109 protein-coding genes and 6 tRNA genes (1 of these 115 running past the window's edge) are annotated in these 113,717 nt (G+C 62.7%); 54 read left to right on the top strand and 61 right to left on the bottom strand.

What is annotated here, in order from left to right; translation table 11 throughout:
• From rnhA to P3T17_RS00540, 8 genes are all read left to right on the top strand, one after another.
• Positions 1-130 carry the final stretch of a ribonuclease HI gene (rnhA, locus tag P3T17_RS00575; protein WP_074263872.1) on the top strand. It extends 317 nt beyond the left edge of the window, so 130 of the gene's 447 nt are visible here — the last part of the coding sequence; the start codon falls outside the window, past its left edge; it ends in the stop codon at positions 128-130.
• 134 nt (positions 131-264) lie between these two features.
• Positions 265-999, top strand: coding sequence for a DNA polymerase III subunit epsilon (gene dnaQ, locus P3T17_RS00570; RefSeq protein ID WP_074263871.1), 735 nt, complete (start codon positions 265-267; stop codon positions 997-999).
• Positions 1,000-1,047: 48 nt separating this feature from the next.
• Positions 1,048-1,122 (top strand) — tRNA-Val (locus P3T17_RS00565).
• A 567-nt stretch (positions 1,123-1,689) separates the two neighbouring features.
• Positions 1,690-2,424: a hypothetical protein gene (locus P3T17_RS00560; protein WP_429404062.1), complete on the top strand. Its 735-nt coding sequence runs from the start codon at positions 1,690-1,692 to the stop codon at positions 2,422-2,424.
• Positions 2,425-2,777: 353 nt separating this feature from the next.
• Positions 2,778-4,679: an ABC transporter ATP-binding protein gene (locus P3T17_RS00555; RefSeq protein WP_429404060.1), complete on the top strand. Its 1,902-nt coding sequence runs from the start codon at positions 2,778-2,780 to the stop codon at positions 4,677-4,679.
• A gap of 105 nt (positions 4,680-4,784) precedes the next feature.
• Positions 4,785-5,351 (top strand): TetR/AcrR family transcriptional regulator, encoded by a 567-nt coding sequence (locus P3T17_RS00550; protein ID WP_429404058.1) that lies wholly within the window; start codon positions 4,785-4,787, stop codon positions 5,349-5,351.
• A gap of 174 nt (positions 5,352-5,525) precedes the next feature.
• Positions 5,526-5,951, top strand: a complete 426-nt coding sequence (locus P3T17_RS00545; protein WP_074263867.1) for an organic hydroperoxide resistance protein — start codon at positions 5,526-5,528, stop codon at positions 5,949-5,951.
• Positions 5,952-5,984: 33 nt separating this feature from the next.
• Positions 5,985-7,013 carry an alpha/beta hydrolase gene (locus P3T17_RS00540; RefSeq protein WP_429404056.1) on the top strand — a complete coding sequence of 343 codons (1,029 nt, stop codon included), beginning with the start codon at positions 5,985-5,987 and terminating at the stop codon, positions 7,011-7,013.
• A 61-nt stretch (positions 7,014-7,074) separates the two neighbouring features.
• On the opposite strand, the gene P3T17_RS00535 is transcribed toward P3T17_RS00540, so the two are convergent.
• Together P3T17_RS00535 and P3T17_RS00530 are read right to left on the bottom strand one after the other, a co-directional pair.
• On the bottom strand, positions 7,075-7,974 hold the full coding sequence (locus P3T17_RS00535; RefSeq protein ID WP_429404054.1) for a hypothetical protein: 900 nt from the start codon (positions 7,972-7,974) through the stop codon (positions 7,075-7,077).
• 235 nt (positions 7,975-8,209) lie between these two features.
• On the bottom strand, positions 8,210-9,274 hold the full coding sequence (locus P3T17_RS00530; RefSeq protein ID WP_074263864.1) for a glycosyltransferase family 4 protein: 1,065 nt from the start codon (positions 9,272-9,274) through the stop codon (positions 8,210-8,212).
• A gap of 714 nt (positions 9,275-9,988) precedes the next feature.
• On the opposite strand from P3T17_RS00530, the gene P3T17_RS00525 reads away from it, so the two are divergent.
• Positions 9,989-11,824 carry an ABC transporter ATP-binding protein gene (locus tag P3T17_RS00525; RefSeq protein WP_074263863.1) on the top strand — a complete coding sequence of 612 codons (1,836 nt, stop codon included), beginning with the start codon at positions 9,989-9,991 and terminating at the stop codon, positions 11,822-11,824.
• Between the two features lie 153 nt (positions 11,825-11,977).
• Here the strand turns inward: P3T17_RS00525 and otsA are convergent, their stop codons facing one another.
• Positions 11,978-13,420 (bottom strand): alpha,alpha-trehalose-phosphate synthase (UDP-forming), encoded by a 1,443-nt coding sequence (gene otsA / locus P3T17_RS00520; RefSeq protein ID WP_429404053.1) that lies wholly within the window; start codon positions 13,418-13,420, stop codon positions 11,978-11,980.
• A 55-nt stretch (positions 13,421-13,475) separates the two neighbouring features.
• Complete coding sequence (gene otsB, locus P3T17_RS00515; RefSeq protein WP_429404051.1) at positions 13,476-14,225, bottom strand: trehalose-phosphatase; 750 nt, start codon at positions 14,223-14,225, stop codon at positions 13,476-13,478.
• Between the two features lie 417 nt (positions 14,226-14,642).
• Between otsB and P3T17_RS00510 the strand changes: the two genes are divergently transcribed.
• Together P3T17_RS00510 and P3T17_RS00505 are read left to right on the top strand one after the other, a co-directional pair.
• On the top strand, positions 14,643-15,287 hold the full coding sequence (locus P3T17_RS00510; RefSeq protein ID WP_429405445.1) for an SCO family protein: 645 nt from the start codon (positions 14,643-14,645) through the stop codon (positions 15,285-15,287).
• A gap of 39 nt (positions 15,288-15,326) precedes the next feature.
• Positions 15,327-15,788 carry a copper chaperone PCu(A)C gene (locus tag P3T17_RS00505; RefSeq protein WP_429404049.1) on the top strand — a complete coding sequence of 154 codons (462 nt, stop codon included), beginning with the start codon at positions 15,327-15,329 and terminating at the stop codon, positions 15,786-15,788.
• A 59-nt stretch (positions 15,789-15,847) separates the two neighbouring features.
• Here P3T17_RS00505 and P3T17_RS00500 read toward each other — a convergent pair whose 3' ends face one another.
• The 7 genes from P3T17_RS00500 to uvrC form a co-directional block, all read right to left on the bottom strand.
• Positions 15,848-16,342 (bottom strand): GNAT family N-acetyltransferase, encoded by a 495-nt coding sequence (locus P3T17_RS00500; RefSeq protein ID WP_429404047.1) that lies wholly within the window; start codon positions 16,340-16,342, stop codon positions 15,848-15,850.
• Between the two features lie 205 nt (positions 16,343-16,547).
• On the bottom strand, positions 16,548-17,297 hold the full coding sequence (locus tag P3T17_RS00495; protein ID WP_429404045.1) for a TraB/GumN family protein: 750 nt from the start codon (positions 17,295-17,297) through the stop codon (positions 16,548-16,550).
• A 302-nt stretch (positions 17,298-17,599) separates the two neighbouring features.
• Positions 17,600-17,673: transfer RNA gene (locus tag P3T17_RS00490), tRNA-Cys, on the bottom strand.
• Between the two features lie 114 nt (positions 17,674-17,787).
• Positions 17,788-17,863: transfer RNA gene (locus P3T17_RS00485), tRNA-Gly, on the bottom strand.
• Positions 17,864-17,948: 85 nt separating this feature from the next.
• Positions 17,949-18,024, bottom strand: a tRNA-Gly gene (locus tag P3T17_RS00480).
• A gap of 162 nt (positions 18,025-18,186) precedes the next feature.
• Positions 18,187-18,780 (bottom strand): CDP-diacylglycerol--glycerol-3-phosphate 3-phosphatidyltransferase, encoded by a 594-nt coding sequence (gene pgsA / locus P3T17_RS00475; RefSeq protein ID WP_074263858.1) that lies wholly within the window; start codon positions 18,778-18,780, stop codon positions 18,187-18,189.
• A gap of 188 nt (positions 18,781-18,968) precedes the next feature.
• Positions 18,969-21,272: an excinuclease ABC subunit UvrC gene (gene uvrC / locus P3T17_RS00470; protein ID WP_429404043.1), complete on the bottom strand. Its 2,304-nt coding sequence runs from the start codon at positions 21,270-21,272 to the stop codon at positions 18,969-18,971.
• A 187-nt stretch (positions 21,273-21,459) separates the two neighbouring features.
• On the opposite strand from uvrC, the gene earP reads away from it, so the two are divergent.
• From earP to P3T17_RS00450, 4 genes are all read left to right on the top strand, one after another.
• Positions 21,460-22,626: an elongation factor P maturation arginine rhamnosyltransferase EarP gene (gene earP / locus P3T17_RS00465; protein ID WP_429405443.1), complete on the top strand. Its 1,167-nt coding sequence runs from the start codon at positions 21,460-21,462 to the stop codon at positions 22,624-22,626.
• Positions 22,627-22,767: 141 nt separating this feature from the next.
• Positions 22,768-23,325 (top strand): elongation factor P, encoded by a 558-nt coding sequence (efp, locus tag P3T17_RS00460; protein ID WP_074263854.1) that lies wholly within the window; start codon positions 22,768-22,770, stop codon positions 23,323-23,325.
• A 288-nt stretch (positions 23,326-23,613) separates the two neighbouring features.
• Positions 23,614-23,817 carry a CsbD family protein gene (locus tag P3T17_RS00455; protein WP_074263853.1) on the top strand — a complete coding sequence of 68 codons (204 nt, stop codon included), beginning with the start codon at positions 23,614-23,616 and terminating at the stop codon, positions 23,815-23,817.
• Positions 23,818-23,935: 118 nt separating this feature from the next.
• A complete protein-coding gene (locus tag P3T17_RS00450; protein ID WP_429404042.1) occupies positions 23,936-25,318 on the top strand; it encodes a sigma-54-dependent transcriptional regulator in 1,383 nt (460 codons plus the stop codon).
• A 136-nt stretch (positions 25,319-25,454) separates the two neighbouring features.
• On the opposite strand, the gene nagZ is transcribed toward P3T17_RS00450, so the two are convergent.
• From nagZ to P3T17_RS00340, 22 genes are all read right to left on the bottom strand, one after another.
• The gene (gene nagZ, locus P3T17_RS00445; RefSeq protein ID WP_429404040.1) at positions 25,455-26,483 is read right to left on the bottom strand and encodes a beta-N-acetylhexosaminidase; all 1,029 of its coding nucleotides are present in this window, start codon (positions 26,481-26,483) and stop codon (positions 25,455-25,457) included.
• 72 nt (positions 26,484-26,555) lie between these two features.
• Entirely contained in the window at positions 26,556-27,002 is a 447-nt protein-coding gene (gene acpS, locus P3T17_RS00440) for a holo-ACP synthase (RefSeq protein WP_429404039.1), read from the bottom strand.
• Positions 27,003-27,063: 61 nt separating this feature from the next.
• Positions 27,064-27,828 (bottom strand): pyridoxine 5'-phosphate synthase, encoded by a 765-nt coding sequence (pdxJ, locus tag P3T17_RS00435; protein WP_429404037.1) that lies wholly within the window; start codon positions 27,826-27,828, stop codon positions 27,064-27,066.
• The gene (gene recO, locus P3T17_RS00430) at positions 27,825-28,796 is read right to left on the bottom strand and encodes a DNA repair protein RecO (RefSeq protein WP_429404035.1); all 972 of its coding nucleotides are present in this window, start codon (positions 28,794-28,796) and stop codon (positions 27,825-27,827) included. Before recO ends, pdxJ begins: the two co-directional genes overlap by 4 nt.
• Complete coding sequence (era, locus tag P3T17_RS00425; RefSeq protein ID WP_074263847.1) at positions 28,783-29,682, bottom strand: GTPase Era; 900 nt, start codon at positions 29,680-29,682, stop codon at positions 28,783-28,785. The genes recO and era overlap by 14 nt, the downstream gene beginning before the upstream one ends.
• Before the next feature lie 54 nt (positions 29,683-29,736).
• Positions 29,737-30,900: a ribonuclease III gene (rnc, locus tag P3T17_RS00420; RefSeq protein WP_429405441.1), complete on the bottom strand. Its 1,164-nt coding sequence runs from the start codon at positions 30,898-30,900 to the stop codon at positions 29,737-29,739.
• A 175-nt stretch (positions 30,901-31,075) separates the two neighbouring features.
• Entirely contained in the window at positions 31,076-31,969 is an 894-nt protein-coding gene (gene lepB / locus P3T17_RS00415; RefSeq protein WP_074263845.1) for a signal peptidase I, read from the bottom strand.
• Positions 31,970-31,987: 18 nt separating this feature from the next.
• Complete coding sequence (lepA, locus tag P3T17_RS00410) at positions 31,988-33,781, bottom strand: translation elongation factor 4 (protein WP_074263844.1); 1,794 nt, start codon at positions 33,779-33,781, stop codon at positions 31,988-31,990.
• A gap of 170 nt (positions 33,782-33,951) precedes the next feature.
• Positions 33,952-34,218 carry a glutaredoxin family protein gene (locus P3T17_RS00405; protein ID WP_429404033.1) on the bottom strand — a complete coding sequence of 89 codons (267 nt, stop codon included), beginning with the start codon at positions 34,216-34,218 and terminating at the stop codon, positions 33,952-33,954.
• Positions 34,215-35,768: a DegQ family serine endoprotease gene (locus P3T17_RS00400; RefSeq protein ID WP_074263842.1), complete on the bottom strand. Its 1,554-nt coding sequence runs from the start codon at positions 35,766-35,768 to the stop codon at positions 34,215-34,217. The genes P3T17_RS00405 and P3T17_RS00400 overlap by 4 nt, the downstream gene beginning before the upstream one ends.
• 28 nt (positions 35,769-35,796) lie before the next feature.
• Entirely contained in the window at positions 35,797-36,840 is a 1,044-nt protein-coding gene (locus tag P3T17_RS00395) for a MucB/RseB C-terminal domain-containing protein (protein ID WP_429288161.1), read from the bottom strand.
• Positions 36,841-36,844: 4 nt separating this feature from the next.
• Positions 36,845-37,471, bottom strand: coding sequence for a sigma-E factor negative regulatory protein (locus tag P3T17_RS00390; protein ID WP_074263840.1), 627 nt, complete (start codon positions 37,469-37,471; stop codon positions 36,845-36,847).
• A gap of 81 nt (positions 37,472-37,552) precedes the next feature.
• On the bottom strand, positions 37,553-38,152 hold the full coding sequence (rpoE, locus tag P3T17_RS00385) for an RNA polymerase sigma factor RpoE (protein WP_006051939.1): 600 nt from the start codon (positions 38,150-38,152) through the stop codon (positions 37,553-37,555).
• 101 nt (positions 38,153-38,253) lie between these two features.
• Positions 38,254-38,733: a protein YgfX gene (locus P3T17_RS00380; RefSeq protein WP_429404031.1), complete on the bottom strand. Its 480-nt coding sequence runs from the start codon at positions 38,731-38,733 to the stop codon at positions 38,254-38,256.
• Positions 38,734-38,747: 14 nt separating this feature from the next.
• The gene (gene fabF / locus P3T17_RS00375) at positions 38,748-39,986 is read right to left on the bottom strand and encodes a beta-ketoacyl-ACP synthase II (protein WP_074265970.1); all 1,239 of its coding nucleotides are present in this window, start codon (positions 39,984-39,986) and stop codon (positions 38,748-38,750) included.
• Positions 39,987-40,256: 270 nt separating this feature from the next.
• Positions 40,257-40,496, bottom strand: a complete 240-nt coding sequence (gene acpP, locus P3T17_RS00370) for an acyl carrier protein (RefSeq protein WP_004197638.1) — start codon at positions 40,494-40,496, stop codon at positions 40,257-40,259.
• 153 nt (positions 40,497-40,649) lie between these two features.
• The gene (gene fabG / locus P3T17_RS00365; RefSeq protein WP_074263839.1) at positions 40,650-41,399 is read right to left on the bottom strand and encodes a 3-oxoacyl-ACP reductase FabG; all 750 of its coding nucleotides are present in this window, start codon (positions 41,397-41,399) and stop codon (positions 40,650-40,652) included.
• Positions 41,400-41,487: 88 nt separating this feature from the next.
• Positions 41,488-42,420, bottom strand: coding sequence for an ACP S-malonyltransferase (gene fabD / locus P3T17_RS00360; RefSeq protein ID WP_429404029.1), 933 nt, complete (start codon positions 42,418-42,420; stop codon positions 41,488-41,490).
• A gap of 100 nt (positions 42,421-42,520) precedes the next feature.
• Positions 42,521-43,510 (bottom strand): beta-ketoacyl-ACP synthase III, encoded by a 990-nt coding sequence (locus P3T17_RS00355; RefSeq protein WP_429404027.1) that lies wholly within the window; start codon positions 43,508-43,510, stop codon positions 42,521-42,523.
• Positions 43,510-44,616 carry a phosphate acyltransferase PlsX gene (gene plsX / locus P3T17_RS00350; RefSeq protein ID WP_429404025.1) on the bottom strand — a complete coding sequence of 369 codons (1,107 nt, stop codon included), beginning with the start codon at positions 44,614-44,616 and terminating at the stop codon, positions 43,510-43,512. Before plsX ends, P3T17_RS00355 begins: the two co-directional genes overlap by 1 nt.
• A gap of 171 nt (positions 44,617-44,787) precedes the next feature.
• Complete coding sequence (gene rpmF / locus P3T17_RS00345; protein ID WP_074263835.1) at positions 44,788-44,967, bottom strand: 50S ribosomal protein L32; 180 nt, start codon at positions 44,965-44,967, stop codon at positions 44,788-44,790.
• Between the two features lie 99 nt (positions 44,968-45,066).
• A complete protein-coding gene (locus tag P3T17_RS00340) occupies positions 45,067-45,705 on the bottom strand; it encodes a DUF177 domain-containing protein (protein WP_074263834.1) in 639 nt (212 codons plus the stop codon).
• A 279-nt stretch (positions 45,706-45,984) separates the two neighbouring features.
• Here P3T17_RS00340 and P3T17_RS00335 point away from each other — a divergent pair, with 279 nt between their 5' ends.
• Positions 45,985-46,602: a Maf-like protein gene (locus P3T17_RS00335; protein ID WP_074263833.1), complete on the top strand. Its 618-nt coding sequence runs from the start codon at positions 45,985-45,987 to the stop codon at positions 46,600-46,602.
• Complete coding sequence (locus P3T17_RS00330) at positions 46,599-47,318, top strand: SAM-dependent methyltransferase (protein ID WP_429404023.1); 720 nt, start codon at positions 46,599-46,601, stop codon at positions 47,316-47,318. Before P3T17_RS00335 ends, P3T17_RS00330 begins: the two co-directional genes overlap by 4 nt.
• Before the next feature lie 136 nt (positions 47,319-47,454).
• Here P3T17_RS00330 and P3T17_RS00325 read toward each other — a convergent pair whose 3' ends face one another.
• From P3T17_RS00325 to P3T17_RS00310, 4 genes are read right to left on the bottom strand one after another with little or no spacing between them, the layout of a single operon-like run.
• On the bottom strand, positions 47,455-48,459 hold the full coding sequence (locus P3T17_RS00325; protein ID WP_429404021.1) for a S49 family peptidase: 1,005 nt from the start codon (positions 48,457-48,459) through the stop codon (positions 47,455-47,457).
• Positions 48,460-48,477: 18 nt separating this feature from the next.
• Positions 48,478-48,870 (bottom strand): Rieske (2Fe-2S) protein, encoded by a 393-nt coding sequence (locus P3T17_RS00320; RefSeq protein ID WP_429288156.1) that lies wholly within the window; start codon positions 48,868-48,870, stop codon positions 48,478-48,480.
• Positions 48,867-49,526 (bottom strand): HAD-IIIA family hydrolase, encoded by a 660-nt coding sequence (locus tag P3T17_RS00315; RefSeq protein WP_429288155.1) that lies wholly within the window; start codon positions 49,524-49,526, stop codon positions 48,867-48,869. The genes P3T17_RS00320 and P3T17_RS00315 overlap by 4 nt, the downstream gene beginning before the upstream one ends.
• Positions 49,519-50,544, bottom strand: a complete 1,026-nt coding sequence (locus tag P3T17_RS00310) for an RluA family pseudouridine synthase (protein ID WP_429405439.1) — start codon at positions 50,542-50,544, stop codon at positions 49,519-49,521. The genes P3T17_RS00315 and P3T17_RS00310 overlap by 8 nt, the downstream gene beginning before the upstream one ends.
• A gap of 731 nt (positions 50,545-51,275) precedes the next feature.
• Here P3T17_RS00310 and P3T17_RS00305 point away from each other — a divergent pair.
• The 6 genes from P3T17_RS00305 to P3T17_RS00280 all read left to right on the top strand — a co-directional run bounded on the left by P3T17_RS00305 (position 51,276) and on the right by P3T17_RS00280 (position 58,825).
• Positions 51,276-54,680, top strand: a complete 3,405-nt coding sequence (locus tag P3T17_RS00305; RefSeq protein WP_429404019.1) for an Rne/Rng family ribonuclease — start codon at positions 51,276-51,278, stop codon at positions 54,678-54,680.
• Positions 54,681-54,831: 151 nt separating this feature from the next.
• The gene (moaA, locus tag P3T17_RS00300; RefSeq protein WP_429404017.1) at positions 54,832-55,941 is read left to right on the top strand and encodes a GTP 3',8-cyclase MoaA; all 1,110 of its coding nucleotides are present in this window, start codon (positions 54,832-54,834) and stop codon (positions 55,939-55,941) included.
• Between the two features lie 79 nt (positions 55,942-56,020).
• Positions 56,021-56,575 carry a molybdenum cofactor guanylyltransferase MobA gene (gene mobA, locus P3T17_RS00295; protein WP_429405437.1) on the top strand — a complete coding sequence of 185 codons (555 nt, stop codon included), beginning with the start codon at positions 56,021-56,023 and terminating at the stop codon, positions 56,573-56,575.
• 104 nt (positions 56,576-56,679) lie between these two features.
• Complete coding sequence (gene moeA / locus P3T17_RS00290) at positions 56,680-57,987, top strand: molybdopterin molybdotransferase MoeA (protein ID WP_429404015.1); 1,308 nt, start codon at positions 56,680-56,682, stop codon at positions 57,985-57,987.
• A 62-nt stretch (positions 57,988-58,049) separates the two neighbouring features.
• On the top strand, positions 58,050-58,325 hold the full coding sequence (locus P3T17_RS00285; RefSeq protein ID WP_074263824.1) for a hypothetical protein: 276 nt from the start codon (positions 58,050-58,052) through the stop codon (positions 58,323-58,325).
• Positions 58,325-58,825, top strand: coding sequence for an N-acetyltransferase family protein (locus tag P3T17_RS00280; RefSeq protein ID WP_429404014.1), 501 nt, complete (start codon positions 58,325-58,327; stop codon positions 58,823-58,825). Before P3T17_RS00285 ends, P3T17_RS00280 begins: the two co-directional genes overlap by 1 nt.
• Positions 58,826-58,838: 13 nt before the next feature.
• Here the strand turns inward: P3T17_RS00280 and P3T17_RS00275 are convergent, their stop codons facing one another.
• From P3T17_RS00275 to pncB, 5 genes are all read right to left on the bottom strand, one after another.
• A complete protein-coding gene (locus tag P3T17_RS00275; RefSeq protein WP_429405435.1) occupies positions 58,839-60,317 on the bottom strand; it encodes a DNA recombination protein RmuC in 1,479 nt (492 codons plus the stop codon).
• Positions 60,317-61,306: a 2-hydroxyacid dehydrogenase gene (locus P3T17_RS00270; RefSeq protein ID WP_429404012.1), complete on the bottom strand. Its 990-nt coding sequence runs from the start codon at positions 61,304-61,306 to the stop codon at positions 60,317-60,319. The genes P3T17_RS00275 and P3T17_RS00270 overlap by 1 nt, the downstream gene beginning before the upstream one ends.
• 74 nt (positions 61,307-61,380) lie before the next feature.
• Positions 61,381-62,805, bottom strand: a complete 1,425-nt coding sequence (locus P3T17_RS00265) for a sodium:proton antiporter (protein WP_429404010.1) — start codon at positions 62,803-62,805, stop codon at positions 61,381-61,383.
• Positions 62,802-63,461, bottom strand: a complete 660-nt coding sequence (locus tag P3T17_RS00260; RefSeq protein WP_429404008.1) for a LutC/YkgG family protein — start codon at positions 63,459-63,461, stop codon at positions 62,802-62,804. Before P3T17_RS00260 ends, P3T17_RS00265 begins: the two co-directional genes overlap by 4 nt.
• A gap of 152 nt (positions 63,462-63,613) precedes the next feature.
• Positions 63,614-64,810, bottom strand: coding sequence for a nicotinate phosphoribosyltransferase (gene pncB, locus P3T17_RS00255; protein WP_074263819.1), 1,197 nt, complete (start codon positions 64,808-64,810; stop codon positions 63,614-63,616).
• A gap of 260 nt (positions 64,811-65,070) precedes the next feature.
• Here pncB and fdxA point away from each other — a divergent pair, with 260 nt between their 5' ends.
• The 8 genes from fdxA (at position 65,071) to P3T17_RS00215 (ending at position 69,574) form a co-directional block, all read left to right on the top strand.
• Positions 65,071-65,394 carry a ferredoxin FdxA gene (fdxA, locus tag P3T17_RS00250; RefSeq protein ID WP_429404006.1) on the top strand — a complete coding sequence of 108 codons (324 nt, stop codon included), beginning with the start codon at positions 65,071-65,073 and terminating at the stop codon, positions 65,392-65,394.
• Positions 65,395-65,563: 169 nt separating this feature from the next.
• Positions 65,564-65,639, top strand: a tRNA-Asn gene (locus P3T17_RS00245).
• A 59-nt stretch (positions 65,640-65,698) separates the two neighbouring features.
• Positions 65,699-65,774 (top strand) — tRNA-Asn (locus P3T17_RS00240).
• A gap of 209 nt (positions 65,775-65,983) precedes the next feature.
• Positions 65,984-66,463: a CreA family protein gene (locus P3T17_RS00235; protein ID WP_429404004.1), complete on the top strand. Its 480-nt coding sequence runs from the start codon at positions 65,984-65,986 to the stop codon at positions 66,461-66,463.
• A gap of 62 nt (positions 66,464-66,525) precedes the next feature.
• Positions 66,526-67,353, top strand: coding sequence for a helix-turn-helix transcriptional regulator (locus P3T17_RS00230; protein WP_074263816.1), 828 nt, complete (start codon positions 66,526-66,528; stop codon positions 67,351-67,353).
• A gap of 167 nt (positions 67,354-67,520) precedes the next feature.
• The gene (locus tag P3T17_RS00225) at positions 67,521-68,201 is read left to right on the top strand and encodes an AzlC family ABC transporter permease (RefSeq protein ID WP_429405433.1); all 681 of its coding nucleotides are present in this window, start codon (positions 67,521-67,523) and stop codon (positions 68,199-68,201) included.
• Entirely contained in the window at positions 68,198-68,521 is a 324-nt protein-coding gene (locus P3T17_RS00220; protein WP_429404002.1) for an AzlD domain-containing protein, read from the top strand. The genes P3T17_RS00225 and P3T17_RS00220 overlap by 4 nt, the downstream gene beginning before the upstream one ends.
• A gap of 276 nt (positions 68,522-68,797) precedes the next feature.
• Entirely contained in the window at positions 68,798-69,574 is a 777-nt protein-coding gene (locus P3T17_RS00215) for a DUF4088 family protein (protein ID WP_074263813.1), read from the top strand.
• Positions 69,575-69,606: 32 nt separating this feature from the next.
• Here the strand turns inward: P3T17_RS00215 and P3T17_RS00210 are convergent, their stop codons facing one another.
• From P3T17_RS00210 to P3T17_RS00200, 3 genes are all read right to left on the bottom strand, one after another.
• The gene (locus P3T17_RS00210; RefSeq protein WP_429404000.1) at positions 69,607-71,718 is read right to left on the bottom strand and encodes an ATP-dependent helicase; all 2,112 of its coding nucleotides are present in this window, start codon (positions 71,716-71,718) and stop codon (positions 69,607-69,609) included.
• Positions 71,719-71,853: 135 nt separating this feature from the next.
• Complete coding sequence (locus P3T17_RS00205; RefSeq protein ID WP_429403998.1) at positions 71,854-72,105, bottom strand: hypothetical protein; 252 nt, start codon at positions 72,103-72,105, stop codon at positions 71,854-71,856.
• Between the two features lie 120 nt (positions 72,106-72,225).
• Positions 72,226-72,675: a hypothetical protein gene (locus P3T17_RS00200; protein WP_429288146.1), complete on the bottom strand. Its 450-nt coding sequence runs from the start codon at positions 72,673-72,675 to the stop codon at positions 72,226-72,228.
• Between the two features lie 307 nt (positions 72,676-72,982).
• Here P3T17_RS00200 and P3T17_RS00195 point away from each other — a divergent pair, with 307 nt between their 5' ends.
• The 5 genes from P3T17_RS00195 (at position 72,983) to fumC (ending at position 79,392) form a co-directional block, all read left to right on the top strand.
• Positions 72,983-73,201 (top strand): RNA-binding S4 domain-containing protein, encoded by a 219-nt coding sequence (locus P3T17_RS00195; protein WP_429405431.1) that lies wholly within the window; start codon positions 72,983-72,985, stop codon positions 73,199-73,201.
• 150 nt (positions 73,202-73,351) lie between these two features.
• Positions 73,352-74,752 carry an MATE family efflux transporter gene (locus P3T17_RS00190; RefSeq protein WP_429403997.1) on the top strand — a complete coding sequence of 467 codons (1,401 nt, stop codon included), beginning with the start codon at positions 73,352-73,354 and terminating at the stop codon, positions 74,750-74,752.
• Positions 74,753-74,929: 177 nt separating this feature from the next.
• Positions 74,930-75,889, top strand: a complete 960-nt coding sequence (panS, locus tag P3T17_RS00185; RefSeq protein ID WP_429403995.1) for a ketopantoate/pantoate/pantothenate transporter PanS — start codon at positions 74,930-74,932, stop codon at positions 75,887-75,889.
• Between the two features lie 409 nt (positions 75,890-76,298).
• A complete protein-coding gene (locus P3T17_RS00180) occupies positions 76,299-77,903 on the top strand; it encodes a phospholipase D family protein (RefSeq protein WP_429403994.1) in 1,605 nt (534 codons plus the stop codon).
• 88 nt (positions 77,904-77,991) lie between these two features.
• Positions 77,992-79,392, top strand: coding sequence for a class II fumarate hydratase (gene fumC / locus P3T17_RS00175; protein ID WP_429403992.1), 1,401 nt, complete (start codon positions 77,992-77,994; stop codon positions 79,390-79,392).
• A gap of 142 nt (positions 79,393-79,534) precedes the next feature.
• On the opposite strand, the gene P3T17_RS00170 is transcribed toward fumC, so the two are convergent.
• Positions 79,535-80,041: an acyl-CoA thioesterase gene (locus tag P3T17_RS00170; protein WP_074263806.1), complete on the bottom strand. Its 507-nt coding sequence runs from the start codon at positions 80,039-80,041 to the stop codon at positions 79,535-79,537.
• 229 nt (positions 80,042-80,270) lie between these two features.
• Complete coding sequence (locus tag P3T17_RS00165; protein WP_167379375.1) at positions 80,271-80,411, bottom strand: hypothetical protein; 141 nt, start codon at positions 80,409-80,411, stop codon at positions 80,271-80,273.
• Between the two features lie 189 nt (positions 80,412-80,600).
• Here P3T17_RS00165 and P3T17_RS00160 point away from each other — a divergent pair, with 189 nt between their 5' ends.
• On the top strand, positions 80,601-81,314 hold the full coding sequence (locus P3T17_RS00160) for an ArsR/SmtB family transcription factor (protein ID WP_429403990.1): 714 nt from the start codon (positions 80,601-80,603) through the stop codon (positions 81,312-81,314).
• A gap of 177 nt (positions 81,315-81,491) precedes the next feature.
• Positions 81,492-84,197 (top strand): DUF6600 domain-containing protein, encoded by a 2,706-nt coding sequence (locus P3T17_RS00155; protein ID WP_429403988.1) that lies wholly within the window; start codon positions 81,492-81,494, stop codon positions 84,195-84,197.
• 189 nt (positions 84,198-84,386) lie between these two features.
• On the opposite strand, the gene P3T17_RS00150 is transcribed toward P3T17_RS00155, so the two are convergent.
• Complete coding sequence (locus tag P3T17_RS00150; RefSeq protein WP_429403986.1) at positions 84,387-85,358, bottom strand: thymidylate synthase; 972 nt, start codon at positions 85,356-85,358, stop codon at positions 84,387-84,389.
• A 122-nt stretch (positions 85,359-85,480) separates the two neighbouring features.
• A complete protein-coding gene (locus tag P3T17_RS00145) occupies positions 85,481-86,872 on the bottom strand; it encodes a sigma-54 dependent transcriptional regulator (RefSeq protein ID WP_074263803.1) in 1,392 nt (463 codons plus the stop codon).
• Between the two features lie 536 nt (positions 86,873-87,408).
• Between P3T17_RS00145 and P3T17_RS00140 the strand changes: the two genes are divergently transcribed.
• From P3T17_RS00140 to P3T17_RS00100, 9 genes are all read left to right on the top strand, one after another.
• Complete coding sequence (locus tag P3T17_RS00140) at positions 87,409-87,954, top strand: hypothetical protein (protein ID WP_429403984.1); 546 nt, start codon at positions 87,409-87,411, stop codon at positions 87,952-87,954.
• 41 nt (positions 87,955-87,995) lie between these two features.
• Entirely contained in the window at positions 87,996-88,508 is a 513-nt protein-coding gene (locus P3T17_RS00135; RefSeq protein ID WP_083611365.1) for a hypothetical protein, read from the top strand.
• Positions 88,505-89,158, top strand: a complete 654-nt coding sequence (locus P3T17_RS00130; protein ID WP_429403982.1) for a hypothetical protein — start codon at positions 88,505-88,507, stop codon at positions 89,156-89,158. Before P3T17_RS00135 ends, P3T17_RS00130 begins: the two co-directional genes overlap by 4 nt.
• A gap of 29 nt (positions 89,159-89,187) precedes the next feature.
• Positions 89,188-90,561, top strand: coding sequence for a hypothetical protein (locus P3T17_RS00125; RefSeq protein ID WP_074263801.1), 1,374 nt, complete (start codon positions 89,188-89,190; stop codon positions 90,559-90,561).
• A 170-nt stretch (positions 90,562-90,731) separates the two neighbouring features.
• Entirely contained in the window at positions 90,732-91,346 is a 615-nt protein-coding gene (locus P3T17_RS00120; protein ID WP_254368888.1) for a C39 family peptidase, read from the top strand.
• A gap of 6 nt (positions 91,347-91,352) precedes the next feature.
• Positions 91,353-92,156, top strand: coding sequence for a peptidase C39 (locus P3T17_RS00115; RefSeq protein WP_429403980.1), 804 nt, complete (start codon positions 91,353-91,355; stop codon positions 92,154-92,156).
• Positions 92,157-92,263: 107 nt separating this feature from the next.
• On the top strand, positions 92,264-93,712 hold the full coding sequence (locus P3T17_RS00110) for a hypothetical protein (protein WP_074263799.1): 1,449 nt from the start codon (positions 92,264-92,266) through the stop codon (positions 93,710-93,712).
• Positions 93,713-93,736: 24 nt separating this feature from the next.
• The gene (locus P3T17_RS00105) at positions 93,737-95,332 is read left to right on the top strand and encodes a sigma 54-interacting transcriptional regulator (RefSeq protein ID WP_429403978.1); all 1,596 of its coding nucleotides are present in this window, start codon (positions 93,737-93,739) and stop codon (positions 95,330-95,332) included.
• A 102-nt stretch (positions 95,333-95,434) separates the two neighbouring features.
• On the top strand, positions 95,435-95,962 hold the full coding sequence (locus tag P3T17_RS00100; RefSeq protein WP_429403976.1) for a dihydrofolate reductase: 528 nt from the start codon (positions 95,435-95,437) through the stop codon (positions 95,960-95,962).
• A 91-nt stretch (positions 95,963-96,053) separates the two neighbouring features.
• On the opposite strand, the gene pmbA is transcribed toward P3T17_RS00100, so the two are convergent.
• Entirely contained in the window at positions 96,054-97,424 is a 1,371-nt protein-coding gene (gene pmbA, locus P3T17_RS00095; RefSeq protein ID WP_429403974.1) for a metalloprotease PmbA, read from the bottom strand.
• 215 nt (positions 97,425-97,639) lie between these two features.
• Here pmbA and yjgA point away from each other — a divergent pair, with 215 nt between their 5' ends.
• Complete coding sequence (yjgA, locus tag P3T17_RS00090; RefSeq protein WP_429403972.1) at positions 97,640-98,260, top strand: ribosome biogenesis factor YjgA; 621 nt, start codon at positions 97,640-97,642, stop codon at positions 98,258-98,260.
• Positions 98,241-98,867, top strand: a complete 627-nt coding sequence (gene mog / locus P3T17_RS00085; protein WP_429403970.1) for a molybdopterin adenylyltransferase — start codon at positions 98,241-98,243, stop codon at positions 98,865-98,867. Before yjgA ends, mog begins: the two co-directional genes overlap by 20 nt.
• 25 nt (positions 98,868-98,892) lie before the next feature.
• Here mog and orn read toward each other — a convergent pair whose 3' ends face one another.
• Positions 98,893-99,501 (bottom strand): oligoribonuclease, encoded by a 609-nt coding sequence (orn, locus tag P3T17_RS00080; RefSeq protein WP_074263795.1) that lies wholly within the window; start codon positions 99,499-99,501, stop codon positions 98,893-98,895.
• Positions 99,502-99,639: 138 nt separating this feature from the next.
• Between orn and P3T17_RS00075 the strand changes: the two genes are divergently transcribed.
• The 3 genes from P3T17_RS00075 (at position 99,640) to P3T17_RS00065 (ending at position 102,285) form a co-directional block, all read left to right on the top strand.
• The gene (locus P3T17_RS00075) at positions 99,640-100,899 is read left to right on the top strand and encodes a M48 family metallopeptidase (protein WP_429403968.1); all 1,260 of its coding nucleotides are present in this window, start codon (positions 99,640-99,642) and stop codon (positions 100,897-100,899) included.
• Positions 100,896-101,831, top strand: a complete 936-nt coding sequence (rsgA, locus tag P3T17_RS00070; RefSeq protein WP_429403966.1) for a ribosome small subunit-dependent GTPase A — start codon at positions 100,896-100,898, stop codon at positions 101,829-101,831. Before P3T17_RS00075 ends, rsgA begins: the two co-directional genes overlap by 4 nt.
• A gap of 133 nt (positions 101,832-101,964) precedes the next feature.
• Positions 101,965-102,285 carry a putative signal transducing protein gene (locus P3T17_RS00065; protein ID WP_074263792.1) on the top strand — a complete coding sequence of 107 codons (321 nt, stop codon included), beginning with the start codon at positions 101,965-101,967 and terminating at the stop codon, positions 102,283-102,285.
• Positions 102,286-102,411: 126 nt separating this feature from the next.
• Here the strand turns inward: P3T17_RS00065 and P3T17_RS00060 are convergent, their stop codons facing one another.
• The 6 genes from P3T17_RS00060 to rpsP all read right to left on the bottom strand — a co-directional run bounded on the left by P3T17_RS00060 (position 102,412) and on the right by rpsP (position 106,693).
• The gene (locus P3T17_RS00060) at positions 102,412-103,350 is read right to left on the bottom strand and encodes a CobD/CbiB family protein (RefSeq protein ID WP_074263791.1); all 939 of its coding nucleotides are present in this window, start codon (positions 103,348-103,350) and stop codon (positions 102,412-102,414) included.
• A gap of 127 nt (positions 103,351-103,477) precedes the next feature.
• Complete coding sequence (locus P3T17_RS00055; protein WP_074263790.1) at positions 103,478-104,158, bottom strand: CoA pyrophosphatase; 681 nt, start codon at positions 104,156-104,158, stop codon at positions 103,478-103,480.
• Between the two features lie 99 nt (positions 104,159-104,257).
• On the bottom strand, positions 104,258-104,638 hold the full coding sequence (gene rplS, locus P3T17_RS00050) for a 50S ribosomal protein L19 (RefSeq protein WP_074263789.1): 381 nt from the start codon (positions 104,636-104,638) through the stop codon (positions 104,258-104,260).
• A gap of 143 nt (positions 104,639-104,781) precedes the next feature.
• Positions 104,782-105,549, bottom strand: a complete 768-nt coding sequence (trmD, locus tag P3T17_RS00045) for a tRNA (guanosine(37)-N1)-methyltransferase TrmD (protein ID WP_429403964.1) — start codon at positions 105,547-105,549, stop codon at positions 104,782-104,784.
• A 25-nt stretch (positions 105,550-105,574) separates the two neighbouring features.
• A complete protein-coding gene (rimM, locus tag P3T17_RS00040; protein WP_429403962.1) occupies positions 105,575-106,297 on the bottom strand; it encodes a ribosome maturation factor RimM in 723 nt (240 codons plus the stop codon).
• 141 nt (positions 106,298-106,438) lie between these two features.
• Entirely contained in the window at positions 106,439-106,693 is a 255-nt protein-coding gene (rpsP, locus tag P3T17_RS00035; protein WP_074263786.1) for a 30S ribosomal protein S16, read from the bottom strand.
• 399 nt (positions 106,694-107,092) lie between these two features.
• On the opposite strand from rpsP, the gene P3T17_RS00030 reads away from it, so the two are divergent.
• Entirely contained in the window at positions 107,093-107,536 is a 444-nt protein-coding gene (locus P3T17_RS00030) for a TM2 domain-containing protein (RefSeq protein WP_074263785.1), read from the top strand.
• A gap of 70 nt (positions 107,537-107,606) precedes the next feature.
• Here P3T17_RS00030 and P3T17_RS00025 read toward each other — a convergent pair whose 3' ends face one another.
• A complete protein-coding gene (locus P3T17_RS00025) occupies positions 107,607-108,737 on the bottom strand; it encodes a PA0069 family radical SAM protein (RefSeq protein ID WP_429403960.1) in 1,131 nt (376 codons plus the stop codon).
• Between the two features lie 112 nt (positions 108,738-108,849).
• A complete protein-coding gene (locus P3T17_RS00020; RefSeq protein WP_429403959.1) occupies positions 108,850-109,338 on the bottom strand; it encodes an Lrp/AsnC ligand binding domain-containing protein in 489 nt (162 codons plus the stop codon).
• 169 nt (positions 109,339-109,507) lie between these two features.
• On the opposite strand from P3T17_RS00020, the gene P3T17_RS00015 reads away from it, so the two are divergent.
• Positions 109,508-110,794: a D-amino acid dehydrogenase gene (locus P3T17_RS00015; RefSeq protein ID WP_074263740.1), complete on the top strand. Its 1,287-nt coding sequence runs from the start codon at positions 109,508-109,510 to the stop codon at positions 110,792-110,794.
• A 144-nt stretch (positions 110,795-110,938) separates the two neighbouring features.
• Here the strand turns inward: P3T17_RS00015 and P3T17_RS00010 are convergent, their stop codons facing one another.
• Positions 110,939-112,729, bottom strand: coding sequence for an acyl-CoA dehydrogenase (locus tag P3T17_RS00010; RefSeq protein ID WP_429403957.1), 1,791 nt, complete (start codon positions 112,727-112,729; stop codon positions 110,939-110,941).
• A 103-nt stretch (positions 112,730-112,832) separates the two neighbouring features.
• A partial coding sequence (locus P3T17_RS00005) for an electron transfer flavoprotein subunit alpha/FixB family protein (protein WP_429403955.1) occupies positions 112,833-113,717 on the bottom strand: 885 nt, incomplete at its 5' end.

Below are 113,717 nucleotides of genomic sequence, written 5' to 3'. Positions count from 1 at the left end.
GCGGCTCGATACGGCAGTCCAGCAGCATGAGATCGAGTGGCGCTGGGTGAAAGGTCACGCGGGACATCCGGAGAACGAACGTGCGGACGCGCTGGCAAACCGTGGGGTCGCTACGCTGGCGGAGATTTGAAGCGCGTTTTTTGGCTGCTATTTGCTTTCGCGTTGGCGTCTCAGTTTTCTTCGCGCTTCTGCCGTAATGTGCTTCCGCGTTAGGTTCGCGGTTAGGTTTTTTCTCAGCCAATTTCTAGAGCGGGCTAATCCGACATGCGTCAACTCATCCTCGATACCGAAACCACCGGCCTGAACGCGCGCACCGGCGACCGCGTTATCGAAATCGGCTGCGTCGAGCTGGTGAACCGCCGGCTCACAGGCAGCAACCTGCACTTCTACATCAACCCGGAGCGCGACAGCGATCCGGGCGCATTGGCGGTCCACGGCCTGACCACCGAATTCCTGAGCGACAAGCCGAAGTTCGCCGAGATCGCCAACGAGTTGCGCGATTTCGTTCAGGGCGCGGATCTGATCATCCACAACGCGCCATTCGATATCGGCTTTCTCGACGCTGAATTCGCGCTGCTCGGGCTGCCGCCGTTCAGTTCGCATTGCGGCGAGGTGATCGACACGCTGGTTCGCGCCAAAGCCATGTTCCCTGGCAAGCGCAATTCACTGGACGCGCTGTGCGACCGCTTCGGCATCAGCAATGCACACCGCACGCTGCACGGCGCACTGCTCGACTCGGAACTGCTCGCTGAAGTTTATCTGGCGATGACGCGCGGGCAAGAGAGCCTCGTGATCGACATGCTGGGCGAGGCATCGACCAGCAGCGGAGAACGTGCGCCGCGCGTGGCGCTGAGTTCGCTCGAGTTGCCGGTGATCGTTGCAAACGAAGAGGAACTTGCCGCGCATCAGGCGGTGCTCGATGGCCTCGACAAGGCGGTCAAGGGGACGAGCGTTTGGCGTCTCCAGCCTGTGTCGACAGCGGATGAGCAGACTGCTTAAAAAGTGCTTTACGAGCCGAAGATCCTCTGACATAATTTCGCTCTCTTCGGGTGGTTAGCTCAGCGGTAGAGCACTGCCTTCACACGGCAGGGGTCACAGGTTCAATCCCTGTACCACCCACCAGTATTCAGCCGAAGTCTCTGGAAACGCATCCAGCGCTGGTTTGGCCAACTGTTCCGGCCGGCAGCGAGCTTCTGCTAACGCAACACAAAAAAGCCCTGCAACCGCGGGGCTTTTTTTCGCCCATATTCTCCGGCAGCACCGCGCACCCGATCGGGTCAATCTTTTGCAGTCGTTCGAGTCACCATGGCCGCAGCGTCGGCTATCAAAGTGGCACGGCCGCTCGCATGGGGTCTCCTATCGCCTTTCTGCCATTGGACACGGCGGATAGCGCATATAGCTTGTCCGTCATCTATCAGACAATTCACAGTAGCATTCGACTGGTAACCGCCCACTGCACCGCGAGGGGTTTAGAAGCCAACGGTCCATATCGCCCGGAGCGGCTCGCAAATGTTGTCGAGGCGGAATGACTTTGCCTGGCCGATTCAGCGCGGGATCTTGCATCATATCCTGCTCAATCGTAGCGGCGACGGGATATCCCGCCGGGTATCGTCGACGCAGTAATGGGTGACGTAGGATCCCGACACTATCGGTCAACGTGCAGCGACGCCTTCCGCGTAAGGTGGACCTATGAATGACAACAATCAAACAGACCAACGGGATCCAGTCAGGGTATTCGAAGGCGTGGTGCCTCACAGCCTGCTCGAATACATGAATAGCTCCATTGATACTGCAAGACATGAATGGCGCCCGGCCGACGGTCGACGCGCCGCAACGATGGCAAGGAATTTCGCCGAGTTGCTGCGGGCGTCCGACAGCTTCAATGCGATGGAGAGTCGGGCATGCTCTGCCGCTCGCGGTTGGGCGGCCGTCGTGCTCGGCAAGGAACTTAACGGCGAACCGCTTTATGTACTTCGTTGCGTCGACTCTGGCATGCCTTCACAGAGCTACCTGCGGCATTACGATTCCCACATCCTGACGATACTGATTATTTTGCAGCTTGCTGACGGATACGATCGATGCGGCGACCTCGTTGTGTACAAGCGCCAGCGCGAGTCGATTTCGTTGATTGCCAACGTGCGCACCAAGACCTGGCTCATGATCGAGCATGCACTCCCGCTCCCCGTCCGCCGCGCGCTGCTCGATCGTGACCGGTCCAGAGGGCGATGCGATCGAATAGTGTGCTTACCCGGCAATGCCTACGTGTTCAACGGCTTTGTTACGCTGCACAGCAATTTCGACGTCGAGTCAGGGGAACGACGCTCCTTGATCATCCACTACTACGACCCTGGTTTGACCGCTGGACTCCAACGAATCACTCAGACTTTCCGTGGATTCCGCGACCGTCTCGCAGATTTATTCTGAGACCTCTTCCATTCTTCGTATCAAATCAACCACATCCACGCCGCCCGCTCTTGCAACCGCAATAAAGCCACTATATATTCGAGCTTCGGACATCAGTTCCGTCCAACCTTGTTCTTCACTTCACTCAACTCTAAAGGGAGGCATCACATGTTGTTCAGCGTGCACATTGCCACCCTTTACGTGGCCTCGCGACCTTAACTAGTCGCCTACGCAGGTCCGCCGTTTCGGCAAACCTGCGCATTTTCCAGACGGTCTAACACTAGCTTGCCAGTTCGGTCTGGCCCGCTTCGGCTGTCTATTCCTATTGCTTCTGACTGGAATCCCGGGGTCTCTGCGTCCCCAGGCCGTGACCAATGACTACAAAAAAACTCGACTTACGCGGACAAGTCTTTAAGGACGTCCTCGGCTTCACCGTTCGACACTGGCGCGAACAACCCTGGCGCATCTTCGCCGTCACCAGCCTGGTGCTGCTCTCGGCATTGGCCGACGTGCTCACGCCGCTGTTCGCGGGGCACCTCGTCGACGCGATCGCATCGGGCTCGGCCGGCAACCCGGCCGCCTGGCATGCGGCCGTGACCGCGTTTGCCATTCTGGCCGGACTCGGTCTCGGCGCAACCCTGCTGCGCCAAGGCGTCTTCATGAACATCATCGTGCTGACGCTGAAGATGATGAGCAAGATCGCCGCCAATGCCTTTCACCGGGTGCAGCGGTTTTCGACCGACTGGCACGCCAATAGCTTCGCCGGCTCGACAGTGCGCAAGATCACGCGCGGCATGTGGGCGCTCGACATCCTGAACGACACGCTGCTGGTGGCGCTGTTCCCGTCGCTCGTCATGCTGGTGGGTTCCACCGTGCTGCTCGGCGTGCGCTGGCCGCTGATGGGTGCAGTCGTCGGGCTCGGCTCGATCCTGTACATCGCGATAACGGCGATGCTGTCGCTCGGCTTCGTCGCACCCGCGGCGCGTCTGGCCAACGCGTGGGACACCCGGATGGGCGGCGCACTCGCCGATGCGGTGAGCTGCAACGCAGTCGTCAAGGCGTTCGGCGCGGAAGCGCGCGAAGAGGTGCTACTCGGCCGCATCATCGATAAATGGCGCCATCGCACCAGGCGGACGTGGGTGCGCGGCACGCTCAACGGCGGTGTTCAGGGCGGCATGCTCGTGGTGATCCAGGCGTCGATCCTCGGGGCCGCGCTGTACCTGTGGGCTCACGGCGAAGCCAGCGTCGGCGACATCACGTTCGCCCTGACGATGTTCTTCATGTTGCAAGGCTATCTGCGTGAAGTAGGCATGCACATACGCAACCTGCAGCGCTCGGTCAACGACATGGAAGAACTCGTCGCGCTCGAAAAGCAGCCTCTCGGTATCGAGGACAAGCCCGGCGCACGGTCGATCAGGATCGAAAAGGGCGAGATTCGTTTCGAGCACGTCACGTTCCACTATGGCTCGCTCGCCACGCCGCTGTACGACAACTTCTCGGTGCGCATTGCGCCGGGCGAACGCGTCGGACTGGTGGGGCATTCGGGTTCGGGCAAGACGACGTTCATCAAGCTGATCCAGCGGCTTTACGATGTGACGGGCGGCCGTATCACGATCGACGGACAAGACATCTCTTTGGTCAGTCAATCGTCGTTGCGCAGCCAGATCGCCATCGTTCAGCAGGAGCCGGTGCTGTTTCACCGTACGCTGGCGGAGAACATCGCCTATGCGCGTCCCGGTGCCACGCGCGCCGAGATCGAGCGGGCTGCGAAGCTCGCCAGCGCCCACGACTTCATCGTGACGTTGCCCAACGGCTACGACACGTTGGTGGGCGAGCGCGGCGTCAAGCTCTCGGGCGGCGAACGTCAGCGCGTGGCGATTGCGCGGGCGTTCCTGGCGGACGCGCCGATCCTGATTCTGGACGAGGCCACTTCGAGTCTCGACAGTGAAAGCGAGTTGCTGATCCAGCAAGCCATGGAACGGCTGATGGTGGGACGCACGACGCTCGTCGTCGCGCACCGGTTGTCGACTGTTCGGGCGCTGGACCGGCTGCTTGTACTCGATAAGGGCAAGGTCATCGAGGAAGGTAGCCATGAAGCGCTGATCCAGCTCGAGAAAGGCTTGTATCGCAGGTTGTTCGAACGCCAGGCGCTGGAGTTAATCAAGGGCCTGTCCGAACCGGACGTGAGGGCGGCAGTGCGTGGCGTCAGCGCCAGCAGCTATGGCAATGCTAGCGCCCGGCAGATCGACGACCCGGAAATGCTGGTGGACGAATGATCCGCAAGCAGCGGGGAGGGATGCACAGCATCCCTCCCCTGCTCCGCAAAAAAATTTTCACCTTACCTCTTGACAGTCTATCTATCAGTAGATAAAGTTCGATCCATGGAAACGACATCGACGGTCCGCGAACAGATCCTCAACCACGCAATCACGCTGATGATGATGCGCGGCTATAACGGATTTAGTTACCGTGATCTGTCGAGTCTGGTCGGCGTAAAGACCTCGAGCATCCACTACTACTTTCCGTCGAAAGACGACCTGGTACTGGAGGCGGTGAACGAGTACAGCAAAGAGGTGTTCGACGCCATCCACACTGTTGACGCTTCCTTGCCGGCTGATGCAAAGCTCAGCAAATACGCAAAGATGTTTGGCAGAACCCTCGGTGACGGCAATCAGATCTGCCTGTGCGGCATGCTGGCTGCGGACATCGAGTCATTGCCCGAGAACATTCGCCACGCAATACAGGCGTTTTTCAAGGCGAACGAAAACTGGCTGGCCAAAGTTCTCGCGCAAGGTGCGCAGGAAAAGACGCTGGCAGTGAACGGCAAGCCGGAAAACGCGGCGCGCACGCTCTTCGCCGCGTTCCAGGGCAGCGTGCTGGCGAGCAGGTTGTTTCACACCAAGGCTCGGCTCGAAGATGTCGAAGCCTCGGTGAGAATCTCGCGGTAACGCAGTCGAATTGCGAGGTGGTACGCCACCTCTTTAGTTGGCCGAGTTATCTATCTTTGAGTAGATAGATAACCGGGAGATGTGAAATGGAAGCACGCGCTTTTTGTAGATGGAAATCTATCTAGTAGTAGATAGCAAACTTTAGCAACTCAACCTCTTGAAAGGAGTTTCACCATGTCCCTCGACAAAGTTCTCTACCGCGCCCAAGCCCACGCAACCGGTGGCCGTGACGGTCGTGCTGTTGTGCCCGCAGGCAATCTCGACTTCAAGCTGACCACGCCGAAAGAGCTGGGCGGAGCCGGCGGCGAAGGCGCCAACCCTGAACAACTGTTTGCGGCCGGCTACAGCGCGTGTTTCCTCGGCGCGATGAAGTTCGTCGCCGCACGCGACAAGATCGCCATCCCGGCGGATGTGTCGATCGACGGCAGCGTCGGTATCGGCGTAATTCCGAACGGCTTCGGCATCGAAGTGGAACTGAAGATCTCGCTGCCCGGCATGGCACGCGAAGCGGCGCAAACGCTGGTCGACCGTGCGCACATCGTCTGCCCGTACTCGAATGCAACGCGCGGCAACATCGACGTGACGCTGACGATCGCCTAAGCCCCACTTCAACTACATCAACCGGAATCCACCATGAAGACCGTCAAACCCATGCTGCTCGCCGTCGCTCTTGCTGTCAGCACGACGTTTGCCGTTGCCGCGACGCCGGCAGCACCCGCCACGCCCGACCAGGTGACAAGCCAGTTCCTCCATGCCCTCAACAGCGGCACAGGACCGGCAATCAATACGTTGACCCCGGCCGAAGCGCGTCAGGTGCTGATCGCCGCGCAGAACAGCGTCAAGGTCGATCTGTCGGGCATCGAGGTGTCGAACAGGACTATCGAACAGGACGGTATAACCGTACCGATCACGATCGTACGTCCGCAGGGCGCAACGGGTACCTTGCCGGTCTTCATGTTCTTCCACGGAGGCGGCTGGATTCTTGGCGACTTCCAGACCCACGAGCGTCTGGTACGCGATCTCGTCGTGCAGTCCGGCGCGGTGGCGGTGTTCGTCGACTACACGCCGTCGCCGGAAGCACGTTATCCGGTGGCGATTAACCAGGCGTACGCGGCGACCAGGTGGGTTGCGGCACATGGCAATGACATCGGCGTCGACGGCAGCCGCCTGGCGGTGGTCGGCAATAGCGTGGGCGGTAACATGGCCGCGGTGGTCTCGCTGATGGCGAAAGACAAGCAAGGCCCGACGATCCGCTTTCAAGGTTTGATGTGGCCGGTCACGGATAACAACTTCAACGACGGCTCGTACAAGGCCTATCCGGAAGGACACTTCCTGACCGCTCCGATGATGAAGTGGTTCTGGGACGCGTACACGAAGGACCCGAAGCAGCGTAACGAAATTTACGCATCGCCGTTGCGTGCCTCATTGGATGAGTTGAAGGGCCTGCCACCTGCGCTGATTCAGGTCGCCCAGTTCGACGTGCTGCGTGATGAAGGCGAAGCTTACGGACGCAAGCTCGACGCAGCAGGCGATGACGCGACCACTGTCCGCTACAACGGCACGATCCACGATTTCGGCTTGCTCAACGCACTCGCCGAGGACGCACCGACGAAGGCCGCGATCAAACAACTCGCCAACGAATTGCAATCGCGGCTGAAGTAAGTCACGCAGCAAAGAAAGGCAAATCCGGCAGCGGCGCATCGTCAGGCGACACTGCGCCGTGTCAGGCCTGGCGCAGCGAAGTATCGAGCGCACGGGCGGCGACACGGTCGCCTTCAGTGGCAAGCGCCGCACGAAACACCGTTTGACGGTTGTGTCCTGCTGCCGCGGGAGAATCCCACAGCAGTTCAACCTTCGGCCGACGATGCATCCAGCCCACCTGGGCTGCCGCGCGCGGCACCGACGCGGCGGCCGCAGGCGAGGCGGGTGCGCTTTGGGTCTCGGCAGCGTCGACAACCACCGCTGCGGCAGCGCTCCCGGCAACGTTCGCAGGAACTGGCGCAGACACCGGTGCCGGCGTCGCGCCGCCAGCCTGCCCGTCAGGCCAACGCACCGACAACTCGCGGGCGTCATACTGCCCGAGCTTGCGGCTTTCCACCCAGACAACCACCGTGCGCGTCGTGGCATCCACAGAGATCGCGTAGCGTCCTATCGCAAAGCGGCGCGCCGCAACGTTGGTGCGCCACAGTGCACGCGGACGGCAGATCCACATGACTGCCGCATACAAGGCTGGCGCCGCCACCAGCCAGCCGTTGGTTGCCGCTATCGTCTGCAGCGCGCGACGCCCGCCCGCGCTCCAGACGAAGGCGCCCACCGAAAAGACCGCGAACAGGAATCCCAGGAAAGCGAACACTCGCAACGCCTGGCGCAGCCATTGCGGCAGCGGATGAAACGGGCGCTCGGCGCGGGCGCGCGCGCCCGGCAGAAAGATCAGCAGGAACAGAAAGACAAGGTTGATGCAGGCCCATGGCGACGAAGCCATGGCGGCCAACGACGACACGAAGTCCATCGTCGACATCGAAAACAGCCACCGCGCCAGAATCACGAGACCGATGGCACGCAACGCGAAAATCGTTCCGGCGCCTGGCGCCGCGTTCGCACGCGTCTCTTTCGTTCTCGCCAAGGCATCCTCCTGTCGTTGACGACGCCGCAGCCCAATTTGCGGCACGGCCATTATAGGGAGATTACCGAGGCGGCTCACGGTTACTCCCTCCAAAACACCACTTTCAACACATTCATGACGCAATGCGCGGCGCCCATGCAACAACGCCCCGCGTGCATCGAGCACGCGGGGCGTTGTCGGTGTCCAGCAAGCCGTCTACAGGCAACGGTGCCGAACGGTACAGCTTACGAGAGTGTCAGCTTGCGTTGACTTCGCGCAGCACGGTACGGCGCTTCTGACGAAGCAGCTCTTCGTACGAAGCAACGTAGTTCTGCGCCATCACCTTCGACGAGAAACGCGATTCAAACGCCTTGCGGACCGTTTCGCGCGGCAGTGTGTTCAGACGCTTGACGGCAGCGACAGCGCTGATTTCGTCTTCAACCACGAAGCCCGACACGCCGTTCTCAATCACTTCCGGCACCGAACCGCGGTTGAACGCGATGACCGGCGTACCGCAAGCCATGGCTTCGATCATCACCAGACCGAAGGGCTCCGGCCAGTCAATCGGGAACAGCAGCGCGTGGGCGTTGCCGAGGAATTCGGTCTTCTCTGCTTCGCTGATTTCGCCGATGTATTCGACGTGCGGCAGCGACATCAGCGGCTTGATGACTTCTTCGTAGTACGCGCGGTCAGCCTTATCGAGCTTGGCGGCAACCTTGATCGGCAGGCCGGCCTGTTCGGCGATGCGGATGGCCGTGTCGAGACGCTTTTCCGGCGAGATACGGCCGAGGAAGGCGAGATAGCTCGGCTTGACGTTGGGGATCGGCTTGAGCAGGTTTTCCGGCAGACCGTGATACACGGTCGACAGCCAGTTGGCCTGTTGCAGCGGCATACGCTGGTTGTCCGAGATCGACACCACCGGCACGTCGCTGAACGTGTTGAAGATCGGTTGCAGTTCCGGCAGATCGAGACGGCCATGCAGCGTGGTCAGGAACGGCACCGGCTGACGGGCGAACAGCGAGAACGGATAGTAGTCAATGTGGAAATGCAGCACATCGAATTCATCTGCGCGACGGCGCACTTCTTCCAGCAGCAGCATGTGCGGAGCCATCACGTCGCGAATCGTCGGGTCCAGGCGCAGCGCCTGCGGCCAGAACGCTTCGAGTTTCGCCGAGGTCTGCGAATCGCCGCTCGCGAAGAGCGTCACATCGTGTCCCTGTTCGACCAGAGCTTCAGTCAGGTAGGACACTACCCGTTCCGTTCCACCATACAGCTTGGGGGGAACCGCCTCGTGCAACGGAGCGATTTGAGCGATTCGCATAGAGAGAACTCCTCGTAAAAAATCAGGCAAAAGTACTGCGGTTTGTTAAAAGCGACTCGCTTTGCTCGCCTTGCCAGTCGCGCCGGGACTACCTGGCGCGGGCCTGTTTCTTCGAGAAATCCTGCGATGGATCGCTTGGTAAGGATGCCCAGACTGATCATCGTCACCAGGCTGCACATGTGCTTTAAAACGCATATAGGGCAGACTCGTTGACAACTTGTCAGATAATTTTCATGGGATCATCGAGGCTGCATTATGGGTGTCGACACCCCTGCGCAGCCCAAAACATTTCAAACACTTTACGTTGTTACAAAGCCGAAACACTTTGCAAACCCTTGTTTTCTAAGACAGTTCTAGAGTAAGGGCTGGCCTCGACGCATGGCCTGCAGACGGCTGTTTGCAAATTCTTCCGTCAATGCTTCCAACGTGTTGCCCTTCGCCGCTTGGCCGAAAGTGCTTGCGCATTGAATGGCTTTTGTAATTATATCTCGAAATTATTCCGCAAACTGAATGAACGACTGCCGCCTCGCGGGGTCGAGGAAACAGGGTGTTGCGGATGCTCATCGCGAAAATGAGTCGCGTCCCGTGCGGTTCGAACACGGCGGAATGCCTTTTGCGTGTTTACAATGCGAGCATCTGCCTTTTGTGGCGATGCGTCCCGTGGCCCATGCCGTTGCATGACATAACCTGAAACACACCGACCACACCGATCAATTGGAACATCTCACCATCGCCCAGCGCAATGCCCACAACGCCAAGCTCGCGAGCTATGCGCACAGGCCGCTTGCGTTTCTTTTTCGCTATATCCGCCGCCACCCGCTCGCGCATGCGATCGTCCTGTGCAGCGTGTTCGCGGCTGTGGGCTGTGCGCTCGCTTCTCAATATGCGATCAAGCATCTGATCGACGTGCTCGGCGGAGGCCGGCATCATCCCGGCCCGCTGTGGGGCGCGTTCGCCATCCTTGTCGGTCTGATTGCCGCGGACAATCTTCTGTGGCGGGTCGGCGGCTGGGTCGCTGCGCACACGTTCGTCGCCGTTACCGGTGATCTACGGCGCGACCTGTTCCAGTATCTGAGTGGCCATTCGCCAACTTACTACTCGGAAAAGCAGCCCGGCATGCTGGCGAGCCGGATCACGGCCACGTCCAACGCGGTCTACACGGCCGAGAACACGACAGCATGGAATGTGTTGCCACCGTGCATCGCGGTGCTCGGTGCCATCGTCATGATCACCGCCGTCAACCCGTTGATGGCGGGCGGTCTGATGGTCTGTTCGGCGATCCTCTCGGTGGTGCTCTACAAACTGGCCGGGCGCGGTTCGGCAAGGCACCATCACTTCGCCACCAAGGCGGCTTCAGTCGACGGCGAGCTGGTCGACGTGATCAGCAACATGGGCCTCGTGCGCGCGTTCGGTATGACGATTCGCGAGCAGGCGCGCTTCGGCGCAACGGTCAAGGCCGAGATGGACGCGCGCCAGCAAAGTCTGCTCTATCTGGAGAAGCTGCGCCTCCTGCACGCGGTCATCACAGCCATGCTATCGGCGGGCCTGCTGGGCTGGGCGCTGTGGCTGTGGGACAACGGCCGGGCTACGTCCGGCGACATCGTGCTGGTCAGCTCGCTCGGCTTCACCATCCTGCACGGCACGCGTGACCTTGCCGTCGCACTCGTCGACGTCACGCAGCATGTCGCGCGTCTCGCCGAAGCGGTGCGCACGCTGCTCGAACCGCACGGCATGCCGGACCGCTCGGACGCCGTCGAACTGGTGCCGCAGGGTGGACGCATCGACTTCGAAACCGTGACGTTCGCGTATCCGCGCCGCCGGCCGATTCTCGATCACTTCCAGTTGCATATCCCGGCCGGACAGCGCGTTGGGCTGATCGGCAAATCGGGCGCAGGCAAGTCGACTGTGCTTTCGCTGCTTCAGCGCTTTTACGAGACGCAAGGCGGCCAGATCAAGATCGACGGTCAGGACATCGGATCGATTACGCAGGACAGCCTGCGCCACGCCATTGCCGTCGTGCCGCAGGACATCGCCCTGTTCCACCGCACGGTCTACGAGAACATCGCCTACGGCCGCCCTGAGGCAAGCCGCGACGAAGTGCTGGCGGCGGCCCGCGAGGCGCGCTGTTCGGACTTCATCGAAGCCATGCCGGAAGGCTACGACACGATCGTGGGCGACCGCGGTGTCAAGCTCTCGGGTGGTCAGCGGCAGCGCATTGCAATTGCGCGCGCCATCCTGAAGAATGCGCCGATCCTGCTGCTGGACGAGGCCACCTCGGCGCTCGACAGCGCGTCCGAAGAAGCGATCCAGAAGGCGCTCGACCGGTTGATGGTGGGCCGTACCGTGGTGGCCATCGCTCACCGCCTGTCTACGCTGAACAGCTTCGACCGCATCATCGTGATGAGCGCGGGCAAGGTCGTGGACGACGGCACGCCGGAAGAACTGCGCAACCGTCCGGGGTTGTACCGTGATCTGCTCGCGAAGCAGTATGGCAAAGGCGCCACGCTGCATGCGGGCGGCAAGAAGGTCGACGAACAGCACGTGGTTTGAGCGTTGGCGTGGTGGCGGGCAGGTTCGGAGCCGCCGCGGCCACCGTGACGATCTACCTCAATGCGAAAAAAGCCGCTTCGATGTTTGAAAGCGGCTTTTTTGCGCCCGGAGACAGTGTGTTGTGCTGGCTGGTTATCTGCGCGGCATGCACCTTCACCCCGCCAGCGACTCACGGCCGACCGCTGGCGTCCCCTCTTCGCCGTCCACCACCGTGCCCGACGCCTGCAAATCGCGCATGAAGTTATCGCGCCACACCGATACGTTGTTCTCGCGCAAGCGCACCATCATGTCGCGATAACGCGACTGACGCTCGACGAGCGGCATCGACAACGCAGTCGCCAGCGCCTCTGCCATGCCGTCGATATCCACCGGATTGACGATCAGCGCGCCGTCCAGTTCCTGCGCTGCGCCCGCGAAACGCGACAGCACCAGCACGCCCGGATCTTCCGGATCCTGCGCCGACACATACTCCTTGGCGACGAGGTTCATGCCGTCACGCAACGGCGTGACGAAACCAACGTGCGCCGTGCGAAACAGCGCCGCCAGCACCGACCGCTCGTACTGACGGTGAATGTAGAGAATCGGCGCCCAGTCGAGCTCGGCGAAGCGGCCATTGATACGCCCCGATTCGCCTTCCAGTTGCAGACGGATGTCCTGATAGGCATTCAGGTCGGCCCGGGTCGGCGGCGCAATCTGTAGAAACGAAACCTTGTTGCGCTGCGCCGGGGAATGCTCAAGCAGACGCTCAAAGGCCCGGAACCGCTCCACCAGCCCCTTCGAATAGTCGAGGCGGTCGACGCTCATGATGAGCTTGCGCGAGTGCAACGTTGCCTTCATCGTGCGCACCGGCTTGCCGCGCTCGCCTGCTTTCGCGAGTTCGGCGATCTCGTCCGGATAAACGCCGATCGGATAAGCCGACGCCTTCAAGGTCCGGCCAAACGCCTGCACGACCGCCGGGCCCCCAGCGGACGCTTCGACGCTGCCGTTGGCCTCGTTGACGATGTAGTCGCAAAACGCGCGCAGGTCGGGCGCGGTCTGGAAGCCGAGCAGGTCGAACGAGCACAGCGCTTCGACAAGTTCGCGATGCGGTGGCACCGCCAGCAACACCTGCGAGGCCGGAAACGGGATATGCAGAAAGAAGCCAATACGATTCTTGACGCCCGCCGCACGCAAGGCCTGCGCAAACGGGATCAGATGATAGTCGTGAACCCAGATCACGTCGTCAGCGCGTAACAACGGCACGAGTTGCTGCGCGAGCCACGTGTTGACGCGGCAATAACCGCCGAAGTCATGGCGGTCGTATTGCAGCAGATCCGCGCGGTAGTGAAACGCCGGCCACAAGGTGGCATTCGAAAAGCCGCGGTAGTACTGGTCGTAATCGCGCCGCACCAGCGCGATGGTGGCGAAAGTCACCGGGCCGCGCTCTTCCACGCTGATCTGCGGTTGCCCGGAGCTGAGCACGTCGCCGCTCCAGCCAAACCACATGCCGCCGGTTTCCTTCAGCGCATCGTAGACGCCGACCGCCAGACCGCCTGCCGCCGGGCCGCCTTCCGAGATCGGCGCGACCCGGTTCGATACGATAATCAGTCGGCTCATGAAGCGCGGTTTCCGTGCAGAAGAACGAGCGGAGTGCAGCGAGACGCAGCGCGAGTCATGCGCTGCGCGCCGCGGTGACGATGGCGTCGAGCCAGCCGAGCAAGGCGCCCACCGAATCGAGCCGCGAGCGCGCAATCGTGTCGCCTGGGCCGACCTTGATCGACACGCCACCGAGTTCGTTGACGACCGCGAAGCCCTTCTCGTCAGTCAGATCGTCGCCGGCAAAAACCGGCCGGCGGCCGGTGAACGGCGGCTCATCGAGAAACGCCCGCACTGAGCGGCCCTTGTCGACGTCCTTCGGTTTGATCTCGTAGACCATCTTGCCGGGCTGCAACACGTAGGAGCCTGGATAGTCGGCCACCAGCCGCTCAGTGGCGGCACGCGCCACGGGCTCGCGATCCGGCGCGTTGCGATAGTGCAGCGCGAGCGCTGCTCCCTTGATTTCGAGCAGCATGCCGGCGTTTGCGTTGACGACCTCCGCCAGCACCTGTTCCATGCGCAACAGGCGTTCGTCATGAAAGCCGATGCGCTGGGTGTCGCCGTTCGAATCGCGCCGTTCCGCGCCGTGCAGCCCCGCGATCGGCAAATCGGGCATGCCGAGCAAGCCGTCGATGCTCTCGATGCCACGTCCCGACACCACTGCGACGGCGCCGTTGGTGAGGCGGCGCAGCTCGGTCAGCAGTGTGACGACCTCAGGCTGCACCAACACGCCATCGGGCGTGGGGGCCAATTCGACGAGGGTGCCGTCGAAATCGAAGAAAAATGCCGTCTCGCTCAGAGACAGAACAGCCGGAGGTGCTTGCATTGGTTTATCTTGCCTTTCAGCCGCCTGGAGCTGCAAAAGTGTGCGCATCTTACCGCGCATCCCGCTATTTTTCGGGAAAGTAAGGCTGAGTGCAACGCCAGCAGGGGCATCCGCCCATCCGTCATGCAAAAAGCCGCTTGAAAACCGCGCGTTCCGTGCGGGTTCCGGTCCAGCACTACTCTCACCACTATGCGTCAAATTGCCTCTCAATGCCGGCCTTGCGGGCCGGCATATGACGCGGCTCATCGATTTACGATACAGTCCCAGCCACTCTGACCGGTCTGCGCGCGAGCCGCAACACCGGGAAATACCAACCTCGGTCCTCGCGACGTACCGCCTTAAATCGAGTCATAGATGCCTGCTTTGTTCCCCAGAATCTCTCGGCAACAGGTGCAACCGGATACGCCGTCGCTGCACATGGTTCGTCGTCCGCGTGCGGCGCAGCGTCTGCTGCCGCAACGGTTCCTGACGCGGGGACTGCTGGCGCTAGGCATGGCCATGACGCTCGGGCTGCTCGCCGGCTGTACGCACAAGGAAGAGCCATGGCACCTGACGAACGTGACCGGCCATCTGCCCGATCTCGATTTCTCGCTCACCAGCGATGACGGCAAGCCCGTCACAGGCGACGCCTTCAAGGGCGATATCTCGCTCGTCTACTTCGGCTACACGCATTGCCCGGACGTCTGTCCCGAAACCATGGCGCGACTGATGCAGGTGCTCGCCGCCCTCGGCCCGGACGCACAGCAGGTGCGCATCCTCTTCATCACTGTCGACCCGGCGCGCGACACGCCCAAGGCACTCCATGATTACGTAGGCGCTTTCGACGCGCAGCACGTCGTGGGCCTGACCGGCAGTGACGGTCAGATCGAATCGATGGCGCGCAAATATCGCGTTGCCTATCAGATGGAAAAGCGCGATCCGACCGGTAACTACGAAGTCACCCATAGCTCGGCCGTCTATGTCTTCGATGCGCAAGGCCATGCGCGCCTGCTCGCCACCGATCGCGATGCACCCGACGCGGTCGCCGCCGATCTGCGTCGTATCATTGACAACCATTCCTGATCATTCGCGGCTTCGGCCGCTTTTTCTGCCTCTGCGTTTATGAACCTCAAAACCCGATCTCTCGCCGCGCTGGGCTGCACGCTCGCCCTCTCCTTTGGCTTCGCCGCCACCGCTGAAGCGGCCTCACCACAGGCCATTTCGGCGCAGCACGCGTGGGTGCGCTGGCTGCCGAGCGATCTGCCCGCCGCCGGCTACGTGACACTCGTCAACTCGGGCGACAAGCCGGTCGATCTCACCGACATCTCGAGCGACGACTACGAGGGTGCGATGCTGCATCAGACGGTGTCCAACGGTTCGACGCAGAAGATGGTGATGGTCGACAAGCTGACGGTGCCCGCGCATGGCCAGGTCGCCATCGCGCCGGGCGGATATCACATCATGCTGGAGCACGCGCAGCACAAGATCGCACCCGGCGATACCGTGCATCTGAAACTGCAGTTCTCGGATGGGGAAACGCTCAACGCACCATTTGCCGTCAAGTCGCCTGCACAGGCTAACTGACAACAGGCGTTGAGGCAGAAGGGGAAAGCGCGGCGTGCAATGCGACCGCGCGAGACGGCTCAGGCCGAGCGCATCCAGACGTGCGGGATGCCGTCTTCCTCGTGTACGTCCGAGACCGGCTTGAAACCGAACGCGCCATAGAACGCTTGCAGGTGTGCCTGCGCATGCAGGCGCATCGGCACGCCGGGCCATTGTTTGGCGATGTGTCCGACCGCGCGCTCGAGCAGCTGGTTACCAAGCCCCATGCCGCGAAAATTCGCAGTGGTCAGCACGCGGCCTATGCGGATGTCGGCATCGCTGTCGTCAGGTAGCAATACGCGCAGGTAGCCCGCCAGCTTTGGCCGGCCTTCGTGATGACCCAACGCAAACAGATGCCATGCCTGGATATCGAGGCCGTCGATATCGCCGTACAGGCAATTCTGCTCGATCACGAATACCTCGCTGCGCGCGGCCAGCATCGCGTAGACCTCGGCGGTGGTCAGGTCGTCGAAATACTTCCAGCGCCATTCGAAACCTGGATGCGGCTTGGCTGTGGGATGCTGCGGCTCGTTCATGGGAAACACGTCAAAAGGGCTACGCCCTCGTGGGCGGGTGGATGCGGAATTATGCCGCGAATGCAGCGCTCATTGCCACGTTATCAACCGCAATTACAAACCGCCAATCGCGGCTCATTTGCCAAAAAAACTTGCGCTGAACGTATGCCACGTTCTAAACATCGCGCTACGTCGCGACGCCGACCCTTCGCCGCCGTTTGGTCGGTCAGTCGCTGAAGGGAATCTGCTCGACGGGATATTGCAGTCGTTCGATCAGGTTGCCTGGTCCGCACAGATGAAGCGCGCCAACCACCACCAGCGTGCGTTTCGGCGTATCCAAGGTTTCCCGCACGCGCGGCGCCCACGCGCAATTGCGCGCGTCGAGGATGGCGCAGCGAATCCCGGGCAAGCTGAATATCGGCGATTCGGCCGCCACATCGTAGATCGCCTGGAGATCACCCTGCAGCCACGCGGCCTGCATGCGCTCGAGCGTGCGCTGAGGTTCAGCCAGATCCGCGAGCAGCAATTCGAGCCCGGTGCAGATCGCCGACAACGGAATCGATTCGAGCGAAGCCACCACCTCCTCGGCGGTTTCCAGATACCAGTACGGCTTCGCTTGCGCCGCGGCTTCCCTGAGCATCCTTGGCTCGACACCTTCTACCACCCGCTGGCACAGCGTAGGGGCCGCCATCATCGCGGCCCAAGGACGCAACTCGCCGAGCGGCGCGAGCACCCCGGCGGACGGCCACGATGCGTCCAGTCTGCGCCAGACCTCCTGTGGCAACGCGTGCTCAAGCGACTGCCCGCCCTCTCGCTTGAGGAACGGCAAGATGGCCTGCGCATCGGACTCGAAGACCAGCGCTTCCGCCCAATCGAACGCCTGCACGACCCAAGCGGGCGTTCGCGGACTGGAAGCGGAAAACAGATGCATCGAGCCGAGCAACCGCACATGGGTATCGGTGAACTGAAAGTACATGGATCGAGATCGACGCCGTAGGTTTGGGATTGAACGACAGTATTTCACAGCCGGAGAGAGCGGGCGATGTCTTCGGTGAGTATCTCTTTCGTTATGCGAACGATCTCTCAAATAGTTACGGGCGAGAATTCGCGCGACTGCCAATGAGCCGATATGCCTGTCGCTCTACGCTTTCCTTCTTGATCAACTACAGACAGCCCTCCACCACGTTAGAGAAGCATGTCTCGATGATCGAATCAGACGCAAAAATCGACGCAGAAAAAGAAAAGCCCCGACAAGTCGGGGCTTTTCTTTTTAACTTCTGGAGGCGCGAGCCGGAGTCGAACCGGCCTAAACGGCTTTGCAGGCCGCTGCATAACCGCTTTGCTATCGCGCCGTAAGCGGACTGCTGAACCGTCGCAACAAGTTGCACGTACAACGGGTTCGCAGATTTGTTCGATGGCCGGTCGGTCCACCAAACAAAAAGGGAAGCGTTGCTTCCCCGAATGTCTGGAGCGGGAGACGAGTCTCGAACTCGCGACCTCAACCTTGGCAAGGTTGCGCTCTACCAACTGAGCTACTCCCGCATGGTGCTGCTAACAACGTTCTGCTACTGCGTCACTACCTGATGCCCTATGCCAAGGCATCACACAAAACGCTGCTTCAAAAATCTGGAGCGGGAGACGAGTCTCGAACTCGCGACCTCAACCTTGGCAAGGTTGCGCTCTACCAACTGAGCTACTCCCGCGTTTTGCTGCTATCTACTGCGTATTTGCCACTCAATTACAACTTATTTGCTAACTACTGCACTCCGACTCAAACCTGCGTGCATCGGAGAAACGAGATTATGTATAAAGCGCTGAAACGTGTCAACCCCTTTGACGCGGGTGTTCTTCCGAACAGTTTTCGCTCACACGATCCCGCCCCGTTCACGAATCTGCGGCCACGCGAGCTTCATGTAGTAAAGCATCGACCATATGGTCAGGAACGCCGCCAGCAAGACGAGCCACATGCCCCACACGCGCGTATCGATCGCGAAACCGGGTGCAAGCGGCAGCGGGCCATAGAACAGCAGCATGGGAATCGCGATCATCTGGCAGGTAGTCTTGAACTTGCCGAGCGAATTCACTGCAACGCTCTTCGAGGCGCCGATTTGCGCCATCCATTCGCGCAGCGCCGAGATGGCAATCTCGCGACCGACGATCACCAGCGCGATAGCTGAGTCGAGCCGCGCCAGTTGCACCAGCACGAGCAGCGCGGCGGTCACCATCAGCTTGTCCGCCACCGGATCGAGGAACGCGCCGAATGCCGAGGTCTGATTCCACTTGCGAGCAAGGTAACCGTCGAACCAGTCTGTCAGCGCAGCCAGGATGAAAACCGTCGCGGCCGCCAGATTGCGGTGGGCGGGGCTCATCATCATGTCTGGCAGATAAAACACGCCGACGACAAGCGGAATCAGAACAATCCGCAGCCACGTCAGGAAAATCGGGAAATTAAACGGCATGGGCAGGCGCAGGGTCTGACAAGAGAGGAGTTGCAATTGTGCCGTGTCATCAGGCCTGCCACAAGCAAACAGGCGGCAAACACACGGCAAACCGGCCGCAAACGGCACACAAACATCGGTCAAACTGGCCTATGAGACCCTGCGCGGATGCGGCGCGCCTGCCAGGGGTCGCGCCGCATTTCGCGCAATCAGTGCAATTGCCGATAAATCTGCTCGGCGAGCGAGCGTGAAATCCCCTCGACACTCGCGAGATCGTCGATGCTCGCCGCCACCACCCCGCGCAAGCCGCCGAAGCGCGCCAGTAAGCGCTGACGACGTTTCGCGCCGATGCCTTCGAGTTCTTCGAGGCGCGAGGTTTGCCGCGTTTTGGCACGCTTCGCGCGCATGCCGGTAATCGCGAAACGGTGCGCCTCATCGCGAATCTGCGCGACCAGCATCAGGGCCGCGCTTTCCTTGCCGAGTTCGAGCGGCGCGCGGCCGTCCGCGAAAACCAGCGTTTCGAGGCCGACCTTGCGTCCCTCGCCCTTCGCGACGCCGACCAGCATCCCGCAATCGAGACCCAGTTCGGTGAACACCTGGCGCGCAATCTCCACCTGGCCCTTACCGCCGTCGATCAATACGATGTTCGGCAACGTGCCGCCAGCGGCCGGTTCGACGGCATCGGTCGCGAGGGCGGGATCGGCTGCGGGGTCTGCTGCTGGCTGCTCGAGCGCTTCATCCGCGGCGTTCGCGGCGGCTTGCGCCACCATTCTTTCGTAACGACGCGTGAGTACCTGGCGCATGGCGGCATAGTCGTCGCCGGGCGTAATGCCGGTGATGTTGTAACGCCGGTACTCCGACGACTGCATCTTGTGATGGTGATACACCACGCACGACGCCTGAGTGGCCTCGCCCATCGTGTGGCTGATGTCGAAGCATTCGATCCGCAGATGCGCGAGGTCGTCGCATTCGAGACTCAGCGTATCGGCGAGCGCGCGTGTACGCGATTGCTGCGAGCCTTGCTCGGACAACAGCCGCGCCAGCGCGAGCCGCGCGTTCTGTTCGGCCATCGCGAGCCACGCGCGCTTTTGTCCCTGAGGCTGGCGCAGCACCGTGACCTTGTGGCCCGCCTGCTCGATCAGCAGATCGACCAGTTCTCGATTCGACGGCGCGTGACTGACCACGAGCACCGGCGGCACGCGGTTGCCCAGGTAGTGCTGGGCGATGAAAGCTTCGAGCACTTCGGATTCGATGCCCGTCGCGAGACTGCGCGAGCGCTTGCCGGAGGGTGTCGCGGCGGCTTCGTTGTCGGTGTCCTGGGGTTCGTCATCGACAGACTCACCGGCTTCGTCGTCCGCATCGGCGATTTCGTCCTCGGTCTCGGCGGTTTCATCGGACTCATCGGTTTCAGCAGGCAAATCACGCGCTATCGCCAGCGCATCGATCGTGTCGTCAACGTCCGCGGCACCCGCTCTGCGCTTCGCCACTACGCTCGCCAACGCGGCCTCCTCCGCTACCCGCAGGCCCTGCGCCACCGCCGCCTTCAATACACCTTGCGCATCGGCATCTTCGTCTTCGAGACCGCCTTCATCAATGGTCAACGCGCTTTCCACATGCGCCGGGAAATACGCCTTGTCTCCCAGATGACGTCCACCGCGCACCATCGCGAGATTCACGCACACGCGGCCACCCAGGGCGACGACCGCGAGAATGTCGACATCGCTATCGCTGCCCACTTCAATCGCCTGCTGGTGCAGCACCGTCGAAAGCGAGCTCATCTGGTTGCGCACCGCCGCGGCCTGCTCGAACTTCAACTCGCCGGCGAACGCATGCATCTTCTCTTCGAGCTCCTTCATCACTTCGCTCTGCCGCCCGAGCAGGAAGCGCGAGGCATTGGCGACATCGCGTGCGTAATCTTCCTCGTTGATCGCGCCCACGCATGGCGCCGTGCAACGCCCGATCTGATGCAGCAGGCAAGGCCGCGTGCGGTTGTTGAACACCGAGTCCTCGCAGGTGCGCAACTGGAACACGCGCTGCAGGATCTGGATGCTCTCGCGCACCGCCCACGCACTCGGGAACGGGCCGAAGTACTGGTTCTTGCGGTCCACCGAACCCCGGTAGTACGCCATGCGCGGAAACTTGTGCCCGGTCAGCTTCAGATACGGGTACGACTTGTCGTCGCGAAACAGGATGTTGTAGCGCGGCGTGAGGGCCTTGATCAGGTTGTTTTCGAGCAGTAGCGCCTCGGCCTCGGAACGCGTGACCGTGGTTTCGATGCGGGCAATCCGCGTCACCATCATTGCGATGCGTGGCGACAGCAACGTCTTCGTGAAATAGCTCGAGACGCGCTTTTTCAGGTCGCGCGCCTTGCCCACGTACAGCACAGCGTCATGCACGTCGTAATAGCGATAGACGCCAGGCAGATGCGGTAGCTGCGCGAGCACCTTCTTCGGCTCGAATGTCTCGGGAGCTTCAGGAGTGTCTGGCGCTTCGGGAACGTCTGAATAGGTCATGCAGAATCGGACTGAGCACCGCGCCAGGGTTCACGCGGAGATTGGGGTGAGTGCTTTAGAATCGCCAGTTTAGAACATTCCGCACGCGTCCGAGACCCGGATGCCGGCCATCATGCCCTCCCGCCGCCCGCCCGCCTCGTCCACGCCGCTCCCGCAAGCCACGGAGTCGGCGTCTGCGCCGACGCCGATGCCGGCAAACGCCGGCATCGCCTGCGATATCTTTTGCGCCGTGATCGACAACTTCGGCGATATCGGCGTGTGTTGGCGTCTGGCACGCCAACTGTCGAGCGAGCACGGCTGGCAGGTGCGCGTTTTCGTCGACGACCTCCACGCGTTCCAGAAGCTCTGCCCCGCGCTCGCCGTCGATCGCAGCCGCCAGACCGTGAGCGGCATCGTCGTCGAGTACTGGCACGAACCGGCTCACGTGGGCGACACGCTGGAAGTGGCGGACGTCGTCATCGAAGCGTTTGGCTGCGAAGTACCGCACGTCTACGTGGCCGCGATGGCCCGCCGCGAGCGCGCGCCCGTGTGGCTGAATCTGGAATACCTGAGCGCCGAGGACTGGGTCGCGGACTTTCATCTGCGCCAATCGCCGCATCCGCGCTACCCTCTCACCAAGACGTTCTTTTTCCCGGGACTCGGCGCCGGCACGGGCGGCGTGCTGAAGGAGCGCCATCTGGATGCCGCCCGCGCAGCCTTCGAAGCATCACCTCAGACGCGCGACGCATGGTGGCGCCAGACAACCGGCCAACCCGCACCCGGGCCGGACAGCACGGTCATCTCGCTCTTTTCGTACGAGAATCCGGCCGTCGACAGCCTGCTCGATCAATGGCGTGACAGCCCCACGCCCATCGTGCTGCTGGTGCCGGAGGGCCGAATTTCGGGTGCCGTCGCACGCTTTTTCGGTCTGCCACCGACGTCGTTCGCCGCGGGTTCGCACGTCGAGCGCGGCAGCCTGCGCGCCCACGCGCTGGCCTTCACCGAGCAGCCGGCCTACGACGCGCTGCTATGGGCCAGCCACCTCAACTTCGTACGCGGCGAAGACTCGTTTGTGCGCGCCCAATGGGCGGCGCGCCCGTTCGTCTGGCATATCTACCCGCAAGCCGACGCCGCTCACCTGCCGAAGCTCGACGCTGCTCTCGCCCACTATGCCGACCCATTGCCCGCCGAGGCCCACGCGGCGCTAGCGCGCTTCTGGCACGCATGGAACGGCGTCGGCAATCCTGACTGGGCGGATTTCCAGCGCCACCGCGCGACTCTCGAGCGGCGCGCGGCCGAATGGGCGCTGGAACTGGCGGCACTCGGCGACCTCGCCGGAAATCTGGCCGGATTCACAAAAAGTCAGTTAAAATAAGCGGTTATCCAACGGCCGACGACGCAAGCGCGGCACGATGGCGGCGCACCCAGGCGCCGGGGTGTGATCAGCGCCGAGCCCGCTTGCGCCGTATGCCGTTGAGCACAGTTTGAAGCTACTTATTTCGTACAGGACAGTTTTATGAAGACCGCACAGGAACTCCGCACCGGCAACGTCGTGATGATCGGCAGCGACGCGATGGTCGTGCAAAAAGCCGAATACAACAAATCGGGCCGTAACTCCGCCGTCGTCAAGATGAAGTTCAAGAACCTGCTGACCGGCGCAGGCATGGAAACCGTCTACAAGGCCGACGACAAGTTCGACGTCGTCCTGTTGGACCGCAAGGAAGTGACCTACTCGTACTTCGCTGACCCGATGTACGTGTTCATGGACGCCGACTACAACCAGTTCGAAGTCGAGGCCGAAATGATGGGCGACGCCCTGCATTACCTCGAAGACGGCATGGGTTGCGAAGTCGTGTTCTACAACGAGAAGGCCATCTCGGTGGAACTGCCCACCACGCTGATCCGCGAAATCATCTACACGGAACCGGCTGTGAAGGGCGATACGTCGTCGGGCAAAGTGCTGAAGAACGCCAAGCTGAACACGGGCTTCGAACTGCAAGTGCCGCTTTTCTGCAACATCGGCGACAAGATCGAAATCGACACGCGTACCCACGAATACCGCAGCCGCGCCTAAGCTCCACCAGGCACTGCATCCTGCCAGGCCCGTCCCGCAACGCTGCGGGATCCGGGTCGAATTAAAAAAGCGCCCTCCTGGGCGCTTTTTCTTTTTTGCGTGACCGTGTATGGTTGAGGAAAACTTTACCGGTACGGTTTTCGATTTTGCCAACCCGATTGCATCGCAGAACGCATCACGTGCGACAAACCATTGATAAGCTTAAGTAGTTGTGGATGGCACGCTCCCTGCTTCGAGAAGGACAGGCCCATGAGGCTTTTCTTTTTTCTCACTATGTGGAGACGCGTCATGAACAACGACATCGCTGAAGGCAAATGGAAGCAAATCATCGGCAAAGCGAAGACTGCGTGGGGCGAACTGACGGACGACGAGTTGACCAAGGCCGAAGGCCGCGCCGACAAACTCGCCGGACTGATTCAGGAGCGCTACGGCAAAACGCGTGAAGAAGCAGTGCGCGAAGTAAACCGCTTTTTCGATGCCAACCGGGATTGATCATGCGTGGCGCTGTATTCCGAGAGGAACAGCGGACGACCCCATCGCACCCCTGCCCGCTACTGGAATACCGGTGGCGCGGCGCGGGCTTCCAACCATCTAAAAACTAGCGCTAGCCATGCCACATGCCCTGATTGTAGAAGACGATCCCAATAGCCTGTCAGGCCTGTCAGCGATCCTCGCCGCCGACGGCTTCTCCGTCGACACCGCGACGACCCTCGCCGAAGCGCGGGCTGCGCTGACGCGCTTCATCCCGGACGTCGTGCTGGTCGACCTGAATCTGCCCGATGGCAGCGGACTTGACCTGCTGCAGCATCTGCCCGCGCAACCGCCTGGAGGTGCACTGCCTGTCATCGTGATGACCGGCAACGCCACCGTCGAAAGCGCGATTGAAGGCCTGCGGCACGGCATCTGGGATTACCTGCTCAAGCCCGTCAACATTCCGCGCCTGCGCAGTCTGCTGGCGCGTATTCCGCGCCCGTACGAACTGACCGAGGAAGTGCAAACCTTACGCGCCACGCTGCGCCAGCTCGGACGCTTCGGCCCCATGCTCGGCAGAAGCGGAGCCATCCAGCACGTGTACGACATGATCGAACACACTGCGCCGACCGAGGCTGCCGTTCTGATCTCCGGCGAAGCGGGCACGGGCAAGGAAGTCACCGCGCGCACGCTGCATGAGATGAGCCGGCGTCGCAAAGGGCCGTTCGTCACGTTCGATTGCCGCACGGCGGCGAACCACGCGGCGAGCCGTTCGCTGGATAGCCTGCTGTTCGGTCACGAACGCGGCGCGTTCAGTGGTGCCGAGCAGCGCGAGCAGGGCCTGTTCGAACAGGCCAGTGGCGGCACGTTGTTTATCGACGAGATTGCCGAATTGCCGCGTCCTCAACAGGAGGCGCTGTTGCGTGCGCTCGATTCGCAGACCTTTATGCGGGTTGGCGGCACGCATCAGGTGGTCACCGATTTCCGGCTGGTCGCCTCGACCCGCAAGTCGCCGCGCGCAGCTGTCGCCGACGGCAGCCTGCATAGCGATCTCGCGCTGCGTCTCGACGCGGCGGCGGTCACCTTGCCGCCGCTGCGCGAGCGCGGTGACGATGCTGCGCTGATCGCACAATCGCTGGTCGATGAGCTCAATCGCGAGGCCGCTTCCCATGGCTCTGCCGATGCGACCAAGCAGATCGGACCGAACTTCCTGCGCGAGTGTCTGGCCTATGAATGGCCGGGGAATGTACGTGAACTGCAGGATCGTGTCAGGCGCGCGTATCAAGCCTCGGGCGACGTGCTCGAAACGCTGCGCGCCGATGAGACCGGTTCGGGTGGCGTGCGTGATCTGAATGGCAGCCGGGTGCAGGTGACCGTCGGTACACCGCTCGCGGACGTGGAGGAGATGCTGATTCGCGCGACGCTCGACGCGGTCGGCGGCACGCGGCATCGCGCTGCGTCGCTGCTGGGCATTAGCCCGAAGACGCTGTACAACAAGCTGCAGCGGATGCGTCTGAACTGATCTGCCACGAGCGCGTGACACACAGTTGGAAAAAAGGCGGCGCAGTTCAAGTTGCGCCGCCTTTTTAGTTCTTTAGCGCGGCTGTTTGGCCTCGCGGAATTTTGCGGTCTGGCGTAATGCCCGCCACACCACGCGCTCAGGCAAACGCGCTGCGCAACAAGCTCTGCGCCTGCAGATACTCCGGCTCGGCAACCAGCTTGCTCCACTTGAGCGCCTTGCCGCGCGGACGCATCCGGGCCAGGCGCGCCTGCGATTCCTTCGACGGCGTGAAGCGCAGCGCGTCGAGCACCTTCTCCGCTTCCTCGGGCTGATTGCAGATCAATACCATGTCGCATCCCGCCTGCAATGCAGCGGTCGCGGCTTCGGTGAGCGTGCCGCCCTGGCGCGCGGCCTCCATCGAGAGATCGTCGCTGAAAATTGCGCCCGGAAAACGCAGCTTGTTACGTAACACGTCCTGTAGCCAGACGCGCGAGAAACCCGCCGGCTTCGCATCCACCTGCGGATAAATCACGTGCGCCGGGATCACCGACGCTAACGACAACCCCAGCCAGTCGTACGGCGCAACGTCGTCACGCAAAATCGCTTCGAGCGGACGGTCGTCCACCGGCACCGCGACATGCGAGTCCGCGTGAGCAAATCCGTGTCCGGGGAAATGCTTGCCGCAGTTCGCCATGCCGGCCAGCGCGAGACCATGATTGAGACTCTTCGCGAGCAACGCCACCACGCGCGGATCGCGATGGAACGCGCGATCGCCGATCACCTGCGACTGGCCATAATTCAGATCGAGTACGGGTGTAAAGCTCATGTCGACGCCGCACGCACGCAATTCGGCGGCAAGGATGTAGCCCACCGCGGTGGTGATCTTGGTGGCGTGCAGAACGTCCGAGTCCCACAACGCGCCGAGCTTGCCCATCGCCGGCAGCACGGTAAAGCCATCGGTGCGGAAACGCTGCACACGGCCGCCTTCGTGATCGACGGCGATCAGCAGATCGTCACGTACGGCGCGGATCGCATCGGTCAGCGCGACCAGTTGTGCGCGATTCTCGTAGTGGCGCGCGAACAGGATCACGCCCCCGGTCATCGGATGCGCGAGGCGGCGCTTGTCGTCGTCGGTCAGCGTTTTGCCGACCACGTCGAGCATCACCGGGCCTGGATTGGTTTTCATCGGATTCCGCAAAAAGACAAAATAAAACGCAGGGAAAGAAGACGCGGCTTGCCGACGCCGCGCCGGGAGAAATCAGGGGGTGACTGGATCGACAGACGGAGTGGACGTTGCGGATCCAGCTGGATCCGCCGTCTCCGCAATCACGAAGGAGACTGCATAGTCGTGCTCGTCGCTGATCGTCACACGCGCTGTGATGCCGCGTGCTTCGAGCCATTCAGCCAGTTCGCCCGAAGCGACGACCATCGGCTTGCCACTCGGCTCGTTGAGAGTCTGCAGCGCGCGCCAGGTCATCGGCCAGCGCATGCCAAGGCCGATCGCTTTCGAGAAAGCTTCCTTGGCCGAAAATCGGGTGGCGAGGAACGCGAGCCCGCGCACCGCCGAGCGGGCGTGGCGCGCGTGATAGATGCGCAATTCGTCGGCGCCGAGCACCTTCTCCGCGAAGCGCCCGTTGGTTCGGGTCATGACTGCCGCCACGCGACTGACCTGAACGATGTCGGTGCCGATGCCGTAGATTGCCATGCGTGGAGAGGTCCTCGTTGCTTAGGGTTGCGGCGGGTTTGCTGAGGCGCGCCCGCAGGCGTTAAGCGCGTGCGCCGAGACGCGCGGCGACCATGATCGCCTTCATCTCGCGCACCGCGTTCTCCCAGCCCGCAAAAATCGCGTGCGCGACGATCGCGTGGCCGATATTCAGCTCGACAATGCCATCGATCGCCGCGATCTGCTGAACGTTCGTGTAGTGCAGGCCATGTCCGGCATTCACCTTGATGCCGAGCGACAGACCGAATTCGACGCTGCGTACCACGCGCTCGTATTCGCGCTGTTGCTCTGCCGGGTCATGCGCTTCGGCATAGCGGCCGGTATGCAGTTCGATCACCGGCGCACCGGCTTCATGCGCGGCGCGAATCTGCGTTTCGTCCGGGTCGATGAAGAGCGACACGCGTGAACCCGCTTCGGCCAGTTGCTTGCACGCAGAGCGCACAGCCTCGAACTGGCCGGCGACGTCGAGGCCACCTTCGGTGGTCAGCTCTTCGCGCTTTTCCGGCACGAGGCAAACGTCGTGCGGCTGCACCTCACAGGCGATATCGAGCATCTCCTGCGTCACCGCGCATTCGAGGTTCATGCGCGTCTTCAGTAGCGGACGCAGCTTGCGCACGTCGGCGTCGACGATATGCCGGCGATCTTCGCGCAGGTGCAGCGTGATCGCATCTGCGCCCGCCGCTTCGGCGTCGAGCGCCGCGCGAATCGGGTCGGGGTAGGAGGTACCGCGCGCATTGCGCACCGTAGCGACGTGATCGATATTCACGCCCAGGTCGATCACATTAGGCGACGTAAGAAAGAAGCTCATAAGTTCTGCAAGTCGATCAGGATCTGGCGCGTCGCGAGCGGCGTGCCGCCAAGGTAAGTGTTGAGCAGAAAGCGCATCAGCGTCTTGCTTTGCGCCACGGTCTGCGCACGATGGTAATCGTCCGCTTCCATATCGAGCAAGGTCTGGCCGGCAACTACCGGCCACTGCGCGGGCAGATCGTCGGAGGCTTCGCGCACGCCGCGCTCCGGATCGAACACGTAACGCCCCTCCGCCACCACCGCCTTGCGCGCGACCGTACGGTTGAGCGCCATGGCGTAGCCGGTTTCGCGCAGCAATACGCGTTCGAACGAGCGCAGGACCTGCACGGCCGGCTCATCGTGCGCGAGGCGCGCCAGCGTGACGACATAGTGCTGGAACAGTTGCGGATGCGGATCTTCGCGTCCGCAGAATTTGACCAGCAGTTCGTTGACGTAGAAGCCACAGAGCAGCGCGTCACCGGCAAGCGGCAGCATGCCGCCCACCCATTCGGCACCGGTCAGCGTGCGGACTTCGGATTTGCCGGACCACGCCAGCGCGAGCGGCTGGAATGTCTGCAGCACGCCGCGCAACGCGGAGTGCGGGCGCTTTGCGCCCTTTGCGACGAGAGCGAGACGGCCGTGATCGCGCGTCAGTACATCGATGATCAGACTGGTCTCGCGATGCGGATAGCTATGCAGCACGAACGCCGGTTGCTCAGTGACCTTGTAGTCGGAACCGGAACTGCGCGGCGACCGGCGTGCCGGTGTCTTGCGCGCTTCGCCGCTGGCAGACGCGTCTGCGTCCGATGCTTCGCCGGCTGAGCTACGCGGCGTATTGCGCGGCGAGTTGCGGGTGGAAGAACCAGTGGATGCTGAAGATGACTTCTTCGACACACGAGCCTTCGATGGCTCGCGCGCCGGCGCGCCCGGCTCGGTATCGTCCGGTTCAGCGTCGGATTGCAGCGTCATCCACGCGTCATTCGTACCCATAGGCGCGAAGTCCGGCTTCGTTGTCGGCCCAGCCACTCTTCACCTTGATGAAGGTTTCCAGATACACGGGGCCGTCGAACAGCTTTTCCATGTCGAGGCGCGCTTCGGTGCTGATCTGCTTCAGCTTGGCGCCCTTCTGGCCGATGATCATCGCCTTGTGCGTATCGCGTTCCACCATGATGGTCGCGAAAATGCGGCGCAGACGGCCTTCGGTTTCGAACTTGTCGATCAGGACCGTGCTCGTGTACGGGAGCTCGTCGCCGGTCCAACGGAATACCTTCTCGCGCAGGATTTCGGCGGCGAGAAAACGCTCGCTGCGATCGGTCAGGTCGTCTTCGCCGTAGATCGGCGCACCTTCCGGCAGGAACGGCTTGACGGTTGCCATCAGACGCTTGATGTCGTCGGGATTCTTGGCGGACAGCGGCACAATCTCGTTGAACTCGCGCAGTGCGCTCACCTGCTGCATGAACGGAAACAGCGAGTCCTTATCCGAGACACGGTCGAGCTTGTTGGCGATCAGCAGCGTGGGCACCGAAGGCGGGATCAGATCGAGCACCTTCTGGTCGTCCGGACCGAAACGGCCCGCTTCGATCACGAACAGGATGGCGTCGACCGAGGTCAGCGTCGAGGTGACCGCGCGGTTGAGCGAGCGGTTCAGCGCACCGCTGTGCTTGGTCTGGAACCCGGGTGTGTCGACGAAGATGTACTGCGCGTCTTCGAGCGTGTGAATGCCGGTAATGCGATGGCGCGTCGTCTGCGCCTTGCGCGACGTGATACTGACTTTCTGGCCGACCAGCGCATTCATCAGCGTGGACTTCCCGACGTTCGGGCGGCCGACGATCGCGACCATGCCGCAGCGGAAACCAGTGGGGGTGGAAGCGTTCATATTCAGGCTACGGCAGGTTCATATGGACGCGCGAAGAAACGCGCATCCAGTCAATCAATGGCCCGCATCGGCGACGCGCGTTTGTACCGCGTCGGCAACACCGGGTTCGAGTTCGGCAGGCGCCGCCAGGTCGGGCGCAAGTTCGCGGCTACGGGCGGCGGCGGGTTTGTCGGCGCTGCGTGAAGAGGCGTCGGATTTGTCGAGCTTTTCGGCGCGCTCGGCCTTTTCGGCTTTTTCCGCCTTGTCCTTCTCGGCCTTGTCTTTTTCCGCCGATGTCTGGCTGCTGTATTCCACGTGCGCAGCCCGGATTACCGCAAGCGGTGCGACGACCGGCGCGGCGACGGGTGCTGGCCGCTCGGCCACGGCGGCCTCGGTCCCGGCTGCGGCTGCCTTCTGCTCGCCGCGCGCGCTCCGCTCGTTCTTACGGTCCGGCGCACGCAAATCGAGCGCGGTTTGCACACCGGTCACGCCAGGGACTATCTCCGGCTCGGCGTGCTTCGCCGCCCGGGCGCCCTTCGAGCGCTTCGGCTTGGCCACCACGGCAGGCGCGGCGGCCATCACCTCGTCCAGTGCCTTCTTGGCTGCGGCCTGCTCGGCCGCGCGCCGGCTGGCGCCCGAACCGGACACCTTGACTTCCAGCTTCGGCACCGTGCATTCGACTTCAAACTGCTGATTGTGCGCCGCACCATGCGTTGCCACGACAGTGTAGGTGGGCAACGCAATCTTGTGCCCCTGCAGATACTCCTGCAGCAGCGTCTTCGAGTCCTTGCCGAGCGTGCGGGGATCGATATGGTCCAGAATCGGCACGTAGAGGCGTTTGATGACCGTCTGAGCGGCTTCGAAGCCACCGTCCAGGAAGATCGCACCCAGGATAGCTTCGAGCGTGTCAGCGAGGATTGACGGGCGGCGGAAGCCGCCACTGCGCAGCTCGCCTTCACCGAGCCGGAGGCCCTCTGAAATATTCAGGGCCTGAGCAATTTCGTACAGCGACTGCTGTTTGACCAGATTGGCGCGGACGCGCGACAGGTCGCCCTCGTCCAGTTTGCTGAAACGTTGGAACAATAGTGCAGCCACCGCGCAATTCAGAACGGAATCGCCGAGAAACTCGAGCCGTTCGTTATGCGTGGCACTGTGACTACGGTGAGTTAAAGCCTGGCGCAACAATTCCGCATTGCGAAATTCGTAACGCAAACGGCTTTCCAACGGAGATAGGGGCATGTGCAGAGTATAACGCGGGCGCCTGCCCCGGCGAAAACGCGGAGCGGCCAACGGAAAAAGCGTTGTGAAGCGACCTTACCGCACGTTCTTAAAGTAGCGTGAGAACACGCCGCGCCCGATGAGTGGCATCTGCGCGACGTGTTGTCTGGTCAGCGTGCGGTCAGTGTGGTGACGATCAGTGGAACGTCCCGATGCGTTTCAAGTTGCTGAAATTCATCCAGATAAAGAACGCGCGGCCGACGATATTCTTGTCCGGCGCAAAGCCCCAGTAGCGGCTGTCTGCGCTGTTATCGCGGTTGTCGCCCATCATGAAATAATTGCCGGGCGGCACCTTGCAGATCACGCCGCGCGCGTTGTACGTGCAGTTATCGCGATACGGATAGTCTTCCGCGCCGACGATGTATGGCGGCACTGCCGGATTATTGAGAATTGCATTCTTGCGGCCGTCGATGTCCTCTTCGAACTGTTTCGCGTACCCGATGCGCTCTTCGTCGAAGTAGTCAGGCAGTGGCGTCTCCGGCACAGGCTTGCCGTTGATGGTCAGCTGTTTGTCCTGATACGCCACCACGTCGCCCGGCAGGCCGATCACGCGCTTGATGTAGTCGACCGATTCGTCTTTCGGGTAGCGGAACACCACCACGTCGCCGCGCTGAAGCGGACTGCCGTCGGTGATCTTGGTGTTGGTGATCGGCAGACGGATGCCGTATTCATACTTGTTGACGAGGATGAAGTCGCCCACCAGCAGCGTCGGCACCATCGAGCCCGACGGAATCTTGAACGGCTCGACCACAAACGAGCGGACCACGAACACCACGAGAATGACCGGGAAGAAGCTCGCCGAATATTCGAGCCACCACGGTTGACGCAGCTTTTCTTCACGCAGACGCGCCCGCGTTTGCGGGGCGTTTTCGTCGGCGAAGCGCTCACCAACGCGCGCCTGCTGACGGTCGAACTCGGCAACTGCCTCGTCCGCCGCGCGCCGCCGTTGCGGCACGAAAACCAGTTTGTCTGCGACCCATGCGATGCCCGTAATGATGACGAGCACAAAAAGAATCAGCGCAAAATTCATAGAGTTCCGTTCTTCGTCTTATTTGTCTTCGACACGCAGAATCGCGAGGAAAGCTTCTTGCGGAATCTCGACGGACCCGACCTGCTTCATTCGCTTCTTGCCTGCCTTCTGCTTTTCCAACAGCTTCTTCTTACGGGAAATATCGCCGCCGTAGCATTTTGCCAGCACATTCTTACGCAATGCCTTGATGTTTTCGCGGGCGATAATGTTCGCGCCGATGGTCGCCTGAATCGCCACGTCGTACATCTGACGCGGAATCAGCTCGCGCATCTTGGCCGCCACTTCGCGGCCGCGGTGCTGGCTCTGCGAGCGGTGGACGATCACCGACAGCGCATCGACCTTGTCGCCGTTGATCAGCATGTCGACCTTCACGACATCCGCTGCACGATATTCCTTGAACTCGTAGTCCATCGACGCGTAACCGCGCGACATGGACTTCAGACGATCAAAGAAGTCGAGCACGACTTCGCCCATCGGAATTTCGTACGTGAGCTGAACCTGACGGCCGTGGTACTGCATGTTGATCTGGACGCCGCGCTTTTGCGTACACAGCGTGATGACCGAGCCCACGTAGTCCTGCGGCATATACAGGTTCACGGTGACGATCGGCTCGCGCACTTCTTCGATCTTCGACGGATCGGGCATCTTGGCAGGGTTCTCGACCATGATGACCGTGCCGTCGCGTTGCAGGACTTCATACACCACGGTCGGCGCCGTGGTGATCAGGTCCATGTCGAACTCTCGCTCGAGGCGCTCCTGCACGATCTCCATGTGCAGGAGACCGAGGAAGCCGCAACGGAAGCCGAAGCCAAGCGCCTGCGAAACTTCCGGCTCGTAGTGCAGCGAAGCGTCGTTGAGCTTCAGTTTTTCCAGCGAATCGCGCAGGGCGTCGTACTGGTTGGCTTCGACCGGGTAGAGACCGGCGAACACCTGCGGCTTCACTTCCTTGAAGCCCGGCAGCGGCGCGGGCGCCGGACGGTTCACCAGCGTGACGGTGTCGCCCACCTTCGCGGCGGCCAATTCCTTGATGCCGGCGATGATGAAGCCCACCTGCCCGGCGGACAGCGACTCGAGATTCTTCGATTTCGGCGTGAACACGCCAATGTGCTCGACCGGGTACTGCGTGTCGGTCGCCATCAAGCGGATCTTGTCTTTGGGACGCAGCGTGCCGTTGACGATACGCACCAGCATCACCACGCCAACGTAGTTGTCGAACCACGAATCGATGATCAACGCCTGCAGCGGCGCTTCGGGATCGCCCTTGGGCGGCGGCACTTTCGCGATCAGCGCTTCCAGCACGTCTTCGACGCCGAGGCCCGTTTTCGCGCTACAACGCGTGGCATCGGTTGCGTCGATGCCGATCACATCTTCGATTTCGGTGATCGCGTTTTCGGGGTTCGCCGCGGGCAAGTCGATCTTGTTGAGCACCGGAATCACATCGACGCCGAGCTCGATTGCCGTATAGCAGTTCGCAACCGTCTGAGCTTCGACGCCCTGACTCGCGTCGACCACCAGCAGCGCGCCTTCGCACGCCGACAGCGAGCGGCTGACTTCGTACGAGAAATCGACGTGCCCCGGCGTGTCGATCATATTGAGGTTGTAGATCCGCCCATCGCGGGCTTTGTACGTCAGTGCAGCAGTCTGTGCCTTGATGGTGATGCCGCGCTCGCGCTCGAGATCCATCGAGTCGAGCACCTGCGATTCCATTTCGCGGTCGGACAGGCCGCCGCAAATCTGGATGATGCGATCGGCGAGCGTCGACTTGCCATGGTCGATGTGCGCAATGATCGAGAAATTACGAATATGATCCATTCAGTACCGATCAAGCGAAAAAGGCGCGCCCGGACGATTGCGGAGCACGCCTTGGAAGTAGGTGAAAAACCTGTCTATTTTAGCCGAAAAAGGCTTCCGCCCGGCATATCTTGCAGGAGAGCACTGAAAGCGGGCTCAGACGTATGTCGGGCCCCGTGACTTTCGATGCGCTAGCGGATCTGCCCGGCACGTGCGCTCAGCGCTGCGCGGACCCGCCCTTCGTCGAGGTGATAGTGGCACAACTCGACACCATCACACACCAAAACCGGCACTAACTCGTTGTAACGCGCTTCGAGTGCGGGATCAGTGTCGACATCGACGATCTCGACCTGCGCACCGAACTCCAGCAGCAGCGGCTCGAGCCCGGCACGCATGTCGTCACAAAGGTGGCACCACGCGCGCCCGTAGAGCGTGAGCGGTGCCACCGGTGTTGTCACTTCTGCGCGGAGCCGCTACGCGGGCGCAGCGGCACGAACTGCGTGTTGTCGCCACGACGCACCAGCAACGCAATCATCTTTTGCGGGTCCAGATGCGCGGTCACTTCGTCGAACTGCTTCGCGCTCGAGATATCCGTATCGCCGACGCGCAGAATGATGTCGCCCTTCTGCAAGCCGACGCGGGCAGCCGGTCCGTCCACCTGATCGACCTGCACGCCACCGTGCACCTTCAGCGTCTTCTGCTGGTCGGCGGGGATGTCGCTCACCGCGATGCCGAGAGAATTCGTCGCGCGTTGCTTCGGCGGCGGGGTCTGCTTCTCGTCAGTCTTGGCGGTTTTGTCCGCCTGCATTTCGGCAATCGTGACCGATAGATCGCGCGTTTGCCCCTTGCGCCACACGGTGATGGTGGCCTTGGTGCCCGGCTTCGTGTCGCCAACCATACGCGGCAAGTCGGTCGCGGTATCGACGGAATGGCCGTTGAACTTCAGGATGATGTCGCCCGGCTGCACGCCGGCTTTGTCGGCCGGGCCTCCAGGTTCGACACTGCTGACGAGCGCACCTTGAGCGGACGGCAAGCCAAGCGAGTCGGCCACGTCCTTGGTCACTTCGCCGATGGCCACCGCAATCCGGCCGCGCGTGACTTTGCCCGTTGTCTTCAACTGCTCGGCCACGCGCATCGCTTCGTCGATCGGGATCGCGAACGAAATGCCCATGAACCCGCCGGTACGGCTGTAAATCTGCGAGTTGATGCCGATCACCTCGCCCTGCATATTGATGAGCGGACCGCCCGAGTTGCCAGGATTGACCGGCACGTCGGTCTGGATGAACGGCAGATAATCACCGGTGTCGCGCCCCTTGGCGCTGACAATCCCGGCCGTGACCGTGTTTTCCAGACCGAACGGCGAGCCGATGGCCACAACCCATTCGCCCACACGCACCTTGGTCGAATCGCCAATCGTGACGGCAGGCAGATTCGACGCATTGATCTTCACCACCGCAACGTCAGTGCGATCGTCCATGCCAATCAGCTTGGCCTTGAATTCGCGCTTGTCGGTCAGCGTGACATAGATGTTGTCGGCATCATCGACCACGTGGGCGTTGGTCATCACATAGCCATCCTGCGACAGGATGAAGCCGGACCCCACACCGCTGCTCTGCTCGGAATCGGAGTTGTCGGGTGCGTCCTGGTTACTGCTGCTCCCGCCGCTGCCACTGCCGTTGTCGCCGTTATCGCCGCCACTACCGCCACCGCCGTTGCCATTCCCATTGCCAGGCGAACCGGGCTGCTGCGGCAACGGAATGCCGAAAAAGCGCCGGAAGAACTCTGACATATCACCGTCATCGAGTCCTGGCGCCGTGCCATGGGCACTGCTACCCGTCACCTTGGTCGTGGTGCGGATGTTGACGACTGCCGGCCCGACCTTGTCGACGAGATCGGTAAAGTCGGGAAGATTGGCTGCAGGCGCCGCCGACGCTGCATGCGGTACGAGCGGCAGACAAACTGCCACCACCGCGGCTGCGAGAAATTTGCGCACCGTGAAAATCGTCATATCGTAGCCAGCAGAGGGATTCGAGGAATTACTTGGGAGCCTTATATTCTATGGCAGACGCAAATTGCTGCAATGTGGCTTGGGGCACTTCCCCCAGCAGAGTAATCCAGAAGTCACCTTGACGCTTGACCAGCACGTGCGTCGCCCCGCTGCTGCCGGCGCCTTCCTTACGGGTATTTTTTTCGACCGGCTCGACAAATACCGAAATCGCCGCGAGGCCGTCCGAGAACACGGCCTGGTCGACCGGGATGGGTGGTTCGCTCGGATCAGCCGACGCCATCGGACGGCGCAACTCGCGAATCTTGTGGAAACCGGGCACGGTGGGATCGATCTGCCAGCCTTGCGCTTCCATATCCACCGGCTCGACCGGCGGTTTTACGACGGTCCAGCCCGCGGTGTTGTGGATGCCATTGGCGATCGGCGTCGTATCGACCGGCACGCCTATGCTGATCTGCGAGAACGACAACTGCTCGAGCACCTGCCCGCTCGGGTCGAGCGTCTGCGCGCGCAGCAGCAAGCCGGTCTTTTTGTCCGCCCAAAGCTTGTAAGCGAACCGGAAGGCGTCTTTCGGGTCGAGTTCGAGCACTTGACTGTCGATGCCCGCGACGCGGTCGTCGCCGAGCAGCTTCGGCTCATAGACAGACATCACCTGGTCGCTGCTGGCCGCGAGCAAAGCGGGGAATGAATCTTTGTTTTGGCGCTTTTCGACGACGCACAAATGCCGTTCGGGGATGAACGTGTACATTTCGTCGTTATGGCGCAACATCTTGCGCGGCTTGCCGTCCAGGCTTTCGAGCTGCTCGAACTCGCCGTCGCTGTGGGTGGCGAAATGGACGATCCGCGAGGTCTGGACGAAATTGCCCCGCTGATAGACGAACGCCCCTTCGTAATTCTGCTGCTGGGCGGCCTGGTGAATGCGGTTGAGCAAGTCCGCCGCAGTACGGCGGGCGACGAGCGGGTCGTCGGACTGCGCAAAGACACGCGGTGTGGCGGACAACAATACGGCTGCACAGAACAGAAATGCCGGCAGCCGCCCCCAGATAGTCGTTTTATTCAACCGCAGTGTCTGCATCAGACTATTGGCCTTGCGTGGTCATGGCGGAGGTGCGAATCAGCGGCATCGAACCGGGCATGACCGGTTGCTGTGCAAACTGTTGATGAGCTTCCAGATACTGGTCGAGGCTCGCGTCGCGGATGATGTTGCCGTCCGAAACCGGCTGGGCGGCGGCAACCGTCGGCACCGGGGCCATGGCCACACGCTGCACGGAATCGCCATGGGACTGCAGCGACGCGACCTGAGACACACCCGCACCGCCCGGCACACCCTGCAATTGCGGCACGACAATCCACGTCAGCGTGGCGGCGGCAGCGGCGACGGCAAACGCCGGCACGAAGCGACGGCGCAGCGCCAGCAAACGGCCTGCAGCCGGCATCGCGGCGGGCGCCAGCACGTGCGGCTCCTGCTCGAGACGCGCACTGAAGCTGGCGAGGAACGCGCTACTGGTCGCGGGGCTTACCGCCAGATCGTCCGAACGCAGAGCGTCGCCGATCAGGTGGTAATGCGACCAGGACGCGCGATCTTCGCGATCCAGCTCGGAAATAAACTTGTTCAGATGCTCTTCGCCGAACAGCTCACCGTCGACAAAAGCGGACAGACGCTCGCCTCGCGAGCTTGCTTGCGATTGCATCGAGACCGACCCCATGATGCTCCCCATCTTACACACCCCTAGTGACACCACCTAACCCAGATATTGCCCCATTGCCCCGACGGGCGAGCTGGCCGACTACCAGCGTTTGCCTTCGGGTGTGTCAAGCAATGGACGCAATTTTGCCGCAATGGCTTCGCGAGCGCGAAAAATTCGTGATCTGACCGTGCCGATTGGGCACCCCATCATCTCAGCGATTTCCTCATAGCTCAAACCTTCAATTTCACGAAGAGTAATGGCGGTGCGCAACTCTTCCGGTAAAACCGCCATCGCAGCATTGACCGTCTCAGCGATCTGCTTGCTCATCAACATCGACTCAGGCGTGTTGATATCCCTTAGTTGGTCGGCGTCCGAGAAAGTTTCAGCTTCTTCAGCATCTGCTTCGGTCGAAGTGGGTGCACGCCGCCCCTGGGTCGCAAGGTAGTTCTTTGCCGTGTTGACCGCAATCCGGTACAACCACGTATAAAAGGCCGATTCGCCGCGGAATTGGGGCAGCGCCCGGTATGCCTTGATGAAGGCATCCTGAGCTACGTCCTCAACCTCAGCGGGGTCCCGCACGAGGCGCGAGATCAGCCGGAGGATCTTCCGGTGGTATTTGGAGACCAGAAGCTCGAACGCGGCCTTGTCGCCCTTCTGGACGCGTTCGACCAGCACCTGATCAATTTCTTTTTCGCTCACCTGATAAATCCGTTAACTATGGGCTGCAACGCGGGGCACCATTGTAGCGTCCCCATCATCGCGTCACGTTACTAAGGTACTCGCGGTTACAGTCGTTACAGTCAGACGCCGGCGGCGCGCCGGCCCAGCACGGCCAGCTCGCGAAACGCCTCGGCAGACAGCGTGTCGGCCGCGATCAGCAACGGCCGGGAACGGCCGCTCGCGCCCACGAGCGCCAGAATGAGGAGCCGGCCGCTCCACTGCGAGCAACCGGCAATACGACCCTGCGCGAGCGTGTGCCCGGCGCGGTTCCAGACGGTGAGGCCATCGGGCCCGATTTTGATGGCGCCGGGCTCGGCGTGCCAATGCCGCCGCGCGGCGAGCGAGAGGAAAGCTAGCACAGTTGCGGCAGCGGGCGCTGCCTGCATGGCGCCGAGCCGGGCTGACAGGCATGCCTGAACGGCAGCCACGGCAATCAGGATAAAAGCCACCGTTGCGCCACGCAGGACAACGGAGCGTCGCAGGGTAACCAGCGGCGCTCCGTTCGGCGATGCCGGTCCAGCGGGAAGCGCGGGACCGGGCTGCGTGGAGGGTGACGTCAAACGGACCGGTCCGCTCAGGCGCGCTTGAAGACCAGCGTGCCGTTCGTGCCGCCGAACCCAAACGAGTTCTTCAGCGCGATGTCGATTTTCATCTCCCGCGCGGTGTTGGCGCAGTAATCAAGATCGCACTGGGGATCCTGGTTGAAGATGTTGATCGTCGGCGGCGAGATCTGATTGTGCACGGCGAGGACCGTGAAGACCGACTCGAGACCGCCCGCGCCACCCAGCAGGTGGCCGGTCATCGATTTCGTCGAATTCACGACGATGTTCTTCGCGTGATCGCCGAAGGCACGCTTGATGCCGGTGGTTTCCGCGAGGTCGCCGAGCTGCGTCGAGGTGCCGTGGGCGTTCAGGTAGTTCACCTGATCCACGTTCACACCTGCGTTCTTCAATGCGGCCAGCATGCATCGACGTGCGCCGTCGCCATCTTCTACCGGGGCAGTCATGTGATAGGCGTCGCCGCTCATCCCATAACCGCTCACTTCGGCGTAAATCTTCGCGCCGCGGGCCTTCGCGTGCTCGTACTCTTCGAGCACCATCACGCCGGCGCCCTCGCCGAGCACGAAGCCGTCGCGATCCTTGTCCCACGGACGGCTCGCCGTAGCCGGATCGTCATTGCGTTGCGACAGGGCACGCGCCGCCGCGAAGCCGCCAATGCCAAGCGGCGACACGGTCGATTCCGCACCGCCCGCAATCATCACGTCGGCGTCGCCATATTCGATCAGGCGCGAGGCCTCGCCGATGCAATGCAGGCCGGTGGTGCACGCCGTGACGATAGCGAGGTTCGGGCCCTTGATGCCGAACTTGATCGAGAGATGGCCGGAGATCATGTTGATGATCGAGGCCGGCACGAAGAACGGCGAAATCCGGCGCGGGCCGCGATTGAGCAGCTCCGTCTGCGTGACTTCGATCATCGGCAAGCCGCCGATGCCCGAGCCAACCACAACGCCGATGCGCTCCGAATTCTCATCGGTGACTTCGAGCCCGCTGTCCTGCATCGCCTGGATGCCGGCAGCCACGCCGTAATGGATGAACGTATCCATGTGGCGCGCTTCCTTGCCGGGGATGTAGTCCTCGATATTGAAGCCCTTCACCTCGCCGGCAAAGCGGGTCGTGAAGTTCGCGGCATCGAACTTCGTGATGTTGGCAATGCCCGACTTGCCAGCGACCAGATTGGCCCAGCCGTCGGCAACATTATTGCCAACAGGCGAAATCAGCCCCAGGCCTGTAACGACAACACGACGACGGCTCACGGTAACCTCTTTTTCATAGGTGACAAAAGCAAAAGCCACAGCGGCCACAGGAATCGGACCTGTGAGCCCTGTGGCTGTTAACCTGGAACACGCGCTGAAAAACGCGTTGGAAACTGCGCCGAAACCTGCACTTGCATCTGCGCTGGAAACGGCTGCGCCGGCAACTTCATCGCCAACTCCGTCGGCAATAGCACCAGCCCCGTGGATGCCGGAAACCGGCCCAACAGGGCGTCACACGCCGCCAACCCAGCAACGCGGGCGCGAATGACCTTAGGCCTTGACGTTTGCGCGAGCGTAGTCGATCGCTTGCTGGACGGTCGTGATCTTCTCAGCTTCTTCATCCGGAATTTCCATGCCGAATTCGTCTTCGAGGGCCATCACGAGTTCGACGGTGTCGAGCGAGTCAGCGCCGAGGTCGTTCACGAACGACGCTTCGTTCTTGATCTCTGCTTCGGCAACGCCCAGTTGTTCTGCGACGATCTTCTTGACGCGCTGTTCGATATTGTCCATTAACCCCTCCAAGGGAAAAGAAGTTCAAAAATACAGGTGCGCGCATTTTATCAGGTTTGCCCCTGCAAAAAAGCGGCGCGCACGGTTCCTGTCAAGGCATCCGCCCGGTCACGACGAGAATCGCGTCACGGCGCGGATGGTAACCGAATTCCGTTAAGACATGTACATGCCGCCGTTTACATGCAACGTCGTGCCGGTGATGTAGCCGGCCTGCGGCGAAGCAAGAAACGCAACAGCATGAGCGATGTCTTCCGGGCTGCCCAGACGGCCAAGCGGAATCTGGGTCTTGAGCGCGGTTTGCTGCTCTTCCGGCAGGGTCTTCGTCATGTCGGTGTCGATAAAGCCCGGCGCGACGCAGTTCACGGTAATGCCGCGGCTGCCGATCTCGCGCGCCAGCGCCCGCGTCATACCCGCTACGCCGGCTTTCGCCGCCGCGTAGTTGGCCTGTCCCGGGTTGCCAGCCGAGCCGACCACCGACGTAATGTTGATAATGCGGCCGCCCCGCGCCTTCATCATCGGGCGGAGCACTGCGCGCGACAGGCGGAACACGGACTTGAGATTGGTGTCGATCACCGCGTCCCAGTCGTCGTCCTTCATGCGCATCGCCAGTTGATCCTGAGTGATGCCCGCGTTGTTCACGAGCACGTGCAACGTTCCAAATTCTTTCACGGTGCCGTCGATCAGCGCTTCTGCCGCAGCCGCGTCGTTCACGTTCAGTACTGCGCCGCGGCCGTTCACGCCTTCGGCCTTGAACGCTTCGGTGATCGAGGCAGCGCCGCTTTCGCTGGTCGCCGTGCCGATGACGGTCGCACCCTGGCGCGCCAGTTCGAGCGCAATGGCGCGGCCAATACCCCGGGAGGCGCCGGTCACGATCGCGATCTGCTTATCGAGAGTCTTTTCCATCTTTCAGTCCGGAGTGCCCGTGAGGGCTGATTGCAGTCTTTAGGCTGTAGTGAGTACTGTGATACTTGCGGCTGTACCTGCGCGCCGCTCAGGCCGTCACGAGCTTAAGCGTTTCTTCGAGCGAGGCCGGATCGAAAACCGAAGCACCGACCAGATTGCCGTCGATGCGCTTGGTCAGACCTGACAGAACCTTGCCGGGACCGCATTCGATTACATGCGTGACACCCTGGCCCGCGATCGCCTGCACGCATTCGACCCAGCGCACCGCGCCGGCGGCCTGACGCACGAGTGCATCCTTGATTGCGGCCGGCTCGTTGACGATAGCCACATCGACGTTATTCACAACGGGAATCTTCGGCACCTGCACCTCGACGCTCGCGAGATACTCGCGCAACTGATCCGATGCGGGCTTGAGAAGCGAGGAATGGAAAGGCGCCGACACCGGCAGCGGCAGCGCACGCTTCGCGCCCTTGGCCTTGGCGATTTCGCAGGCCTTTTCGACCGCGGCCTTGTTGCCGGCAATCACGACCTGCGACGGCGCGTTGAAATTCACCGCTTCCACGACACCCGCCGACGCTGCTTCGGCACACACCGCACGCACCGCGTCATCGTCGAGACCGAGAATCGCCGCCATGCCGCCCTCGCCTACCGGCACGGCCGTCTGCATGGCCTGCGCGCGAAAACGCACGAGCGGTACCGCGTCACGGAACGCCAGCGCGCCGGCAACGACCAACGCCGTGTATTCACCAAGGCTGTGGCCCGCGACGATTGCCGGCGCCGGACCGCCCGCGGCCTGCCACGCGCGGTAGATCGCGTATGCGGCCGTCAGCATGACGGGTTGGGTATTGGTGGTGAGGTTCAGATCATCAGCCGGACCTTCGGCGATCAGCTTGCCCAGATCCTGGCCGAGCGCGTCGGAGGCTTCCTGAACTGTCTCGCGCACGATGGCGTGGTCGGCAAATGCGTTGAGCATGCCGACAGACTGCGAGCCCTGGCCAGGAAAAACAAACGCAAATTTCATGGGATCCTCAAAATTCGATGTTTCAGATGCGTACGGCACGCGGCCTTATCGACGCGACTGATCGTTGCGGGCGACGCCGAAGCGCCGCCTCAAACGCAGATCAATAGCGGATAACCGACGCGCCCCACGTGAAGCCACCGCCAACGCCTTCGATCAGGACGTTCTGGCCACGCTTGATACGGCCGTCGCGCACGGCGACGTCGAACGCGAGCGGAATGGACGCAGCCGACGTATTGCCGTGCTCGCCCACCGTGACGACCATGCGCTCCTGCGGCAGGCCCAGTTTGCGGCACGTGCTTTGCATGATACGGATATTGGCCTGATGCGGAATCAGCCAATCGACCTGTTCCGCTGTGAGGCCAGCTTTGTTAAGCGCTTCGACGGCGACCTTCTCGAGCACGTTGACGGCGAGCTTGAACACCGCCTGGCCGTCCATATGCAGGAACGCGCTACCGGCGATCACACCGCCGTTCACGTTGCCCGGCGTGCAGAGAATGTTGGAATGACTGCCGTCGGCATGCAGCGCGTTGGCAAGCACGCCAGGCTGTTCCGAGGCCGAGAGGATGACTGCGCCAGCGCCGTCGCCGAACAGCACGCAGGTCGTGCGGTCATTGAAATCGAGCAGGCGCGAGAAGGTCTCCGCACCGATCACCAGCGCAGTGTGATGCTGACCGCTGCGGATGAAACTGTCCGCCGTTGCCACTGCATAAGCGAAGCCCGAACAGACAGCCTGCACGTCGAACGCCGCGCCGTTATTCTTGATGCCGAGCTTGTTCTGCAGCAGACACGCCGTGCTAGGAAACACATAGTCGGGCGTGGAGGTGGCGACAATGATCAGGTCGATCGATTGCGGGTCGACATCGGCAGCTTCGATCGCGCGCTGGGCGGCGATAAGCGCGAGATCGCTAGTGGTGACATCAGGTTCTGCGAAATGGCGTGCGTGGATGCCGGTGCGGGCTACGATCCACTCGTCGCTGGTTTCGACGCCCTGCCTGGCAAGACGTTCGGCCAGGTCCTGATTGCTGACGCGCCCGGGTGGCAGATAACTGCCGGTTCCCAGCACGCGGGAATAAATTGTCGATTGAGCCATTATGCCTTCGAGGATAGCGCAGCGTAGGGCTCGGCTGGCTGGCCTGCGGCCGGACTTGCATAACCCGCGCCGCTTGCGTCGCGCGCAACCTGTTCCAGAGAACTCGCGTTCTCTTCCATCGCCCGCGCAAGGCGTTCCAGCACGCCGTTTTTGACGGCATCATACCCGCGTTTGATCGCCCACTCAAACGCGTACGCGTCCGCCGAGCCGTGGCTCTTGATCACGAGACTACGCAGGCCGAGCAGCGCTGCACCGTTGTATTGCCGGGTGTCGACCCGCTTCTTGAAGCGTAACAGTACCGGCAACGCGAGAAGCCCCATCACCTTGGTCAGCCACGAGTGGCCGAACTCTTCCTTGATGATGTCGTTCAACATCTGCGCGAGCCCTTCCGATGTCTTCAGCGCGACATTGCCGACAAAACCGTCGCAGACGATCACATCGGTCGTGCCCTTAAAGATATCGTCGCCCTCGACGTTACCGTGGAAATTCAGTGTACTCGCCCGCAGCAACTCACCGGCACGCTTGATGGTCTCGTTGCCCTTGATGACCTCTTCGCCGATGTTAAGCAGACCGATCGTAGGACGTTCCTTGCCCTCGAGCGCCGACACGAGCGCATGCCCCATCTCCGCAAACTGCAGCAGATGCTGCGGCTCGCAATCGACGTTGGCGCCCAGGTCGAGCATCATCGTGTAGCCGGTTGGATTGGGCAATGCGAACGCGATCGCCGGGCGTTCGATACCCGGGAGCGTTTTCAGAACATAGCGGGACACCGCCATCAGCGCACCGGTGTTGCCGGCGGAGATGCAGGCCTGAGCCTCGCCTTCCTTGACGCGGTTGAGTGCCACGCGCATCGACGAGTCTTTCTTCTTGCGCAGCGCGACTTCAACCGAGTCGTCCATGGCGACGATCTCTGAAGCCGGCACGATGACCAGCGCAGAGTCGCCCTCGGCCTTCAACTTCTTGAGCTGGGCGCGGATCACGCTTTCGATACCGACGAGCATCAACTGCGCATCGGGATGCGAACGAACGAAACTGACAGCCGCGGGAACGGTCACGGACGGGCCGTGGTCGCCTCCCATGCAATCTATCGTGAGCTTTACTGTCATGGAGTGCGACGAATTTCAGGAGCTCTGCATGGGAACGCAGCAAGCGCTAGACGGCTAACTGCGTTCGACACAAAAAAGCGGCCATAGATGCCGCCTTTTTGTCGAGCCGGGAAAATGTCAAGCGAGCCGATCGCCACGCGAAACGCCAAGGGGCGCAACGCAACGGGACGATTAGTCGTTCTTCGTCTTGACGACTTTCTTGCCGCGATAGTAGCCGTTCGGGCTAACGTGGTGACGCAGATGCACTTCACCCGTGCTCGGTTCCACAGCCAGCGGCGCTGCGCTGAGGAAATCGTGCGAGCGGTGCATGCCGCGCTTCGACGGCGACTTCTTGTTTTGTTGGACTGCCATGATAACTCCTAAAAATTTTCCGAATTCTAACACAGCCCGATACGGCAATCGTCACTGGCCGAATGGCCAACGCGCCGCATCGCGCTCCTATGCAACTGTTCAGTGCTTCTCGCCGCCGGAACCACCCTTCTTGAGGGCTTCGAGCGCCGCAAACGGATTGGGCCGGGCGGGCTCGCCGCCCTCTTCAGCCTCATCCTCTCCAGCTTCGTCGCCCTCATCACCGGCCACCCCAGACACGAGCGACTCGTGCACTTCAGGGCAAACCTCGTGTTTGGGCACCAGCGGTAAACTCAGCAGCAACTCTTCTTCGATCAAGTCGATAAGATCGAAATGGGCTGAACCCACGATCACATCGACTTCATCCTCGTCGAGCGGAAACTCTTCGGCTTCCGCCTCAGTGTTGACGATCCGGTAAGTCGCATCGACGTTGAACGCCTGCAGATACGGCGTGAGACACCGCTGACATTCGAGCCATGCCGACCCGTGAATCGCGAGCCTCAGATAAGGCTGCGGACCCTCGGTGCCGTCGTCCTGCAATTCCGGCTGCGTTGCCCCTTCGGCCTGCCAGGTGAACGCGCTTTCGCGCTCTGGCGCTTCCGCAGGAACTTCGTTTAACATGCGCGGCAGTTGCGAGACGCGCACGAGACCCGCGGCCTGACAGCCACTCCGCGCGAATTCGAAAAGATCGACATCATGCGGGTCGGCGAGACCTGCAGGTTTGCCAGGATGTTGAGTCATGTGCGCTCCTGCGTCGGCACGGATTTAGCCGGGGTAAATCAGGTCAGTATGCCGCCTGCCGAGGCGCTGCTACTACGAGACAAACCCTGATTGCAGCAAGACCGCATTGGGGGTTTGCGCGGGATTTTCACGAGGCTTCCCCGAGGTTTCCCTGCAGCGCAACGTTCACATACCGATGAAAAGCCCAAAATCATATCCGTTTTGTCTTTTCGAGTCAAACACTTAAGCCCACACGCGCGAAAGCCCGTGCGGCCTGCTCTCCCTAGCCTTTGGTTCACCATGCCGGATATCTCTTCCCGCCCGCCGCGCCTGATTCTGGCGTCGAGTTCGCGCTACCGCCGCGAGCTTCTGGAACGCCTGCGCGTGCCGTTCGATGTCGTCGTGCCCGCTGTCGACGAAACGCCTCACCCGGGAGAAACGCCCGAAGCGACCGCCCTGCGGCTCTCCGAGGATAAAGCACGGGCGGTCGCAGCCAAACTGGCCGCCGGTGAACACGCACTCGTGATCGGCTCAGATCAGGTCGCCACTTACGACGGTCTGCAGATTGGCAAACCGGGCTCGCACGACAAGGCGCTTGCCCAGCTGCAGGCCATGCGCGGCCGCGAAGTGCTGTTTCATAGCGCGCTGTGCCTGTTCGACAGTCGCGACAGCAGCGCCCAGACGCTTGATGTCGTGACGACGGTACGCTTCCGGAATCTGTCAGACGCTGAACTGGAAGCCTATTTGAGAGCCGAAACGCCTTACGATGTCGCCGGCAGTGCCAAATCCGAAGGGCTCGGCATTGCGCTGCTAGATGCGATCGAGTCGGACGATCCGACCGCGCTGGTCGGACTGCCGCTGATCGCGTTGTCGCGAATGCTACTGGCGGCCGGTTTTCCACTGTTGGGGGCACGATGAGCGGCACACTGTATCTGATCCCGAACACCCTGGGCGAAGGTGACGCGGACGCGCTCGACGCCGTGCTGCCCGCGCCAGTGCGGGCGCGCGCCGCGGCTCTGCACTATTACATCGGCGAAAACGCGAAAACCACGCGCGCCTTCCTGAAGAAAGTCGGCACCGAACGGCCGATCCAGGAAATCGAGATTCGCGAGTTGAACGTGAATACCCCGGCGGGCGAGATCGAAAAACTGCTGGCGCCGGTCCTGGCAGGCACGGATGCGGGCCTCGTCTCGGAGGCCGGTTGTCCGGCGGTCGCCGATCCGGGTGCGCTGCTGGTGCGGCGGGCGCACGAGCGCGGCGTCAAGATTGTGCCGTTCGTGGGACCGAGCTCGATTCTGCTGGCGTTGATGGCTTCCGGCCTGAACGGCCAGAGTTTCGCCTTTCACGGTTACCTGCCGGTGGACGCAGCCGAACGGGCCAAGCGGCTGCGCGATCTGGAACAGCAGTCGCGCAAGGGAAAGCAGACGCAGATCTTTATCGAGACGCCTTATCGCAACAAGGCACTGCTCGATACTTTGCTGGCGACCTGCGCGCCGTCGACGCTGGTGTGTGTCGCAGTGGATCTGACGCTGGAGACCGAGACGATTGCGAGTCGAACCGTGTCGGATTGGAAAAAGGCGCCGGTGCTCGATCTGCACAAGCGCCCGGCGATCTTCCTGCTTCTTGCCGTCTGAAAGAGGGGCCGGCCGCCGGACCTGCAAGGACGAAGGCCGCCCGACGCGGCGGCCGCTACTTGACTGGGCGACTTCCGCTTGACCAGCCGCCGACCGACTGACCGTCCCCGCGGTAAGCGACTCCCTGCGTCACTGTTTACCGCAAGCTCATCTTCCCGCCCAGCACCATCGCGTGAACCGCAGCGCTGCCAACCGCCGCGCCGAACTTGCGCGCCACGCGATCGGTGATGCTTTCCTTCACGGTGTAATCGACGATATCCGGCGCCTTGATAATCTCGCGCGCGACGTAATCAGAGTCGCCAAAGCCATCCGCCAGACCAAGATCAACACTCTGCTGACCGGTCCAGAACAGACCCGAGAAGATATCCGGCGTCTCATGCAGCCGCTTGCCGCGGCCTTCGCGCACCGCGTCGATGAACTGCTGGTGGATCTGGTCGAGCATTTCCTGGGCATGCGCGTCCATCTTCGGCGTCTCCGGAGAGAACGGGTCGAAGAAACCCTTGTTTTCGCCCGAGGTGTGCAGACGCCGCTCGACGCCGAGCTTGTCCATCAGCCCGGTAAATCCGAAGCCGTCCATCAGCACGCCGATCGAGCCGACGATGCTCGCCTTATCCACGTAAATCTTGTCTGCCGCTGCGGCCGCGTAGTACCCGCCCGAGGCGCACATGTCGCCCACCACCACATACAGCGGGATGGACGGATATTTGGCGCGCAGACGACGGATATCGCGATTGATGATGCCCGCCTGCACCGGACTGCCGCCCGGACTGTTGCAGCTCAGGACCACGCCCGCCGTGCCGGCGTCGTCGAAGGCGCTTTCCAATGCGGAGTCGACATCATCGGCGTTCGCATTCGTGTCCGCGGCAATTTCCCCGTCGAGCGTGACCAGTGCGGTGTGGCGCCCGGTGGTGGCGACCTTCTCGCCGGAAAAGTCGAACACGCCCCAGACCACCAGCAGCAGCAGGATGACGAAGACGAAGCGAAAGAAGATCTTCCAACGCCGCGCCGCGCGCTGTTCGCTGATGGCAGCGAGCGCAATGCGTTCGAGCGCGGCGCGCTCCCAGCCCGGTTCATCAGTTGGCGTCGGCCTGCGGCCCGCTGAGGACGGTTGGTTCGGATCGGGAGTGAGATTGTCGGCCATGCGTCGCAGATCAAAGAGTCAGGGGGTGACCGGACGCAGGTCGTCGTCCGGCAGCCAGAATACCGCGCGGCCATCCGGTGTATCCCGTTCGTCTACCTGAACGGGACGCAGCCTGCCGCCACGGCACGGACCGCCGACACACTTACCTGTATCCGGCGCGTAAATTGCGCCGTGCGTGGCGCACATCAAGTATAAACCCGATGATTCGAAGAACTGACCCTCAGCCCAGTCGAGCTCCATCGGCACGTGCGCACAGCGGTTCAGATAACCAAAAACCTCGCCACCATAGCGGACAAAGAAAACAACCGCATCCCCGTCGACATATTTCGCCTGGCGGCGCAGCCCTGTGCCGCCCTCGACCAGTTCGTCGGAAGCGCAGATCCGCACGGGTTCGATGGCAGACATGCTCATGCGTTCTCGCGCAACCAGCCGGACAGCGCGCTGACGCTCGACGCCACGAACTTCGGCTCGAGCGCAGCGAGCGAGGCCTCCGGATGGGCGCCGTAGGTCACGGCGATGCCTGCCACGCCGGCGTTGATCGCCATTTGCAGGTCATGGGTCGTATCGCCGACCATCACCGTGCGTGCCACATCCTGACCCAGTTCACGGGTCAGCTCATGCAGCATTGCCGGATGAGGCTTCGAGAAAGTCTCGTCGGCACAGCGGGTACCGTCGAACAGGCTGGTGAGGCGCGACTGGTCGAGCGCCCGGTTCAGGCCCACACGGCTCTTGCCGGTGGCGACACCAAGCAGATAACCCTGATCGCGCAACTCCTGCAGCATTTCGCGCACTCCAGCAAAAAGCTCCGTGGTCTGATCTTTGACCAGATAGTGAAAACGGTAGCGCTCGGCCAGACGCGGATACTCGGACGGGTCGAGCGTCGGCGCGGCGATCTGCAGCGCGTCGCGCAGCCCGAGGCCAATCACGTAGCTCGCCGCCTCATCAGCCGGCACCGGCAAGCCGAGATCGCGACACGCCGACTGGATACTGCGCGTGATATGCACGGTCGAATCCATCAAGGTGCCGTCCCAATCGAAGACGATCAGATCAAATTGCTCTCTAGCCATGCGTATTCGTCTCCGGGGTTGCCCCGTTATTGATTTCATTGAGCTGATCGATGAAACGCCGGCATTCCGCCGGTAGCGGCGCCTCGAACTGCAGCACGTCGCCGGTAGCCGGGTGTGCCAGCTTGAGCCGGTACGCGTGCAGAAACATCCGCTTCAGTCCAGGACGCGCATTGGTGCGCGCCAGCTCTTTATTCAGTGCGAAATCGCCATATTTGACGTCGCCGACGATCGGCAACTCCAGATGCGCGAGGTGAACCCGGATCTGATGCGTGCGACCCGTCTTCAGTTCCGCTTCGAGAAGCGCGTAGTCCGGCCAGCGATTCACCAGATTGAACACCGTGTGCGACGCCAGCCCGTCGGCCTGGACCCGCACGCGGCGTTCGCCATCCGCCGTCAGATACTTGTGCAGCGGCTCCTTGACCGCCCGGCGGCGGCCCCAGTCGCTCGCCCACTCGCCATGAACGCACGCAAAGTAGCGCTTGTCCATGCGGTTCTCACGAATCTGCTCGTGCAGGTTAACAAGTGCCGCGCGCTTCTTCGCCAGCATCAGGACACCGGAGGTTTCGCGGTCCAGACGGTGCACCAGTTCCAAAAATTTTGCCTGCGGACGCGCCTCGCGCATCTGCTCGATTACCCCGAACGCCACCCCGCTGCCACCATGGACGGCGACGCCGGCCGGTTTATCGATGACCAGCATGTGGTCATCTTCAAAAAGAATTTCGAAATGGGCGGCTGGCACGGGATTGTGAGCGCTCGCTTCGGTCCCTTGAGCGATGCGGATCGGCGGCACGCGCACGAGATCACCATGCTCGAGACGGTACTGCGCATCGACCCGGCCCTTATTTACACGCACTTCCCCGCTACGCAGGATGCGATAAATATGGCTTTTAGGCACGCCTTTACAGACGCGTAACAGGAAGTTGTCGATGCGCTGTCCGGCCGCGCCATCATCGATCTCGATCATCGAGACCTGGTCACTTGCGACCGATTTCTGGGATATTTTGCCTAACTCTTTCATTCTGAATATAATTTGCCCAGCAGTCTGCGGCGGCCGGCGCATTGTCCGGTATTCCGGCAGTCTGCGCAGGTGCAAGCGATAAACAGTCATTTTACTTGCGCCCGGGTCTGGTTGCTCACCCGCATAACGAGATGCAACAAGTTGTACGCACGGAGTCAGCACCCGGCAGGGACGGCGCCCACAGGCGCGTTCGGTCACGGTCGGCTCCGCGGTAACGGAATTTTGGTAAAAAAGAATTTAACTGCGAGCCTCGGGTATCGGCGGTTTGACGCCCTGCAGGACGAGGCTTCCGGTTGCGAAAATACGGCGTGCGCCCAAGGCGTCTTGTAGAAAGTACAAGACATGGCGACGTCAAAATGAGGCGAGACACCCCCGGCGAGAAAAGACGCGCCTATTGCGCGAACTTCCCGCTGCGGCTCGACCGCAGCCTTCGACCCTCCGGTCACGCGCCCAGTTGGCGCACCGGCGCGAGTGGACGAAGGTGTGTATAGGTCAGCCGGCAGTACCCGCGGCGTGTCAGGCCGTTATTTGAAGCCGTGTTCGCATGTGCCCTGCGGCACCGCGTCCTTCTGTATGGACCGGGCCCTCTCAGGCAATTCTCCCCGCCATTTTTCCCGCTCCAGCGTGCTTGTGAAAACACAATAAAGCGCGGCATGCCGCTGCCTCGAACGTCCTTTGCGTCCAATAAACGCGAGGCGTGGGCGCAGGCTAAGCCGCTCTGGAGTCGTTCAATGAAACGAATGTTGTTTAATGCAACGCAGCAGGAAGAACTGCGCGTAGCCATCGTCGATGGGCAAAAACTCATCGATATCGACATCGAAACCGCCGGTCGCGAACAGCGCAAAGGCAATATTTACAAGGGCATCATCACTCGCATCGAGCCGTCGCTCGAAGCCTGTTTCGTCAACTACGGCGAAGACCGTCACGGTTTTCTGCCGTTCAAGGAAGTCGCCCGCCAGTATTTCCGCGACGGCGTCGACATGCGTTCCGCCCGTATCCAGGACGCCCTGAAGGAAGGTCAGGAACTGATCGTCCAGGTCGAAAAGGAAGAACGCGGCAACAAGGGCGCTGCTCTCACCACCTTTATTTCGCTGGCAGGCCGTTATCTGGTCCTGATGCCGAACAATCCGCGCGGCGGTGGCGTGTCGCGCCGGATCGAAGGTGACGACCGTCAGGAACTGCGCGAAACCATGGCGCAGCTGCAACTGCCGGAAGGCATGAGCATCATCGCGCGTACGGCTGGTATTGGCCGCTCCGCCGAAGAACTGCAGTGGGACCTGAACTACCTGATGCAACTGTGGCGCGCCATCGAAGCCGCGTCGCAAAGCGGTTCGACCGGTCAGCCGATGCTGATTTATCTCGAATCGAGCCTGGTGATCCGCGCAATTCGCGACTATTTCCAGCCGGATATCGGCGAAATCCTCATCGACACCACCGAAATTCATGACCAGGCCCGCGCCTTCATGGATATCGTGATGCCGGATAATGTCAGCAAGGTGAAGCGGTATCACGACGACGTGCCGCTTTTCTCGCGTTTCCAGATCGAACATCAGATCGAAACGGCGTATTCGCGCACGGTGCCGCTGCCTTCGGGCGGTGCGATCGTGATCGACCACACCGAAGCGCTGGTGGCCATCGACGTGAACTCGGCGCGCGCCACCAAGGGCGCCGACATCGAGGAAACGGCTGCACGCACCAACCTCGAAGCCGCCGACGAAGTAGCCCGCCAGTTGCGCCTGCGCGACCTGGGCGGCCTGATCGTGATCGACTTCATCGACATGGAGTCGGCCAAGAGCCAACGCGAAGTCGAACAACGCCTGAAAGACGCGCTCAAGCACGACCGTGCACGTGTCCAGATGGGCAAGATTTCGCGCTTCGGCCTGATGGAACTGTCGCGTCAACGTCTGCGTCCGGCCCTGTCGGAAGGCAGCCACGTGACCTGCCCGCGCTGTAACGGCACGGGCCACATCCGCGATACTGAATCGTCCGCGCTGCAAGTGCTGCGGATCATTCAGGAAGAAGCGATGAAGGAAAACACCGCGGCCATCCACTGCCAGGTGCCGGTCGAAGTGACCGCCTTCCTGTTGAACGAGAAGCGCGCCGAAATCAACAAGATCGAGTCGCGTTTCAAGGTCAATGTCGTCCTGATCCCGAACAAGCACCTCGACACGCCGCACTACAAGCTCGAGCGCCTGCGTCACGACGATGCGCGCCTCGACGAGCCGCGTGCTTCGTGGAAGATGGCCGAAGAAGCGGCCCGCGAGCTGGAATCGGAAACCGGTTACAGCAAGCGCGCCGAGGAAGTGAAGCCGAAGCAGGAAGCCGCGGTCAAGGGCATCACGCCTGAAAAGCCGGCGCCTAGCGCTCCGGTTCGCCCGGTTGCTGCCGCTACGCCTGCCCCTGTGGCAGTGACGCCGGCTGGTGGCGGTTTCATTGGCTGGCTGAAGAAGCTGTTCGGCGCGGCGCCGGCGGCGCCCGCACCGGTCGCACCGGCACCCGTCGAGCAGACGGCGCGTCCGGCACGCGGCGATCGTCCGGAGCGCGGTGAGCGCACGGGCGAGCGCGGCGGCGATCGTCGCAATAATCGCCGTGGCGGCGCGAGCGGCCGTGATGGCGCGGCGCGTGGCGAAGGTGCTGCGGTTGGCGGCCGTCAAGGCCAGCCGTCGCAGCGTCGTGACGAACGCGAAGGTCGCGAAGGACGTGAAGCCCGCGAGGGTCGTGAGCCGCGTGAAGCACGCGAGTCGCGCGAACCGCGTGAGGGTCGCGAGCCGCGCGAAACACGGGAACCGCGTGGCAACCGTGAGCCGCGCGAAAGCCGCGAGCCGCGTGGCGAGCGCGAAGGGCGTGACAACCGCGGCGAGCGCGGTCAGGAACGCGCGGACCGTGGCGAAACCGTGGAAAGCGCACCGCGCGCCGAGCGAGGCGAACGCCAGGAACGCGGCGAACGTCGCGATCGCGGTGATCGTCCGGAACGCGGCGAGCGTCGCAAGCAGCAACCGGAAGGCGCCGAAGCGCTGAGCCAGGACGAAAACCAGACCGATCTGCTGACGCAAAACCAGGCCGGCAACCTTGAAGGCGGCGCTCCCGTCGATCAGGAAGCCGTGGCCCGTGAAGGCGAAGAGCGTCGTCGCCGCCGTCGCGGTCGTCGTGGCGGCCGTCGTGAGCGCGAAGAAGAAGGCGTGAACGGTAACGTCAACGCCGAAGGTGCCGAGTCTGTCGAAAGTGCGGAAACGGAAGGCGAAACGGCTAGCGCAGCAGTCGAGGCGCCGGCTCAGCAGCCCCGTCACGAAGCGCCGGCAAGCGCACCGGTCGAAGTGGTCGTTGCTGCGGTCGCAACGGAAACGGCGGTCGTCACCGAACTGCATGCCGCAACCGAAACGCCGGTTCTGGCCGCCGAACAGGCTGCCAAGACCGAAGCTTTCGTGCCGGTCGCAGAAGCAGCCGCGCCCGAAGCGCCGGTAGTCACGCACGCTGAACCGGCGCCGGTTGTATCGGCACCGGCCGCGCCCGTGGCACCTGTTGCGCCGGTCGCAACCGAAGCCGCACATGAAACCGCAAGCGCTGCCGTCGAAACGACGAGCGCAGCACCTGCGGCGCCTGTGTTCCAGGCACCGGTTCACGAAGCGCCGGCGGTCGAAGCGCCAGTACAGGCACCGGCAGCGGTTGAGCCCGCTGCTGCAGAGACGTTCGCTGCCGAGCCGGCCGCCGTTCAGGCTCCGGTCGTGGAAGCGACGCCGGCAACCTCGGTCGCTCCGGCGGTCGTGGTTGCTGCACCGGTGGAAGCACAGCAGCCAGTGGTCGAAGCAGCGCCGCAAGCTGCCGCGCCCGAAGAAGTAGCCGCACCGGCAGCACCGCAACCTGCGGTTGAGCCTGCGCAGGCTGTCGAACCGGCACCGGTCGCTGCTGTAGCGCCAGTTGTGCCGCGCAACAACGGTCTGTCGCCGGAAGCCCTGCAGCCGGTACTGGAAAGCGCCGGCCTGGTGTGGGTCAACACCGACGCCACCAAGCTGCGTGCCGCGCAGGAAGCCGCTGCGCAAGTTGCGAAGCCAGCCCGCGTGCCGCGCGAGCGCAAGCCGCTGCCGCCGGTCGACAATGCGCCGATGCAGCAGGTCGAAACGGCGAAGCACCCGCAGTAAGCCGTTACACCGGGCGCTGTCAACGCCCTGCTGTCCAGAAAGCCCGCCCTCACCGGCGGGCTTTTTGTTTGCCTGAATGCGGGTATTCGTTCCATGTGGGTGGACGGGCGTTCCGCTAAAATGGAAGTCTGCACCCCAATTGAAGCGATCCATGTCCCGACGCATCATCCCTGTTGCCGACGTCAGCGCGGTCCCGGTTATCACCGGCCCCGTGCAGACGCCTAGCGGCGTGCTGCGCGACACCCTGTCGCGCCCGCTGCGGGATCTGCGCATCTCGGTGACGGATCGGTGCAACTTCCGCTGCGTCTACTGCATGCCGCGCGCGGTGTTCGACAAGGACTACGCCTTCCTGCCGCACAGCGCGCTGCTGAGCTTCGAGGAAATCGAGCGCCTGGCGCGGCTTTTCGTCGCACATGGCGTAGAAAAGATCCGCTTGACAGGCGGTGAACCGCTGCTGCGCAAAAACCTGGAATACCTGATCGAACGGCTCGCGCAACTCACCACGCCGGAAGGCCGGCCGCTCGATCTCACGCTTACCACTAACGGTTCGCTGCTCGCCCGCAAGGCGCGCAGCCTGAAAGACGCCGGACTGACGCGCGTCACGGTCAGCCTGGACGCGCTCGACGACACGCTGTTTCGTCGCATGAACGATGCGGACTTCGCTGTGGACGACGTGCTGGAAGGCATCGCCACCGCCCAGGCGGTGGGCCTTGCGCCGGTCAAGGTCAACATGGTGGTCAAGCGCGGTACCAACGATGGCGAAATCGTGCCGATGGCACGCCACTTCAAAGGCTCGGGCTGCGTGCTGCGCTTTATCGAGTACATGGACGTGGGCACGTCGAACGGCTGGAACATGGCTGAAGTGCTGCCGTCGGCCGAGGTCGTGGAAAGGATCGGCGAACACTTCCCGCTGGTGCCGCTCGAAGCGCACAGCGCCGCCGAGACTGCGCAGCGCTGGGGCTACACCGACGGCAGCGGCGAGATCGGCGTGATTTCGAGCGTCACCCGGGCGTTCTGCGGCACCTGTACACGCGCCCGGCTCTCCACGGAAGGCAAGCTGTACCTGTGCCTGTTTGCGTCAGCGGGACACGACCTACGTGCGCTGGTGCGCAATGGCTCGAGCGATGCACAGATCGCCTCCGCGGTCGCACATATCTGGCAGGCCCGCGGCGATCGCTATTCCGAACTGCGCGGCAGCAGCGCTGCGGTATCGCAATCGCCAGACGAGCGCCGCGTCGAAATGTCGTACATCGGCGGCTGAGGCCGTCTTGCCTGCCGCACTCAATCCCCTGCCAGCCAATCTCACCGGCCTCGTTCTCGCCGGCGGTCGCGGCACGCGTATGGGCGGTGTCGACAAAGGGTTGCAACTGCTGCACGGCGAAGCGCTCGCTTTGCACGTCATGAAGCGACTCGCGCCGCAGACTGGATCGTTACTCATCAGCGCCAATCGTCATCCCGAGGTCTATGCCGCGCTCGGCTCGCCATTTGGCGCGAGCGTCGTAGCAGACAGCGTAGCGGACTTCCCCGGCCCGCTGGCGGGTCTGCTAGCCGGCCTACGCGCCGCTCGAACCCCGTTCGTGGTCAGCGCGCCATGCGACTCACCCGGACTGCCGGCCGATCTCGCCGCGCGGCTCGCGGATGCCCTCGATGCACAACAAGCCGATATCGCCACCGTCACCACCGTCGACACGCACGGCAAGACCTCGATTCACCCTGTCTTCGCGCTGTTGCGCACCAGTCTGGCCGATGACCTGTCCGCCTTTCTGCAAGCGGGTGAACGTAAGGTCCGCGCGTGGTACGCGCGCCACAAGACGGTTGAAGTCGCCTTTCCTGATGAGCGCGCGTTTTACAATATCAACTCTTTACAAGAACTGGCCGACCTTGAACGCCATTGAGACGTCGTTCAGACGTCAACGAGGTTGCAGCCGATGTTCTGCTCCGGACGCACGGCGCTCACCCAATCCAGCCGAGCGCATCCGGCCGCGACGCCTCTCCATTCATGACCACGCTTAACGAATTTTCCAGCTGCGTCGCGCAGTACGATCCTCAGGCGCTGCCGGTCACGGCCGCGCAGGCGATCGTGCGGCAGTGGGCCACGCCCGTCACTGCAGTCGAACACGTGCCGCTGCACGATGCGCTTGACCGCGTGCTGGCCGCAGACATCGTGTCGCCCAGCGACGTACCCGCGCACGACAACTCGGCAATGGACGGCTACGCCTTCCGCAGCGCCGTGCTCGCCGGTCAGGCAAACAGCGAGGCGAACAGCGTTGAACTGACGCTCGCCGGCAAGGCGCTGGCTGGCCACCCGTTTGGCGGCGCGGTTGCGGTAACGGAGTGCGTGCGGGTCATGACGGGCGCCTCGATGCCGGCGGATTGCGATACGGTCGTGCCGCAAGAACTCGTCACACGCAGCGGCGAGACGATCCGCTTTGCCGCCAGCGCTGTGCGCGGCGGCGCCAACCGGCGCCTCGCCGGCGAAGACCTGCCGCGCGGCAGCGTAGCGCTGCGAGCCGGCCGGATCTTGCGCGCGTCGGACCTCGGGCTGATCGCTTCGCTTGGTATCGCCGAAGTGCCGGTGCGCAGGCGTCTGCGGGTCGCATTTTTTTCTACCGGCGACGAACTGCGCTCGCTCGGCGAGCCGCTCGATCCCGGCTGCGTCTACGACAGCAATCGTCACACGCTGTTTGCCATGCTGCGGCGGATGAACATCGACCCGCTCGACCTCGGTGTCGTACGGGATGAGCCCGCCGCGCTCGAGGCCGCGCTACGCAGCGCCGCAGCCAGCGCCGACGTGGTCCTGACCTCGGGTGGCGTCTCCGTCGGCGAGGCGGACTTCACCCAGCAGTTATTGCAGACCTTCGGGGACGTCGCGTTCTGGAGTCTCGCCATGCGTCCAGGGCGCCCGCTCGCGTTCGGCCGCGTCTGGTCAGGCGAACGCCCCGGCCTCGGCCTGCCCGCGTTATTCTTCGGCCTGCCGGGCAATCCGGTCGCCGTGATGGTGACGTTCTACCAGATCGTGCGCGAAGCATTGGTGGTCATGTCCGGCGCCACGCCGCAACCGTCGACGCTTCTGCAAGCCACGAGTCGCGAGCTCATCCGCAAGCGTGCAGGCCGCACCGAATTCCAGCGCGGCGTAGCGACACGCGATGCGCGCGGCCAATGGCATGTCACGCCGACTCCCTCGCAAAGCTCGGGGGTCCTCAGTTCCATGAGCGAAGCCAATTGCTTTATCGTGCTCGAGCACGAACGCTCTGACATCACGGCTGGCGAAAGCGTCGATATCATGCTGTTCGACGGGCTGATCTGACACGCCCGGCTGCCGCTGACCCTCAACCCTTACCCTCACAACGACCAACGGGTTTGACTTACATGAGAAAACAGATCTCGTTCATCGCGCCGGGACAGACCGCCAAGGCGCTGATCCTGGTGTATCTGACCTTCAGTGTGCCTATCGTGCTGCTTGGGGTACTGGTTGCGTTTATCCGCTACGGTTCGGTCGAGCTGAGCACCGTGTTCAGCGCGCTGCTGCTGAACGCGATTCTTGGTTTCGTGCTGTTGTGGATCGCCTGCCATGCGTATAACTGGGTCGCGTCGCGGTTTGGCGGCATCGAAATCCAGTTGAGCGACGTTCAAGAGGAAGCTTAATGGCCGCCACCATTCGTGCCGCGACGAGCGCCGACGTGAGCGCCATTTTTTCGTTGATGTTCGAACTGGCTGAGTTCGAGAAGCTCACCCATCTGTTCGTCGCCACCGAAGCAGGCGTGCATGACGCGCTGTTCGGCGCGCGGCCCTCGGCCGAAGCCATGGTCGCGCAGGAAGAAGACGGCCGCATCGTCGCATATGCGCTGTTCTTCCATAATTTCTCGACCTTCCTCGGCCGGCGTGGACTCTACCTGGAAGACCTGTATGTGCAGCCGTCGCAGCGCGGCACTGGGCTGGGCACGCGGATGCTGCGCGAACTGGCGGCATTGGCCGTCGAACGGCAATGCGGCCGGTTCGAATGGACGGTGCTCGACTGGAATCAGCCGGCCATCGGTTTCTACGAGAAGATGGGCGCGACCGTGTTGCCGGATTGGCGCGTCGTGCGCATCACGGGTGATGCCCTTGAGGAATTGGCCGGAGTAAAGGCGGCAAAGGCTGGGTAAAGCCGGATCCGCCTTATTCCTCCGCGTCTGCCCCAAGCAGCGCATCTCCCAATAAGCCGCTCGCCTGCTCTCCTGGCAACGCTTCGACGTCGCGCAGCTTGCGGTTCATCATGCGCGTGCGCGTTTCCGCAGCTTCGATCGAACGCGTCACCGTTTCGAGCTGCGATTTCGTCTTCGCCAGTACGTCGCCGAACTTGCCGAATTCCGTCTTCACCGCGCCGAGCACCTGCCAGACTTCGCTCGAGCGCTTCTCGATGGCCAGCGTTCGGAAGCCCATCTGCAGACTGTTGAGCAATGCCGTGAGCGTGGTCGGTCCGGCTATCGTCACCCGGTAGTCACGCTGCAGCGTGTCGGTGAGGCCCGGCCGGCGTAGAACTTCCGCGTAGAGCCCTTCGGTCGGCAGGAACAGCAAGGCGAAATCGGTGGTGTGCGGCGGCGCGACATACTTCTCAGAGATCGCGCGGGCCTCGGCACGAATACGCCCTTCCAGCGCCCGCGACGCTTCTTCGACCGCCACCGGGTCGGCACGCTCCTGAGCCTCGATCAACCGCTCGTAGTCCTCGCGCGGGAATTTCGCATCTATCGGCAGCCATACCGGCACCGCTACACCTTCCGGGTCTTGCCGGCCCGGCAACTTGATCGCGAATTCGACCCGGTCGGCGCTTTTCGGCACCGTTGCGACGTTCTTCGCGTATTGATCCGCGGTCAGCAATTGTTCGAGCAGCGCCTCGAGCTGCACTTCGCCCCATGTGCCACGCGTCTTGACGTTGGTCAGCACCTTCTTCAGATCGCCAACGCCTGCGGCAAGCGTCTGCATTTCCCCCAGCCCGCGATGCACCTGCTCGAGCCGGTCCGAGACCTGCTTGAACGATTCGCCCAGACGCTGCTCGAGTGTGGCGTGCAGCTTCTCGTCGACCGTGCGGCGCATTTCTTCGAGCTTGGTCGCGTTGTTTGTCTCGATGTCCTTCAGACGTTGTTCGATCGTCGTGCGGATTTCGGCAAAACGGCGATCGTTCGATTCCATCAGTTGCCCGAGCTGCAATGTCAGCGTCTCACCGAAACGCTTAAGCGTGGCACCCTGCTCGTCGCGCGCCTGCTGCGCCTGCTGCTGCAAGCTCAGCCGGACCGCTTCGAGTTGCTGCGCGTTGGTTTCGGTGAGTCTGACGAGTTGCTGCGCGAAGCCGTCGATTTTGCCGTTCTGCAGCGTCGTCATACTCGTGAACTGCGCGGCAAGCGTCTGCTGAAACTGCGAGAAGCCGCCGTTCAGTTCGGTTCGCGAGACGCGGGCGGTCTCCTTGATCTCGCTGCGCAACTCGCGCTCGATCCGCTCGGACGCGCGCGACTGCTCCTGCGCTGCCGAGCCAACGTGATCGCCTAACTGGTCGAGCTGCGCCTGCAGATCACTCTGACGGCCACCACGCATCAATACGAGCAAGGCGATCACCAAAGCGACGGCCAATACCACGACCGCCGCGGGCAACAACAACGTCATCATGAACGCGCCTTGCCGATCACATCCGGATTGATCGCGCTCGGCGGATGGCCTGCATTCGGACCTTCACCCAACCCGGCAATCAGGTTGTCGGCCGCGAGATTGGCCATGGCGCGCCGGGTCGCTTCCGTCGCGCTTGCGATATGCGGCGTCAGCACGACATTCGGCACGGTCAGCAGCGCCGGGTTTAGATTCGGCTCGCCTTCGTAGACATCGAGACCGGCCGCTGCGATCTGCTTCGCACGCAGCGCCTCGGCGAGCGCGGCGTCGTCGACGATGCCTCCGCGCGCGATGTTGGTCAGCGTCGCGGTCGGCTTCATCTGCGCGAGCTCCGCTGCGCCGATCGTGTGATGGTTTTCCTTCGTATAGGGCAGCACCAGGACGACGTGATCGGCCCGCCGCAACAGGTCTGCCTTCGACACATACTCCGCATTCAGCTCGGCTTCGATAGCAGGCGCGACCCGCGAACGGTTGTGATAGATCACCTGCATGTTGAAGCCGCGGGCGCGACGCGCCAGTGCCTGGCCAATGCGGCCCATGCCGATCACACCGAGCGTCGAACCGTACAGGTCGGTACCGAGAAAGCCGTCGTACGCCCACTTCTGCCACTTTCCGGCGCGCAGCCAGTGCTCGGACTCGGCGATCCGGCGTGCCGTCGCCATCATCAGCGCCCAGCCGAAATCGGCAGTGGACTCGTTCAGGACGTCCGGCGTATTGGTGCCGAGTACGTTCGCCGCGTTGAACGCGGCCATATCGAAGTTGTTGTAGCCGACTGCCATATTCGACACCACTCGCAGCCGCGGTGCTGCCGCCAGCACGGCTGCGTCGATCGGGTCGCCGGCCGTCAGCGCGCCGTCCTTATCGGCAAGCCGCTGCGTCAGTTCGTCGGCAGGCAAGACTTCGCCGTTGTTCCAGTCCACCTCGAAATACTGTTTGAGGCGCTCGATCACGTCCGGAAAAATCGGACGGGCAACCAGGATCTTCTGCATTGCAATTCTCCGAATAGCGCAGCGGGACCGTCTGCGGCCGAGCTGCAGTCAACCGTCATCAATGGCTCTAAAAGCTAAAAGAACAGCCAGCCCGTCACGAGAAACACCGGCACCAGAATAACGACGGACCAGCCTAGGTAAGCAAAAAAGCTCGGCATACGCACGCCACGCGACTCCGCAATCGCCTTCACCATGAAGTTCGGCGCATTGCCGATATAGCTGTTCGCGCCCATGAATACCGCGCCGGCGGAAATCGCGGCCAGCGTGGTGGCGCCCTTCGTCATCAGCGTTTGCGCGTCGCCGCCGGCCAGGTTGAAGAACACCAGATAGGTAGGCGCGTTGTCAAGAAACGACGACAGCAAACCCGTCGCCCAGAAGTACATCGCGTCGCGCGGCTGGCCCGACGCGTCGTTGACCAGATGCACGATACCCGCGAACGCGCCTGCCTCACCCGCGCGCAGAATCGTGATGACCGGCGCGATCGTCACGAAGATGCCGGCAAACAGTTTCGCGACCTCTTCGATCGGCGCCCAGTTGAACGCATTGCCCTCGCGCGCCGCGCGCGGGGTCACCGCCAGCGAGAGCAGCGTGACGCCGATCAGCGCCACATCGCGCAATGCGTTTTGCAACGCGACGTGAGTGCCAAAAACGTCGAACTCGATACGCGGTTTCCACAGGCCACTCATCAGCACGAGCGCAATGACCACGCCAAGCAGCACGAAATTGATCTTGCCGTCGATGCCGAGCGGTGGCGTATCGGGCGTGGGATCGAGAAACGGCGAACGCTCCTCTTCACGACGATGGTAAAAGTACGAATCGAGCGCGTAGAAGACCACGAGCAGGACGCCACACACGAACACCATCGGCAAAGCCAGATGCACCGTGGTCCAGAAAAAGCCCACGCCGTTGAGAAAACCGAGAAAGAGCGGCGGGTCGCCGAGCGGTGAAAGCGAGCCGCCCGCGTTAGCGACGAGGAAGATGAAGAACACCACCACATGCACGACGTGCTTGCGATTATCGTTGGCGCGCAGCAGTGGCCGGATCAGCAGCATTGCCGCGCCGGTCGTGCCCATGATGCTGGCGAGTGCCGTACCGAGCGCGATGATCGCCGTATTCATGCGTGGCGAGCCGTGCAGATTCCCGCGCACGCAGATGCCGCCCGCCACCGTATAGAGCGCAGTCAACAGCACGATGAACGGCACGTACTCTTCGAGCATGGCGTGAACGAACGAGCCGAGCGCTACGCCGGCACCGAACATCACACCAAACGGCACCAGAAACAGGATGGCCCAGCCTGCCGCGATCTTGCCGAAATGGTGATGCCAGAAAGTCGGCGCGATGAGCGGGAACACGGCAATCGACAGCAGCACACCGGCAAATGGCGCGCCCCACCATGCCGACAGGGTTGCGCCATCAAGCGTCGCGGCCGACGCGATTTGCGGCCCAAGCGCCATTACGGCGGCGAGCACGATGCTCGTCCACACAGCATGTCGCTTCATGTACGCACGACGATCACGTGCACCCGATACGGCCCGTGTGCGCCGAGCACGATGGTCTGCTCGATATCGCCGGTACGCGACGGCCCCGATACGAAGTTGACGGCGCGCGGCAGTTCGCCCCGTTCGGAGCGAATCAGGTTGAAGGCGTCTTCATGACCGGCGACGATGCGCGAGGCCGGCACGATCGCAATGTGCGTTTCGGGAAGCAGACCGGCGGATGCATAGGTTTCGGGTCCCGACAACAGCACCAGCGTGCCGGTCTCCGCTGTTGCGCAGAAGCAGCCGGTGATGCCGACTACATCGCCATCTTCCGGCTTGCGAAATTCGATGCCGAGACCTGCTTCGGTCCAGTTGAGGTCTTGCAGCGTTTGCCAGGCAATGGCCTGCAGCGGCAAGCCGTGCTGCGTGAGATAGCGAAGCACCGCAGCCGGCACATCGCTCAAGGCGTCGACGCTCTCAACGGTGGTGGACAGCTTCTGCGCCTCTTCGATAAAACGCGCGACCAGATCGTCCGGCATAGTTGGCCGCGGACCTTGCGGATGTCGTGCGAGATAGTCGGCAGCGGCTTCGCGCTCGGATTCGGCCGGCTCGGCTTCGCGGCCCTGGGCTGCGCGGATGCGCGCCAGGATGTTGCGGCGGGCGATCGATGTATCCATGTGGGCCAAATCCTCGCGAGTGTCTCGTTTCTTTCGATAGCCGTGCGACAGGCAGGTATCGCGAGAATTATACCGGCCACCTCACTCGCGGACACTCGTCCAGATGGCCTAAGCGGGCGCGCACCAAGCGCCCGCACAGGAAGTCACTGCCGTTACGGCGAGACTTCCTCGTCCGGCTGTTTGATGCCGAAAACCTGGCGCAGATAAGCGAGGTACGCCTTGTCGTCGCACATATTCTTGCCCGGCGAATCGGACAGTTTGGCGACCGGCTGACCGTTGCAGCGAACCATCTTGATGACGATCTGAAGCGGGTTATAGCCGAGGTCGTTGGTCAGGTTGGTGCCGACGCCGAACGCGAGCTTGCAGCGTCCGCGGAAGCGTTCGTACAGTTGCAGGACCTTCGGAATATCGAGCGCATCGGAGAACACGAGAATCTTCGTGCGCGAATCGCAGCGATTCGCCTCGTAGTGCTTCAGAAGCCGCTCGCCCCACTCGAACGGGTCGCCTGAATCGTGACGCGCGCCGTCGAACAGCTTGCAGAAGTACATGTCGAAATCGCGCAGGAACGCTTCCATGCCGTACACGTCGGACAGCGCAATGCCCAGGTCGCCGCGATACTCCTTTGCCCACATCTCGAAGCCGTAGATCTGCGAATCGCGCAGCCGCGGGCCGAGCGCCTGGCAGGCCTGAAGGTATTCGTGGGCCATCGTGCCGAGCGGCGTGAGGCCATGCTTCATGGCGTAGAAAACGTTGCTGGTGCCGGTGAACTGCTCGCCCAGATCGTCTTTCAGCGTCAGGATCACCTCTTCGTGCCAGCGCTTCGAGAAGCGGCGGCGCGTGCCGTAGTCGGCGATCTTGCAGTCCGCGAATTCCGGGCGTGCGCCGAGCAGCTTGATCTTTTCGGAGAGACGCTCACGGCCTTCGCCGTAGGCCGGCTCCCGCTGCGTGTTGCGAAAGTAGACCTCATTGACGATCGCCAGCACCGGAATCTCGAACAGGATCGTATGCAGCCATGGACCCTTGATCTCGATGTCGATCTCGCCATTGCCCTTCGGCGAAGGGGTAATCGAAATGTACTTGTCGTTCAGATGGAAGAGCGCGAGGAACTCGATGAAATCGCCCTTGATGAAGCGCATGCGACGCAGGTAGTCGAGCTCGTCGTCGGTGAAACGCAATTCGCACAGCTTGCGCACTTCGCCGCGGATTTCCTCGATATAAGGCACGAGGTCGACGTTCGGCGTCCTGCAGCGGAAGCGGTATTCCACGCTCGCGGCAGGGAAATGATGCAAAACCACCTGCATCATCGTGAACTTGTACAGGTCAGTATCGAGCAGCGAAGTAATAATCATGATGGTGCGTACCGGACTGCAGGAAGAACGGAAGGCCCGACTGGGCCCATGCGCCTGCGGCACGCCCCGGCGCGCCGACCTGACGCATGTTACCCGAATGCGCGCGGGCATATGGCGCAGGCAGCCTTACGCAGTGCCATAAACTAATCACGAAAACGTATAAACCGGGTGAGCCCGTGCTGCATATGCCTCTTGACGTTACGCTACAATAGCGCTTTTGGCGTTTCGCCTCCCCGATACCGCATGCAGGAGCTGCCTGAATGACTCACGTTGTGACCGAAAGCTGCATCAAGTGCCGCTATACCGACTGCGTCGATGTGTGCCCGGTGGACTGCTTTCGCGAAGGTCCCAACTTCCTCGCGATCGACCCCGATGAGTGCATCGACTGTGCTGTGTGCGTCGCCGAATGTCCGGTGAACGCCATCTACGCCGAAGAAGACGTGCCGGGCGACCAGCAGGACTTCATCGCGCTGAATGCCGATCTCGCCAAGGGCTGGCCGAGCATCACGAAGACGAAGGCCCCGCTGCCCGAGGCAGACGAGTTTAAGGACGTGAAGGAAAAGCTGGCCCTGCTCGCTCGTTGATCGCCCCCACGCGCGGCGGCCCACGGCCTCGAGGTCGCACCCGGCTGCTGCGCCCCGGTCCCTGTATCACCCTCCCCAGCTACGCCGATTCGAACGAAATCGAGATGGGCCAAGGGTCTTGACAGGTTCCGGAGCACCTCCTACAATTTCGCTTCTCTGCTTTTGTTGTTCCCCGATAGCTCAGTCGGTAGAGCGCCGGACTGTTAATCCGTAGGTCCCTGGTTCGAGCCCAGGTCGGGGAGCCAAGATTTGCAAAGGCCCGTTAACCAAAACGGGCTTTTTTATGTAAAGGTTGTACTGCTGTTCCTCGATAGCTCAGTCGGTAGAGCGCCGGACTGTTAATCCGTAGGTCCCTGGTTCGAGCCCAGGTCGAGGAGCCAAAAGATTCGAAGGCCCGCATTTGCGGGCCTTTTGTTTTTGGGCGGCGCGCGTCGCGGTAATACTGGCCACCCAATAAACGTTGCGCTCTTCGCGTTCATCCCATTCCGCTCTCCTTCAGCAGTTTCCAGACGCATCCACCCGCGTCACGGTTGCCGTTATACGATGGTGCTTTCGCTTTGCCATCATTCCCGATCACTCCGGTATCCCAATGAAATCACCCTTGTTGCGCGTTACGCTCGCCTTCGCTGTCACGGCTCTGCTCACCCCTCTCGCGCACAGCGAGGAAGTGGGCAGCGTCAACACCAATTTCCACGTGACCGGCTCTGACCGGGTGGTGGTCGAAGCCTACGATGACCCGGTCGTGCAAGGCATCACCTGCTATGTGTCGCGAGCCCGTACCGGCGGCATCAAGGGCACGCTCGGCATTGCGGAAGATCCGACCGAAGCATCGATCGCCTGTCGCCAGGTGGGCGCCATCAAGTTCACCGGTCCTGTCAAGCAGCAGTCCGATGTGTTTTCGGTGAGCATGTCGCTGATCTTCAAGACGCTGCACGTGGTGCGGATCGTCGATGCGAAGCGCAACTCGCTGGTGTATCTGACCTACAGCGATCGCGTCGCCAGCGGCAGCGCGAAGAACAGCGTCAGCGCGGTGGCAGTGCCAGCCGGCACTACGATTCCGCTCAAGTGAAAGCTGCTTGTACGGTGACAGCCTGCTCGCGCTAAACTGGCAGGCCGAGCTGGATTTCCATCATGACCGTGACCCGTTTCCGCGATTCCGCCCGCTACTGGCGTACGCCGCTTTTGCCTGGCGCGGATCTGCTCACGGCTGAATACCACGATCACGAGTTTTCGCCGCACTGGCACGACGCGTACACCATCCCGGTGATCGTCGCCGGCGCCGAATGCTACCGGTATCTGGGCGCGGACTACGTCGCCGAGGCGGGCAGCGTGCCGATCATCAACCCCGGTGAACTGCACACGGGCGCGCGGGCGATGGAGGAAGGCTGGCGCTACCGCGTGCTGTACGCGCCGGTGGATTTCATCCAGCAACTCGCGGACGACGTCGCCGGTCAGCCCCAGCCATTGCCATGGTTCGAACCCGGCGTGATCCGCGATGTGGAAGTCGCGCAACGGCTCGCACGCGCTCACCGTCTGCTCGAAGCGCAAGCCGATCCGCTCGCAGCCGAAGCCGCGATGCTCGACGCCCTGTCGATGCTGCTCGTGCGCTACTCCGGCGGGCAGACAAAGCCAGCACGGCTCGCCGTCGATGACACCCGCGTCGCGACCATGAAAGAGCGCCTTACCGGCGATCTCGCCACGCCACTCCAGCTAGGCGAACTGGCAAGCGCCGTCGGCCTGTCGCCGTTCCACGCTGCGCGTCTGTTCGCCCAGAGCACCGGCCTGCCGCCGCACGCGTGGCGCAACCAGGTTCGGCTGCAACGCGCACTGGCGCCGCTGCGCGCGGGAGTCTCTGTCACCGAGGTAGCCGCGGCCAGCGGGTTCACCGATCAGAGCCACTTCACCCGGCATTTCCGGCGCGTGTTTGGGGTGCCGCCCGGGCGCTGGCAGGCGAGCTAAGCGCAAGGCACGCGGAAGCAGCGGTCACAGCACCGCAGCAAACCACCATAGCAAGAACGTACAAGCCCTCCCCACCCCGCCGCGGCTATCCTCCGCAGACCAAGGAGGCAAGATTGACCCATACCAGACGCACTGAATTCACCGCCGGCGCGCGCGACATCATCCCGATGATGGTCGGCGCCGCGCCGTTCGGCATGATCTTCGGCACCCTCGTCACATCCGGCCCGCTGCACCTGTGGCACGGGCAACTGATGTCGCTCGTCGTTTTCGCCGGCTCGGCGCAATTTATTGCGCTGGGCCTGATCGCAGGCCATACGAGCTTCGCGGTGGTGCTGGCTACCACCCTGGTCGTGAACCTGCGGCACGTCCTATACAGCGCCACGCTCGCGCCCTATGTCTCGAACCTGCCGCTGCGCTGGCGCCTCGCGCTGGGCGGCGTGCTCACCGACGAAGTCTTCGCAGTCGCCTGGGCGCACTACAGGCACCATCCGCCGGGCTCGATCAGCCCGTACTACTTCCTCGGCGCGGGTCTCGCCATGTATCTCAACTGGCAGATCTGGACGCTCGCCGGCCTTCTGTTCGGCGCGGCGTTCCCCGGTCTGCAGTCGCTCGGGCTCGATTTCGCCATGGCCGCCACCTTCATCGCGATCGTCGTGCCCCAACTCGTCGCGCTACGTAATTTCGCCGCGGCCGTCACCGCGGGCGCGCTGGCGTTCTTCTGGCAGGCGTGGCCCTATAAGCTGGGCCTGCTCGGCGCGGTGTTCGCCGGAGTCGTGGTCGGCGTGCTGCTGTCGTTGCCCGGCAGCCAGCGGCGCACGGCAGAGGCGGAGGCGGAGGCGGCACAATGAACTACGCCCTCCTGATTCTCGGCATGGCGCTCATCACGTGGACGATCCGCGCGACCGTTTTCGTGCTCGGCGAGCGGCTGGTGTTCCCGCCGCTCGTGCGGACCGCCCTCGGTTTCGTGCCGGTGACGGTGCTCACTGCCATCATCGTGCCCATGACCGTCTCGCCCCACGGCGGCGACGCCGAACTCACGTGGCGCAATCCGCAACTCGTCGGGGCTCTCGCCGCCGTGGCCGTCAGCGCACTGACCCGCCGGCCATTGCTCACCATTGCGGTCGGACTCGCGGTCTTTTTTGTCTGGCAAGGCGTCGTCCTCAAGTAGAGCGGCCCCCCTGGTTGCATCGCCAGCCTTGTGCAGCGCCGCAACCGGCGCTGCATCCGACGGCCCGCACGCGCCAGCCCCAAGCTCTGCCCCTCAAGTTTTACCCCATTCCGCCGTTATGCAGTCGAGGTCCGCTCGCCGGGAAGTTCTCCCGCTGGTTATGCGGCAACAAGCAAGATCAACCGCGTCGAGCATCGACGTCGCCCTGTCACGGGGGCAGTTCGCAGAAGGCGACACTTTTGCGGTGCAACGCGGGAGGACCAAACGGGATACGACATGGGTCAAATCACCCTTTCACTCAAAGACGAAACCGTCGCAAACCTGCGCAAGGACTTTGACGCGTTTCTGCGCGTCTCGCTCAAGCTCGACCCGCAGTTCGCCACGCCGTCGTTTGAGGATTTTCTGCGCGCCAAACTGCTCGACAACATGGTGCCGCTCACCGAACACGCGGTGAAGCGGATGTTGCAGGGCGGTCAGTACGCATGGGCTAAACGCACGCTGGACAAGGAATTCCCGGATGTCGTCGCGATCCTGATGCAGCAGGCATCAGAGTTCGGGTTTGGCTTCGCCTCGCGCTCCGAATGGACCCCGGAGGAACTGGCCAAGCAATGTCACGACTGGGCAGCGGCGATCGTCAAGGAATCGGACGGCGATGCGTCGCTGGTGGATCCGCTCGCCGCGCAGATCAAGAGCGCGGCGCAGGACATCCAGGCGCTCGAAGAGACCATGCAAACGCCGGCATGGCGGCTGGTCGAGTCGCTGCGGCAGCGGGTCTACGAGGCGAAGGTGGCGTGCGAGACGAGTATTGGCAGCACCGCGCGCGAAAAGCTTGGCGAACTACGCGGCCTGTTGCGGTTGGGGATTTCCCACGGCTCGTTCCAGAAACAGGAAGCGCAGCAGATCATGGAATATCTGCGCCTGCTGAAGCCGGAAATCTTTGTCGAAGAGCCGTACGACATTTTCTCGCGGCTCGCGGCGTGGCTACGCGCCTTCTTTACGCCGCCGCCCCGTCCGCAACCACAGCAACAACAGCCGCGGCAGCAGTCACGTTAAACGGAGCGGGGTGACAGACACCTCGCCCGCGCTCAGTCCCACATCTTTTTCAGCTTCGCCGCAATTTCGAGCTTCGCTTGCGCCGCCGCGGCCAGTCCGGCCGCGCTCGGCGCAACGGGCTCGGGCACGCGCGGCCAGGCATGCGCGTCGAAGAGCGGCAGCAGGTGCGCCGGGATGAAACGCGTGCGCGAGGCCCAAACGTGCCGATCGCCCAGATGCGTCTGGTTATGCACGTAGAAGCGTTGCGGCACGACGATGTGAAGATCCTCCTTCGCACGCGTCATCGCCACGTACAGCAGGCGTCGCTCCTCGTCGATCTCCGCCTCGCTGCCCGTGCCGAGGTCCGACGGAATGCAGCCGTCGACCCCGTTCAGCACGAACACATTGCGCCACTCTTGCCCCTTTGCCGAATGGATGGTCGACAGGATCAGATAGTCCTCGTCGAGCATGGGCACGCCGGATTCGTCGCTAGTGGCATCGGGCGGGTCGAGCGTCAACTCCGTCAGGAAACGCTCGCGCGAGGCATAGGTGGCGGCGATGCTCTCCATTTGCAGCAGATCCGCATGACGGATGGCCGCGTCTTCGTGATTGCGCTCAAGGTGAGGTTCGTACCAGCGCCGCACCCGTTCGAACTCGGCCGGCCATGAGGAGCCCGGGCCGCATACGCTCGACATGAGCGCGACGAATGGCTGCCAGTCTTCCAGTGTGCGAGCCGGTGGGGCGAAGGACGCTAATGCGCTCGCCGTAGCGCCGGGGGCAATTTCAGTCACCGCATCCAGCACACGCGCCGCCGTCGCCGGCCCGACACCAGGCAAGAGCTGCGTGACGCGAAACCCCGCCACCCGGTCACGCGGATTTTCCGCCCAGCGCAGCACGGCCAGCACGTCTTTCACGTGCACCGAGTCGAGAAACTTGAGGCCGCCGAATTTCACAAACGGAATGTTGCGCCGGGTCAGTTCGATCTCCAGCGCGGCGCTGTGATGAGCGGCGCGAAACAGCACCGCTTGCGCCTTCAGCTTCATGCCGGCTTCGCGCGCCTCGAGCACCTGTTCGACCACGTAACGCGCCTGATCGGCCTCGTCCGCCACGCTGACGAGGTGCGGGCGCTGGGCGGATGCCTTGTCCGTCCACAGATTTTTGGTGAAGCGCTCGCTGGCGAGCTCGATCACCGCGTTCGACGCCGCCAGAATCGGCTGCGTCGAGCGGTAGTTACGCTCAAGCGTGACCTGTCTCGCGGGCGGATTGAAGTGGCCCGGAAAATCGAGGATGTTGCGCACCGTCGCGCCGCGAAACGAGTAGATCGATTGGGCGTCGTCGCCCACCACGGTCAGGCCGCGGCCGTCGGGCTTCAACGCGAGGAGGATAGATGCCTGCAGGCGATTGGTGTCCTGATACTCGTCTACCAGCACGTGATCGAAGCGGCCCGCAAGGTCAGCGGCGATCGCCGGTTGCTCGGCCATCAGGGACCAGTAGAGCAGCAGATCGTCGTAGTCGAGCACGCTCTGCTTCTGCTTGGCTTCAACATAAGTGGCAAACAGCAGCCGCAGATCCGCCTCCCACTCGCGGCACCACGGAAACGCGTCGTTCAGCACATCCGCCAACGCCGCGCCGGTGTTGACAACGCGCGAGTAGATCGCGAGGCAGGTGCCCTTCGATGGAAAACGCCGTTCCTTCGCCGAGAGCCCGAGTTCGTGCCGCACGAGGTTCATCAGGTCGGCGGAATCCTCGCGATCGTTGATCGTGAAGGTGGGCGCGAGGCCAATCAGTTCGGCATATTCGCGCAGCAGACGGGCGCCGATGCCGTGAAACGTGCCCGACCACGTGAGACCCTGTGCAACCGCGGCCCGCGCGCCCAGCGCCTGTCCGGCGATGCGCGTCACCCGCCGGGTCATTTCGACCGCGGCCCGGCGTGAAAACGTCAGCAGGAGGATTCGACGGGGATCGACACCCTTGACGACCAGATTGGCGACCCGGTGCGCCAATGTATTGGTCTTGCCCGACCCCGCGCCTGCAATGACCAGCAAGGCGCCGGTCGGCTGCGTAACGTTGCCGGTGTCGTATTCGACGGCTTCGCGCTGCGCGTCATTGAGCCTCGCCAGCCAGGCGGCAGTATCGGACGGCGCGGGTTCGGCAACGGAGAGCACGGTGTCTGGGCGGCAGATAGAGGGTTACAGGGCATGGGCCGCAAAACAGCGCGGCGCCGCATACTGTATATCCATACAACCAGCTCCGACAAGCACCCTTTTTTTCCTCAACCACCGAGACGACGCCCCCCACCCCTACTCCTTCTTCGCGTCCTTTTCCTTCGCATCGGCCGCAGCCTTATCAGCGTCAGACTGCGCCTCCGTCTTCGACTTGTCGGCCTTCGCCTGAGCGACATCGGACTTCTTGTCGGCCTTCGCCTGTTCCTTGGCAGCCTTCTTGTCGGCGTGCGTGGGCGTTGCGGTCGAGTCGTTCGTTTGCGCGAACGCAACCGGCGACACGCAGCCGGCAATCAGCGCCGCCATAATCCAGTTCATGGGCTTATTCATGCAATACCTCCCTCAGGGTCACGGACAGGCCACGGACAACCCGCCGATAAAATTGAACGGGCCGGCCGCGGCAAGCCGCGCCGGCCCGTCGGAGCGGCTCACCGCCCCCTTGCTACATGCTTAGTGCTTGACGTCAGAAGCATCATCCTGGTTCGGCGTCTGGCCTTGCATGTTCATCTTCATATCGTTGTTGGCCGTCTGCTTGTCGGCCTTCTTGTTAATCTTGGCGTCACGGACCTGCTGCTTGTACTGCGACTTGGCCGCGGCCTGCTGCTGCTTCAACTCTGCCTTCGACGCCTTCTTCGACGCGCTGTACTGGGCATTGGCCTGCGCATCCGCGTCGCGCTTTTGCACCAGCGGATCGGTCGAGCCCGATGCCGTCAGACGCTGCGGCGCCGGGGTCGGCGGCTGGACGCCTTGCGCGGCCGGAGCCGCTGTATCGGCGCCGGGCGCCGCCATTTGCTGGCCCGCGCCGCCGGCATCCGGTTGCGCGTTGGTCTGCGCGAACGCACCGGTAGCGGCAAAAGCAGTCAGGGCGGTACCGATCAGGAGCGAACGAATCTGGGTCATAGCTTTACCTCTCTAAAATTGTTGTCAGGACTCGGGCGGCAGGCCCACCGAAGATGCTGGCGGTGCGTATCGTCCGGTCTGCTGCGCCCTGCCGTCGAAGTGACGGAAGGTCACGCAGACAGCAGGTTTTTCTACAGACCTGCCCTTTGCGAGTGAAGTTCGCGAAAAACGGTCACTGTTACGCACCGTTTCATTTTCTAACGAAAACATAACCTATGCTTTCAACCAGCATAAGCCGGACTACCTGAGGCTATATATGTGGCTTCTGGCTTATGATGCGAACCCCGTTACCCTTGCCGCAATCGCCATGCCCAATCTCGATTTCACCCTGACCGGCGACTATGTCGAATTGCACAATCTCCTGAAGATAACGGGGCTTGCCGACAGCGGCGGCTCCGCCAAACTGATGGCTGCCTCCGGCGCAGTGACCGTGGATGGCCAGGTCGAGCTACGTAAAACCTGCAAAATCCGCGCGGGACAAGTCGTTTTGCTCGGCGACACCCGGATTGCCGTGCACGAGGCATAGCGCCGCCGGGATCGGCTCAGCGCTGGACTGCGGGCTCGCCAAAAATCCGCACCAAAGATGTGCTTACAGATCGACAACAGCTCGCCTACCCCCTAAGCTGTCGGTTTCGATAGAAACGGCACGGACGCGACCTGCTCCGTGCCTCGCTTTATGACCCGATCCGGCCTCTCCCGGGTGGCCGCGCCGCCGCCTACGTTTTCCCGCCACGCCGCCGACACCGCCCGCCTCGCCGCCCCGCTTGCCATTGCCCAACTGTCGCAAATGGCAATGGGCGTCACCGATACGATCCTGCTCGGCTCGCTCGGGCCCGACGCGCTCGCCGCCGGCGGACTTGGCGCGAACCTGTTCTTCGTGGTCGTCACGCTGCTGCAGGGCGTGCTGACGTCGGTGAGCGTAAGCGTCTCGCACGCTCGCGGCGCCCAGGCCGAAGACCGCGTGCCGCACATCTACTGGACCGGCTTCGTGATGTCGATGCTGCTGGCGGTCCCCGCCTTCACGGTACTGTCGCTCGCCACGCCGATCCTGCTTGCCTTTGGCGAACCGGCCCTACTCGCGCACAACGTCGGCGAATACGCCGCCATCCTGCGCTGGGGTGCGCCTGCCAGCCTGATCGGGGTCGGCCTGATGCGCTCGTTCCTGCCGGCCATCGGCGCGGCCAAACGTCTGTTATGGGTGTCGCTGGCGGGGGTTTGCGTGAACGGCTTCCTGAACTACAGCCTGATCCACGGGGCGAACGGTTTGCCGCGCCTCGGCTTTCTCGGTTCGGCGACAGCCACCACCGTCACCGTGTGGATCACCGCGCTGGTGCTGATGGGGTGGCTGCATCTGCGCCCCCGTTATCGCCACTTCGTCACCGCGACACGCCCCAGATTGCCGTTGATGGGCGAACTGTTCGGCATCGGCTGGCCGGTGGCGATCACCTATGGCGTCGAGTCCACGCTCTTTCTGGCGACGGGCCTCATGGTCGGCGTGCTCGGCGAATCGCAGCTCGCGGCGCATCAGATCGCGCTGAACGTTGCGTCGGTGGCGTTCATGGTACCGCTCGCGATCGGTCAGGCCGCCAATGTGCGGGTCGGCTTCTGGTCCGGCGCGGGGCAGCCGCTCGCCGCTCGCCACGCGGGCTTCGTGGCGCTCGGGTTGGGCGTCGGATTCATGTCGCTGTCGGGGCTCGTCCTGATCCTCGCGCCGCACTGGATCGTCGGTCTGTATTTACACCTCGACGATCCCGCGAATGCCGCCACCGTGGCGTTGGCCAGCTCGCTGCTTGGCGTCGCCGCGATCTTTCAGATCGTCGACGGTATGCAGACGGTCGGCTCCGGATGTCTGCGCGGTCTCAAGGACACGCGCGTGCCAATGCTGGCCGCCGCGTTCGGCTACTGGGGGATCGGTTTTCCGACCGGCTACACGCTCGCATTTCACTTCGGGCTTGGCGCACGAGGCCTGTGGTGGGGTCTCGCGGCCGGACTCGCGAGCGTCGCGTTGCTCATGACGCTGCGCTTTCACAAGCTCAGCCTGCGACGCGTGCCGGCCGCTGCGCAACCATCGGTATGACCGCGCCCCGACTGCCCGCTTGCGCGTCCCATAAGGACGGCACCGGACACGCATCCAACGCGCGCCGCCTGGCATGCGCCATCCGCACGGCCAGTAATCCGCTGTCCGATGCTTCGACGCCTTGCACGCCGGCCCGCTCGAATTGCCATCCAGAAACAGAATCAAGGACCTCCTGACATGCTTGCCCGGGTTACCCGTCTCTTTCCGCTGTGGGCCGTGCTGGTCTCGCTCGCCGCCTATTTTTCGCCGGCTTCGTTCAGCCCCATCGCGCCGCACGTCACCACCCTGCTGACAATCATCATGCTGGCGATGGGCGTGACCCTTTCCATCGCCGACTTCAGGCGCGTCTTCACCCGGCCCGCGCCGGTCGTCGCCGGCATCGTCTTGCACTATCTCGTCATGCCGCTCGCCGCGTGGGGCATCGCCAAAGTGCTGCACATGCCGCCCGATCTGACGGCGGGCATGGTGCTGGTAGGCAGTGTCGCGAGCGGCACGGCGTCGAACGTCATGATCTATCTGGCGCGCGGCGATGTAGCGTTATCGGTGACGATCAGTGCGTTGTCGACGCTGGTTGGCGTGTTCGCGACGCCGCTGCTCACGCGCCTTTATGTCGACGCCTCGATCGCAGTCGACGTGCGCGGCATGCTGATGAGCATCCTCGAGATCGTCGCACTGCCGATCGTGGTAGGCCTCGTCGTCAACCATCTGTTCGGCAAACTGGTGCGCAAGGTCGAACCGGTTCTGCCGCTGGTGTCGATGATTGCCATTCTGCTGATCATCTCCGCGGTGGTGGGCGGTACGCAGAAAAGTATCGCGTCGGTCGGTCTCGTGGTGATGCTCGGCGTGGTACTGCATAACGGCATCGGTCTGCTCGGCGGGTATTGGGGCGGCCGCTTGCTCGGATTCGACGAAGCCGTATGCCGCACGCTGGCGATCGAAGTCGGCATGCAGAATTCCGGCCTCGCCGCGACGCTCGGCAAACTGTATTTCTCACCGCTGGCCGCATTGCCCGGTGCCCTGTTCTCGGTATGGCACAACCTCTCGGGATCGCTGCTCGCGGGATACTGGGCAGGTCGCCCGGCCAAAGGTTCCACGCATCCTGACAGCGGGTCCGTGTTCGAGGCGAAACGCAGCTAAGGGTAACGCCGCGCGCTCGTCATCGATGAGCGCGCAGCGACACTCGCAATCATGCTGCGCAGGTGTCGCCCACGAGTGCGACTCACTCGCATATCGTTAGCATGACGAATCACACCACAGACCCTACGTCGCAACACCATCCCTGCCGGGTTGAGACGCCAGCCGCTCTCATGAGCATCAGGCGCAAGTGCGACGTCGCATGCTTGCCCGATCAATTCCCCTTAGAATGCTTTCCTCGAAAGAGCACAGATGCATCGGGTGTACGCCCTGAACGTTGCACTTCAGGCCGTGCGCGAACCGAATCCAGCGGAGGAATAACGTGCCGGCGTACGACAGCAACAACAACATCACGTCGCAATATCGTCAACGTCCACCAAGGACGACACCATTCGCGAGCACCGCAGTGCGAATGGCCACGCGCATCGGCAAGCATTGCTTGCTAGTGTGCGCCGCAGCGGCACTTTTGACCGCCTGCGCAAGCCGGCCGCCCGCGGCCGCATTCGATCGTCCCGTCACACACGCACTGCCGACCACCACCACGACACCACTGAGCGCCGCTCTCTCGCCCATCGAAAGCGCGCATCCTGGCGAATCCGGCTTTCGCGTGCTGTCGAATGGAACCGAGGCGCTGCAGATGCGTATCGCCCTCGCCCGCGCGGCGACGAAGACGCTCGATATGCAGTACTACATCGCCAACGAAGACACTACCGGCAAGCTGCTCCTCGGCGCCGCGCTCTACGCCGCCGACCACGGCGTGCGCGTGCGCATGCTCGTCGACGATCTGAATTTCAAGGACATCGACGACATAATGGCCGGACTGAATTCGCATCCCAACATCGAGGTGCGGGTCTTCAATCCGTTTGGCAGCAGTCATCGCAGCGTGTTTGAGCGCACCACCAACCTGCTCACGAAGATCGACCAGTTCACGCGCCGCATGCACAACAAGGCGATGATCGCGGACAACCAGTTGGCGATCGTTGGCGGCCGCAATCTCGGCGACGAGTATTTCAGCGCGAGCACCACGCTGCAGTTCCGCGATCTCGACGTGCTCGCGGCAGGTCCGATCACCGCCGACGTGTCGGCCAGCTTCGACGAGTACTGGAACAGCTCCGGCGCCTATCCGCTGAAGGCGCTGAATCACCAGAACTTCTCGCCGCAGGAACTCGACGCGACACGCGATGCATTGCGCGCGCACTGGCGCACCAACGCCGATCCCTACAACGCGAAACCGCTGAATGCGACACCGCTCGCAACGCAGATCGCCGCGGACCAACTCGACCTCACGTGGGCGCCAGCGGAATTCAAGGCCGATACGCCGGGCAAGATCGATCAGCCGTCGCCCGACTACGTCAGCCCACCCATGCAACGTCTCGCCGATCTGATGAAGGAAGCCCAGAAAGAGTTTCTGGTTGTATCGCCGTACTTCGTACCGCACGATGCCGGGGTGGATGCACTCGCGCAACTCACGCAGCGCGGCATACGGGTCGCGGTCCTGACCAATTCGCTCGCCGCCACCGATGCGGTGGCTGTGCAAGCCGGCTACAGCCCCTACCGAGTGCCGCTACTGCAGCACGGCGTCGAACTGTACGAATTCAAGCCTGACCAGCAAAGCACGGGGACGTCAGTGGCAGGCTCGCGGTCACGCGCCAGCCTGCACGCGAAAACCTACGTGCTCGATCGCCAGATTCTGGTGATCGGCTCGATGAACCTCGATCCGCGCTCGGCGAATCTGAACACCGAACTGGCGCTCTTCATCCACAGTCCGGTGCTGGCGGGCCAGGTCGCCGCGCTGTTCGACCGTGCGACCGCGCCGGCGGTCAGCTATCGGGTCACGCTCGCCTCGAAGGCAGAACTTGCCGGAGTGAGCTACATTGGTTCGCCGCAGTCGCAACTCGAATGGACTGACGAGGAGAACGGCCAGCGGCACACCTACACCTCGGACCCGCAAGCAGGTTTGTACCGGAATGTGATGACGGGTCTATTCTTGTTATTGCCAGTCCAGGGTCAGCTTTGATGCACGCCTTGCAGCGCGGGCGCGCAGGGCATCCGAACCATGCAGTTATCCAGCTAATTGGGCTTTTCAGTTAAAGCGGAGTTGAACCATGACCGAAGACGTACGAATGGAGCGCGACACGTTCGGCGAGATTGCCGTGCCGAACGCGCAGCTATGGGGCGCGCAAACCCAACGCTCGCTGCAGAATTTCCGCATCTCCACGGAGAAGCAATCGCCCGAGCTGATCACGGCGCTGGCCGTCATCAAGCGTGCGGCGGCCGAGGTCAATCTGGGCCTCGGCGTGCTCGACGAGAGCAAAGCGAAGGCCATTATGCAGGCCGCCGACGAAATCATCGAAGGCAAGCATCCGCACGAATTTCCGCTGGCGGTCTGGCAGACCGGCTCCGGCACGCAGACCAACATGAACCTCAACGAGGTGATCGCCAACCGCGCGAGCGAGCTGCTGGGCGGCGAGCGCGGCGAGGCGCGCAAGGTGCACCCGAACGACGACGTAAACCGCGGCCAGTCGTCCAACGACGTGTTTCCGACGGCCATGCATGTGGCGGCGGCGGTCGGTTTCGTCAAGCATCTGGTGCCCGCGTTGAAGACGCTGCGTGCGACGCTCGACGGCAAGGCGAAAGCATTCGCCGGGATCGTCAAGATCGGCCGCACCCACTTGCAGGATGCGACGCCGCTCACGCTGGGTCAGGAATTCTCCGGTTATGTGGCGCAACTCGACCACGGCATTCGCCACGTCGAATCGGCGCTGCCGCATCTCTACGAACTCGCGCAGGGCGGCACTGCGGTCGGCACCGGCCTGAACACGCATCCGCAGTTCGCCGACAAGGTCGCCGCGGCAATCGGCAAGCTAACCGGTGTGCCGTTCGTATCGGCGCCCAACAAGTTCGAGGTGATGGCCGCCGCCGACGCGCTGGTATTCGCGCACGGTGCGCTCAAGACCGTCGCGGCCAGCCTGATGAAGATCGCCAACGACGTGCGCTGGCTCGCGAGCGGCCCGCGTTGCGGTCTCGGCGAACTGTCGATTCCGGAAAACGAGCCCGGTAGCTCGATCATGCCGGGCAAGGTTAATCCGACCCAGTCCGAAGCGATGACCATGCTGTGCTGCCAGGTGTTCGGCAACGACGTCGCGGTGAATATGGGCGGCGCGAGCGGCAACTTCGAGCTGAACGTGTTCCGTCCGATGATTGCGCACAACGTGCTGCAGTCGATCCGCCTGCTCGCCGACGGCGCGCACAGCTTCAACGACAACTGCGCGGTCGGCATCGAGCCGAATCGCGAGCGCATCGACACGCTGCTCAACGAATCGCTGATGCTGGTGACGGCGCTCAATCCGCACATCGGCTACGACAAGGCGGCCAAGATCGCGAAGAAGGCGCACAAGGAAGGCACTACGCTCAAGGCGTCGGCACTGGCGCTTGGATTTGTCACCGAACAGCAGTTCGACGAGTGGGTAAAGCCGAACGATATGGTCGGCAATACGCCGGGTTGAGGTCGTGAGGTCAGGCCGCGTTCAGGCCTGACTGGCTCCGGGTTTCGTGCTGAACGAAGCCCGGCTCAGGCCACCGCGAGACAGATGCAAAAAGCGCCGTGCCGGTTTTCAGAACCGACACGGCGCATTTGTTCGTTGCCGTTTAAATCTTGCCCTGCGCCACTTCGTCCGGCTTCAGTTCGACGATCGCGTCGAGCGCCTCTTTCACGTCCAGCGCGTACTTGGCCAGACGCTTCTGCTCCTCGTTTTCCGCCAGATAGGCCGGCACCGGAACCGGGTGACCATTCTCGTTGACCGCCACCATCACGACCAGACAATCGGTGGTCTGCATCAGTTCGCCGCCCTTCGGATCCCCCGCCTGCACTGATACGTGGATGTGCATGCTGGTGCGCCCCGTGTGAACCACGCGCGCGCGCAGTTCGACCAGATTGCCGACGAGAATCGGCCGGCGGAAGCGGATATTGCCGACGCTGACCGTCACGCAATAACGTCCGGACCAGACCGCGGCACACGCGTAGGCGGTTTCGTCGATCCATTTCATCAGTGCACCGCCGTGCACCTTGCCGCCGAAGTTGACCGAGGTGGGCTCGGCGAGAAAGCGGAAGGTAGTTTCCGAACGGTCCAGCGGCGCAGCAACAGGGGTGCTCATCTTGACTCCGGGCAAACGAATGTTTCTAAAGGAGCCGATTATACGAGCGCAATTTTGACTGTGTGGCGCGGCGAGGGTCGGTAACTATGTTTTGCCACAGACAAAAGGATCTGCTCGCGAGATGCGGCGCAGCATTTTCCCCGGATTGATCGTTACAGGAGGAAGTCAGCGGACGCCACAAAGTCAAGTCGATTTCCGCCAAAATGGCGTTCTCCGCCGACACGATGTTTCATTTGTGATAAGAAATTCCTTCATCGATCGTGCCGTACATATCGATGCTGCCCGAACCCGCGCCCGACGATGCCGCGCCACCCTGCGCACAGGCGGCGCACAAAAGCACGGTAACGGCGATGGCAAGCAGGAGCTTCATGACGGCGCTTTTCTCGAAGTCGGGCTTTGATTCTAGCCTGGCTCGGCGAAGCCGCGCACAAGCGCCCCGGCAGGCTGGCGAGTGCAAGCTGCATTCGACGCTTCACGCCAGGCCGAAACATCGAATGCAGCCTCCCGCTATAGTGAAGACGTTGGCGAACGCTCGCCTGCGCCGTACCGGGAGATTCACATGACTGCCCAGCTTTCCGACGAACAGAATCACTTTCCAGGCCTCAGCCGGATCGGCGCGCTGCTCGCCGATCCCGGCCGCGCCGCCATGCTATGGGCGCTGATGGACGGTAGTGCGCGCCCGGCCGGCGAATTGACGATGGTGGCAGGTCTTTCGCCGTCGGCCGCCAGCGCGCATCTTGCCCGCCTCACCGAGGGCGGTCTGCTGACCGTCGAGGTACGCGGGCGACATCGCTACTTCCGGATTGCCTCACCCGACATCGCCGCCTCCATCGAAGCGCTTGCCAACGTGGCGCAGGCGAGCGCACCGCTGCGCATGACGCCGCGTCCGGCCCGCACGGTCCCCGTCGACATGCGTTACGCACGCACCTGCTACGACCACATGGCGGGCGAACTGTCCGTGCAACTGTTCGAGCGGATGCTGAGCCACGACCTCCTGACCCTGCACGGCAATACGCTCGAGGCCACCACCAGGGGGGCGGCTCAACTCGCCCGCTGGGGTATCGACGTCACCGGCCAGCGCAGCCGCAGGCGTCGTTTCGCCTGCACCTGCCCGGACTGGAGCGAGCGGCGCCCACACCTCGGTGGCGCACTCGGCGCGGCCTTACTCGATGCCTGGTCGACGCACGGCTGGGTGGAGCGCACCGAGCGGCCGCGCATCCTTCGGATCACACCGGCTGGTCACCAGCACTTCAACCAGTTCCTGACGAACTGAGCGCCGCCCGACCAGGTGCGGTCGGGTCATAGGCGCCGTTTCCGGTACAACCGGACCGGCAGGATTTTTTGTTACACGGCAGGTAAGGAGGCTTACAAATGCGGACGCCTTGAAACATGCCACAACGCTAAAGTTCTTTCACGGATGCAACCACCGAGTGTCCGTTAGAGAGACAACATGAAAACGATCAGCACCGAACAACGTACAACGCGCCGCGTCACCGTTTATACCCGCGGTTATACGCTGATAGCAGCCGCAGTCTTGACGCTCGCAGCCCAGACCGTCCTCGCCCAGGAAGCCCCTCCTCCGGAAAACGCGCCTGGCGCGGCTCAGAGCACCGGCAATACCGATCCGCCGGGCCGCGTGGCCCGCCTGAACTACACCTCCGGCGCCGTGACGACCGAGCCCGCCGGTGCCACCGACTGGTCCTACGCGCAGATCAACCGTCCGCTCACCACCGGTGACCAGCTTTGGGACGACCAGAACGCACGCGCGGAAATGCACATCGGCTCGACCGCGGTGCGACTCGGCGATTCGACCAGCCTCGATATCCTCAATCTCGACGACTCCAACGCGCAGCTGAAAGTCGCGCAGGGCACGCTGTCGACCCGCGTGCGGGAACTGGCGCCGGGCTCGACGTATGAGATCGATACGCCGAATCTCGCGCTCGGCATCACCGCTCCCGGCGACTACCGTGTCGACGTCGCGCCCGACGGCAGCAGCACGACCGTCACCGTGCGCGGCGGCGCCGCCACTGTGTATGGCGACAACGGTCAGGTGCAGATCGCCGCCGGCCAGCAGATCCGCTTTGCCGGTACCGCGCTGCAGCAGGTGGCGGACACCGGCGCGCCGGGGCTCGACGGCTTCGATCAGTGGGCCGCCAGTCGCGATGCCGAAGAAGACCGCTCGGTGTCGGCCCGCTACGTCTCGCGCGACGTGCCTGGTTATGAGGATCTCGATGCCAACGGCACATGGCGCAGCAGCCCGCAGTACGGCGAGGTGTGGACGCCAAATGCAGTGCCGGCCGGCTGGGCGCCTTATCACGACGGCCATTGGGTCTGGCAGGCGCCGTGGGGCTGGACCTGGGTCGACGACGCGCCGTGGGGCTTCGCGCCGTACCACTACGGCCGTTGGGCCTACGTCGACGACTCGTGGGCGTGGGTGCCCGGCCCGGTCGTCGTCGATGCGCCGCCGGTGTATGCGCCGGCGCTGGTCGGCTTCGTCGGCGGGGGCGGCGGTTCGTTCGACTGGGGCGTGAGTCTGGCGGTCGGCGGTGTGGCCGCGGCGGGCGTCGCATGGTTCCCGCTCGGTCCCGGTGAGGCTTGGCATCCGCGTGGAGGCGGCTGGAGTCCCGGCTACTACAACCGCGTGAACAACTACAACCACGTGCACGTCACGAACATCAATAACGTGACGAACATCAACAACATCCACAACACCTACATCAACTACCGTGCACCGGGCGGTGTCACGGCCGTGCCGGCGACTGCCTTTGTGCATGGTCAGCCGACTGGCCGGTTTGCGCAGAAGGTCGATCCGGCGCAGTGGCGCAACGCGCAGATCAACCCGGGCAGCCCGGGGATCGCGCCGGTACGTCAGAGCTTCGGCTCCGGCATGCGTAACGCCAACTACCGGCCGCCCGCCGCTGTGACGGCACGCCCGGTGGTAGCCACGCGCAGCCCGGCCGTACCGGCCGCCTATCGCGACACGCTCGCGCAACGTTTCGCGCAAGGCGGCGGCCAGGTGCCTGGCGCCGGCGCGCCGGTCGTGCGCACTTCGGTGCCGGCGCATTTTGCTGGCGCTGCGGCACACGGCGCACCCGCCGCGGCGGCGGCCATGCAGAACGTCCGGGTGGTGCAGGCCAATTCGCCGCGGATGGCTGCGGGTGCTGCGCCGCGCGTCCCGGAGGGCGGCGCGCCGCGACCGGGTGAGCCTGCAGCGAACAGCGCACGTCCGTTTGCTGGCGGTCCGAATCCAGCGAACGGCGGACAAGCGCCGCACGGCGCGCCCGAGCAGGCTCGGGCCGGCGCTCCGGGTACGCCGGGGGGGCCCGCCCAGTTGGCAAATGAACGTCCGCAGCCGAACAATGGCGTGCCGCGCCCGCCGCAGGCTGCCGGTGTCAATCCAAACGGCTTCGGGCAGCACGGCGTAGGCGGCCCGGTAACGGCTCAACAGGCCACGGCCGAGGGTCGTCACGAACCCGCGTGGACGCAGCCGCATACGCCGATGGCACAGCAGGCCCAACAGGCGCAGGCGCACGGCGCACCGCAGCAGGAGGCGGGCCGTCAGCCGTTCACACCGCAAGGCGAAGCGCCGAACCGGCAGCAGCCGGGGGCCATCGCCGTGCAGCAGGGCGAGCAGCAGCACGGCGTGCCGCATCCGGGCGAAAATCCGGCGATGGCTGCTCGCGCGCCTGAACCGGCCGGACGGGAACCGCACGCACCGGCGGCAGGTGTGCAAGCGCAGCCGCAACAGCAGGCGCGCGCCGCAGAGAATCATCCGCAGGAGGCTCCGCAGCCGCGCGCAGCGGAATTTCATCCGCCGGTGGCTCAACAGGCTCCTCGAGAAGAGCCCCGCCCGCAGCCTCAAGCGCAAGCTCAGCCTCGTCAGGAATATCACCCGCAACAAGCCCAGCAGGCACCGCGCGAAGAGCCTCGTCCGCAGCCGCAAGCACAACCGCGTCAGGAATATCATCCGCAACAGGCCCAGCAGGCGCCACGCCAGGAACCGCGCCCACAACCGGCACCGCGCCAGGAGCCTCGCCCGCAGCAGGCACAGCAACCGCGTCCCGAACCGCGTCCGGCGCAGCAGGCTCAGCGGCCTCAGCCGCATCCCGAGCAGCATTCCAATAACGGCGGCCACGAGGAGCATCGCAAGGGCTAACGACAGGAATGGATCTGAACCAGACTAGCGAGCGGAATTAATCGGACGCTCGGTAGTAAACGCACTAACGCTATTCATCACCTTTAAACCCGCGGTCCCGCCGCCGCAAAACAAAAAGCCCACGCAGGATTATTTCTGCGTGGGCTTTTTATTACCGCAGCGCGCCGCCAAAGCAGTGCGACGTGAGAATCAAACTGCCATTGGCGCGGTCAACGGCTCGTGATGTCGATAACCAACCAGCGAGAAATCCGCCGGCTCGATCTTCTCGAGCCACTCGGGTTCGTACACCCCGGTTTCAGCATAGTCCGGCACGCGCTCGTCGATCGCCAGTTGCGGGCTCTCATAAGGCTCGCGCGCGAGTTGTCGCTGCAGCATATCGAGCTGGTTTTCGTAGATATGCGCGTCGCCGATGAAGTACGTGAACCAGCGCGGCGTATAGCCCGTCAACCGTCCGACCAGATGCAGCAGGGCTGCACCCTCGGTCAGATTGAACGGCGTGCCAAGACCCACATCGTTACTGCGGATGTACAGGCACAGCGAGATTTCGCGGCGCGCCGCATTGGGCAGGAACTGGTACAGCAAATGGCACGCCGGCAGCGCGATTTCCTCGAGCACGGCAGGATTCCAGCCGTGGAACAGAATGCGCCGGTCGGCCGGGTTCTGCATGATCGTGTCAAGGCACTGCCGTAACTGGTCAATTGCCTTGTACAGCAGCACCTTGCGGCCGCCGTCTTCCTCGAACTCGGTGACGACCCGGTAGCCGCGCCCGGTCGCATCCGCTATCCGTTCGCTCGCCGATGCGTCCAGCACCTTGTATGCGGGCCACTTGCGCCATTGCACGCCATAGACGTCGCCCAGGTCGTCAGGACCCTCACGATACGGATTAGCCAGCCATTGGGGATTCTGATTGGCGTTCGCGTCCCACACCTTGCAGCCGAGATCGCGAAAGTCCGCGGCGCTGCGCGAAGCGCGCAGGAACCCGACCAGCTCGCCAATCGCCGATTTAAACGCCAGTTTTTTGGTGGTGACGGCGGGGAAACCCTGCTGGAGGTCGAAGCGCAGCATCGCGCCCGGCATGCTGATGGTGCGGATGCCGGTGCGGTTCTCCTGCCACGTGCCGGTATCGAGAATCGAGCGGACGAGGTCGAGGTATTGTTTCATTCGGGTTCCTTCGGCCCGGCGCCGGGCGCCTGGGAGTTTTTACGTCAAAACCCGATTCTAGCAAGCGAAGCCGGCTCACGTCCCGCTGAAGTCCGTCGAGGTCCGGCTCAGGTCCCGCCCGGTCAGATATGCGGCACCGAGGCCGGCTCGCCATGCGGCACGATCGGCTCGCCTTCCATATGACGCATCCCGTGCGCGCACAGCAGGCGGTACAGCGTCACCCGCGAGATACCCAGTTCCTGCGCCGCATCGCCAAGGCGGCCGCGGTGACGCAGCAACGCCAGTTCGATAGCCTGACGCTCCGCCGCTTCGCGCGCCTGCGCGAGCGACACCGGCACGATCTCCACATACTCCGCGAGTTCGAGATCGCGGGCCGTGATCGCGCGCCCTTCCGACATGACGATGGCACGCCGCACCCGGTTGATCAGTTCGCGCACATTGCCCGGCCAGCTGTAGTTGTGCAGCGCTGCGATCGCATCGGGCGCGAAGCCTCGCAAACGGCGGCTTGCATCCTTTTTGAAGCGGTCCAGCATGTGCCGCGCAAGTAGTTCGATATCCTTACCACGTGCACGCAACGGCGGTTCGTCGATTTGTAGCACGCACAGACGGTGGTACAGGTCCGAGCGGAAACGTCCTTCGATCATCGCCGCGTTCATATCGACGTGAGTCGCCGAGATGATGCGCACATCGACGTCGATCGCGCCATGACCGCCGAGGCGCTCCACCTTGCGCTCCTGCAGAAAGCGCAGCAGGCTCGCCTGGCTTTCGAGCGGCAGATCGCCGATTTCATCGAGGAACAGGGTGCCGCCGTTCGCCGCTTCGACCCGGCCGATCTTGCGTTGATTGGCCCCCGTAAAGGCGCCACGCTCATAGCCGAACAGTTCGGACTGCAGCAGATGCGGAGGAATTGCGCCGCAGTTGATCGGCACGAACGGCGCGCCGCGGCGCGACGAACGCTCATGGATCGCCACTGCCGTCAGTTCCTTGCCGGTACCGGATTCACCCGAGATAAACACCGGAGCATCGGTCATCGCGACCTTGCGGATGGAGCGGAACAGCGCAAGCATGGCATCGCACGAACCGACCATTTCGCCTTCCGTGCCGCTCGGCGTGCCATCGTTTGAAGCGGGTTCGCCAAGCGAGATCATGCCGTAGGCGTGGCCTACCGAGTCGACAATCCTGTCGCCCGAATAAGGCACCGTCACGTAATCGAAACAGTAGTCGCGCACCAGCCGGCGCAGCGCTGCGTCCTGCAATTGACCGGGCATGGTTGCGGCGACCCAGCCCACGTTCGGCATCGTCAGGCACGATTCGAACGCAGCAATCTCGTGCTGCTGGAAATGACTCGACAGGTCAAGCAAACCGCCCGCTGCCATTCCGGCGCGAACGGCACGGCGCACGTCGCGCGCCGAACCGACGACTTCGACGTTCCAGCCCCGTTGGTGAAACCTGGTATTCAATTCCGCGCTAGGGTCACGCGAAACGTAAATCAGTTGCCGCGTTGCGGGTTCCATTATTCAGATCCTCTCGTCAACGAACGTTAAGGATGACGGCACGCGCCTGAACTTGTTTCAGACACATTGACTCAGCTCGGGATTCGCACGTAGCAAATACCGAACGGCCATTCCATTCCGTGCGGACAGCTGATCCCCGAAAAGCGGCGTGTGTGATTGAGACGGCCCAGCTTCAGGCTTTTTTTAAATGTGACTCTGTTTTCGAGAGCTTACTATACGCGCGCCGCTTCGAAAACAAATATGCGAATTTAATCGCGCCCTCTACCGCCCAGCAAGGCTGGACGGGCATTCCACAAGTCTGAACATTTTGAATAAAACGTTTCCAGACTGGTTGGCTACGTATCTACCCTGAGCCTTTGGGTACGGGCCTCAAATGCGAATTATCGGTATTTCCTGCCGCCCGTTTCAGGGCTGAAACATTTTTGCCTCCTTTTTGCCTGGTGGCTCTGCACGCCCTGCCCTGCACCCAATCGCATCAACGGGTTGAGCCTCATGGCACATGTTTCGCTAAAAGTCTCGCACCAAGGAGACACATCATGCGACTCGCTTTCCGCATCGACTTGCGCCACTTCCAGCAGCCCGCAGCAATATGCGCCGCGCTGCTACTCACAGCGCTGCCCCCAGGCGTCAATGCACAGGAACCCATCACCGCCAGTTCTCCCGATACCGGATCCGTCACCCTCGCGAGCGTGACGCCCGCAGCGGTGGCGGCCCCGGATACCGCGGTGAGCGACACGGCAGATACCGCAACTACCTCAGCAACTACCGCAACCGATCCCTCAGCCGACACCGCGAATACCGCTGCACCCGTTAGCGATCTCGCAGGCGACCCGCTGAGCATCCCGGCCGCCGCGACCACGGCCAATGATCTGGCGCTGGACGATCAGGCGTTGTCGCAACAACGCGGCGGTTTCGGCGGGATGCTGATGGTGGCTGCGACGCCACAGCTGATGCATGGCAACGCCAGCGGCGGCAACCACGTGACGCTGTGGGACGAAATCGCCCCGCCGTCGCCGATGCCGATTCCCGTCGACGTAGCCCGCTCGGCCCAGGGCAACGTCACGACCTATCAGCGCAACTAGTTGAGCGACGTGCGTCCGCACCCCGCCAGCAAGGAACCGACATGAACGCCTCAACCCAGATGACCCGCCAGCACCGCCCCGGCAACTCCCGCACCGCGCTCGTCTGCGTGCTGGTGAGCGGCCTCGCGGCCGGCGCCGCGATTCCGGCCGCAGCGCAGGTAGCGGACGCTCCGGGCAACCTGATCATCCAGAGCACGGTCACGCCGCGCGATGCGTTCGTGCCAGTGCCGAAGGCGGACGACCCGATCGCTGTGCAGGTCCAGACGTTCCCGACCGGCGCCTTCGATTCGGCGATGGGCGCGATGGTGAGCGACACCGATCTGACCCGGGCGCACGGCACTTCCGGCGTCACCGGTGGCAGCTTCATGCCGGCGCTGGTCGGCTCCAACGGGATCGAACATCTGCTCGCCGGCAACGGCACGGTTGCCGGCAGCGGCATCCCGGTGGGAGCCGGCGCCAGCCTCGGCGGCATCGGCGGCATCGGCGGCTCGATTGCACAAACGGTCACTGGCGCGCTTGCACCGCTCGGCGCAGCAATGGGAGCAATGAAATGAAAGCGACGCGCACCCCGTTCATGAACACGTTGCCGTCACGCCAGCCCCTGTTGCGTCCAGTGGTCGCCCTCGCGCTGTTCGGCTGCGTCAGCTGCGCCGCTCAGGCGCAAGGGGTGCCGGCCCAGTTGAGCGATCTGCAGTCGCTGATCGGCAGCGGCGTAGCGAACGGCGCCACAGGCGTCGTAGCGATCAACGAGGCCGCGGGTCTCGACAACGCGCAAGCCAATCAGGGCGTGATTACGGGCGGACAGGTGCCGCTCAATCTGATCAGCAGCTCGCAGAGCGCGTCGGCGAATGCGAAGACGACGGCAGCGCGCAGCGATATCGGCAGTAACGCATTTTCAAACACCTCTGGCCTTATCGAAGTGAATCAGTCGGCGGGTGTAGGGAATCTTCAGCGGAACAGCGCCTTGATCGGTGCTGCTCCGGTTGAAGGGGAGATCGTAGCGGATGGGGTGCTATCCGCTACGACCGCCAAAAACGGCGGTTCGGTTGGTTCTGCTCAAAACCACGACGCGCGCGAGGTATCCATCGGTGCGGATGCGCTCAAGAACGTCAGTGGAATTGTCCAGATCAACCAGGCAGCCGGTACAGGCAATGTCAGTTCAAACAGTTTTGTGCTCCGTCCCCCGGCGGGCACCTTTTTCTAACGAGCCACACCCTTTATCGGAGCGTCATCATGAAGCGCACTCTCATTGCAGCGGCTGTTCTGTCGACGTTGGCAGCCAGCTCGGCCTACGCAGAATGCACGGCCGGCTGCGACCCGGCTGAGCTGTTTACCGCAACCGACATCTATACCGACATCGGCGAATTCGGCTTCATCCAGCTGCGCGGCCGCGTCGACGTCAACAGCAGCTCGGGCGCCACCGTCAACAACACGCAGAACGTCAGCATCTCCGGCGTGAACATGAAGACACCGCCGCAAAGCTACACCTCCGGCCACGTGACGACGTCCATCGACACGTCGAATACCTGGAACAACGCCAGCGGCGGCGGCAGCGGCTGGGGCGCCAGCCAGTCGTACAACGCTAGTGCTTACCAGTACAACAAGACCAACACGCAGACGAAGACGGCCTCGTCGAGCGCCGGCTTTGTTGCAGGCGGCGGCTTCGCAACGGGTATCGCAGCGGGTTATCAGGGCTACAACTACGCGAACACGCATGCTTCTGCAAACGGCTTCCTCGCAGCCGGCCTGATCGCCGGTATCGGCGGTGGCGGCGGCGTGATCGTCGGCGGACTGGCAGCAGGTTTTGCCGCGGCGCTCAACACGCACGTCTCGGACAACTACGGCGGCGGCTTCGCCGGCGCAGCAGCGGGCTACGGCGTCGCCTACGGCGGCTACGCAGCCAACAGCATGAGCACGGCTACGCAGACCTACAGCGGCAGCGGCAGCAGGGAATCCGCCAGCGTGTCGGAAGGCAGCCACGCTTATGGCTGGACGCATAACTACTCCGACAACGCCGGCAACATCTCGGTAACGGGCAGCGTGACCCAGCACATCAACACCGAAACACCGACGGAAATGTCGGCTGGCATCGGCAACAACGCGCTGCAAACGACGAGCGGCAACGTCGGCGTCAACATCGCAACCGGTGTCGACAACGCGCAGTCCAACGACGCCGCGCTGTCGAACATGGATGTGGGTCCGGTATTCGGCACCGCACAGATCTACTCGACGCAGGCATCGGGCGGTTCGGCCAAGGTAGGTGACTTCAACTTCGTCTCCTCTGTCGGCGCAGGCGCGCTCGCAGACGCAACCGGCAACATCGGCGTGAACGTGGCATCGGGTCTGGGCAACGTGCAGAACAACAGCCTCGCAGCTTCGGCCACGACGACCAGCGCCAGCAACCACTGGGGCAGCGGCGGCGAAGCGATCGCCAGCGACCAGAACTGCCAGACCGCAGACGCCATGGTCAACGGCCAGTTCACCGGCTCGGCCACGCTCGGCGCCGGCGCTCTCGCCAACGCAACAGGCAACATCGGCGTGAACATCGCGTCGGGGGTAGGCAACCTGCAACACAACGGCCTCGCAGTCGCCAGCGTGTCGCACTAGTAACAAGAGCATCAACGCAGGAAGACAACGGTCAGCCTTCGGGCTGGCCGACTGTCTCCGCAGGGGGAATGACCATGTTCGGGGTGAGCAGGCTAACGCATTGTCTCTTTCTGGCATTGTTCGCCGGACTTGGGCTGTCACAGCCGGGTCACGCCCAGAGTGCGCTCAACATGTATGCCGCCGCGGGTGTGCCGTTCGACATGAACGTGCATTCGATCCGCGATCTCCGCTACAACCACATCGTCTCCCAGCGCTACGACTATAGCTGCGGCTCCGCTGCGCTCGCTACATTGCTGAAGTTCGGCTACGGCATCGACATTCCGGAGACCGAAATGATCCGCCGCATGATGGTTTTCTCGAAACCAGAAGTGGTGGTGAAAAACGGCTTCTCGATGCTCGACATGAAGAAGTTCGTCGAGACGATCGGCCTGCGCGGCCGCGGCTTCCGGGTTGCTCCCGAAGCGCTTTACCACCTGCAGATTCCCGTGATCGTGCTGATGAACAGCGACGGCTACGAACACTTCGTGATCGTCAAGCACGCGGAAGACGGCCGCATCTTTGTGGCCGACCCTGCACTGGGCAACCGCATCGTCATGGAAAGCGACTTCGTCTCGAAGTGGAACGGCCTCGTATTCGCGGTCGTCGGCAAGCCATTTATGGAGGATTCTCCGCTCTTGCAAGGCAACGAGTCGCTCGCGCTCAAACTGCGCGAACGTGCGCTGGAAGACGGTACGGCAGCGACTCCCTTTGTTGAATATGGGCTGATCAAGGCAGAGTTGTTCTGACTCGTCATGGAACGAAACCTAATCACTATCGGCTGCGCGTTGTGTTTCGCAACGTGTGGTCTTGCGTCCGTCGCCCAGGCTGCCGAGGCGACGGCCCTCTCTATCGTTGAAGACACCGCCGCCGTCAATCTGCAACCCGTCGACGACGACGTCCTCGCCTCGCAAAGCGGCAAAGGCATCGGTGGCGACGTCATCTCCGGCGTCGTCGTGAATCTGCTGTCGCAGTGGAATCTGCCGAACGGCACCACCGCCCTCGCGCAGGGCGCACTCTCGATCGTGACCAACGCGCTTAACCAGACGAACGTCCGGGTCAGCTCGAACGCGGTCGTCATCGGCCCGAACACCTCCGCAGGCAGCGGGGCCAATCCCAACGCGAGCGCCACGGGCGGTCAAAACGTCACGGTCAACGGCGTCTCGCAGATCACCCAGGTTGCCGGCAACGGCAACAACAGCGCCAACCAGGCGGTGATCGACTTCAACTCGCCGGCAAGCACCCTGTCTACCGGCACGTTTAACAACCAGACCTCAGCCTCCGCGAGCAACGCGAGTGGCTCCGTGAAAGCCGGCGTCACGTTCGGCAACGGCGCCATGTCGATCGCACTGCAAACGCCGGCGGGCATCGCCACGCAAACCATCGCGCCGGGTACTTCACAACAGGCCGGCATGATCTCCCAACTACTCAAGATTGCAGGCAATAACCAGCAAGTCGCCAACGCGCTGCAACTGCATTTGCAGACGCAACAGATGTCGGCGTCGATGCTCCGCCAGCTCGGCGTACTACAAGCACTGCAAAACACAGTGAGGAGATAAAAACGGGCCGCCACCCGATAAAAACGTAGGAAAACGAAGTATCAGAACGGCCTCGCGAAGCACATGGAGATATGCGACGCGCGGTCAGAATACCGGGGGAGCACAAAATGATGAGATTCTCAACGACCGGGACACCGCGCGTGATGTTAGCGGCCATCCCTGCGGCGGTCATGCTGTTTGCACTTTCACAGGGCGCCCACGCCCAGGCGCTCGCGGACCAATCGGTCGAGGACCGGCTGAACACGTTGATGCGGGTGATCAGCGAACAGCAGAAGCAGATCAATTCGCTCGAACAACAGGTCACGAACCTGGAGATGTCGCAGCGCGGCCGGGGCCTGCCGGGGGCCGGTGCGTCGGCCGACGGCAGCATCGCCGCCGGCCAGCAGCCGGGCGCAGATGGGCTGCCGGCGCCGCTGCCGCCGCTCGCCCAGATCAACCCCGAGTCGAGTGCGCCTGGCAGCGGTACGGGCACCGCGACCGGCGTACCGGTCAATCCGCCGGTGCCGGATAGCGGCAACAGCAACGGCGGCGGCCTGCCGCCTGCGACCGATGGCACAGGCGCGGTCGGCCAGACCCAGAAAGCCGCGGAGCCGGTGCGCACGCAATCGGAAGACGCCGTAGTGCAGAGCCAGCAGCACACGCCGCTGTTCGATCACAAGCTGACCTTCGACTGGGGCATCAGCGATACCTATTACGATCGCCGCCAGTTGCAACTGTCGGGCTTCCTCGCGCTCGATGCGATTTTCCTCGGCAACATCAACCTGGGCGAGACCAAATCGCACCAGGTGATGGCGGACCTCGACACCCGCTACGGCCTCAGCGACCGGCTGAGCGTCGATCTCGACGTGCCGTATATCTACCGGCACAGCAACTTCATCGTCGGCGGCGCCGGCGGTGCAGCGAGCACGCTCTCGGACGCGTCGGCCAATTCGAGTGACATCGGCGACGTCAACTTCGGTGTGTACTACGAGTTTCTTAAGGAAACCAACAGCCTGCCGGACCTGGTAGGTAGCCTGCGCATCAAGGCGCCGACCGGTTCGTCGCCGTTCGGCATCAAGCTGCAGCAGGTCGATGCCGACAACACGAACCTCGTCGCCCCGAGCAAGCTGCCTACCGGCACCGGCTTCTGGAACGTCACCGCGGGGCTGTCGGTCCTCAAGACCTATGACCCGGTCGTGCTGTTCGGCAGTCTTTCGTACACCTACAACATCGCGCGTTCGTTCTCGGACATCTCTTCGGTCATCGGCCAGACCGAGCCCGCGACGGTCAAGATCGGCGACGTGGTGCAGTTCGGCGGCGGCGCCGCGCTGGCCTTCTCGGACAAGGACTCGGCCAGCGTGTCGTACACGATGGCATTGGAGCCGGAGTCAGAGACCAGGGCGCCTGGCGGCTCCTATTCGAAGGTGCCGGGCAGCGAAACGACCGCTGCGGCGCTGACTTTCGGCCTGAATCACGTAGTGAACAAGCACCTGACGATCAATGGTTCGGTCTCCGTGGGGCTCACGCCCGACACACCGAACTTCGTGATCGGCGTGCGCTTTCCCTACACTTTTTGACGTGCCAACGATACGAGGTTGATCGTGCGCGAATCATCCCATCTGACCAGTGTTGCACCGCCCTCAGGCACGCATCTTTCTCTGGCACGCCCGACGGAAGTTGCTGTGGTACGGCCGCAGGAAATCTCGGCGGGACTTCCACAGGAGCTGCCTGTGGGCCGGCCGAAGGAAGCTGCCATCGGACGGCCGCGGGACGCCTGCGCCGCGGCTCAGGCGGTGCCGAAAAGCCCCTACGCGCAGACCGGGCGGACCCTGCTCTACGTCGCACGCACGCCTGACGAGACGCTCACCGCCCATCTGCGAAGCCGTGGCTGGAACGTCATGGCCGCGCGTTCGGCGCACGAGGTGAGCCGCCTCATCAAGCACGACGTCGTCTGTGCGGGGATCGTCGATCTGGCGAGCTTCGCGCCGCGCGACCTGGGCGGCCTCGAAGCGAGCTTACGTCAGCAACAGATCGGCTGGATTGCGCTGTCCACCTCCGAGCGTCTGACCGATCCTGAAGTACGGCGCCTGATCCGCCATTACTGTTTCGACTACGTCAAGATGCCAGTCGCCAACGCAACGATCGATTACCTCGTCAGTCACGCGTTCGGCATGGTGACACTGTGCGATCCCGACATGATGGAGAGCACCCCGGCCAGCGATGAAGACGAAATGGTTGGCACCTGCGAAGCCATGCAGCATCTGTTTCGCACCATCCGCAAGGTCGCCAACACCGACGCCAGCGTGTTCATCTCCGGCGAATCGGGCACCGGCAAGGAACTCACCGCGCTGGCCATCCACGAACGCTCGCGCCGCCGCAAGGCGCCTTTCATCGCCATCAACTGCGGCGCGATTCCGCATCATCTGCTGCAGTCCGAACTATTCGGCTACGAACGCGGCGCCTTCACCGGCGCCAACCAGCGCAAGATCGGACGGGTCGAAGAAGCGGACGGCGGGACGTTGCTGCTGGACGAAATCGGCGATCTGCCGATGGAAAGCCAGGCGAGCCTGCTGCGTTTCCTGCAGGAGGGCAAGATCGAGCGGCTCGGTGGCCGCGATTCGATTCCCGTCGACGTGCGGATCATCTCGGCGACTCACATCGACCTTGAAACCGCGATGCGCGACGGGCGCTTCCGCGCCGACCTGTTTCACCGGCTGTGCGTGCTGCGCATCGACGAGCCGCCGCTGCGCGCCCGCGGCAAGGACATCGAAATCCTCGCCCATCACATCATGCACAAGTTCAAGACCGACAGCGCGCGCAAGATCCGCGGTTTTGCGCCCTCGGCGATCGAGGCCATGTACACCTACAACTGGCCCGGTAACGTGCGCGAAATGATCAATCGCGTGCGCCGCGCTATCGTCATGGCGGAGAACAAGCTGATCTCGGCCGAAGACCTGGATCTGGCCCACTTCACCGCGCAGGAAAGCGTGACCCTTGCGCAGGCTCGCGAATCGGCCGAGAAGCGCGCGATCGAAGCCGCGCTGTTGCGTCATCGGCATCGTCTGAACGAGGCGGCGGTAGATCTGGGCGTGTCGCGGGCGACGCTGTCGCGCCTGCTGGATACGCATGGCATGCGCGACGCGGTCGGTGCAGAGGACGAGGTGTTGCCGGCCGAAGGCGCCCGCGCGGCCGAGTGAAGGTCCGCCGCGCACGCCGCCGCGCCCCGGCGCACGGCGTTGTCGCTGGGGTGGCGTGGGCGTCAGGTAGAATCGGAGCGGTTACGTTCCCTTCTCCAATCGATGACGACGCTCACCCTGATCGTCGCTCGCGCCCGCAATGGCGTGATCGGCCGCGACAACCAGCTACCCTGGCGCCTGCCCGAGGATCTTGCGTTCTTCAAGCGCACGACCATGGGCGCCCCCATCATCATGGGCCGCAAGACCCATGAATCGATCGGCAGGCCGCTGCCTGGCAGGCGCAATATCGTCGTCTCGCGCGATGCGGGCCGCCGCTTCGCAGGATGCGATACGGCCACCAATCTCGACGATGCGCTCAAACTCGCGGCCCAGGATCAGGCACCGGAAGCGTTCCTGATCGGCGGCGCCGAACTCTACAAAGAGGGGCTGCGCCACGCCGACAAGCTGATCATCACGGAAATCTCGATCGACTTCGACGGCGACGCGCATTTTGCCGCGCTCGATCCGGACGAATGGGAAGAAGTAGCCCATGAGACGCACCGCGCTCACGCGCCAAACGAATTCGACTATGCGTTCGTGACGTACCGCCGCACGGATGCGGCAGCGGGAGAGCAGCCGCCGCAGGCGTAATCGCGCGGAGGGCCAGGCACAAAAAAAACGCCAGAGAAGCTGTCTTCTCTGGCGTTTCTGTCTGTGGCGGCCCTACTGACTGCGTGCTGGCTTACTGTCCGGCAATCGTCATCCGCTCGATCAGCACCGAGCCGGTCTGCTTGGTGCCGCGCACGAGCGTGTCCGCGCCAATCGCGACGATATGGTGGAACATCTCCTGCAGCGTGCTCGCCACCGTGATCTCTTCCACCGGATACTGGATCTTGCCGTTTTCGACCCAGAAGCCCGACGCGCCGCGCGAATAGTCGCCCGTCACGTAGTTGACGCCCTGCCCCATCAGCTCGGTCAGCAGCAGGCCGGTGCCGAGCTTCTTCAGCATGGCCTCGAAATCGTCCTCGGGACGCGTCTTCGAGCTGAGCAGCTTCAGGTTATGCGAGCCGCCCGCGTTGCCGGTGGTCTTCATGCCGAGCTTGCGCGCCGAGTAGGTGGACAGGAAGTAGCCTTCGACCACGCCGTCTTTCACCACCGAACGCTGCTTCGTGCGCACGCCTTCTTCGTCGAACGGCGCGCTGCCCATGGCGCGGGCCACGTGCGGGTCTTCGACCACCTGCACGTGCGGCGCGAACACCGGCTTGCCGAGACTGTCGACGAGGAACGAGGTCTTGCGATACAGCGCACCGCCGCTCACCGCCTGCACGAACGCACCGAGGATGCCTGCCGCGAGCGGCGCTTCGAACAGCACGGGCACCTTGCGGGTGTCGAGGCCGCGCGCACCGATGCGCGCCAGCGCCCGCTGCGCGGCGTAACGTCCGATGGCTTCCGGATCGGCCAGATCTGCCGCGTTGCGTTGCGAGCTGTACCAGTCGTCGCGCTGCATGTTGCGCCCGCTGCCGGCGATCGGCGCGCACGCCACGTAATGGCGCGAATACGGATAGCCGGCGAGGAAACCGCGCGAGGTGGCGAGCACGAACTGCGAGTGCTGCGCCGAGACGCTTGCACCTTCCGAATTGCGGATCTGCGGGTCAGTGGCGAACGCTGCGTCTTCGGAGCGGCGGGCGATCTCGACCGCTTCGTCGGCGGTGAGATTCCACGGATGATACAGATCGAGGTCGCGCGGTGCGGTTTCGAGCAGTTCGGCCTCGGCGAGACCCGCGCAGTCGTCTTCCGCCGTAAAACGGGCGATGTTGTAGGCGGCTGCAACCGTATCCTTCAACGCCTGCGAAGAAAAGTCCGAGGTGCTCGCGTTGCCACGCTTGTTGCCGATAAACACCGTCACGCCGACCATCTTGTCGCGGTTGTGTTCGATCGTCTCGACCTCGCCACGCCGCACGGAGACGGACAGGCCGTCGCCTTCGGAGATTTCAGTCGCGGCGTCGGTGCCGCCGAGCGACTTTGCGTGACGCAGGATGTCCGAGGCGATTTCCTTCAGCTCATCCTGGGTATGCGGAAAAAAGCGCTGTCTGACGTCCATGTCTGCTGCCATATTCGTTGCCGTCCTTCGTTGCGTCCTGGTCGGGGCCGGGAGCGGCCCTCCGGTGTGTTCTCAAGTACGTCGCTACGTATCCCGCGATCATAGCAAGGTCCGCGCGAGCGTACCTGGCATTCGCCGACGTCTTGCGTCACTGGCAAGAGGCGCGGACCGGCGGCGCCACTGGCGTGACCGCGGGATTCGACGGCACGGCACGCTACAATAACGGTATGACACGTAAAACCCGCATTCAACCGATGGAACCCGCCGCCGAGCCAGAGATCGACGAGAACGGGTATGACCGTCCCAGCAAATCCCAGCTCAAGCGCGAAATGCACGCGCTGCAGGAGCTGGGCGAGGCGCTGATCGCGCTGCCGAAAGATGCCTTGAAGCGCATGCCGATGCCCGAAAAGCTCGACGACGCCGTGCGCGAAGCCCGCCGCATCACCGATCACGAAGGCAAACGCCGCCAGGTCCAGTACGTCGGCCGGGTGATGCGCTCGCTGCTCGAGGACGAGACGGCCGCGCTGCGCACCGCGCTGGATTCGTACAACGGCATCAACAAGGCCGAAACGGCGCGTCTGCACTGGATCGAGCGCACCCGCGAAAAGCTGCTCGCCGACGACGCCGCGCTGACCGACTTCATCCGCCAACACCCCGCCGCCGACCCGCAGGAAGGCCGCACGCTGATCCGCAACGCCCGTAAGGAAGCGCAGCAGAGCAAGCCGCCGCGCTATTTCCGCGAGCTGTTCCAGTGGATCAAGAATGCGGACGGCCCGGAAGCGGCCGAGGACGATGAACACGAAGGGCACAGCGCCCCGGACGACGACGATGACGAAGATCGCGCGTAATCATCCCGATGAGATCGTGATCGGGCTGGTTTCGATCAGCGACCGGGCGAGCACGGGTGTCTATGAAGACAAAGGGATTCCGTCCTTGCAGGAATGGCTCGGCGCGGCGCTGAGCTCGCCGTGGCAGGCCGTCACCCGGCTGATCCAGGACGATGCGCAGACGATTTCCGCCACGCTGATCGAGCTGGTAGACAAGGCCAGTTGCGATCTGGTGCTGACCACGGGCGGCACCGGGCCGTCGCGGCGCGATGTGACGCCGGAAGCAACGCTGGCGGTGGGCACAAAAGAAATGCCGGGATTCGGCGAGCAGATGCGACAGATCAGCCTGAATTTCGTGCCGACAGCCATCTTGTCGCGCCAGGTGGCGGTGATCCGCGAAACGCCGACGCACGCGGCACTGATCGTCAATCTGCCGGGTCAACCTAAATCGATCCGGGAAACGCTGGAGGGGTTGCGCGACGAGGCAGGAGCGGTGAAGGTGCCGGGGATTTTTGCGGCAGTGCCGTACTGTATCGACCTGATCGGCGGCCCGTACGTGGAAACCAACGCGGCCATTGTGAAAGCCTTCCGGCCGAAAAACGCGATCCGGGCGCCGCGTCAGGCGTGAGCGACGCGCCGGATTGTCGCTTCGATTACTGTTCCGCCACCGGCGCGCTCGCCGCCGGGATCAGAAAGTGCTCGCGGTAGTACTTGAGCTCGTCGATCGATTCGTGGATATCGGCCAGCGCCGTATGCATTGCACGCTTCTGGAAGCCCTTGTAGATGGCCGGTTGCCAGCGGCGGCACAGTTCCTTGAGCGTACTCACGTCGAGATTGCGGTAATGGAAGAAGCGCTCCAGATCCGGCATCCAGCGCGCCATGAAGCGGCGGTCCTGGCAGATGGAATTGCCACACATCGGCGACTTGCCCGGTGGGACGTACTGGCCGAGAAATTCGCGGATCTGCTCGGTGGCTTCCGCTTCGCCGACGCTCGAAGCGCGCACCCGGTCGATCAGACCCGAACGGCCGTGTGTGTTCTGGTTCCACTGATCCATCCTGGCGAGCGTTTCGTCGCTTTGGTGGATGGCGAGGACAGGCCCTTCCACCACTCTGTCGAGCGTCGAGTTGGTCACCACAACGGCGATCTCGATGATGCGGTCGGTGTCGGGCTCGAGCCCGGTCATTTCCATGTCCAGCCAGATCAGGTTCATGTCGCTGCGCACGAGCGACGGCCCGTCAGCGGATTCGAGGATGTCAGTCATGGAGGCAACCCTGGTGAATAGCGCCGCGCGCCCCTTGGGACGGCCCTGTGCGCCGTTGAAACAGTTCGATTTAGCGTGACCCCGCCAGCCGGCGGGAAGAAACATATAATTCTCGCATAGATACCACGGATTCCCCGGATGCCTACTCTGTACTTCACCGTTCTGTTCGCCGTCGCCGTAGTGGCGATGGTCGGCACCAAGCTCTGGCTCGCGTCGCGGCAAATCCGCTTCGTCGCAGCGCATCGCGGGCAGGTGCCCGGCCAGTTTGCAGGCACCATCGCCCTGACCGCGCATCAACGTGCGGCCGATTACACCGTCGAGCGCACACGGCTGACGATGATCGAGATTGTCGTCGGCGCGGCCGTGCTGATCGGACTCACGCTGCTGGGTGGCGTGCAGGTGCTCGATCTGGCGATTTCGGACTGGCTTGGCCGCGGCTACGTCGGGCAGATCGCGCTGATCGCGGCGGTCATTGCGATCACCGGCGTGATCGACCTGCCGTTCGACTACTACCGGCAGTTCGTCGTCGAAGAGCGCTTCGGTTTTAACCGCATGGGCAAGGGCATTTTCTTCGCCGACCGCATCAAGGGCCTTCTGCTCGGCGCGGCCTTCGGCCTGCCGCTGCTGTTTGTCGTGTTGTGGCTGATGAACCAGGCCGGCAGCCTGTGGTGGCTGTGGACCTGGATCGTTTGGGTGGTGTTCCAGCTGCTCGTGCTGGTGCTGTATCCGTCGTTCATCGCGCCGCTCTTCAACAAGTTCGAGCCGCTCAAGGACGAAGCCCTGGTTAGCCGGATCGAATCGCTGATGAAGCGCTGCGGGTTCGCCGCCAAGGGACTGTTCGTGATGGACGGCAGCCGCCGTTCCGCGCACGGCAATGCGTATTTTACGGGCTTCGGCGCGGCCAAGCGCATCGTGTTCTTCGACACGCTGCTCGCACGCCTGTCGGGCAGCGAGATCGAAGCCGTGCTCGCGCATGAACTCGGTCACTTCAAGCGCCGCCATGTCATCAAGCGGATGGTGGTGATATTCGCGCTCAGCCTCGTAATGCTCGCGCTGCTGGGCTGGCTGATGCAGTGCGTCTGGTTCTATGAGGGGCTCGGCGTACGGCCATCGCTGCTGGGTGGAAACAGCGGGCTCGCGCTGGTGCTGTTCTTCCTTGCGCTGCCGGTGTTCCTGTTCTTCGTGACGCCGCTCGGCAGTCTCAGTTCGCGCAAGCATGAATTCGAAGCCGATGCGTTCGCCGCCACCCAGACTGACGCACAGGATCTCGTCAACGCGCTCGTCAAGCTCTACGAGGACAACGCGTCGACCCTCACCCCCGACCCGCTCTACACCGCGTTCTATTATTCGCATCCGCCAGCATCGCAGCGGATCGACCGCCTGCTGCGGCACGCATGACCGCCCGTCCCCAGAAAGCGGCGCGCCTGCCGTCCACGACGCGGGTGGGCGGCCTCGTCATTGCGGCCCATGGCAGGCACTACCTGGTGGCGCCGGAAGACGGCGGCGCGATGCTGCAGTGTTTTCCACGCGGCAAGCGCAGCGAGGTAGCGGTCGGCGATCGAGTCATCTATGAGCCGACTTCGGCGGATCAGGGCGTGATCGTCGAGATAGCCGAGCGGCGCAATCTGCTGTATCGCTCGGACCAGTACAAATCGAAGCTGTTTGCGGCGAACCTCGATCAGTTGCTGATCGTGCTCGCTACCGAGCCGCACTTCAGCGAAGACCTGCTCGGCCGCGCCCTGGTGGCGGCAGAGGCGAACGAACTGAAGCCGCTGATCGTGTTGAACAAGACCGACGTCGAGGCCGAGTTGCCGGGCGCGCGAAAGCGGCTCGCGCGCTATCAGGCGCTTGGCTATACCGTCGTGGAACTATCGATCAAAACCCAGCCGGAGGCCGCACACGCCGCGCTCGAGGAACATCTGCACGGCCACGCCACGCTGCTGCTCGGCCAGTCGGGAATGGGCAAGTCCACGCTGGTCAACCTCGTGGTGCCAAATGCGGAGGTAGCGACTCGCGAGATCTCCACCGCTTTGAACAGCGGCCGCCATACGACCACTTTCACACGGCTTTACCCGCTGCCGGACGGCGGCGCGCTAATCGATTCGCCAGGGTTTCAGGAATTCGGTCTGCACCACCTGACCGAGGGCAAGCTTGAGAGGGCGTTCCCTGAGTTCAGGCCGCTGCTGCCCAACTGCCGCTTCTACAACTGCCATCATCTGCAGGAGCCGGGCTGTGCGATTCTCGAAGCGGTCGCCGATGGGCGGATTGCGCCGGCACGGCATGCGTTGTATGCGCAGCTGGTCCACGAGGCGAGCCAGATCGTTCGCTGAGCCTTTTGCGATGCTTTTGTGATGCTTTTGTGCGTGGGCGGTCGGTTGCCTGGCACAACTGGCGCGCTGCCCTTCCTGATCTCCCGATCTCCATCAACCCGTCTTATTTAGACTCCACCGGTCGACACTCATGATGAAACTGATGCGCGCGCCGAATCTGCTGATCGGACAGCATTGGATCAATGTGCTGGCGACCGCGGGCATTGCCTGTGAACTGCACAACCGCTACCTGAACGGCGCGCTTGGGGAAATTCCAGCGGATCAGTGCGCGCCGGAGTTGTGGCTCGTCGACGAACGCGACGAGATGATGGCCCGCAAGCTTATCGAGGTGGCCGCGCATGGACCCAGCGCGGGTTCGCCGTCATGGCGTTGCGCTCAATGCGGCGAGACGCTAGAGGCGCAGTTCACGGTTTGCTGGCAATGCGGGACCGCGCGCAATCCGCTGGACGGGTGACGGCGCGAAGCGATGGCGTGGGTAGCTCAGTTGGCCAAAACAATTTGAGGCCGGGGTCACCGGCCTCAATCGAGATACTGCTCACGCATGTGGCATTGTCACGTAGTCATATGACTGACACTCGCGTCAGGCGAGCCAGACCGCTATCGTCAGCATCAGCAGCAGGATCATCCACAGGATGACAGCACGCCACACCAGTCCCACCGCCGATTGCAGCGTGCGCGGCGTACAGTCATCACCTACCTGCAGGGGATCGCCATCGCCCGTTGCCAGTGCATCGAGACTCGACGGCTCCGCCAGCGGGCCGCTCAGACGTGCGCCGAGCGCACCGCTGCCGGCCGCGAGCAACACGCCGTCATTGGTGTCGGGCCATTGCCGCGCATGGTTGCGCCATGAATAAATGGCGTCTTCGAAATTGCCGACAATCGCAAAGCCCAGCGACGTCAGCCGCGCCGGCACCCAGTCGATTACAAAAAACGCCTGCTGCGCAAAACTGGAGAACGCCACGGTGCGGTCGTCCGTCGGGCGCGACCACGTCCGCGCCAGGTACTCGGCGATCCGGTACAGCACCGCGCCCGCTGGTCCCACCGGCACGAGGAACCAGAAGAACACGCCAAACACATGACGGTGCGAAGCCACCACCGCGTGGATCAGCGTATGACGGACGATCTCGCTGACGGGCATGTCGACCGTATCGAGGCCCGTCCATTCATTGAGGATTTCACGCGCGCGCGGCACATCGTCGTTGTTGAGCGCGAGGTGAATGTCCGTGAAGTAGTGGCTGAACTGGCGGAATCCTAGCGTGAAATAGACGATCACGACGTTCCACAAGAACGCGAGCACGAAGTTGATGTGATAGAGCACGTAGTAGACAAGCGCGACGGCCAGCGTCCACGGCACCACCACCACGAGCCACGCAAGCAGGCCGTGCTTGGGCTTGCCGGCGTCGAACCCGTGCGCCGCCGACTCCGCATGATATTGAAGCAGCGCCGACACCGGATTGTTCGGCGATAACGCGCGCACCTGTTCGATGATCAGAGCCAGCAATACGGAGAAAAAAGTCATGCGATGCGCCGTGCTTTTCGGGTTTTTACGATTGTTTTATAACGATAGCACAGGGTCGGATCCGACCGGGCGCGGTGATGGTTGCAAAGCTGCGACACCTGAGCCGCTTCGAGCGGGTTGGCGTGCGTCATGCAGCAAGAAAGCGATAGAAATTGCGCAACATACCAGCCGTCGCCCCCCAGATAAAGTAGTGTCCGGCCGCGTCGCCGCGAGGATAAGGCATGGCAAAAAAGCGCCGCTCGCCACCCTCCCAGCGGAACACGCGCACCTCATGGTGAGCGGGGTCCATCAGAAAATTCAGCGGCACTTCGAAGACTTCGGCGACTTCGAGCGAGTCGGCTTCCACGGTGAACGGCGGATGTACTAGCGCCACTACCGGTGTGACGCGAAAGCCTGTGCCGGTCAGATAGTCGGGCATCGCGCCGAGCACCTCGACGCGTGCGGGGTCCAGACCCACCTCTTCCTGCGCTTCACGCAACGCCGTGGCCGTTGCGTTCGCATCGAACGGTTCGTGACGACCGCCCGGAAAACTGACCTGGCCGGCGTGATCGTTGAGGTGATCGGCTCGCTGCGTCAACAATACCGTGATCCCGTCGTCGCGCACCACTAGCGGTACGAGTACCGCTGCGACGCGCGGATCGCCGAACTCCTTCCAGCGGGCGTCACCCGGCTCCGGCGTCCAGGAAAGGCGCTGCTCGAAGCGGGCGCGTAATCCATCAGGCGTCAGACGTGTGGGGGCAACCGGTGGCAGATCGTCGCCGGTCGATTCGACAGGCAGCGTTTCGGGTTGGAAGACGGGTCGGGTCAACGGGACTCTCGGAACGAGCTTTTGTAGGACATGCCGCTATTTTGACCCAACAAAGAAAAAAGCACCCGGGAAGGGTGCTTTTTCTTACAGCTTTTACGCTTAAGAAGCGGCGCGGTCTTTCGAGACCAGCTTTTCCTTGATCCGGGCCGACTTGCCCGAACGGTCGCGCAGGTAGTACAGCTTCGCACGGCGCACATCGCCACGACGCTTCACGACGATGCTTGCCAGCAGCGGCGAGTACGTCTGGAACGTACGCTCGACGCCTTCGCCCGACGAAATCTTGCGGACGATGAACGACGAATTCAAACCACGGTTACGCTTGGCGATAACGACGCCTTCGTAAGCCTGAACACGCTTACGCGTGCCTTCAACCACGTTCACGCTGACAATCACCGTATCGCCAGGGGCGAATTCGGGGATGGTCTTCTCGCCGAGGGCGCGCGCGATTTCTTCCTGCTCGAGTTTTGCAATCAGATTCATCACTGACTCCTAAGTCCATCTTGTCGGCGTTCGTACCTGCCTCACAGAACACTGCTCGGCTACGGCCCCGATAGAGGATGGGTTCACATCAGGCACCGTACACGCATGTGCGGCGCCGCCTATTCGCGAGTGACACCGGGGCTCTACGCCTTCGATGCTTCCTTCGCGAGACTTGCAAGCCATGCCTCATCGGCACGGCTCAACATCTTGTTCTTTCTGGCCTTTTCGATCAGATCGGGCCGTTTGTTCAACGTATTGCGCAGCGCTTCACGGCGACGCCACAACTCGATTTCCGCGTGATGGCCGCCGAGCAGCACATCGGGTACACGCACGCCTTCGTATTCCTCGGGACGCGTATAGTGCGGGCAATCCAGCAGCACATCGACGAAACTGTCCTGCACTGCCGATTGCGAGTCGTTCAGCACACCGGGTAGCTGACGCACCACGGCATCCATCAACGCCATTGCCGGCAACTCGCCGCCCGACAGCACGAAGTCGCCGAGGCTCACTTCTTCGTCGACGCAACGATCGATCAGACGCTGGTCGATCGCTTCATAACGGCCGCACAGCACGATCAGACCAGGTTCCGCGGCAAACCGCATCACCCCTTCGTGATTGAGCGTCGCACCTTGCGGGGACATCATCACGACGCGCGAACCGGTAATGCCTTGCTCCGCCTGCGCGGCTTTCGCCGCGCCGATCGCGTCTTCCAGCGGCCTGCCCAGCATTACCATGCCCGGGCCGCCACCATACGGGCGATCGTCGATCGTACGGTAGTTGTCGGTGGTGAAATCGCGGGGATTCCACGTGCGCAAACCGTAGCGCTCCTGCTTCGCCGCGCGACTGGTAATGCCCCAATCGGTCAGCGCACGAAACATCTCGGGAAAGAGCGTGACGACATCGAACTGCATCGCTCTCTCCGGTCAACGAGCTAATTTAATAATCAGCTTCCCAGTCGACAACGATTTGCTTCGCCGCCTGGTCCACCGTTTTGACAAAAACACCGACGAACGGAATCAACCGCTCGCCAGTCACCGGCTTACCGTCTTTACCAGTATCCGGATATTCGATGCGCAACACCGAATGCGCACCGTTGTCGATCATGTCAGCCACCTTGCCGAGAGCAACCCCGGTCAGGTTCACGACATCCAGGCCGAGCAGATCGACCCAGTAGAATTCGTCAGCTTCCAGCGTCGGGAAATCGCTGCGGCAGATATACACGCGAGCGCCACGCAATGCGAGCGCCTCGTCGCGGTCAGTCACGCCGCCCAGGTGGGCAACGACGCTGTCGCTGTGTATCTTTGCCTGCAGCGCCGGTGCCGAATTGCGCTCGTGGCCTTTCATCAGCCACCAGCGCTTCGCGCTCAGCAATGCATCGCCGCCCCGTCCGGCATCCGCATGCGCGGCTACCTTGACCCAGCCCTTGAGGCCGTAAGCGTCGACGATTGCACCCACTTCAACAGCGTCGTCCGGCCAGCTTTCGACCGTTTCGGCACGCATTGCTGCGGCGCCGGAATCGACGTTAGCTGCACCGGGGGCCTTGGCCTTGACGCGTTCCACCGGCTTGCGGACAAACGCGCCGAACGGTGCGTCACCTGCTGCCTGCGCGCGCTGAGCCGGCTTGGCGCGACCTGAACTTCCCGAATCACGCTCAGACATGACGCCACCTCAGACCACACCTCAAGTCGAAGTTCGTTACCACCTTCGACGTCTGCTTCAGCAAAACGCGCAGTAAAACTCGCGCATCGGACACCTCGCGCAAGCTGCGCGAGCCGCCGGCGATGCACATGCTAGCTACCATTAAGCAGCCGGCTGCGCCTTTTGCGCTTCTTTCACGAGACGCTCGACCGTCGGCGACAGTTGCGCGCCAACGCCTTGCCAGTACGTCAGGCGGTCTTGAGCGATACGCAGCGACTCACCCTTCGTAGCGATCGGGTTGTAGAAGCCAACGCGTTCGATGAAGCGGCCGTCACGACGGTTACGCGAATCGGTTGCGACGATGTTGTAGAACGGGCGCTTCTTGGAGCCGCCACGAGCCAAGCGGATGATGACCATACTAGAATCCTTGAAAACCGGGGTTCGGAACCACTGAAACAGGCGATTATAGCGGGAAACTGAAGCCATAACAAACACTTACGGGGAAAACTAGCATTCATCGTTGCGCTGGGGCTGTCGTCCGGCCGGCCGGCCCTCTTCAAATCGCCCGATCACCTGACGGAAAGCCCGCAAACCTCGCCTCGCTACCGTACCGCCCGCCGCCCTTTCCGCCCGGTTCCCGCCTGTCGCACGGGCCCGACTTACCGCGTCACCTACGAGGCAACCTGGGCGTCAGCGAATTCCATCAATCAGCTTGCGACGTGGCCTGCGCCACGCCGCGGGGCGTAGAATGCGCCTCGGTCCGCGCACCGTTGCGCACCAGTCCTCACGACCGCCCGTCACTGAACTCTTGCCCCCATGTCCACACGCGTTTCGAATTCACCGCGCTTCAGGTCCAAGACGATTACCGCGGCACTCGCCTTCTTCTTCGGCAGCCTCGGCGCGCACCGTTTCTACTTATATGGAAAGCGCGACCTGTATGGCTGGATTCACCTGATCTGTACGCTGTTCGGCATTCCGGGTGTTCTGCTGCTGATCCTCACCCAGCGGACCTCGGCGCTCGGTTGGGTGCTGGCGGTCCCGGGCGCAATCTCACTATTTTCCGCATTCCTTGCAGCGATTGTCTACGGACTGCGTCCCGACGAAAAGTGGGATGCGCAATTCAACCCGCAGAGCGCGCAAAGCAGCCGTTCCGGCTGGCCGGTGATCTTCGTCGTGATTTTCTCGCTGTTCATTGGCGCCATGCTGATGATGGCGAGCCTTGCCGTTGCATTCGATACCTATTTCGAATCGTCGATGTAGGCGATTCGAGGGGCGTCGGCCGAACAGATCGATCAAACGGGCTGGCGGCGCCAACGCTCGTACGCCCCAGCTAAAAGAGATCCATTTGTCCGTCGTCGCGCGCCGGGATCGGCGCCGGCGGCTGCGCGCGGACAAACTGCGACATATCCAGAATGCCTCGCCGACGCTCGTTCAGACCGAGCCGACGCGCGGCTTTATGGAAGCGCTGATTCATCAGATCGGCCCACAAACCCTCACCTTTCATTCGTGTGGCAAAGGAGGCGTCGTAGTCCTTGCCACCGCGCATGTCGCGCACGCGGTTCATGACCCGCTCGGCCCGATCCGGGAAATGCGCTGCGAGCCAGTCTTTGAATAGCGGCGCGACTTCCCACGGCAGACGCAGCACGATATAGCTCGCATTGGTCGCCCCCGCTTCCGCACACGCCTCCATGACCCGCTCCATGTCAGGCTCGGTGACGAACGGAATTACTGGCGCAATACTGACGCCCACCGGAATTCCGGCCTCGCTCAGCGTGCGGATTGTGCGCAGCCGCCGTGCCGGCGTTGCTGCTCGTGGTTCGAGCGTGCGGGCAATCTCGGCATCCAGCGTGGTGATGGTGATGGCCGCCATGAACTGGCCGCGCTCCGCCATAGGTACAAGCAGATCCAGATCGCGCTCGATCAATGACGACTTGGTAATAGCCGCAAACGGATGACCGCGCGCGTGCAACACCTCGATTACCCGTCGCGTGAGACCCAACTCGCGTTCGACCGGCTGCCAGGCATCCGTATTGACGCCGAGTGCGATCGGCTCCGGCACGTACGACTTCTTCGAAAGCTCCCGTTCGAGCAGTTCCGGCGCGTTGACCTTGGCGTAAATGCGGCTCTCGAAATCGAGTCCCGGCGATAGCCCCAGATAACTATGGGTGGGCCGCGCGAAGCAATAGATGCAGCCGTGTTCGCAACCGCGATAAGGATTGAGCGAGACGTTAAACGGGATGTCGGGCGACGCGTTGCGGGTCAGGATGGTTTTGGCACGCTCTTCAAAGATCTGCGTGCGCAACTTGGGTGAACTACCTTCCTCTTCCTCATTTGGCGCCCAGCCGTCATCCACCGCTTCGCGCTGGTCAAGCTCATAGCGGCCTTGCAGGTTCGTCACGGCACCGCGCCCTTTGTGGGGCGTAGGCGGGGCGATCGGATATTCGGGGACGGAATCAGTCACGGCGAGGTCAGGCCAAAACAGGAAACGGGAACGAAAAAACGGCTCACTGTTACTGTATAAATATACAGTGTTTGAGCCGTTTGTCGAGTCCCGTCTTTACCTTACCGACAGCCTATTCGCCCACCGCGATCGTCAAGGTTTCCTTGATTTCTTCCATCACCACATAGCTCTTCGACTGCACCGCCCCGGGCAGCTGCAGCAGGATATCGCCGAGCAGCTTGCGGTAGTCGGCCATCTCGCCAATGCGGGCCTTGATGAGGTAGTCGAAGTCGCCCGACACCAGATGACACTCGAGCACCTCGGGAATCTTCTGCACCTCGCGGCGAAACTGGTCGAACATGTTGCCGCTCTTGTGGTCGAGCGTAATCTCGACAAACACCAGCAGCGCAGCGCCCAGCTCAGCCGGATTGACACGCGCATGGTAGCCGGTGATCACGCCGTCGCGCTCCATCCGCTTGACCCGTTCGATGCATGGCGTAACCGACAGCCCAACCTGCTCGGCGAGGTCTTTCATCGCCATCCGGCCGTCCTGCTGAAGCAGCCTGAGAATCCTGTGATCGAGCTTGTCGAGCGCACGGATCGGTTGACGATGTGTTCGCATGGCCTTTTTACTGAAAATCTTAAAAATACAATAACAAAACCTACCTGACACTCAATACTATAGCGGATAACACTGGGCTGAAAGCGTATCACCTCGTTAATCGAATTATCTACAAACGAGCTGATTTCTCCAAGGACGCGCGAGCCCCAAAGAACCTTCTGGAGCAGCTATGCGAGTCGTCGTTTTGGGCAGTGGCGTCGTCGGGGTGACGAGCGCTTATTATCTTGCACGCGCCGGTCATGAAGTCACGGTGATCGACCGCGAAGCCGGTCCGGCACTCGAAACGAGCTTTGCCAACGCCGGTCAGATCTCGCCAGGCTACGCGTCGCCATGGGCCGCGCCGGGCGTGCCGATGAAGGCTGTCAAGTGGATGTTCCAGAAGCACGCGCCGCTTGCCATCCGCCTCGACGGCACGCAATTCCAGTTGCAATGGATGTGGCAGATGCTGCAGAACTGCACGTCGTCGCGCTATGCGGTCAACAAGGGCCGTATGGTGCGCCTTGCCGAATACAGCCGCGACTGCCTGCAGGCCCTGCGCGCCGACACCGGCATCCAGTACGAAGGCCGTACCGGCGGCACGCTGCAGGTGTTCCGCACGCAGCAGCAATTCGACGGCGCCGCGAAAGACATCGCCGTGCTGAAAGACGCCAATGTGCCGTTCGAACTGCTGTCGCCGGACGAACTCGCGCGTGCCGAGCCAGCACTCGCTGCAACTGCCCACAAGCTGACGGGCGGCCTGCGTCTGCCGGGCGACGAAACCGGCGATTGCCAGATGTTCACCACGCGCCTCGCGGCACTGGCTGAAGAACTGGGCGTGACATTCCGCTACAACACGCCGATCGACGCGCTCGCCATGGCGGGCGGCCGGATCGCCGGCGTGCAATGCGGTAGCGAACTGGTACGCGCCGACGCGTTCGTAGTGGCGCTCGGTTCGTATTCGACGAAGTTCCTCGCGGACATCGTCAAGATTCCGGTGTATCCGCTGAAGGGCTATTCGATCACCGCGCCAATCGTCAATGCCGCGGCCGCGCCGGTGTCGACCGTGCTCGATGAAACCTACAAGATTGCGATTACGCGTTTCGACGACCGGATTCGCGTCGGAGGCATGGCGGAGATTGTTGGCTTCGACAAGTCGCTGCGTCAGGCGCGTCGCGAGACGCTCGAGATGTGCGTGAACGACCTGTTCCCGGGCGGTGGCGACACGGCCAAGGCTAGCTTCTGGACCGGCCTGCGTCCGATGACCCCGGACGGCACGCCGATTGTCGGCCGCACGCCGGTGTCGAACCTGTTCCTGAATACCGGCCATGGCACGCTCGGCTGGACCATGTCGTGCGGCTCGGGCCAACTGCTGGCGGACCTGATGTCGGGCAAGCAGCCTGCCATTCAGGCGGACGACCTGTCGGTGCACCGCTACCTCGGCGAGACGGGTGGTGCAACGCGTCCGGCTTACGCCTGAGCGATTTGGCAAGTTACCAACCGGAACGACAGTAACGCTGTCCGCCCCTCTCAAAACAAACGGCGCCTGCAAGCTTCCAGGCGCCGTTTGTTTTTCGCGTGATCTCATCGATCACGCAGTCTCGCACTCAATTCACGCGCAACGTCAAAACTGATCCTCCGACAGCGCCAGCACACCCTCATCCCCCTTCGCGCTGACAATCGCCACTTCAAGCGCAGCCGCCTGCGGCAGCACATGCTCTGCGTAGAACTGCGCGGTCGCGATTTTCGCCCCATAGAACGACGGATCTTCGGTACGCTTCTCCGCCGCCACCAGCAACGCACGCGCCATCTGCCAGCCGCCGAGCACGATGCCCGCCAGTTTCAGATACGGCACGCTGCCGGCAAACACCGCATTCGGATCGCGCTTCGTGTTGGCGACAACAAACTCCACCGCCGCCGTCAACGCACGATGTCCTTGCGCGAGCTGACGCCGCATCGACTCGAAGGCCGCCCCTTGCTGCGAGCCGAGTGCTTCGACCGTTTGCGCAATACCGTCCAGCAGCGACTTCGCCACCGCGCCACCGTCACGCAACGTCTTGCGTCCAATCAGATCGTTCGCCTGGATCGCGGTGGTGCCTTCGTAGATCGGCAGAATGCGGGCATCGCGATAGTACTGGGCCGCGCCGGTCTCTTCGATAAAGCCCATGCCGCCATGCACCTGCACGCCGAGACTGGTCACGTCGATCGACAACTCCGTGCTCCAGCCCTTTACGATCGGCACGAGGAACTCGTAGATCGCCTGGTGCTCGTTGCGCTTCGCTTCGTCCGGGTGACGATGCGCGATATCGCAATGTGCGGCGGCGACATAAGCGAGTGCGCGCGAGCCTTCGGTCAACGCACGCATCGTCGCGAGCATGCGGCGCACGTCGGGGTGATGAATGATCGATACCGACTGCCTGGCCGAGCCGTCGACCGGCCGGCTTTGCACGCGGTCTTTGGCGTACGCGACCGCCTTCTGATATGCACGGTCCGATACGCCCACACCCTGCATGCCCACTGCGAAACGCGCGGCGTTCATCATGATGAACATGTACTCGAGACCGCGATTCTCTTCGCCGATCAGATGACCGATCGCGCCACCATGATCGCCGAACTGCAGCACGGCCGTCGGGCTCGCCTTGATACCGAGCTTGTGTTCGATCGACACGCAATGCACGTCGTTGCGCTCGCCGAGCGAGCCGTCTTCATTGACGAGAAACTTTGGCACGATAAAGAGCGAAATACCCTTCACGCCTTCCGGCGCACCCGGCGTGCGGGCCAGCACGAGATGGGCGATGTTCTTCGCCATGTCGTGCTCGCCCCAAGTGATGAAAATCTTGGTGCCGAACAGTTTGAACGAACCGTCGCCCTGCGGTTCGGCACGCGTGCGCACCAGCGCGAGATCCGAGCCGGCCTGCGGCTCGGTGAGGTTCATCGTGCCGGTCCATTCGCCGGAGATCAGCCTGGGCACATAGGTCTGTTTCTGGGCCTCCGTGCCGGCAGTCAACAGCGCTTCGATCGCGCCGTCGGTGAGCAGCGGACATAGCGCGAAGGAGAGATTGGACGCGTTGAGCATTTCGACGCACGGCGTTGCGATCAGCTTTGGCAGCCCTTGACCTTCGTAGTCCAAAGGATGTTGCACACCCTGCCAGCCTCCCTCGGCGAATTGCCGGAACGCCTCGGCAAAACCCGGCGTTGCCGTGACCTTGCCGTCCTTCCAGCTACTGGGGTTGCGATCGCCTTCGACGTTCAACGGCGCCAGCACTTCGCCGCACAGCCTGGCCGATTCTTCGAGCACGGCCTGCGCGGTGTCGAGGTTGGCATCTTCGAAACCGGGCAACTTCGCAATGTCTTCGAGTGCGGCCAGTTCTTTCATCACGAACAACATGTCCTTGACGGGCGCCGTATAGCTCATTTCAGTTCTCCTCCTGCCTGCGATATAAAAAGGGACGCTGGACTTATCGGTCCCTGCGTCCCTTCGTTTGCTGCCAGACGCCTTTTTTATGGCGCTGTTATGGTCAGCCGAGTTCGCTCACCAGTTCCGGCACTACCGTGAACAGATCGCCCACCAGACCGTAATCGGCGACGCTGAAAATCGGCGCTTCTGGGTCCTTGTTGATCGCCACGATGACCTTCGAGTCCTTCATGCCGGCCAGATGCTGGATCGCACCCGAGATGCCCACCGCGACGTACAGTTGCGGCGCGACGATCTTGCCCGTCTGCCCCACCTGATAGTCGTTCGGCACAAAGCCCGCGTCCACTGCGGCACGCGAGGCACCTAGTGCCGCGTTCAGCTTGTCCGCCAGCGGCTCGAGCACCTTCGTATAGTTCTCGCCACTGCCCAGACCCCGGCCACCGGAAACGATGATCGACGCCGACGTCAGCTCTGGACGGTCCAGCTTCGTGACTTCACGGCTCACGAACTGCGACAGGCCGCTGTCGGCTGCGGCGGCGATCTTCTCGACCGCTGCGCTGCCGCCTTCTGCTGCTACCGGGTCGAAACCGGTGGAACGCACCGTGATGACCTTGACCGGATCGCTCGACTGCACCGTTGCGATCGCATTGCCTGCGTAGATGGGACGCTCGAACGTGTCGGCGGAATCCACGGCGGTGATATCGCTGATCTGCGCGACGTCGAGCTTCGCTGCGATACGCGGGGCGATGTTCTTGCCGTACGCGGTAGCGGGCGCGAGGATATGCGAGTAGTCCTTCGCGATGTTCAGCACCGTCGCTTCGACGTTTTCCGCTAGGCCTGCTTCGAGTTGCGGCGCATCGGCCAGCAACACCTTGGCGACACCTGCGACCTTGGCTGCAGCGTCGGCCGCGCCCTGCGCGTTGTGACCTGCCACCAGCACGTGCACATCGCCGCCAATCTTGGCTGCCGCTGCCACCGTGTTCAGCGT

It is taken from the genome of Paraburkholderia sp. GAS82, from assembly GCF_050436285.1.
Classification (GTDB): domain Bacteria; phylum Pseudomonadota; class Gammaproteobacteria; order Burkholderiales; family Burkholderiaceae; genus Paraburkholderia; species Paraburkholderia phenazinium_B.
The sequence above is the reverse complement of the archived record's forward strand: the minus strand, read 5'-3'. Positions and strand labels throughout refer to the sequence as shown.

Excerpts from the sequence above, each read along its gene's own strand:
- P3T17_RS00220 (WP_429404002.1), top strand. The coding sequence starts at position 68,198 with ATGAACTACGCCCTCCTGATTCTCGGCATGGCGCTCATCACGTGGACG.
- acpS (WP_429404039.1), bottom strand. The coding sequence starts at position 27,002 with ATGGCAATCTACGGCATCGGCACCGACATCGTTCAGGTCAGTCGCGTG.
- P3T17_RS00010 (WP_429403957.1), bottom strand. The coding sequence starts at position 112,729 with ATGAGCTATACGGCGCCCGTCAAGGACATGTTGTTCGTGATGAAAGAA.
- P3T17_RS00200 (WP_429288146.1), bottom strand. The coding sequence starts at position 72,675 with ATGACCCAGATTCGTTCGCTCCTGATCGGTACCGCCCTGACTGCTTTT.
- P3T17_RS00330 (WP_429404023.1), top strand. The coding sequence starts at position 46,599 with ATGAGCGGCACACTGTATCTGATCCCGAACACCCTGGGCGAAGGTGAC.
- efp (WP_074263854.1), top strand. The coding sequence starts at position 22,768 with ATGAAGACCGCACAGGAACTCCGCACCGGCAACGTCGTGATGATCGGC.
- P3T17_RS00110 (WP_074263799.1), top strand. The coding sequence starts at position 92,264 with ATGATGAGATTCTCAACGACCGGGACACCGCGCGTGATGTTAGCGGCC.
- yjgA (WP_429403972.1), top strand. The coding sequence starts at position 97,640 with ATGACACGTAAAACCCGCATTCAACCGATGGAACCCGCCGCCGAGCCA.
- rnc (WP_429405441.1), bottom strand. The coding sequence starts at position 30,900 with ATGCCCCTATCTCCGTTGGAAAGCCGTTTGCGTTACGAATTTCGCAAT.
- P3T17_RS00555 (WP_429404060.1), top strand. The coding sequence starts at position 2,778 with ATGACTACAAAAAAACTCGACTTACGCGGACAAGTCTTTAAGGACGTC.
- pncB (WP_074263819.1), bottom strand. The coding sequence starts at position 64,810 with ATGATTATTACTTCGCTGCTCGATACTGACCTGTACAAGTTCACGATG.
- P3T17_RS00140 (WP_429403984.1), top strand. The coding sequence starts at position 87,409 with ATGCGACTCGCTTTCCGCATCGACTTGCGCCACTTCCAGCAGCCCGCA.
- P3T17_RS00455 (WP_074263853.1), top strand. The coding sequence starts at position 23,614 with ATGAACAACGACATCGCTGAAGGCAAATGGAAGCAAATCATCGGCAAA.
- P3T17_RS00275 (WP_429405435.1), bottom strand. The coding sequence starts at position 60,317 with ATGACGTTGTTGTTGCCCGCGGCGGTCGTGGTATTGGCCGTCGCTTTG.
- rimM (WP_429403962.1), bottom strand. The coding sequence starts at position 106,297 with ATGTCTGAGCGTGATTCGGGAAGTTCAGGTCGCGCCAAGCCGGCTCAG.
- P3T17_RS00125 (WP_074263801.1), top strand. The coding sequence starts at position 89,188 with ATGAAGCGCACTCTCATTGCAGCGGCTGTTCTGTCGACGTTGGCAGCC.
- otsB (WP_429404051.1), bottom strand. The coding sequence starts at position 14,225 with ATGCAAGCACCTCCGGCTGTTCTGTCTCTGAGCGAGACGGCATTTTTC.
- P3T17_RS00170 (WP_074263806.1), bottom strand. The coding sequence starts at position 80,041 with ATGAGCACCCCTGTTGCTGCGCCGCTGGACCGTTCGGAAACTACCTTC.
- P3T17_RS00235 (WP_429404004.1), top strand. The coding sequence starts at position 65,984 with ATGAAATCACCCTTGTTGCGCGTTACGCTCGCCTTCGCTGTCACGGCT.
- rpmF (WP_074263835.1), bottom strand. The coding sequence starts at position 44,967 with ATGGCAGTCCAACAAAACAAGAAGTCGCCGTCGAAGCGCGGCATGCAC.
- P3T17_RS00030 (WP_074263785.1), top strand. The coding sequence starts at position 107,093 with ATGTCCACACGCGTTTCGAATTCACCGCGCTTCAGGTCCAAGACGATT.
- moeA (WP_429404015.1), top strand. The coding sequence starts at position 56,680 with ATGACCACGCTTAACGAATTTTCCAGCTGCGTCGCGCAGTACGATCCT.
- P3T17_RS00355 (WP_429404027.1), bottom strand. The coding sequence starts at position 43,510 with ATGGCTCAATCGACAATTTATTCCCGCGTGCTGGGAACCGGCAGTTAT.
- P3T17_RS00160 (WP_429403990.1), top strand. The coding sequence starts at position 80,601 with ATGACTGCCCAGCTTTCCGACGAACAGAATCACTTTCCAGGCCTCAGC.
- P3T17_RS00015 (WP_074263740.1), top strand. The coding sequence starts at position 109,508 with ATGCGAGTCGTCGTTTTGGGCAGTGGCGTCGTCGGGGTGACGAGCGCT.
- P3T17_RS00340 (WP_074263834.1), bottom strand. The coding sequence starts at position 45,705 with ATGACTCAACATCCTGGCAAACCTGCAGGTCTCGCCGACCCGCATGAT.
- P3T17_RS00530 (WP_074263864.1), bottom strand. The coding sequence starts at position 9,274 with ATGCGAATCGCTCAAATCGCTCCGTTGCACGAGGCGGTTCCCCCCAAG.
- P3T17_RS00150 (WP_429403986.1), bottom strand. The coding sequence starts at position 85,358 with ATGAAACAATACCTCGACCTCGTCCGCTCGATTCTCGATACCGGCACG.
- P3T17_RS00265 (WP_429404010.1), bottom strand. The coding sequence starts at position 62,805 with ATGAAGCGACATGCTGTGTGGACGAGCATCGTGCTCGCCGCCGTAATG.
- P3T17_RS00065 (WP_074263792.1), top strand. The coding sequence starts at position 101,965 with ATGAAACTGATGCGCGCGCCGAATCTGCTGATCGGACAGCATTGGATC.
- P3T17_RS00195 (WP_429405431.1), top strand. The coding sequence starts at position 72,983 with ATGCCCAATCTCGATTTCACCCTGACCGGCGACTATGTCGAATTGCAC.
- P3T17_RS00260 (WP_429404008.1), bottom strand. The coding sequence starts at position 63,461 with ATGGATACATCGATCGCCCGCCGCAACATCCTGGCGCGCATCCGCGCA.
- P3T17_RS00510 (WP_429405445.1), top strand. The coding sequence starts at position 14,643 with ATGGTTCGTCGTCCGCGTGCGGCGCAGCGTCTGCTGCCGCAACGGTTC.
- P3T17_RS00215 (WP_074263813.1), top strand. The coding sequence starts at position 68,798 with ATGGGTCAAATCACCCTTTCACTCAAAGACGAAACCGTCGCAAACCTG.
- plsX (WP_429404025.1), bottom strand. The coding sequence starts at position 44,616 with ATGACAGTAAAGCTCACGATAGATTGCATGGGAGGCGACCACGGCCCG.
- era (WP_074263847.1), bottom strand. The coding sequence starts at position 29,682 with ATGAACGCTTCCACCCCCACTGGTTTCCGCTGCGGCATGGTCGCGATC.
- P3T17_RS00310 (WP_429405439.1), bottom strand. The coding sequence starts at position 50,544 with ATGAAAGAGTTAGGCAAAATATCCCAGAAATCGGTCGCAAGTGACCAG.
- rplS (WP_074263789.1), bottom strand. The coding sequence starts at position 104,638 with ATGAATCTGATTGCAAAACTCGAGCAGGAAGAAATCGCGCGCGCCCTC.
- P3T17_RS00500 (WP_429404047.1), bottom strand. The coding sequence starts at position 16,342 with ATGAACGAGCCGCAGCATCCCACAGCCAAGCCGCATCCAGGTTTCGAA.
- P3T17_RS00115 (WP_429403980.1), top strand. The coding sequence starts at position 91,353 with ATGGAACGAAACCTAATCACTATCGGCTGCGCGTTGTGTTTCGCAACG.
- recO (WP_429404035.1), bottom strand. The coding sequence starts at position 28,796 with ATGGGTACGAATGACGCGTGGATGACGCTGCAATCCGACGCTGAACCG.
- fumC (WP_429403992.1), top strand. The coding sequence starts at position 77,992 with ATGACCGAAGACGTACGAATGGAGCGCGACACGTTCGGCGAGATTGCC.
- earP (WP_429405443.1), top strand. The coding sequence starts at position 21,460 with ATGCCGGCAAACGCCGGCATCGCCTGCGATATCTTTTGCGCCGTGATC.
- P3T17_RS00550 (WP_429404058.1), top strand. The coding sequence starts at position 4,785 with ATGGAAACGACATCGACGGTCCGCGAACAGATCCTCAACCACGCAATC.
- P3T17_RS00335 (WP_074263833.1), top strand. The coding sequence starts at position 45,985 with ATGCCGGATATCTCTTCCCGCCCGCCGCGCCTGATTCTGGCGTCGAGT.
- P3T17_RS00230 (WP_074263816.1), top strand. The coding sequence starts at position 66,526 with ATGACCGTGACCCGTTTCCGCGATTCCGCCCGCTACTGGCGTACGCCG.
- P3T17_RS00315 (WP_429288155.1), bottom strand. The coding sequence starts at position 49,526 with ATGGCTAGAGAGCAATTTGATCTGATCGTCTTCGATTGGGACGGCACC.
- P3T17_RS00400 (WP_074263842.1), bottom strand. The coding sequence starts at position 35,768 with ATGACGATTTTCACGGTGCGCAAATTTCTCGCAGCCGCGGTGGTGGCA.
- moaA (WP_429404017.1), top strand. The coding sequence starts at position 54,832 with ATGTCCCGACGCATCATCCCTGTTGCCGACGTCAGCGCGGTCCCGGTT.
- otsA (WP_429404053.1), bottom strand. The coding sequence starts at position 13,420 with ATGAGCCGACTGATTATCGTATCGAACCGGGTCGCGCCGATCTCGGAA.
- P3T17_RS00270 (WP_429404012.1), bottom strand. The coding sequence starts at position 61,306 with ATGCAGAAGATCCTGGTTGCCCGTCCGATTTTTCCGGACGTGATCGAG.
- nagZ (WP_429404040.1), bottom strand. The coding sequence starts at position 26,483 with ATGAAAACCAATCCAGGCCCGGTGATGCTCGACGTGGTCGGCAAAACG.
- acpP (WP_004197638.1), bottom strand. The coding sequence starts at position 40,496 with ATGGACAATATCGAACAGCGCGTCAAGAAGATCGTCGCAGAACAACTG.
- P3T17_RS00075 (WP_429403968.1), top strand. The coding sequence starts at position 99,640 with ATGCCTACTCTGTACTTCACCGTTCTGTTCGCCGTCGCCGTAGTGGCG.
- P3T17_RS00190 (WP_429403997.1), top strand. The coding sequence starts at position 73,352 with ATGACCCGATCCGGCCTCTCCCGGGTGGCCGCGCCGCCGCCTACGTTT.
- P3T17_RS00130 (WP_429403982.1), top strand. The coding sequence starts at position 88,505 with ATGAAAGCGACGCGCACCCCGTTCATGAACACGTTGCCGTCACGCCAG.
- lepB (WP_074263845.1), bottom strand. The coding sequence starts at position 31,969 with ATGAATTTTGCGCTGATTCTTTTTGTGCTCGTCATCATTACGGGCATC.
- P3T17_RS00450 (WP_429404042.1), top strand. The coding sequence starts at position 23,936 with ATGCCACATGCCCTGATTGTAGAAGACGATCCCAATAGCCTGTCAGGC.
- dnaQ (WP_074263871.1), top strand. The coding sequence starts at position 265 with ATGCGTCAACTCATCCTCGATACCGAAACCACCGGCCTGAACGCGCGC.
- P3T17_RS00120 (WP_254368888.1), top strand. The coding sequence starts at position 90,732 with ATGTATGCCGCCGCGGGTGTGCCGTTCGACATGAACGTGCATTCGATC.
- mobA (WP_429405437.1), top strand. The coding sequence starts at position 56,021 with ATGGGCGGTGTCGACAAAGGGTTGCAACTGCTGCACGGCGAAGCGCTC.
- rpsP (WP_074263786.1), bottom strand. The coding sequence starts at position 106,693 with ATGGTCATCATCCGCTTGGCTCGTGGCGGCTCCAAGAAGCGCCCGTTC.
- P3T17_RS00180 (WP_429403994.1), top strand. The coding sequence starts at position 76,299 with ATGGCCACGCGCATCGGCAAGCATTGCTTGCTAGTGTGCGCCGCAGCG.
- P3T17_RS00320 (WP_429288156.1), bottom strand. The coding sequence starts at position 48,870 with ATGAGCATGTCTGCCATCGAACCCGTGCGGATCTGCGCTTCCGACGAA.
- fabG (WP_074263839.1), bottom strand. The coding sequence starts at position 41,399 with ATGGAAAAGACTCTCGATAAGCAGATCGCGATCGTGACCGGCGCCTCC.
- P3T17_RS00560 (WP_429404062.1), top strand. The coding sequence starts at position 1,690 with ATGAATGACAACAATCAAACAGACCAACGGGATCCAGTCAGGGTATTC.
- P3T17_RS00285 (WP_074263824.1), top strand. The coding sequence starts at position 58,050 with ATGAGAAAACAGATCTCGTTCATCGCGCCGGGACAGACCGCCAAGGCG.
- P3T17_RS00205 (WP_429403998.1), bottom strand. The coding sequence starts at position 72,105 with ATGAATAAGCCCATGAACTGGATTATGGCGGCGCTGATTGCCGGCTGC.
- P3T17_RS00165 (WP_167379375.1), bottom strand. The coding sequence starts at position 80,411 with ATGAAGCTCCTGCTTGCCATCGCCGTTACCGTGCTTTTGTGCGCCGCC.
- P3T17_RS00505 (WP_429404049.1), top strand. The coding sequence starts at position 15,327 with ATGAACCTCAAAACCCGATCTCTCGCCGCGCTGGGCTGCACGCTCGCC.
- P3T17_RS00390 (WP_074263840.1), bottom strand. The coding sequence starts at position 37,471 with ATGGGGTCGGTCTCGATGCAATCGCAAGCAAGCTCGCGAGGCGAGCGT.
- pdxJ (WP_429404037.1), bottom strand. The coding sequence starts at position 27,828 with ATGAGCTTCTTTCTTACGTCGCCTAATGTGATCGACCTGGGCGTGAAT.
- P3T17_RS00135 (WP_083611365.1), top strand. The coding sequence starts at position 87,996 with ATGAACGCCTCAACCCAGATGACCCGCCAGCACCGCCCCGGCAACTCC.
- P3T17_RS00280 (WP_429404014.1), top strand. The coding sequence starts at position 58,325 with ATGGCCGCCACCATTCGTGCCGCGACGAGCGCCGACGTGAGCGCCATT.
- P3T17_RS00060 (WP_074263791.1), bottom strand. The coding sequence starts at position 103,350 with ATGACTTTTTTCTCCGTATTGCTGGCTCTGATCATCGAACAGGTGCGC.
- trmD (WP_429403964.1), bottom strand. The coding sequence starts at position 105,549 with ATGCAGTTCGATGTCGTCACGCTCTTTCCCGAGATGTTTCGTGCGCTG.
- P3T17_RS00100 (WP_429403976.1), top strand. The coding sequence starts at position 95,435 with ATGACGACGCTCACCCTGATCGTCGCTCGCGCCCGCAATGGCGTGATC.
- P3T17_RS00395 (WP_429288161.1), bottom strand. The coding sequence starts at position 36,840 with ATGCAGACACTGCGGTTGAATAAAACGACTATCTGGGGGCGGCTGCCG.
- P3T17_RS00225 (WP_429405433.1), top strand. The coding sequence starts at position 67,521 with ATGATGGTCGGCGCCGCGCCGTTCGGCATGATCTTCGGCACCCTCGTC.
- P3T17_RS00495 (WP_429404045.1), bottom strand. The coding sequence starts at position 17,297 with ATGTACTTTCAGTTCACCGATACCCATGTGCGGTTGCTCGGCTCGATG.
- pgsA (WP_074263858.1), bottom strand. The coding sequence starts at position 18,780 with ATGCCGTTTAATTTCCCGATTTTCCTGACGTGGCTGCGGATTGTTCTG.
- P3T17_RS00020 (WP_429403959.1), bottom strand. The coding sequence starts at position 109,338 with ATGCGAACACATCGTCAACCGATCCGTGCGCTCGACAAGCTCGATCAC.
- uvrC (WP_429404043.1), bottom strand. The coding sequence starts at position 21,272 with ATGACCTATTCAGACGTTCCCGAAGCGCCAGACACTCCTGAAGCTCCC.
- P3T17_RS00325 (WP_429404021.1), bottom strand. The coding sequence starts at position 48,459 with ATGGCCGACAATCTCACTCCCGATCCGAACCAACCGTCCTCAGCGGGC.
- orn (WP_074263795.1), bottom strand. The coding sequence starts at position 99,501 with ATGACTGACATCCTCGAATCCGCTGACGGGCCGTCGCTCGTGCGCAGC.
- fabD (WP_429404029.1), bottom strand. The coding sequence starts at position 42,420 with ATGAAATTTGCGTTTGTTTTTCCTGGCCAGGGCTCGCAGTCTGTCGGC.
- panS (WP_429403995.1), top strand. The coding sequence starts at position 74,930 with ATGCTTGCCCGGGTTACCCGTCTCTTTCCGCTGTGGGCCGTGCTGGTC.
- P3T17_RS00545 (WP_074263867.1), top strand. The coding sequence starts at position 5,526 with ATGTCCCTCGACAAAGTTCTCTACCGCGCCCAAGCCCACGCAACCGGT.
- pmbA (WP_429403974.1), bottom strand. The coding sequence starts at position 97,424 with ATGGCAGCAGACATGGACGTCAGACAGCGCTTTTTTCCGCATACCCAG.
- P3T17_RS00145 (WP_074263803.1), bottom strand. The coding sequence starts at position 86,872 with ATGGAACCCGCAACGCGGCAACTGATTTACGTTTCGCGTGACCCTAGC.
- mog (WP_429403970.1), top strand. The coding sequence starts at position 98,241 with ATGACGAAGATCGCGCGTAATCATCCCGATGAGATCGTGATCGGGCTG.
- lepA (WP_074263844.1), bottom strand. The coding sequence starts at position 33,781 with ATGGATCATATTCGTAATTTCTCGATCATTGCGCACATCGACCATGGC.
- P3T17_RS00305 (WP_429404019.1), top strand. The coding sequence starts at position 51,276 with ATGAAACGAATGTTGTTTAATGCAACGCAGCAGGAAGAACTGCGCGTA.
- P3T17_RS00155 (WP_429403988.1), top strand. The coding sequence starts at position 81,492 with ATGAAAACGATCAGCACCGAACAACGTACAACGCGCCGCGTCACCGTT.
- fdxA (WP_429404006.1), top strand. The coding sequence starts at position 65,071 with ATGACTCACGTTGTGACCGAAAGCTGCATCAAGTGCCGCTATACCGAC.
- P3T17_RS00540 (WP_429404056.1), top strand. The coding sequence starts at position 5,985 with ATGAAGACCGTCAAACCCATGCTGCTCGCCGTCGCTCTTGCTGTCAGC.
- rsgA (WP_429403966.1), top strand. The coding sequence starts at position 100,896 with ATGACCGCCCGTCCCCAGAAAGCGGCGCGCCTGCCGTCCACGACGCGG.